This is a genomic window from Streptomyces justiciae, from assembly GCF_015163075.1.
GTDB lineage: Bacteria > Actinomycetota > Actinomycetes > Streptomycetales > Streptomycetaceae > Streptomyces > Streptomyces justiciae.
The window spans coordinates 57,672-148,954 of sequence record NZ_JADDXU010000022.1; the positions used below are offsets into that span (position 1 = coordinate 57,672).

At 71.2% G+C, this 91,283-nt stretch carries 89 protein-coding genes, 1 tRNA gene, 1 pseudogene and 1 riboswitch (1 of these 92 only partly in view); of the genes and pseudogenes, 30 read left to right on the plus strand and 61 right to left on the minus strand.

What is annotated here, in order from left to right; translation table 11 throughout:
- Together IQ210_RS40380 and IQ210_RS40385 are read right to left on the minus strand one after the other, a co-directional pair.
- Positions 1 to 2,327: the 5' portion of a glycoside hydrolase family 2 TIM barrel-domain containing protein gene (locus IQ210_RS40380; RefSeq protein WP_194084268.1), read on the minus strand. The gene continues 1,537 nt to the left of window position 1, outside the view; only the first 2,327 of its 3,864 coding nucleotides appear in the window; it begins with the start codon at positions 2,325 to 2,327; the stop codon falls past the left edge of the window.
- A gap of 103 nt (positions 2,328 to 2,430) precedes the next feature.
- Positions 2,431 to 4,356, minus strand: coding sequence for an ABC transporter ATP-binding protein (locus IQ210_RS40385; protein ID WP_194084348.1), 1,926 nt, complete (start codon positions 4,354 to 4,356; stop codon positions 2,431 to 2,433).
- 111 nt (positions 4,357 to 4,467) lie between these two features.
- On the opposite strand from IQ210_RS40385, the gene IQ210_RS40390 reads away from it, so the two are divergent.
- Genes IQ210_RS40390 through IQ210_RS40400 form a run of 3 tightly spaced genes read left to right on the plus strand, consistent with a single transcriptional unit; the run spans position 4,468 to position 6,781 of the window.
- The gene (locus IQ210_RS40390; RefSeq protein ID WP_194084269.1) at positions 4,468 to 5,499 is read left to right on the plus strand and encodes a lysylphosphatidylglycerol synthase transmembrane domain-containing protein; all 1,032 of its coding nucleotides are present in this window, start codon (positions 4,468 to 4,470) and stop codon (positions 5,497 to 5,499) included.
- Positions 5,500 to 5,534: 35 nt separating this feature from the next.
- Entirely contained in the window at positions 5,535 to 5,993 is a 459-nt protein-coding gene (locus IQ210_RS40395; protein ID WP_194084270.1) for a YxiG-like protein, read from the plus strand.
- Positions 5,994 to 6,028: 35 nt separating this feature from the next.
- A complete protein-coding gene (locus IQ210_RS40400) occupies positions 6,029 to 6,781 on the plus strand; it encodes a crotonase/enoyl-CoA hydratase family protein (protein ID WP_194084271.1) in 753 nt (250 codons plus the stop codon).
- Here the strand turns inward: IQ210_RS40400 and IQ210_RS40405 are convergent.
- The 3 genes and pseudogenes from IQ210_RS40405 to IQ210_RS40415 form a co-directional block, all read right to left on the minus strand.
- Positions 6,777 to 7,673: pseudogene (locus tag IQ210_RS40405) on the minus strand (NAD(P)/FAD-dependent oxidoreductase); the annotation flags it as partial. The gene IQ210_RS40400 and the pseudogene IQ210_RS40405 overlap by 5 nt on opposite strands.
- Positions 7,670 to 9,061, minus strand: a complete 1,392-nt coding sequence (locus IQ210_RS40410; protein ID WP_194084273.1) for an FAD-dependent oxidoreductase — start codon at positions 9,059 to 9,061, stop codon at positions 7,670 to 7,672. The gene IQ210_RS40410 and the pseudogene IQ210_RS40405, both read right to left, overlap by 4 nt.
- Complete coding sequence (locus IQ210_RS40415) at positions 9,058 to 10,485, minus strand: FGGY family carbohydrate kinase (protein WP_194084274.1); 1,428 nt, start codon at positions 10,483 to 10,485, stop codon at positions 9,058 to 9,060. Before IQ210_RS40415 ends, IQ210_RS40410 begins: the two co-directional genes overlap by 4 nt.
- A 277-nt stretch (positions 10,486 to 10,762) precedes the next feature.
- Here IQ210_RS40415 and IQ210_RS40420 point away from each other — a divergent pair, with 277 nt between their 5' ends.
- The 3 genes from IQ210_RS40420 to IQ210_RS40430 all read left to right on the plus strand — a co-directional run bounded on the left by IQ210_RS40420 (position 10,763) and on the right by IQ210_RS40430 (position 14,527).
- Positions 10,763 to 11,740 (plus strand): hypothetical protein, encoded by a 978-nt coding sequence (locus IQ210_RS40420; protein ID WP_194084275.1) that lies wholly within the window; start codon positions 10,763 to 10,765, stop codon positions 11,738 to 11,740.
- A gap of 35 nt (positions 11,741 to 11,775) precedes the next feature.
- Entirely contained in the window at positions 11,776 to 13,293 is a 1,518-nt protein-coding gene (locus IQ210_RS40425; protein ID WP_194084276.1) for an amino acid permease, read from the plus strand.
- A 157-nt stretch (positions 13,294 to 13,450) separates the two neighbouring features.
- On the plus strand, positions 13,451 to 14,527 hold the full coding sequence (locus IQ210_RS40430) for a mechanosensitive ion channel family protein (RefSeq protein ID WP_194084349.1): 1,077 nt from the start codon (positions 13,451 to 13,453) through the stop codon (positions 14,525 to 14,527).
- A gap of 9 nt (positions 14,528 to 14,536) precedes the next feature.
- Here IQ210_RS40430 and IQ210_RS40435 read toward each other — a convergent pair whose 3' ends face one another.
- Complete coding sequence (locus IQ210_RS40435) at positions 14,537 to 16,072, minus strand: M1 family metallopeptidase (protein WP_194084277.1); 1,536 nt, start codon at positions 16,070 to 16,072, stop codon at positions 14,537 to 14,539.
- A gap of 205 nt (positions 16,073 to 16,277) precedes the next feature.
- Here IQ210_RS40435 and IQ210_RS40440 point away from each other — a divergent pair, with 205 nt between their 5' ends.
- Positions 16,278 to 18,497 carry an NADP-dependent isocitrate dehydrogenase gene (locus tag IQ210_RS40440; RefSeq protein ID WP_194084278.1) on the plus strand — a complete coding sequence of 740 codons (2,220 nt, stop codon included), beginning with the start codon at positions 16,278 to 16,280 and terminating at the stop codon, positions 18,495 to 18,497.
- Positions 18,498 to 18,558: 61 nt separating this feature from the next.
- On the opposite strand, the gene IQ210_RS40445 is transcribed toward IQ210_RS40440, so the two are convergent.
- Entirely contained in the window at positions 18,559 to 18,900 is a 342-nt protein-coding gene (locus IQ210_RS40445) for a DUF5713 family protein (RefSeq protein ID WP_194084279.1), read from the minus strand.
- 47 nt (positions 18,901 to 18,947) lie between these two features.
- On the opposite strand from IQ210_RS40445, the gene IQ210_RS40450 reads away from it, so the two are divergent.
- Positions 18,948 to 19,736: an N-formylglutamate amidohydrolase gene (locus tag IQ210_RS40450; RefSeq protein WP_194084280.1), complete on the plus strand. Its 789-nt coding sequence runs from the start codon at positions 18,948 to 18,950 to the stop codon at positions 19,734 to 19,736.
- Positions 19,737 to 20,079: 343 nt separating this feature from the next.
- The gene (locus IQ210_RS40455) at positions 20,080 to 21,297 is read left to right on the plus strand and encodes a cytochrome P450 (RefSeq protein WP_194084281.1); all 1,218 of its coding nucleotides are present in this window, start codon (positions 20,080 to 20,082) and stop codon (positions 21,295 to 21,297) included.
- A gap of 1 nt (position 21,298) precedes the next feature.
- Here the strand turns inward: IQ210_RS40455 and IQ210_RS40460 are convergent, their stop codons facing one another.
- The 3 genes from IQ210_RS40460 to IQ210_RS40470 are packed head-to-tail and all read right to left on the minus strand — an operon-like array spanning position 21,299 to position 23,849.
- Complete coding sequence (locus tag IQ210_RS40460) at positions 21,299 to 21,775, minus strand: hypothetical protein (RefSeq protein WP_194084350.1); 477 nt, start codon at positions 21,773 to 21,775, stop codon at positions 21,299 to 21,301.
- An 8-nt stretch (positions 21,776 to 21,783) separates the two neighbouring features.
- Complete coding sequence (locus tag IQ210_RS40465; RefSeq protein WP_194084282.1) at positions 21,784 to 22,359, minus strand: RNA polymerase sigma factor; 576 nt, start codon at positions 22,357 to 22,359, stop codon at positions 21,784 to 21,786.
- 59 nt (positions 22,360 to 22,418) lie between these two features.
- Positions 22,419 to 23,849 (minus strand): S8/S53 family peptidase, encoded by a 1,431-nt coding sequence (locus IQ210_RS40470; RefSeq protein WP_194084283.1) that lies wholly within the window; start codon positions 23,847 to 23,849, stop codon positions 22,419 to 22,421.
- 148 nt (positions 23,850 to 23,997) lie between these two features.
- On the opposite strand from IQ210_RS40470, the gene IQ210_RS40475 reads away from it, so the two are divergent.
- Positions 23,998 to 26,565, plus strand: a complete 2,568-nt coding sequence (locus IQ210_RS40475; RefSeq protein ID WP_194084351.1) for a CHAT domain-containing protein — start codon at positions 23,998 to 24,000, stop codon at positions 26,563 to 26,565.
- A gap of 78 nt (positions 26,566 to 26,643) precedes the next feature.
- Here the strand turns inward: IQ210_RS40475 and IQ210_RS40480 are convergent, their stop codons facing one another.
- Positions 26,644 to 28,521, minus strand: coding sequence for a LuxR family transcriptional regulator AbsR2 (locus IQ210_RS40480; protein WP_194084284.1), 1,878 nt, complete (start codon positions 28,519 to 28,521; stop codon positions 26,644 to 26,646).
- Between the two features lie 97 nt (positions 28,522 to 28,618).
- On the opposite strand from IQ210_RS40480, the gene absR1 reads away from it, so the two are divergent.
- From absR1 to IQ210_RS40495, 3 genes are all read left to right on the plus strand, one after another.
- Positions 28,619 to 29,704 carry a beta-glucuronidase AbsR1 gene (gene absR1, locus IQ210_RS40485; RefSeq protein WP_194084285.1) on the plus strand — a complete coding sequence of 362 codons (1,086 nt, stop codon included), beginning with the start codon at positions 28,619 to 28,621 and terminating at the stop codon, positions 29,702 to 29,704.
- A gap of 247 nt (positions 29,705 to 29,951) precedes the next feature.
- Complete coding sequence (locus tag IQ210_RS40490; RefSeq protein ID WP_194084286.1) at positions 29,952 to 30,467, plus strand: AAA family ATPase; 516 nt, start codon at positions 29,952 to 29,954, stop codon at positions 30,465 to 30,467.
- A gap of 9 nt (positions 30,468 to 30,476) precedes the next feature.
- Positions 30,477 to 30,725 carry a hypothetical protein gene (locus tag IQ210_RS40495; protein ID WP_194084287.1) on the plus strand — a complete coding sequence of 83 codons (249 nt, stop codon included), beginning with the start codon at positions 30,477 to 30,479 and terminating at the stop codon, positions 30,723 to 30,725.
- A 17-nt stretch (positions 30,726 to 30,742) separates the two neighbouring features.
- Here IQ210_RS40495 and IQ210_RS40500 read toward each other — a convergent pair whose 3' ends face one another.
- Positions 30,743 to 31,678 carry a helix-turn-helix transcriptional regulator gene (locus tag IQ210_RS40500; protein ID WP_194084288.1) on the minus strand — a complete coding sequence of 312 codons (936 nt, stop codon included), beginning with the start codon at positions 31,676 to 31,678 and terminating at the stop codon, positions 30,743 to 30,745.
- Between the two features lie 90 nt (positions 31,679 to 31,768).
- On the opposite strand from IQ210_RS40500, the gene IQ210_RS40505 reads away from it, so the two are divergent.
- Complete coding sequence (locus tag IQ210_RS40505; protein WP_194084289.1) at positions 31,769 to 32,140, plus strand: hypothetical protein; 372 nt, start codon at positions 31,769 to 31,771, stop codon at positions 32,138 to 32,140.
- Here the strand turns inward: IQ210_RS40505 and IQ210_RS40510 are convergent.
- The 12 genes from IQ210_RS40510 to IQ210_RS48365 form a co-directional block, all read right to left on the minus strand.
- Positions 32,119 to 33,252, minus strand: a complete 1,134-nt coding sequence (locus IQ210_RS40510; RefSeq protein ID WP_194084290.1) for an LLM class flavin-dependent oxidoreductase — start codon at positions 33,250 to 33,252, stop codon at positions 32,119 to 32,121. The genes IQ210_RS40505 and IQ210_RS40510 overlap by 22 nt on opposite strands.
- On the minus strand, positions 33,245 to 34,318 hold the full coding sequence (locus tag IQ210_RS40515) for an LLM class flavin-dependent oxidoreductase (protein WP_194084291.1): 1,074 nt from the start codon (positions 34,316 to 34,318) through the stop codon (positions 33,245 to 33,247). The genes IQ210_RS40510 and IQ210_RS40515 overlap by 8 nt, the downstream gene beginning before the upstream one ends.
- Positions 34,315 to 35,688: an NtaA/DmoA family FMN-dependent monooxygenase gene (locus IQ210_RS40520; RefSeq protein ID WP_194084292.1), complete on the minus strand. Its 1,374-nt coding sequence runs from the start codon at positions 35,686 to 35,688 to the stop codon at positions 34,315 to 34,317. The genes IQ210_RS40515 and IQ210_RS40520 overlap by 4 nt, the downstream gene beginning before the upstream one ends.
- A gap of 22 nt (positions 35,689 to 35,710) precedes the next feature.
- Positions 35,711 to 36,916 carry an LLM class flavin-dependent oxidoreductase gene (locus IQ210_RS40525; RefSeq protein ID WP_194084293.1) on the minus strand — a complete coding sequence of 402 codons (1,206 nt, stop codon included), beginning with the start codon at positions 36,914 to 36,916 and terminating at the stop codon, positions 35,711 to 35,713.
- Positions 36,917 to 36,996: 80 nt separating this feature from the next.
- Entirely contained in the window at positions 36,997 to 37,140 is a 144-nt protein-coding gene (locus tag IQ210_RS48560; protein ID WP_407699742.1) for a putative leader peptide, read from the minus strand.
- 11 nt (positions 37,141 to 37,151) lie between these two features.
- Positions 37,152 to 37,871, minus strand: a complete 720-nt coding sequence (locus IQ210_RS40530; RefSeq protein ID WP_322657971.1) for a GNAT family N-acetyltransferase — start codon at positions 37,869 to 37,871, stop codon at positions 37,152 to 37,154.
- 24 nt (positions 37,872 to 37,895) lie between these two features.
- Entirely contained in the window at positions 37,896 to 38,918 is a 1,023-nt protein-coding gene (locus tag IQ210_RS40535; protein WP_194084294.1) for an ABC transporter substrate-binding protein, read from the minus strand.
- Positions 38,919 to 38,968: 50 nt separating this feature from the next.
- Entirely contained in the window at positions 38,969 to 39,754 is a 786-nt protein-coding gene (locus tag IQ210_RS40540; RefSeq protein ID WP_194084295.1) for an amino acid ABC transporter ATP-binding protein, read from the minus strand.
- A complete protein-coding gene (locus IQ210_RS40545) occupies positions 39,751 to 40,737 on the minus strand; it encodes an amino acid ABC transporter permease (RefSeq protein WP_194084296.1) in 987 nt (328 codons plus the stop codon). Before IQ210_RS40545 ends, IQ210_RS40540 begins: the two co-directional genes overlap by 4 nt.
- Positions 40,738 to 40,903: 166 nt before the next feature.
- A complete protein-coding gene (locus IQ210_RS40550; RefSeq protein ID WP_159059550.1) occupies positions 40,904 to 41,053 on the minus strand; it encodes a hypothetical protein in 150 nt (49 codons plus the stop codon).
- A gap of 31 nt (positions 41,054 to 41,084) precedes the next feature.
- Positions 41,085 to 41,193, minus strand: a riboswitch (SAM riboswitch).
- 39 nt (positions 41,194 to 41,232) lie between these two features.
- Positions 41,233 to 42,099 carry a glutathione S-transferase C-terminal domain-containing protein gene (locus IQ210_RS40555; protein WP_194084297.1) on the minus strand — a complete coding sequence of 289 codons (867 nt, stop codon included), beginning with the start codon at positions 42,097 to 42,099 and terminating at the stop codon, positions 41,233 to 41,235.
- Positions 42,100 to 42,217: 118 nt separating this feature from the next.
- Positions 42,218 to 42,340 (minus strand): putative leader peptide, encoded by a 123-nt coding sequence (locus tag IQ210_RS48365; RefSeq protein WP_322657975.1) that lies wholly within the window; start codon positions 42,338 to 42,340, stop codon positions 42,218 to 42,220.
- A 140-nt stretch (positions 42,341 to 42,480) separates the two neighbouring features.
- Here IQ210_RS48365 and IQ210_RS40560 point away from each other — a divergent pair, with 140 nt between their 5' ends.
- Positions 42,481 to 42,768 (plus strand): DUF1905 domain-containing protein, encoded by a 288-nt coding sequence (locus IQ210_RS40560; RefSeq protein WP_194084298.1) that lies wholly within the window; start codon positions 42,481 to 42,483, stop codon positions 42,766 to 42,768.
- A 12-nt stretch (positions 42,769 to 42,780) separates the two neighbouring features.
- On the opposite strand, the gene IQ210_RS40565 is transcribed toward IQ210_RS40560, so the two are convergent.
- Positions 42,781 to 43,644, minus strand: a complete 864-nt coding sequence (locus tag IQ210_RS40565) for an LLM class flavin-dependent oxidoreductase (protein WP_194084299.1) — start codon at positions 43,642 to 43,644, stop codon at positions 42,781 to 42,783.
- 221 nt (positions 43,645 to 43,865) lie between these two features.
- Here IQ210_RS40565 and IQ210_RS40570 point away from each other — a divergent pair, with 221 nt between their 5' ends.
- Both IQ210_RS40570 and IQ210_RS40575 read left to right on the plus strand, forming a co-directional pair.
- Complete coding sequence (locus tag IQ210_RS40570; protein WP_194084300.1) at positions 43,866 to 44,981, plus strand: chitinase; 1,116 nt, start codon at positions 43,866 to 43,868, stop codon at positions 44,979 to 44,981.
- 15 nt (positions 44,982 to 44,996) lie between these two features.
- The gene (locus tag IQ210_RS40575; protein ID WP_194084301.1) at positions 44,997 to 45,755 is read left to right on the plus strand and encodes an NPP1 family protein; all 759 of its coding nucleotides are present in this window, start codon (positions 44,997 to 44,999) and stop codon (positions 45,753 to 45,755) included.
- Between the two features lie 53 nt (positions 45,756 to 45,808).
- On the opposite strand, the gene IQ210_RS40580 is transcribed toward IQ210_RS40575, so the two are convergent.
- Together IQ210_RS40580 and IQ210_RS40585 are read right to left on the minus strand one after the other, a co-directional pair.
- Positions 45,809 to 45,882 (minus strand) — tRNA-Pro (locus tag IQ210_RS40580).
- A gap of 81 nt (positions 45,883 to 45,963) precedes the next feature.
- Positions 45,964 to 47,391: an MFS transporter gene (locus IQ210_RS40585; protein WP_194084302.1), complete on the minus strand. Its 1,428-nt coding sequence runs from the start codon at positions 47,389 to 47,391 to the stop codon at positions 45,964 to 45,966.
- 174 nt (positions 47,392 to 47,565) lie between these two features.
- Between IQ210_RS40585 and IQ210_RS40590 the strand changes: the two genes are divergently transcribed.
- Positions 47,566 to 48,156: a TetR/AcrR family transcriptional regulator gene (locus IQ210_RS40590; protein ID WP_194084303.1), complete on the plus strand. Its 591-nt coding sequence runs from the start codon at positions 47,566 to 47,568 to the stop codon at positions 48,154 to 48,156.
- A gap of 94 nt (positions 48,157 to 48,250) precedes the next feature.
- On the opposite strand, the gene IQ210_RS40595 is transcribed toward IQ210_RS40590, so the two are convergent.
- The 5 genes from IQ210_RS40595 to IQ210_RS40615 all read right to left on the minus strand — a co-directional run bounded on the left by IQ210_RS40595 (position 48,251) and on the right by IQ210_RS40615 (position 54,670).
- On the minus strand, positions 48,251 to 49,294 hold the full coding sequence (locus IQ210_RS40595) for an Ldh family oxidoreductase (protein ID WP_194084304.1): 1,044 nt from the start codon (positions 49,292 to 49,294) through the stop codon (positions 48,251 to 48,253).
- Positions 49,295 to 49,303: 9 nt separating this feature from the next.
- Positions 49,304 to 51,016, minus strand: coding sequence for a thiamine pyrophosphate-dependent enzyme (locus IQ210_RS40600; RefSeq protein WP_194084305.1), 1,713 nt, complete (start codon positions 51,014 to 51,016; stop codon positions 49,304 to 49,306).
- Positions 51,017 to 51,029: 13 nt separating this feature from the next.
- Entirely contained in the window at positions 51,030 to 51,890 is an 861-nt protein-coding gene (locus IQ210_RS40605) for an amidohydrolase family protein (protein WP_194084306.1), read from the minus strand.
- 136 nt (positions 51,891 to 52,026) lie between these two features.
- The gene (lhgO, locus tag IQ210_RS40610) at positions 52,027 to 53,223 is read right to left on the minus strand and encodes an L-2-hydroxyglutarate oxidase (RefSeq protein ID WP_194084307.1); all 1,197 of its coding nucleotides are present in this window, start codon (positions 53,221 to 53,223) and stop codon (positions 52,027 to 52,029) included.
- Positions 53,216 to 54,670, minus strand: coding sequence for an aldehyde dehydrogenase family protein (locus tag IQ210_RS40615; RefSeq protein ID WP_194084308.1), 1,455 nt, complete (start codon positions 54,668 to 54,670; stop codon positions 53,216 to 53,218). The genes lhgO and IQ210_RS40615 overlap by 8 nt, the downstream gene beginning before the upstream one ends.
- 135 nt (positions 54,671 to 54,805) lie before the next feature.
- Between IQ210_RS40615 and IQ210_RS40620 the strand changes: the two genes are divergently transcribed.
- Entirely contained in the window at positions 54,806 to 55,093 is a 288-nt protein-coding gene (locus tag IQ210_RS40620; protein ID WP_194084309.1) for a putative quinol monooxygenase, read from the plus strand.
- 41 nt (positions 55,094 to 55,134) lie between these two features.
- Here IQ210_RS40620 and IQ210_RS40625 read toward each other — a convergent pair whose 3' ends face one another.
- The 12 genes from IQ210_RS40625 to IQ210_RS40680 all read right to left on the minus strand — a co-directional run bounded on the left by IQ210_RS40625 (position 55,135) and on the right by IQ210_RS40680 (position 65,991).
- On the minus strand, positions 55,135 to 56,112 hold the full coding sequence (locus IQ210_RS40625) for a uroporphyrinogen decarboxylase/cobalamine-independent methonine synthase family protein (RefSeq protein WP_194084310.1): 978 nt from the start codon (positions 56,110 to 56,112) through the stop codon (positions 55,135 to 55,137).
- A gap of 4 nt (positions 56,113 to 56,116) precedes the next feature.
- Positions 56,117 to 56,575 carry a GlcG/HbpS family heme-binding protein gene (locus IQ210_RS40630; protein WP_194084311.1) on the minus strand — a complete coding sequence of 153 codons (459 nt, stop codon included), beginning with the start codon at positions 56,573 to 56,575 and terminating at the stop codon, positions 56,117 to 56,119.
- Complete coding sequence (locus IQ210_RS40635; RefSeq protein WP_194084312.1) at positions 56,572 to 57,357, minus strand: alpha/beta fold hydrolase; 786 nt, start codon at positions 57,355 to 57,357, stop codon at positions 56,572 to 56,574. The genes IQ210_RS40630 and IQ210_RS40635 overlap by 4 nt, the downstream gene beginning before the upstream one ends.
- 26 nt (positions 57,358 to 57,383) lie before the next feature.
- On the minus strand, positions 57,384 to 57,755 hold the full coding sequence (locus IQ210_RS40640) for a VOC family protein (RefSeq protein WP_188293005.1): 372 nt from the start codon (positions 57,753 to 57,755) through the stop codon (positions 57,384 to 57,386).
- Positions 57,752 to 58,522: a fumarylacetoacetate hydrolase family protein gene (locus IQ210_RS40645; protein WP_194084313.1), complete on the minus strand. Its 771-nt coding sequence runs from the start codon at positions 58,520 to 58,522 to the stop codon at positions 57,752 to 57,754. The genes IQ210_RS40640 and IQ210_RS40645 overlap by 4 nt, the downstream gene beginning before the upstream one ends.
- Positions 58,519 to 59,967, minus strand: a complete 1,449-nt coding sequence (locus IQ210_RS40650) for an NAD-dependent succinate-semialdehyde dehydrogenase (RefSeq protein WP_194084314.1) — start codon at positions 59,965 to 59,967, stop codon at positions 58,519 to 58,521. Before IQ210_RS40650 ends, IQ210_RS40645 begins: the two co-directional genes overlap by 4 nt.
- A 14-nt stretch (positions 59,968 to 59,981) precedes the next feature.
- Complete coding sequence (locus IQ210_RS40655) at positions 59,982 to 60,893, minus strand: VOC family protein (RefSeq protein WP_194084315.1); 912 nt, start codon at positions 60,891 to 60,893, stop codon at positions 59,982 to 59,984.
- Between the two features lie 97 nt (positions 60,894 to 60,990).
- Entirely contained in the window at positions 60,991 to 61,902 is a 912-nt protein-coding gene (locus IQ210_RS40660; RefSeq protein WP_194084316.1) for a LysR family transcriptional regulator, read from the minus strand.
- A gap of 10 nt (positions 61,903 to 61,912) precedes the next feature.
- The gene (locus tag IQ210_RS40665; protein WP_194084317.1) at positions 61,913 to 62,875 is read right to left on the minus strand and encodes a sugar ABC transporter substrate-binding protein; all 963 of its coding nucleotides are present in this window, start codon (positions 62,873 to 62,875) and stop codon (positions 61,913 to 61,915) included.
- 70 nt (positions 62,876 to 62,945) lie between these two features.
- Positions 62,946 to 63,953: an ABC transporter permease gene (locus IQ210_RS40670; protein WP_194084318.1), complete on the minus strand. Its 1,008-nt coding sequence runs from the start codon at positions 63,951 to 63,953 to the stop codon at positions 62,946 to 62,948.
- Complete coding sequence (locus IQ210_RS48370; protein ID WP_194084319.1) at positions 63,950 to 65,437, minus strand: sugar ABC transporter ATP-binding protein; 1,488 nt, start codon at positions 65,435 to 65,437, stop codon at positions 63,950 to 63,952. The genes IQ210_RS40670 and IQ210_RS48370 overlap by 4 nt, the downstream gene beginning before the upstream one ends.
- Entirely contained in the window at positions 65,434 to 65,991 is a 558-nt protein-coding gene (locus IQ210_RS40680) for a carboxymuconolactone decarboxylase family protein (protein ID WP_194084320.1), read from the minus strand. The genes IQ210_RS48370 and IQ210_RS40680 overlap by 4 nt, the downstream gene beginning before the upstream one ends.
- 233 nt (positions 65,992 to 66,224) lie before the next feature.
- Here IQ210_RS40680 and IQ210_RS40685 point away from each other — a divergent pair, with 233 nt between their 5' ends.
- A complete protein-coding gene (locus IQ210_RS40685; RefSeq protein ID WP_194084321.1) occupies positions 66,225 to 66,635 on the plus strand; it encodes a cupin domain-containing protein in 411 nt (136 codons plus the stop codon).
- Between the two features lie 21 nt (positions 66,636 to 66,656).
- A complete protein-coding gene (locus tag IQ210_RS40690) occupies positions 66,657 to 67,409 on the plus strand; it encodes an MBL fold metallo-hydrolase (protein WP_194084322.1) in 753 nt (250 codons plus the stop codon).
- Between the two features lie 45 nt (positions 67,410 to 67,454).
- Here the strand turns inward: IQ210_RS40690 and IQ210_RS40695 are convergent, their stop codons facing one another.
- The 7 genes from IQ210_RS40695 to IQ210_RS40725 form a co-directional block, all read right to left on the minus strand.
- Positions 67,455 to 68,786 (minus strand): MFS transporter, encoded by a 1,332-nt coding sequence (locus IQ210_RS40695; RefSeq protein WP_194084323.1) that lies wholly within the window; start codon positions 68,784 to 68,786, stop codon positions 67,455 to 67,457.
- Between the two features lie 124 nt (positions 68,787 to 68,910).
- On the minus strand, positions 68,911 to 69,861 hold the full coding sequence (locus IQ210_RS40700; protein ID WP_194084324.1) for a catechol 2,3-dioxygenase: 951 nt from the start codon (positions 69,859 to 69,861) through the stop codon (positions 68,911 to 68,913).
- Positions 69,858 to 70,952 (minus strand): 4-oxalomesaconate tautomerase, encoded by a 1,095-nt coding sequence (locus IQ210_RS40705; RefSeq protein ID WP_322657987.1) that lies wholly within the window; start codon positions 70,950 to 70,952, stop codon positions 69,858 to 69,860. The genes IQ210_RS40700 and IQ210_RS40705 overlap by 4 nt, the downstream gene beginning before the upstream one ends.
- Positions 70,949 to 71,653 carry a 4-carboxy-4-hydroxy-2-oxoadipate aldolase/oxaloacetate decarboxylase gene (locus IQ210_RS40710; RefSeq protein WP_194084325.1) on the minus strand — a complete coding sequence of 235 codons (705 nt, stop codon included), beginning with the start codon at positions 71,651 to 71,653 and terminating at the stop codon, positions 70,949 to 70,951. Before IQ210_RS40710 ends, IQ210_RS40705 begins: the two co-directional genes overlap by 4 nt.
- Complete coding sequence (locus IQ210_RS40715; protein ID WP_194084326.1) at positions 71,650 to 72,399, minus strand: PIG-L deacetylase family protein; 750 nt, start codon at positions 72,397 to 72,399, stop codon at positions 71,650 to 71,652. The genes IQ210_RS40710 and IQ210_RS40715 overlap by 4 nt, the downstream gene beginning before the upstream one ends.
- 52 nt (positions 72,400 to 72,451) lie before the next feature.
- A complete protein-coding gene (locus IQ210_RS40720) occupies positions 72,452 to 73,102 on the minus strand; it encodes a GntR family transcriptional regulator (RefSeq protein WP_194084327.1) in 651 nt (216 codons plus the stop codon).
- A 117-nt stretch (positions 73,103 to 73,219) separates the two neighbouring features.
- Entirely contained in the window at positions 73,220 to 74,074 is an 855-nt protein-coding gene (locus IQ210_RS40725) for a LysR family transcriptional regulator (RefSeq protein ID WP_194084328.1), read from the minus strand.
- A gap of 68 nt (positions 74,075 to 74,142) precedes the next feature.
- Here IQ210_RS40725 and IQ210_RS40730 point away from each other — a divergent pair, with 68 nt between their 5' ends.
- Positions 74,143 to 75,054, plus strand: a complete 912-nt coding sequence (locus IQ210_RS40730; RefSeq protein WP_194084329.1) for an EamA family transporter — start codon at positions 74,143 to 74,145, stop codon at positions 75,052 to 75,054.
- A gap of 249 nt (positions 75,055 to 75,303) precedes the next feature.
- Here IQ210_RS40730 and IQ210_RS40735 read toward each other — a convergent pair whose 3' ends face one another.
- A complete protein-coding gene (locus IQ210_RS40735) occupies positions 75,304 to 76,011 on the minus strand; it encodes a response regulator transcription factor (protein ID WP_194084330.1) in 708 nt (235 codons plus the stop codon).
- Positions 76,012 to 76,056: 45 nt separating this feature from the next.
- Positions 76,057 to 76,560 carry a MarR family winged helix-turn-helix transcriptional regulator gene (locus tag IQ210_RS40740; protein WP_194084331.1) on the minus strand — a complete coding sequence of 168 codons (504 nt, stop codon included), beginning with the start codon at positions 76,558 to 76,560 and terminating at the stop codon, positions 76,057 to 76,059.
- A gap of 238 nt (positions 76,561 to 76,798) precedes the next feature.
- On the opposite strand from IQ210_RS40740, the gene IQ210_RS40745 reads away from it, so the two are divergent.
- Positions 76,799 to 77,839, plus strand: coding sequence for a zinc-dependent alcohol dehydrogenase (locus IQ210_RS40745; protein WP_228049368.1), 1,041 nt, complete (start codon positions 76,799 to 76,801; stop codon positions 77,837 to 77,839).
- A 144-nt stretch (positions 77,840 to 77,983) separates the two neighbouring features.
- Positions 77,984 to 79,462, plus strand: coding sequence for an MFS transporter (locus IQ210_RS40750; RefSeq protein WP_194084332.1), 1,479 nt, complete (start codon positions 77,984 to 77,986; stop codon positions 79,460 to 79,462).
- 105 nt (positions 79,463 to 79,567) lie between these two features.
- Here the strand turns inward: IQ210_RS40750 and IQ210_RS40755 are convergent, their stop codons facing one another.
- Genes IQ210_RS40755 through IQ210_RS40765 form a run of 3 tightly spaced genes read right to left on the minus strand, consistent with a single transcriptional unit; the run spans position 79,568 to position 82,048 of the window.
- A complete protein-coding gene (locus IQ210_RS40755) occupies positions 79,568 to 80,605 on the minus strand; it encodes a maleylacetate reductase (protein ID WP_194084355.1) in 1,038 nt (345 codons plus the stop codon).
- Positions 80,606 to 80,640: 35 nt separating this feature from the next.
- A complete protein-coding gene (locus tag IQ210_RS40760) occupies positions 80,641 to 81,492 on the minus strand; it encodes a dioxygenase family protein (RefSeq protein WP_194084333.1) in 852 nt (283 codons plus the stop codon).
- Between the two features lie 40 nt (positions 81,493 to 81,532).
- The gene (locus IQ210_RS40765) at positions 81,533 to 82,048 is read right to left on the minus strand and encodes a hypothetical protein (RefSeq protein ID WP_194084334.1); all 516 of its coding nucleotides are present in this window, start codon (positions 82,046 to 82,048) and stop codon (positions 81,533 to 81,535) included.
- 140 nt (positions 82,049 to 82,188) lie between these two features.
- On the opposite strand from IQ210_RS40765, the gene IQ210_RS40770 reads away from it, so the two are divergent.
- Positions 82,189 to 82,533: a cupin domain-containing protein gene (locus tag IQ210_RS40770; protein ID WP_194084356.1), complete on the plus strand. Its 345-nt coding sequence runs from the start codon at positions 82,189 to 82,191 to the stop codon at positions 82,531 to 82,533.
- 27 nt (positions 82,534 to 82,560) lie between these two features.
- On the opposite strand, the gene IQ210_RS40775 is transcribed toward IQ210_RS40770, so the two are convergent.
- Positions 82,561 to 83,586, minus strand: coding sequence for a LacI family DNA-binding transcriptional regulator (locus tag IQ210_RS40775; RefSeq protein WP_194084335.1), 1,026 nt, complete (start codon positions 83,584 to 83,586; stop codon positions 82,561 to 82,563).
- Between the two features lie 131 nt (positions 83,587 to 83,717).
- Between IQ210_RS40775 and IQ210_RS40780 the strand changes: the two genes are divergently transcribed.
- From IQ210_RS40780 to IQ210_RS40800, 5 genes are read left to right on the plus strand one after another with little or no spacing between them, the layout of a single operon-like run.
- Positions 83,718 to 84,884: a phytanoyl-CoA dioxygenase family protein gene (locus IQ210_RS40780; protein WP_194084336.1), complete on the plus strand. Its 1,167-nt coding sequence runs from the start codon at positions 83,718 to 83,720 to the stop codon at positions 84,882 to 84,884.
- A 15-nt stretch (positions 84,885 to 84,899) separates the two neighbouring features.
- A complete protein-coding gene (locus IQ210_RS40785) occupies positions 84,900 to 85,676 on the plus strand; it encodes an SDR family oxidoreductase (protein WP_194084337.1) in 777 nt (258 codons plus the stop codon).
- 44 nt (positions 85,677 to 85,720) lie between these two features.
- Positions 85,721 to 86,725 carry a Gfo/Idh/MocA family protein gene (locus IQ210_RS40790; RefSeq protein WP_194084338.1) on the plus strand — a complete coding sequence of 335 codons (1,005 nt, stop codon included), beginning with the start codon at positions 85,721 to 85,723 and terminating at the stop codon, positions 86,723 to 86,725.
- Complete coding sequence (locus IQ210_RS40795; protein ID WP_194084339.1) at positions 86,722 to 87,750, plus strand: Gfo/Idh/MocA family protein; 1,029 nt, start codon at positions 86,722 to 86,724, stop codon at positions 87,748 to 87,750. Before IQ210_RS40790 ends, IQ210_RS40795 begins: the two co-directional genes overlap by 4 nt.
- Before the next feature lie 8 nt (positions 87,751 to 87,758).
- Entirely contained in the window at positions 87,759 to 88,223 is a 465-nt protein-coding gene (locus IQ210_RS40800) for a GNAT family N-acetyltransferase (RefSeq protein ID WP_194084340.1), read from the plus strand.
- On the opposite strand, the gene IQ210_RS40805 is transcribed toward IQ210_RS40800, so the two are convergent.
- From IQ210_RS40805 to IQ210_RS40820, 4 genes are all read right to left on the minus strand, one after another.
- A complete protein-coding gene (locus IQ210_RS40805) occupies positions 88,214 to 89,233 on the minus strand; it encodes a Gfo/Idh/MocA family protein (RefSeq protein WP_194084341.1) in 1,020 nt (339 codons plus the stop codon). The two genes, IQ210_RS40800 and IQ210_RS40805, sit on opposite strands and share 10 nt — an antisense overlap.
- A 13-nt stretch (positions 89,234 to 89,246) precedes the next feature.
- Positions 89,247 to 90,146: a sugar phosphate isomerase/epimerase family protein gene (locus IQ210_RS40810; RefSeq protein WP_194084342.1), complete on the minus strand. Its 900-nt coding sequence runs from the start codon at positions 90,144 to 90,146 to the stop codon at positions 89,247 to 89,249.
- The gene (locus tag IQ210_RS40815) at positions 90,143 to 91,060 is read right to left on the minus strand and encodes an ATP-binding cassette domain-containing protein (protein WP_194084343.1); all 918 of its coding nucleotides are present in this window, start codon (positions 91,058 to 91,060) and stop codon (positions 90,143 to 90,145) included. The genes IQ210_RS40810 and IQ210_RS40815 overlap by 4 nt, the downstream gene beginning before the upstream one ends.
- A gap of 4 nt (positions 91,061 to 91,064) precedes the next feature.
- Positions 91,065 to 91,283: ABC transporter permease (locus IQ210_RS40820; protein WP_194084344.1), on the minus strand; the 219-nt coding region annotated here is incomplete at its 5' end.

Genomic DNA, 91,283 nt, shown 5'->3' on the forward strand with positions numbered 1-91,283 from the left:
GTGCCGCTGAACTCGCGGGTGATGTTGTCGACGTCGGTGGCGAGGGCGAGCGGCGCGGTGTTGCTGCTGGGCCGTCGCGTGGTGGTGCGGGTGGCCCGGACCGTGCCGTTGACGTACAGGGTCAGGGTGCCGGCCTCCGCGTCGAAGACGCCGGCGACGTGGTGCTCGCTGCCCGTCCAGTCGCTCGGCAGGGCCCAACTGGTGGAGACCCACTGGCCGCCGCCGTAGATGAAGAACTCCAGGTTGTTGCTGCTCTGCTTCAGGGCGTACTGGGTGTCGCCCTTGGCGATGACCGGCTGGTGGTAGCCGAGGACGTGCGGGGTGATCCAGGCTTCCAGGGTCAGGGAGCCGGTGAGGTCGAGGCGGTCGTCGCGGGCGAAGACCGTGCCGCCGGAGACCCCCTTCTCGCGGTCGAACGAGCCGCCGGGGGCGATGAGTTCGCCGCGTATCGCGCCGGGGCCCTCTTCGGTGAACCGCTGTCGCGCGGGTGTCTGCCAGTTCAGGGACTGGTCGACGAAGTCCCAGATCCAGCCGCCCTGGAGGACGTCGTGGGCGCGGACCAGGTCCCAGTACTTCTTGAAGTTGCCGTTGGAGTTCCCCATCGCGTGGCAGTACTCGATCATGACGTACGGCCGGGTGTCCGTGGTGTCCTTGGCGCGGGCCTCGACGCGGGCGGGGCTCTCGTACATCTCGGAGCGGATGTCGCTGACGCCCGGGCGGTCGTCGCCCTCGTACTGCACGACGCGGGTCGTGTCGTAGGACTTGATCCAGTCGTGCATGGCGACGAACGTGCTGCCGGCGCCCGCCTCGTTGCCGAGGGACCAGATGACGACCGAGGCGTGGTTCTTGTCGCGGTGGACCATGTTCTGGGCGCGGGCGACGCAGGCGGCGGACCAGTCGGCGTGGTTGCCGGGGTACTCGCCGCGGATGCCGTGGGTCTCGAGGTTGGTCTCGTCGACGAGGTAGAGGCCGTACTCGTCGGCGAGTTCGAGCCATTGCGGGTTGTTGGGGTAGTGCGAGGTGCGGACCGAGTTCATGTTCATCCGCTTGATGATCTTGATGTCCTGGATCATGTCGGCGCGGGTGAGGGCGGTGCCGCGGTCAGGGTGCATCTCGTGGCGGTTGGTGCCGCGGAAGGACACCGGCCGGCCGTTGATCCGCATCAGGCCGTCCTTGAGCGCGAACTCGCGCAGTCCGACCCGGTGGGAGAGTGTCTCGGTGACCTTGCCCGAAGGGTCGCGCAGCCGCAGCACCGCCGTGTAGAGGTACGGATGTTCGGCCGACCACAGGCGCGGCTCGGGGACGGCTCTCGCCGCCTGTACGGTCTCGTCCTCGCCGACCGTCTGCACGTCGACGGACTGCTGGAGCGGGCGGGACCAGACCGCGTGGCCGTCGGCGTCGTACAGCTGCGTCTCGACGGTGTACGCACCGGCGTGGCCCGCCGCGTAGGCGCGGACGCTCGCCGTCACGGACAACTGGGCGGACGTGTGGTCGTCGCTCAGCGGGGTGTCCAGCTTGAAGTCGCGCAGGTGGACGGCCGGGGTGGAGTAGAGGTGGACCGAGCGGAAGATGCCGCTCAGCCGGATCATGTCCTGGTCCTCCAGCCAGTCGCCGTCGGAGTAGCGGTAGACCTCTACGGCGATCTGGTTGGTGCCGGGCTTGAGGTGATCGGTGATGTCGTACTCGGCGGGGGCGAAGGAGTCCTCGTGGTAGCCGACGAGTTCGCCGTTGATCCACACGTAGTGGGCCGACTTCACGCCCTCGAAGTGCAGGAAGGTGCGGCGCCCGGACCAGGCGCGCGGCACGGTGAAGGTCCTTCGGTACTGGCCGACGGGGTTGTAGCGGGTCGGCGCGGCGGGCGGCTGCGGCTCCTCGCCCAGGCCGTTGGGGCCCCAGTAGGGGTAGGTGATGTTGACGTAGATCGGACGGTCGTAGCCGTGCTTCTGCCAGACGGACGGGACCGGGATGGTGTCCCAGTCGCTGTCGTCGACGTCGGTGGCGTAGAAGTCGGCGTCGCGGTCGTCGGGGCGCTCGGCGTAAGCGAACTTCCATCTGCCGTCGAGGCTCAGCCGGTACGGCGAGTCCGTGCGGTCGGCGGCGAGCGCCTGGCCGAGGCTCGCGTACGGCATCAGGGTGGTGTGGGGCGGCTGGGTGCCGAGCCGGAAGACGTCGATGCGGCCGTTCCACTCGGGGGACTCGGCGGCGGCGTGGGCCGTGCCGGCGGTCCAGGAGGGAAGGGCCAGGGCGCCGACGAGGGCGGCCCCGCCCTCCAGGAGCCGGCGGCGGCTGACGGGCGCCCAGGCGGGGGACTGGGATGTGTGCGACATGACCGTTGCCTTCCTCACTACGGCCGGGAGGCCGTGCGGCTTTGAGGGAGCGTCAGATCTTGTTCGGTGATGTTGGGAAACCGAACGCACACTAAGTTCTGCGTCAGATGGTGGCAATGATGCTGTCGAGCTTTGTGTCCTTCTGATCGATGCCATTGCTGACCTTGGCCGAATCCCGCTCCTCGAACTGGGTGCGGTGGAGTTCGGCGTAGCGTCCGCCGGCCGCCAACAGCTCGTCGTGCGTGCCGCGTTCGACGATCTGTCCGGCCTCGACGACGAGGATCTGGTCGGCCGCGCGGATCGTGGAGAGCCGGTGGGCGATGACGATCGCGGTCCTGCCCTCCAGCGCCTCCGTCAGGGCCTCCTGGACCGCCGCCTCCGAGGTGTTGTCGAGGTGGGCGGTGGCCTCGTCGAGGATGACGACGCGCTGGCGGGCGAGCAACAGCCGGGCGATGGTCATGCGTTGGCGTTCGCCGCCGGAGAGCCGGTAGCCGCGCTCGCCGACCACGGTGTCGAGGCCGTCGGGCAGGGACCGTACGAGATCGTCGAGGCGGGCGCGGCGCAGGGCGTCCCACAGCTCGTCCTCGGTCGCGGTGGGGCGGGCCAGCAGCAGGTTGGCGCGGACCGTGTCGTGGAAGAGGTGGCCGTCCTGGGTGACCATGCCGATGGTCTCCCGCAGGGAGCGGGCGGTGAGGTCGCGGATGTCCTCGTCGCCCACGCACACGGCGCCCTCGTCGACGTCGTACAGGCGCGGCAGCAGCTGCGCGATGGTCGACTTGCCGGCACCGGAGGAGCCGACGAGGGCGACGGTCTGGCCGGGTTCGGCGCGGAAGGAGATGCCCTTGAGGACCTCCTCGCCGCCCCGGGTGTCCAGGGAGGCGACCTCCTCCAGCGAGGCCAGCGAGACCTTGTCGGCGGACGGGTAGCCGAAGCGGACGTCGTCGAACTCGACCGCCACCGGGCCCTCCCCGATCTCGCGGGCGTCCGCCTTCTCCTCGATGAGCGGCTTCAGGTCGAGCACCTCGAAGACCCGCTCGAAGCTGACCAGCGCGCTCATCACCTCGACGCGGGCGCCGGCGAGGGAGGTGAGCGGGGCGTAGAGCCGGGTCAGCAGCAGGGCGAGGGAGACGACGGCGCCCGGTTCCAGGGTGCCGCGCAGGGCGAACCAGCCGCCGAGGCCGTAGACGAGCGCGAGGGCCAGGGCGGAGACCAGGGTGAGCGCGGTGATGAAGACGGACTGGGCGGTCGCCGTGCGCACGCCGATGTCCGCCACCCGCCGCGCGCGGGCCGCGAACTCCTCGGACTCCTGCTCCGGGCGGCCGAACAGCTTGACCAGGGTGGCGCCGGGCGCGGAGAAGCGCTCGGTCATACGGGTGCCCATCGCCGCGTTCAGGGCGGCCGCCTCGCGCTGCATGCGGGCCATCCGGCTGCCCATGCGGCGGGCCGGGATCACGAAGACCGGCAGCAGGGCGAGCGCGAGCAGGGTGATCTGCCAGGACAGGGTGAGCATGACGGCGAGCGTCAGCAGCAGGGTGACCAGGTTGCTGACCACTCCGGAGAGTGTGTTGCTGAACGCTCGCTGTGCCCCGATGACGTCGTTGTTGAGTCGGGAGACCAGCGCCCCCGTACGTGTCCGTGTGAAGAACGCGACCGGCATGCGCTGCACATGATCGAACACAGCCGTCCGCAGATCGAGGATGAGCCCCTCGCCGAGCGTGGCCGACAGCCGTCGTCCGAGGATGCCCAGGGCCGCTTCGGCGACCGCGATGAGCGCGATGAGCAGGGCCAGCCGTACGACGGTGCCCTCGTCGTCGCCCGTCACGATCGCGTCCACGACATGGCCGGCGAGGACCGGGGTGGCGACGGCGAGCAGCGCGGTGGCCACCCCGAGCACCACGAACTGTGCGATGCGGGTGCGGTGCGGGCGGGCGAACGCGCCGATGCGGCGCAGCGTGGCGCGGGCGAAGGGGCGGCTCTCCGGCTGCGCGTTCATCACGCTGTGCAGCTGTGTCCAGGCTGTGGTTTCCATGCTCATGGGAGCGAACGTAGGACCTCAAGCGTTGTTGAGGTCAACGTTCCCCGAAGAATCACTCGCCGTACGTCCCCCTCCCCCGCCCCGTCCCGCTCCCCGAAGGATCCGATGACCGTCAGCAATGCCCCGTCCCCCCTGCCGCAACCCGCAGTTGGTGCGGCGCGGAAAACCTCTCCGGACGTGAGCCCCCGCCGCGTCCCCCTCCCCCTTCCCGGTCGCAGAGTCCGGCAGATCCTGTGTCTGCTGCCGCTGCTGCTCGTGTCCGTGGTCGCCGTGCAGCACCGCTCGGTGCTCGCCGAGGGCTTCGGTCATCTGCGGTCGGCCGAGTGGCCGTGGCTGCTGGTCGCGGTCTGTGCCACGTGTCTGACGTGGGTCGCCGCGGCCTGTACCCGGCAGGGCGCGGTCGTGGAGCGGCTGCCGAAGCGGCGGCTGCTCGCCACGCAGTTCGCGGCCGGTGCCGCCAACCATCTGCTCCCGACGGGGCTCGGCGCGAGCGCGGTCAACCTGCGGTTCATGACGGTGTGCGGGGTGCCGCTCGCCCGCTCCTCCGCCGCCCTCGCCCTGTATCTGCTCGCGGAGTCGATCGGCCGGCTGGGCCTGCTGGCCGCGCTGCTGCTGGCCTTCCCCGACGCGCTGAGCCTCGGCTCGCTCCTTCCCGAGGAGGCGGTCGGCGCGCTGCTGCCCGCGCTGGGGGCGGTGCTGCTCCTGGCCGCCGGGGTGCTCGTCCTCGTACGACGGGTGCGTACGGCCGTGACCGCGTTCCTGCGGACCGCGCTCGGTGAGCTGCGCGAGGTGCACACCCGGCCGTCCCGGGCGCTGGCGCTGTGGGGCGGGTCGCTGGCCTTTCCCGCACTCCAGGCGGCGGGGCTGGCCGCGGTGGGACAGGCCTTGGGACTGCCGGTGCCGCCGCTGCACATGGCGGTGGCGTACCTGGCGGCCACGGTCGCGGTCGCGCTGGTGCCGACCCCGGGCGGGCTGGGCTCGGTGGAGGCCGCGCTCGTCGTGGCGCTGGTGGCGGCGGGCGGACCGGCGGCGGTGGCGACGGCCGTGGTGCTGGCCTACCGGATCATCACGGTGTGGCTGCCGCTGCTGCCGGGGGCGCTGACGCTGGGGGCGCTGGTGCGGCTGAAGGTCATCTGATCGCCCTTGAAGATCGTCTGCGGTACAACGGCCGTATGGACATCACCGCCCTCGCCGAGGCGCTCGACCAGATCGAGGACAGCGCTGTCGTGCACCACGGCTTCACCGACTACCTGCGGGACTACGAGGTCGTCGCCTACGTGACGGCCGCTCCGAGCACGGGCATCCCCCCGGCCCATCTGCGCTGTCTGTTCCGGTACTGCGTGGAGGCGCGCTGCGAGACGTCGATGGTCCCGTGGCTGTGGCAGAAGTCGCTGGACGACCGCCTCATCGACCACGAGACGGCGGACGGCCTCGACGGCTGGGTCTGGGGCGTGAAGTGGGCCAACTTGGAGACGGCACAGGTGCTGCCCGAGTCGGACGCCGCACACCGGTGGGCAGGGGAGCTGGGGATCGACTTCCACGCGGTCCGCATCGAGACCCAGGTGCATGACCTCTCCCTGGTCTTCTCCGATCTGGAGATCACCGAACTGCCCGCGGACTGGGAGAAGTAGCCTCGGTCGAGCCCGCCGCCGTCAGGAGGATCACGATGCACGTCCGGACCGAACGCAGGGGACCCGTCACCACGGTGGTCCTCTCCCGCCCCGAGGCCCGCAACGCCGTCGACGGTCCGACGGCCGCCGAACTCGTCGCCGCCTTCCGGGAGTTCGAGGCGGACGAGGCGGTGCTGTGGGGTGAGGGCGGCACGTTCTGCGCGGGCGCGGACCTCAAGGCGCTCGGCACCGAGCGCGGCAACCGGGTCACGGAGGACGGTGACGGCCCGATGGGCCCGACCCGGCTGCGGCTCTCCAAGCCGGTGATCGCGGCGGTCGCCGGGCATGCCGTGGCCGGTGGGCTGGAGCTGGCGCTGTGGTGCGATCTGCGGGTCGCCGAGGAGGACGCCGTGTTCGGTGTCTTCTGCCGCCGCTGGGGCGTTCCGCTGATCGACGGCGGTACGGTACGGCTCCCCCGGCTGATCGGCACCAGCCGCGCCCTGGACATGATCCTCACGGGACGGCCGGTCCCGGCCCCCGAGGCCCATGAGTTCGGCCTCGCCAACCGCGTCGTCCCCACCGGCACCGCCCGCACCGCCGCCGAGGAACTGGCCGCCGAGATCGCCGCGTTCCCCCAGGCCTGCCTGCGCGCCGACCGGGCGTCCGCGCTGGACCAGGAGGGCCTGGACGAACCGGCCGCCCTGCGCAACGAACTCGGCCACGGCATGGGCGTGTTGGCGGAGAGCCTGGAGGGCGCGGCACGGTTCGTGTCCGGGGCGGGGCGGCACGGTTCGTTCAAGGACGCATGACAGCGGCGGCGACCTGCACGCCCGCACGTGCGGCCCTGGCCGCGCTCTCCCCCGGACGCGTCAGCCCTCCGGCGGCGAACACTCCGGGCCGTGAAGTCGTCCCGGCGTCGACGGTCAGCCCGCCCCGCCGCGCCAACTCGTTCTCGGGCACGAAGTCACCGGTGAACACGACGGTGTCACACGCGAGTTCGGCCGTACGACCGTCCCGGCGCCGGACGCGGATGCCCGACAGGCGTCCGTGACCGAGGAGTTCGGCGACGGTGGCCCCGGTGAGGAGAGGGACACGGCGACGGAGGCGGGCGTCCTGGGCGCGGACGAGGGACGCCTGTGCGCGCTCGGCCTCGGTGACCAGGGCGACGACCTCCGCTCCCGACGCCCGTACGGTGTCGGCGGCCCGGTACGACACCGGCTCCGCGCCCACGATCACCGCACGGGTGCCGATCCGCTGCCCGAACAGATGCACCGCCTGCTGGAGTTCACCGGTGGTGTAGACGCCGGCGGGACGGGTTCCCGGCACCAGGCGTGCGGCGCGGGGGCGTTCGCGGGCGCCGGTGGCCAGGACGATCGCGCGGGCCTCGATCGTCTCCGGTCCGCCCGGGCCGACGGTGTGCAGCGCGAGGGGGCCCGCCCAGTCGAGGGCGGTCACGCCGGTCCGTACGACCGCCCCGGCGCTCAGCGCGGTCTCGACCAGCCGTCGGGCGTACGCCGGGCCGGTCAGGGGGCGCCGCCAGGAGCCGAAGCCGCCGTGCGCGCAGTGTCGTGGCACTCCCCCGGCCTGCTGCTCCCGGTCCAGCACCTCTACTCGTCCGGCGCCGGAGGCGGCGAGCCGGGCGGCGGCGGTGAGCCCGGCGGGGCCCGCGCCGACGACGAGGACGTCGACCTGCCTCGTCACCCGCGGGCCTCCTCGAACAGCTGCCGCACGGCGGCCCCGCAGTAGAACCCCTGGCAGCGCCCGCCCCGCGCCCTGGTCCGGCGGCGGAGTCCGTCCAGGCTGCCGGGCGGGATCGCACTGGCGAGGGCATCACGGATCTCCCCGCGTGACACGCGTTCGCAGTGGCAGACGAGGGTGCCGTAGTCCGGGTCGGCGGCGATGAGGTCGGGGCGCTGGTACGGGCGCGGGGACGCCTCGCCCAGGTTGGGCATGCGCACCCGCTCCAACTCGCGCGACGGACCCAACTCCAGCCCGTTCGCGGGCAGTTGTCCGATCACGTACTCGGCGATGGCGAGCGACGCCGTCAGCCCGGTCGAGCGGATGCCGCCCACCGTGAGGTACGCCTGCTCGGGGTGGGCCGTGATGCGGTAGTCGTCGTACTCGGTCGCGGCGCGCAGCCCGGCGTAGACGGCGGTGACCTCTTCGTCGAGGAGCTCGGGCAGGATGCGGCGGCCCTGCTCGCGCAGGCGCGTCAGGCCGTCGGCGGTCGACTGGGTGGCCCGTTTGTCGTCGAGGTCCTCGGCGGTGGGGCCGAGCAGGACGTTGCCGTACACCGTGGGCGCGACCAGGACGCCCTTGCCGAGTGCGGTCGGGACGGGCAGCAGGATGTGCCGGACGAGGGCGCGGGCGAACTTGTCGAAGACGATGAGCTGGCCGCGGCGCGGGGTGACGGTGAAGTCGTCGTGGCCGAGGTCGCGGTCGAGGGTGTCGGTGTGGAGACCGGCCGCGTTGATGATCCAACGGGTGTGGAGGGCGCCCCGGTTGGTCGACAGCAGCCCCTGACTCAGCTTCTCCACACGGCAGTTGAGGTGCAGGTCCACGCCGTGCCGGACGGCCTGGGTGGCGTACGCCACGGTCGTCGTCCAAGGACAGATGATGCTCTCGCCGGGGACGTGGAGGGCGCCGAGCGCGCCGGGGCCGAGGTGCGGCTCGCGGTCGTACAGTTCGGCCGCCTCCAGCAGGCGGGTCTCTTTGTAGTCGTTGCGTTCGGCCTTCTCCGCGAGGCGGGGCAGTGCGGCGCGTTGTTCTTCGTCCCAGGCGACGAGCAGGGCGCCGACCGGTTCGACGGGGATGCCCGACTCGGCGGCGTAGTCAGCGAGTTGGCGCGATCCCTCGCGGACCAGTCGCGCCTCCAGGGAGCCGGGGACGGCGTCGAAACCGGTGTGAAGGATGGCGGTGTTGGCCTTGGAGCTGCCCTGACCCATGTCGTCCTGCGCCTCGACGACGGCCGTGCGCAGCCGAGGATGGCGGGCCAGTGCACGGGCGATGGCGCTGCCGACGACTCCGGCGCCGATGACGATCACGTCGTACGGTGTGTCGGGCAGCGGTCCGTGGGTGGTGACGGTCATGCGGGGGTCCGGTCGAGGAGGGCGGTGACCTCGCCGAGGAAGCGGGCGCGGCGGGCGGCGGCCTCGTCGGCGGTGATCCGCGGCTCGTGGACGGCGGCCGGTTTCCAGTCCGGCAGGGCCGTGGCGACCGTCAGGCCGGGCTCGGCGCCGAGGCGGGCGAGGGCGGCGACACCGAGGGCGGTGGCGTCGGGCAGGGCGGAAACTTCGACGGGGCGTTGCAGCAGGTCGGCCTGGGTCTGCATGAGGAGGGTGGAGCGGGTGAGGCCGCCGTCGACCCGCAGGGTCTCCAGCGGGGACTCCAGGACGTCCACGAGCTCGGCGACCTGCGCGGCGATCCCCTCGCACAGCGCCCGCACCAGGTGTCCTGCGGTCGTGTCGAGGCCGAGCCCCGTGAGCGAGCCGCGCAGGTCACCGCGCCACCAGGGGGCGGCGAGTCCGGCCAGGGCGGGCACGAAGGTGACCCCGCCGCTGTCGGGCACGGAGCCGCCCACCGCGTCGAGGTCCGCGGCACCCTTGATCACGCCGAGGTCGGTGAGCCAGCGGACGGCGGACGCGGCCGTGTACACCTGGCCGTCGAGGCAGTAGCTGGTCCGGCCGGCGAGGTTCCAGGCGACGCAGCTGACCAGTCCCGAACTGCCGCGCCTGGGGGTGTCCCCGGTGTGGGCGAGCAGGAACGCGCCGGTGCCGTAGGTGCATTTGGCGCCGCCGGGTGCGGTGACGCGCTGGGCGAGCAGGGCCGCCTGCTGGTCCACGGCCAGTCCGGTGACCGGGATCTCCTCGCCGAACTCCGTTGCCGTGCCGACTGGTTGGGCGTTGCCGACGACCCTCGGCAGCCGTTCGTCGGCGAGTCCGTACAGGTCGAGGGCGCGGGGTGACCAGTGCGCGCGGTCGAGGTCGAGGAGCTGGGTCCGGCTCGCGGTCGCCGCGTCGGTGACGTAGGCGCCGGTGAGGCGGTGGACGAGCCAGGCGTCGGTGGTGGTGACGACGCCCTCACGGGTGAGGTGGCAGCGGATCCACGCCATCTTGGGCGCGGCGAAGTACGGGTCGAGCGGCAGGCCGGTCAGTTCACGTAACTCGTCGGCGTACGGGGCGAGTTCCTCGCAGACGGTCTCGGCGCGGCGGTCCTGCCAGACGAGGGCCGTGGTGAGCGGGCGGCCGGTGGCGGGGTCCCAGGCGAGCACGGTCTCGCCCTGGTTGGCCAGGCCGAGGGCGGCCACGGGTTCGCGGGCCTCGGCGAGGGCACGTCGGCCCGCCTCGACGACGGACGCGTACAGCTCCTCGGGGTCGACCTCGACGAGACCGCCGGGCAGGTGCCGCGGGCGGACCTCGGCGAACCCGGCCCCGATGACGCCGCGTTCGGGGCAGACGACGAGGGCCTTGGTGCCGGACGTGCCCTGGTCGACGGCCAACACCGGACCGGTCATCGAGCCCTCCCTCGGCGATCAACAGGGCGCCAGCCTGCCGCCGCCCGCCGCGCCGCGTCAAGCGACCCCGTCGTCGGTGAATCTTCAATCACCGCGGCCCTCAACGCCCTTGCCCCGCAACGGAGTTCGAAAAGATCGGGAAACCGGAGGAGATGCGGAACCTCCGCCTCTATAGTGACCGCCGACCGGCACGAGCTCCTCGACCGCCGCCCGGAGGAGGGCTGTTGTTACTCCACCCTGCCGTCCCGCCCCGCCCGCCGACCGGGACGGACGGCTGATGGCCAGAGAAGGAGCACGCCCCGTCTACGACCCCGCGGGCCCGGACGCCGCCCTGCGGGCCGCCCTCCAGGAGGTGCGCACCGGACGCTGGATGTCGATGCGCCGACTGCTCGGCGAGACCACGGCTTGGTGGCAGTGGACGCAGCGCACTCAGGTCCTCGCCGCCGCTGCCGCGGGCACCGATGTGGTGCGGACCTGGCTCACGGAGGAACCGGACAGCGTCCCGGCCTCGGTCATGCATGCCAGGGTCGCCGTCGAGCGGGCGTTACGGGCCCACCGCGAGCGGCACTCCCAGACCCTCGATCTGTGGCGGGAGGCCTGGCAGGCGAGCCACACGGCGACCCGGACGGCACCCCAGGACCCGGTCCCGTGGGTGTGTCTGCTGGCGCTGGCCCGCCTCGACCGGGACTGGCGCTGGGAGGAGCACCGGGTGGCGCCGCCCGGGCCGATGCTGCCGCCGGGGCCGTGGGGTCTGCTGGCGGAGGCCGACAAGCGGGACCCGTACAACCGCGAGGCCCATCACCGGATGCTGCAGTTCCTCTACGAGCACGGCACCTCGGGCCGGCTCGCGGAGGCGGTCGGCTACGCCCACTGGGCGGCCGACACCGCGCCGCCCGGCTCGGCGCTGCACGTCCTGCCGCTGTACGTCCGGGTCGAGCGCTACCGGCGTTCCGGCGGCCGCGACGCCGCTCTCGATCTGCACTGGGTCGCCGAGGACGCCACCCGGGAGGCGCAGCGGACGTTGTACGCCTGGTTCGAGCAGACCTTCGCCGCCGAGCGCACCCCGCTGGACCTGAACCATCTCGCGCACGCCCTGTGGGGCGCGCTCCAATTTCCGGAGGCGGCCCGGGTGTTCGAGGCGCTCGGCCCGTACTGGACGCCCGTGCCGTGGGCGTACCGCATCCCCGAAACCGGCGACCGCGGGCAGGCCGTGGAGGTGTTCCTCCAGGCCCGGGCGCGCTGTCGCCCCGCCTGACCCCCACCACCCCGTTCTCTTTCGGAGGTTTCCGCATGTCCCGTACCAGCAACGGTCCGTCGAAACCGCACGACGAGGAACAACGCCTGCGGGAACTCGGCTATCGTCCCGTGCTCGCCCGCCGCATGGGCGGCTTCGGCAACTTCGCGATCAGCTTCTCGGTGATCTCGATCCTGTCCGGCTGCATGACCCTGTACGGCTTCGGCCTCGGCGCGGGCGGCCCCGCGGTGATGCTGTGGGGCTGGGCGGGTGTCGGCCTGTTCGTGCTCTGCGTGGGCCTGGCCCTCGCGGAGGTCACCAGTGCCTATCCGACCTCGGGCGCCCTGTACTACATGGCCGACCGGCTCGGCGGGCGCCGCTGGGGCTGGTACACCGGCTGGCTCAATCTGCTGGGCCTGCTGGGCGCGATCGCCGGTATCGACTACGGCGCGGCCCTGTTCACCGGCGCGTTCATGAACCTCCAGTGGGGCTTCGAGCCGACACCGGAGAAGACGATGCTGATCTTCGTGGTGATCCTGTTGCTGCACGCCGTGCTGAACCTGTTCGGCGTCCGCCTGGTCAGCCTGCTCAACTCCATCAGTGTCTGGTGGCACTTGGCGGGCGTGGCGCTGATCGTCGGCGCGCTGGCGATCGTGCCCGACCACCACCAGTCGCCGTCCTTCGTCTTCACCGAGTTCGTCAACGACACCGGCTGGTCGAGTCCCTTGTACGTGGCGGCGATCGGCCTCCTCCTCGCCCAGTACACCTTCTCCGGCTACGACGCCTCGGCCCATCTGTCCGAGGAGACCTCCAACGCGTCGGTGTCGGCCGCGCGCGGCATCGTGCGCTCCATCTGGGTCTCCTGGATCGCCGGCTTCGTCCTGCTGATGGGCCTCACCTTCGCCATCCAGGACTACGACGCCACGCGGGCCACCGACACCGGGGTGCCGCCCGCCCAGATCCTCCTCGACGGCCTCGGCACGGACGGGGCGAGCGCGCTCCTCGTCGTCGTCATCGTCGCCCAGCTGTTCTGCGGCAACGCCGAAGTCGCCGCCGCCAGCCGCATGGTGTTCGCGTTCAGCCGGGACGGGGCGCTGCCGGGTTCCGGGCTCTGGCGCAAGGTCAGCGCCCGCACCCAGACCCCGGTCGCCGCGGTGTGGCTGTCGGTGGTGGTCGCGTGCCTGCTGGCGCTGCCCTCGCTGTACTCGGCGACGGCGTACGGCGCGGTGACCGCGATCAACGTCATCGGCATCACCCCGGCGTACGCCATTCCCGTGCTGCTGCGGCTGCGCGCGGGGGACCGTTTTCAGCCGGGTCCGTGGAGCCTCGGCAAGTGGAGCAGGCCGATCGGCTGGACGGCCGTGATCTGGGTGGCGTTCGTGACGGTCCTGTTCTGCCTGCCGCAGTCGTCGCCGGTCACGGTCGACACGATGAACTACGCGTCCGTCGCCCTGGCCGTCGTACTGATCCTGGCCACGGTGTGGTGGTACGCCGCCCGTCGTTCGTACGGAACGCCCACCACCGCCGCCTACTCCGACCAGGAACAGGCCGAGCTGGCGGAGGGCATCGTCTGAAACCCCGCCGTCCGGCCCCGGACCGGCTACGAACTCCTGTGCCCGATACGGCAGGATGAGCGGTCGCGCCGACCACGGAACCCGCACGGTCGGCGCGAGCGCACATCCCGCAACTCGAACAGGTGGCAACGTGACGGCATTTCAACGGGATCTCACCATGGACGACCTGGTCGTCGCCGGAATCCCCGTGGTCGCGGGCTTGGTGGCGGCGTTCCTGCTGCGCATGGTGCTCAAGTGGCTGGGCAAGCACGCGGACCGCACCAAGTGGACCGGTGACGACGTCATCGTGGCCGCGCTGCGGACGGTGGTGCCGTGGGGTGCGATCGTGGGCGGGATCGCCATCGCGGCGGCGGCGCTGCCGCTGCGGTCGGGGTTCCAGCGCAACACCAACAACGTGCTGACCGTGCTGATGATCTTCGTGGTCACGGTGGCGGCGGCCCGGCTGGTGGCCGGTCTCGTCCGGACGGTCACCCAGTCCCGTTCCGGGGTCGCGGGCTCGGCCACGATCTTCGTGAACATCACCCGGGTGCTGGTCCTGGCCATCGGCTTCCTGGTGGTGCTCCAGACGCTGGGCATCTCGATAGCGCCCCTGCTCACCGCCCTCGGCGTCGGCGGTCTCGCGGTCGCCCTCGCCCTCCAGGACACCCTCGCCAACCTCTTCGCGGGCATCCACATCCTCGCCTCCAAGACCGTCCAGCCCGGCGACTACATCCGGCTGAGCAGCGGTGAGGAGGGCTACGTCGAGGACATCAACTGGCGTCAGACGACCGTGCGCGCCCTCTCCAACAACCTGGTCGTCATCCCCAACGGCGAGCTCGCCAAGACGAACATGACCAACTTCATGCGTCCCGAGCAGCAGTTGACGATCCTCGTCCAGGTCGGTGTCGCCTACGACAGTGACCTGGAGCAGGTCGAGCGGGTCACCTGCGAGGTCGTCACCGAGGTCATGACGCAGGTCGAGGGCGCCGTCCCGGACCACGAACCGCTGGTCCGCTTCCACACCTTCGGCGACTCCCGCATCGGCTTCACCGTGATCCTCGGCGTCGGCGAGTTCAGCGACCAGTTCCGCATCAAGCACGAGTTCATCAAGCAGCTCCACAAGCGCTACCGCCAGGAGGGCATCCGCATCCCGGCGCCCGCACGGACGGTGGCCCTCCAGCAGGGGTCGGTGACGATCCCGCAGCAGCGGGTCGCCGAAGAGGCGGGCGAGGTCACCGCCGCCCGCCTCGACTGACGCGACGTCTCAGAGCGTGGCCGAGTTGTCGTGGTGGCCGCTCGGCCGGTTCTGCGGCTGACGCAGGGACGAACTCACCGGCGTCACCGTCCAGTCCGGGTGGCCGGGCATGCGCGGGGTCTTCGTGCCGTAGAGCCAGTCCCGCAGGAAGCCGGACTGGTCGGAGCCGGAGACCTCGGAGGCGACGGCGATGTAGTCGGCGGTCGACGCCGAGGAGTTGCGGAAGCGGTCGAGGAAGGTGCGCTCGATCGACGCGAACACCGTCTCGCCGACCTGCCGGCGCAGGGCGTACAGGACGAGGACGCCACCGAGGTAGCGCTGGTTGTCGAAGAGGTTGGCCTCGTTCGGGGCGGCGACCGGGCCGGATGCCTGACGCCACTGGTCGCCCTTGGCGTAGGTGTCCTTCATCCGGGCTTCCATGGTGGTCAGGCCGATCGAGTCGGCCCAGCCGCGCTCGTAGCGGTACAGCAGCCCGTAGAAGTCGGCGTGGCCCTCGTTGATCCACAGGTCGGCCCAGGTGGCGGGGCTGACGCTGTTGCCGAAGTAGGAGTGGACCAGCTCGTGCATCATGTGCGAGCCGATCTTCGGCTCGGCCTGGAGCAGGTAGTTCGGCTTGTAGAGGGTCAGGGTCTGGGTCTCCAGGCCCGTGAAGTCGAACGCCGTCGAGGAGTCGTTGTTGCAGGGCAGCAGACCGTACGTCTCGAACGGGTAGGCGCCGAGCCGCTGCTCGATCCAGCTCACCAGGTTCGGGGTGAGGGCGAGCGCGGGCTCCAGGGCCTCGGCGCGGGCGACGGGGACGACGTCCCGCAGCGGCAGGCCGTTCGGTCCCTGCCGGTCCTTGACCACGTAGTCGCCGACCGTGAGCTGCACGAGCTCGGTGGCGATCGGCTCCCGGGAGCGGTAGGTGTACGCGGTCCGGCCGTCGCCGAGGTCCTCGGTACTGGTCAGGCTGCCGCTCGCGACGCCCTTGAGACCGGTCGGGACGGTGATGCGGAAGGTGAAGTCCGCCTTGTCCACCGGGTGGTCGTTGCACGGGAAGACGGTGTGCGCGGAGTTCGGCTGCGGGCAGACCGCGAAGCCGTCCGGGGTAGGCACCCAGGCAGTGTGCGCGAGGGTGCGGCGCGGGTCGGCGGAGTACGTGACGGTGACGGTGACCCGGCGCTTGGCCGGCAGGCAGCGGGCGGGCGTGATCCGCAGCTTCTCGCCTGCCTGCTCGAACGCCGCCGTTTTGCCGGCCACGGTCACGGTGCGTATGTCCAGGCCGAGTGCGTCCAGGGAGAAGCGGGTCAGGGCCTCGGTGGTGGTGATCCGCAGCGTGGCCGTGGCGTCGACGAGCCTGGTCGTGGCGTCGTAGGCGAGGTCCAGGTGGTAGGCCGACACGCGGTAGCCGTCGTTGCCGAGGGCCGGGTAGACGGGGTCCCCCAGGGTCTCCGGGCCGGCGACGCCGCTCGTGGCGGCGGCCTGCGCCGGGGCTCCCCCGATGGTCAGGGCTGCGGCGGTACCGATCAGGGCGGCGGGTGCCGTCACTCTGGTGCGATATCTCATGGTCCGCTTTCGCTCGGGCGGCCGGGTGGTCGGTCCGGCCGTCGGATGAGTGTGATCACCCCCCATCACTTCAAGATCGGGCGTTCGGGTTGCATGAGAAGGCGCATCAAATCCGACAGGGTGTGCGAGGACCCCTGTCGAGCCGGGCTCGATCACGAGATATCTTGATGTCGAGCAATGTTGCAGACGTGGAGCGGAGCACCCGGTGACTGACTCGACCATCATCTATACGCACACTGACGAGGCCCCGGCCCTGGCGACGTATTCCTTCCTGCCGGTGGTCCAGGCGTACGCCTCGCAGGCGGGTGTCGCCGTGGAGACGCGGGACATCTCGCTGGCCGGCCGCATCATCGCGGTGTTCCCGGAGTACCTGACCGAGGACCAGCGCATCCCGGACGCCCTGCACGAGCTGGGCGAGCTGGCGAAGACGCCCGAGGCCAACATCATCAAGCTGCCGAACATCTCGGCGTCGATCCCGCAGCTCAAGGCCGCGATCGCCGAGCTCCAGGCGCAGGGCTACGCGCTGCCGGCCTACCCGGACGACCCGAAGACCGACGAGGAGCGGGACATCCAGGCCCGCTACGACAAGGTCAAGGGCTCCGCCGTGAACCCGGTCCTGCGTGAGGGCAACTCCGACCGCCGCGCCCCCGCCTCGGTCAAGAACTACGCCAAGACCCACCCGCACCGCATGGGCGCCTGGTCCTCGGACTCCAAGACCAACGTCGCGACCATGGGCGAGAACGACTTCCGCTCCACCGAGAAGTCCGTCGTGATCTCCGAGGCCGGCTCGCTGAAGATCGAGCTGGTCGCCGAGGACGGCGCCACCACGGTGCTGCGCGAGTCCGTACCGGTCCTCGAGGGCGAGGTCGTCGACGCGTCCGTGCTGCACGTGGCCGCGCTGCGCGAGTTCCTCACCGCGCAGATCGCCGAGGCCAAGGCCCAGGGCGTGCTGTTCTCGGTGCACCTGAAGGCCACGATGATGAAGGTCTCCGACCCGATCATCTTCGGTCACGTGGTGCGCGCGTTCTTCCCGAAGACCTTCGAGCAGTACGGCGAGACGCTGGCCGCCGCCGGCCTGTCCCCCAACAACGGTCTGGGCGGCATCTTCGGCGGTCTGGCGTCCCTGCCCGAGGGTGACGCGATCAAGGCCTCCTTCGACGCCGAGCTCGCCGAGGGCCCGGCCCTGGCGATGGTCGACTCCGACAAGGGCATCACCAACCTGCACGTGCCGTCCGACGTCATCGTCGACGCCTCGATGCCGGCCATGATCCGCACCTCCGGCCACATGTGGGGCCCGGACGGCGCCGAGGCCGACACCCTCGCGGTGCTCCCGGACTCCTCGTACGCCGGTGTCTACCAGGCCGTGATCGAGGACTGCCGTGCCAACGGCGCCTACGACCCGTCGACCATGGGCTCCGTCCCGAACGTCGGACTCATGGCGCAGAAGGCCGAGGAGTACGGCTCGCACGACAAGACCTTCGAGATCAAGGCGGCCGGTACGGTCCGTCTGGTCGACCAGGCCGGCAACGTGCTCATCGAGCAGCCGGTCGGCGCCGGTGACATCTTCCGCGCCTGCCAGACCAAGGACGCCCCGATCCGCGACTGGGTCAAGCTGGCCGTCACCCGTGCCCGCGCCACCGGCGATCCGGCCGTATTCTGGCTGGACGAGGACCGCGGCCACGACGCCGTGATCATCGAGAAGGTCAAGCAGTACCTGCCGGAGCACGACACCGAGGGCCTGGACATCAAGATCCTGTCCCCGGTCGAGGCCACCAAGCTGTCGATCGAGCGCATCCGCCGCGGCGAGAACACCATCTCCGTCACCGGCAACGTGCTCCGTGACTACCTGACCGACCTCTTCCCGATCCTGGAGCTGGGCACCAGCGCCAAGATGCTGTCGGTCGTGCCGCTGATGGCGGGCGGCGGCCTGTTCGAGACGGGCGCGGGCGGCTCCGCGCCGAAGCACGTCCAGCAGCTGGTCAAGGAGAACTACCTGCGCTGGGACTCGCTGGGCGAGTTCTTCGCGCTCGTGCCCTCCCTGGAGCAGTACGCGACGGCCACGAACAACCCCAAGGCCAAGGTCCTCGCCGACACCCTGGACCGCGCCACGGCGACCTTCCTCAACGAGGACAAGTCCCCGACCCGTCGCGTCGGCGGCATCGACAACCGCGGCAGCCACTTCTTCCTCTCCCTGTACTGGGCGCAGGAGCTGGCGGCCCAGACCGACGACGCCGACCTGGCGAAGGCCTTCGCGCCGCTCGCCGAGACGCTCGCGGCCAACGAGCAGACGATCGTCGACGAGCTGAACGCCGTCCAGGGCGAGCCGGCCGACATCGGCGGCTACTACCAGCCCGACCCGGCGAAGGCCGCCGCGGTGATGCGCCCGTCCACCACGTGGAACGAGGCCCTGGCGTCCCTGAGCTGACGCACCCCGCACCCCATGTCCCGCCCCGGTCGGCAGTTGCCCGGCCGGGGCGGGCCGCGTTTCACCAGTTCCGCTCAGAGATCAGCTCCTCCGAATCGGCGTCCGTGAAGCCGTAGGCGCGGGCGATGAACCAGAACTGCTCGCCTATCTCCTCCCGAGCGAAGGTCTCGATCCCGCTGCCCGCCTCGTCGAAGGCCGCCTCCAGGTCGTTGAACTCCTCGGTGGCCGCATGCGTCAGCACGTACAGCGCGGCGAGATCGGCGGGGCGCTCCGCCTCGATCCGCTCGCACAGGCGCAGCAGGATCTCCCGGCCCCGGTCCAGCACCTGGTCCGGGTAGTAGTCGTCGTCGTAGAGCGCCTTGAGAAACGGGTGGGCGGCCACGAGCTCGTTGCTGATCGTCATGCTGTGATCGTGCACCACCCCACTGACAACGCCCCGGGAGCCGCCGCATGACCTCCGTCGTACCGTCCTTCGAGCTGGTGGCCGGGGCCGCGGCGTCCCCCGTGATCCTGCATGTGCCGCATTCCGCGCGGGAGATACCGGCCGACGTGCGCGCGGGGATCGTGCTGGACGACGCCGCGCTGGAGCGGGAGCTGGACCACATCGTCGACGCGCACACCGCGGAGCTGGCCGAGCGGGCGGCCGGGCTGTCGGCGGTGGCGCCGTGGCGGTTCGTGAACCGGCTGGCGCGGCTGGTCGTCGATCCCGAGCGGTTCCCGGACGAGCGGGAGGAGATGCTCGCCGTCGGGATGGGCGCCGTATACACGGGGACCACCGACCGGAAGGCGCTGCGGCCCGCGGACACCGACCCCGAGCCGCTGGTCGCGCAGTACTTCCGGCCGTACGCGCGGGCCATGACCGAGGCCGTCGCCGACCGGCTCGCCGTGGCCGGGCGGGCCGTGATCGTCGACGTGCACTCCTATCCCAGCGCGCCGCTGCCCTACGAACTGCACGGCGACGGCCCGCGACCGCCCGTCTGCCTCGGCACCGACTCCTTCCACACCCCGCCCGAGCTGCTCGCCGCCGGGCGTGAGGCGTTCGGGGACGTCGGGCTGGACAGCCCGTTCAGCGGGACGTACGTGCCGCTGGAGTTCTACGGCCGTGATCCGCGGGTCTCCGCGCTGATGGTGGAGATCCGGCGGGACACGTACATGACCGAGCCGGGCGGACCCACCGGCCCCGGCCTCGAACGCCTCACCTCGGCACTCGCGACACTCGTCGACACCGTGTCCCGCTGAGCGCCTGCGTCGTCTCCCCGGTCGGATCAGCGCGCGGCGGCGTTGGGGGGTCCCCCGCGCGAGCTCGGGTTCGAGTGTGGGGGAACATGCGAGCGCAAGGCGCCGGAGCCGCCCGCGATGGGGGTGCTCCCGCGTGAGCCGCGCGAAGCCCGGTCGGGCGTGGGGGAGGAGTCACGTGGGCATTTGGGCACGCGGCCAGGGGTCCCCCACGCCTTTTAGGGCAGTGGGGGGAGGAGTGCGTGCCAGGCGTCGCGCGCCCGGCCGGGGAGATGACACTGGCTCTGACCACCGGCTGGAGCACTCCCGCGCGACACCCGGCCGTGCCGCGGTGAGGGTGGAGGGCATGACCGAGGAGACCACCACGCTGACCGGACCTCCCGTACGGGACTGGCCCGCCCTCGACCTGGCCGGGACGGAGTTCGACCCGGTGCTGGCGGAGCTGATGCGGGAGGGGCCGCTGACCCGGATCCGGCTGCCGTTCGGCGAGGGGTGGGCGTGGCTCGCCACCCGCTACGAGGACGTCCGGCAGATCACCAACGATGCGCGGTTCAGCCGTACCGCCGGCATGGACCGCCAAGTCACCCGGCTCGCCCCGCACTTCGCCCCGCAGCCGGGCTCCCCCGCCTGGGCCGACCAGCCCGACCACAACCGGCTGCGCAAGGCCGTGGCCGGGGCGTTCACGGTGAGCGCGATGAAGCGGCTGCGGCCGCGGGCGCAGGAGCTGCTCGACCCGCTGGTGGCGGGGATCGTCCGGGACGGTCCGCCCGCCGATCTCGTCGAAAGGGTCCTCGAACCCTTCCCGGTGACCCTGATCTGCGAGGTCATGGGGGTGCCCGCCGCCGACCGGCCCCGGATGCACGCCTGGGCCGCGCAAATCGTCTCCACGAAGGGCGGGGCCGAGGCCTCCGCCGAGGCCAAGAAGGGCATGTTCGGCTGGATCGCGGACACCGTCCGGGCCCGCGCGAACAGTGCCGGCGACGACGTGTACTCGCTGATCGGCGCGGCGCTGCGGCGGGGCGAGATCAGCGAGGCGGAGGCGGTCGGCCTGGCCGCGCCCCTGCAGATCGGCGGTGAGGCGGTCACCCACAACTGCGGCCAGACCCTGTACCTGCTGCTGACGCGCCCCGAGCTGATGGAGCGCATGCGGCAGCGGCCCGAGGCGCGGGCGACCGCCCTGGACGAGCTGATGCGCTACGTCCCGCACCGCACCGCCGTCGGACTCGCCCGGATCGCCCTGGAGGACGTCGCGATCGGCGGGCAACTGATCCGCGCGGGCGACCCGGTGTACGTCTCCTATCTGGCCGCCAACCGTGATCCGGACGTCTTCCCCGACCCGGACCGCATCGACCTGGACCGGGACCCCAACCCGCACCTGTCCTTCGGCAACGGCGCGCACTACTGCACGGGCGCGGTGCTGGCGCGGCTCCAGATCGAGCTCATGGTCGGCACGCTCCTGGACCGGCTGCCGGGGCTGCGGCTCGCGGTCCCGGCCGACCAGGTGGCCTGGCGCCGGAAGACGATGATCCGCGGTCCGCAGTCCCTGCCCGTCACCTGGGACTGAGTCAGACGGTCAGCCAGTCGGTGACGATCGCCTCCCTGCCGGTCCGCAGCCGCAGCGCGAAGGGACCGGCGGGGGAATCGCCGTACGTGAACCGCCCCATGTCGTCGGTGGTCAGCGGGGCCCCGGTCTGCGGTCCGCTGAGCACCTCGATCAACGCCTGCTGGGGCGGCAGCACCTGCCCCATCAGGCCCTCCCCGGTGACCTCCACGTCCACGGTGACCTCACCCGCGCGGAACGTCAGCATCCGCGGCACGTCCGTGGCTCCCCTGACGGGGATCGCGTCCACCACCGAGTCGAAGGTCAGCTCGGCGATCCGGGCGTCGAGGTCATGTAAGGCGTACGCCTCCACGGCGATCTGCCGCAGCTGGGCCGGTACCGGGTCGAGGATGCCGGCGGCCCTGCGGAGCTCCTCCTCCAGCAGGTCCGCGTCGGCGTCCGCACCCTCGTAGGCCTCGTCCCACGTCTCGTCGTCGTTCATCTCGTCCCTCACACCGCCCCCCGTGCCTCGAGTCGGGCCCGCAGCCGGCGCAGACAGCGCTGGCGCAGCGGTCCGATGCTGCCCACCGCGATGCCCAGCGCGGCGGACACCTCCTGGTAGCTCGGCGGCGGCGACGCCATCAGGATGCGCAGCAACTGCCTGCACCGGTCGCCGAGTTCCTCGAACTCCTGCCACAGATGCCGGATGCGTTCGCTCTCCACGGCCGCCTCCTCGGAGTCGAGGAGGGACTGCTCCGGCGTCCGGTCCTCGCTGACCCGGTCGAGCAACTGCGGATCGTCGGTGGGCGTCAGCCGCCTTAAGCTCTTGAGCACCTTCAGACACTCGTGCCGCGCGGTGCTGGCCAGCCACGAACCCGCCTTCTGCGGTTCGCGGATACGGCCGAGGTGCTGGGCGAAACGGAACCACACCGTCTGGTACACCTCGTGTGCGTCGGCGTCGCTCAGCCGGTGCGCGCGCACCACTGACCACACCAGTGGGCTCAGCCCTTCCACGAGCGCCTTCCAGGCCGCCGCGTCGCCGTCGACGGCGGACTGGACCAACGCGCCGACATCTGCTCGGTCCACGGCCCCACCCCTCGTGTACGGCAAGTCATCGTACGCCGTGGAGGGGGCGAGTTCGGCCCTCATGCCCCAGGAGAGAGCTGTACGACCGTCCCCTGGCGCCAGGTAGGCGGTATGAGCGCCGGTACGTGCGCCCCGCGCACTTCCGCGAACTCGGTGTTGGCGGCGAGCAGTTGCTTGCGCGCCGCCCGCGGGTCGGTCTCCTTGTGGGCGGTCATGTGGGCCGCGACCAGGGCGGCCGCGGCCGGGGTGGCGAAGGAGGTGCCGCTCCAGTGCGCGTATCCGTCGAACATCACCTGGTCGGGCTTGGCGGAGCTGCCGTCGTCGCTCAACACGCCCGTGTGGCGGGGGTGTTGGCAGGTGCAGAGGTAGGTGAAGTTGAAGCGGCAGGCGTCGTACGTGGAGTGCTGGTAGACGTACGGGATCGGCGCGTCGAAGCCGGTGAGGGTGCTGGTGAGGCGCTCGCCGGGGGCGTAGGCGTTGACCCAGGAGCCGTGGTTGCTGAAGCAGGCGCCGTGGTCACCGTCGGTGCGCAGGGCGCCGATCGACAGGACGCTGTCCGCGTAGTCGGGCAGGGAGGCGTAGGCGGCGGGCCAGAAGGGCGTCGCGCTGGCGTTGTTGCCGGCGGCGGCGACCAACAGGGTGCGCTGCTGCCGCAGTTCCCGCATGAAGGCGTCCACGCCGAGCAGGCCGTCGGTGCGGCCGTTGGAGGTGCCGGCGGAGAGGCTGATGATGTCGGGCCAGCCGTCCCGGTCGACGGCGGCGAACAGGGCGTCGCCGAAGTCGGATTCGAGGATGGCGCCGGCGTCGTTGAGGGTGTTGCGCACGGTGATGTTCGTGTTGGGCGACACGGCCGCGAGGATGCCGGCGATGAACGTGCCGTGCCCGACGTAGATCTTGAGGTTGCCCTGGTCGTCGGTCTCGGTGCCGTGCAGGTCGCCCTGGACGTGTGAGAGCAGCGGGACCAGTGTGTGGTCGTGGGTGAGGCCGTTGTCGATGACGAGGACGTCCACGGCGGTGCCGGCGTCGTAACCGGCCTCCGCGGGGGCCGGGTTGGTGCCGCCGGTGAGCGGGGCGGGCACCGGCTCGTCGCCGGGACAGGAGTTGACCGCGATGGACACCACGTGGTTGCGGCTGACCAGCCGGCGTCCGGCGCGTCCCTCCGGTTCGCGCATGGCCCGCAGCGCGTTGGCGACCGCCCGGTCGGCGCGCCGGTCGCCGTGGCCGGGGTCGCCGACCTGGATACGGGTGATGCCCGAGCGGTTGGTCTCCGGGCCCGCGCGGCGGACCTGGTCGCCGCTGAGGCCGGTCGCCGCGGTGAAGTGGTCGCGGACGGTGTTCTCGACGAGTGCCGCCTCCTCACCGTCCCGGGCGAGGACGACACCCTTCTCGTAGATGAACTCGGCCGCGTCGTCCGGTCCCATCGCGAGGGGGACGTCGGGCATCGATCGCTGGATCTGGTCGAACTGCTCCGGGAATCGCTGAGGTGCCATGGCGTGTCCTCCCACTTGAGCGGTGGTCGTCAGTCAGAGTCTCGGGGCCTGGGATTGATACAGCGCCAACCCTGTGTGGCACACGACCCGGAGCACTACCATCCGTGGGGTGACGGCGGGAAGCGACTCGGTTCTCGAACTGCTGCCCATGGTGTTCGCCGCGCCCAAGCAGGCGGTGGCCAGGGCAGAGGAAGTACTCGGCTCCGCTCCCTCACCGCTGCACGCCTCCGTGGCCCACCAGGTCATCGGCATCTGGCAGCGCGACTGGGGCGACATGAAGCTCGCGCTGCACCATCTGCGCCGCGCCCGCGATCTCGCCGTACGCGCCGAGTCGACCGACCGGGAGGGCGACGCGCTGGCCGCGCTCGGCGTGGCGCTCGTGACGGCGGGACGCACCCGGCAGGGCCTGGACGCGCTGGAGCGGGGTGTCAGGGTGAGCAGCGGGCACACCCGCGCGCGGGTGCTGTTCCGGCGGGCCTACGCCTCCTGGGTGCTCGGCCGGCACCGGGAGTCGCTGGAGGACGTACGCCGGGCGATTCCCGTGCTGCGACAGATGGACGACGTGATCTGGACGGCGCGGGCGCTGACGCTGCGCGCGACCGTGCATCTGGCGGTCGGTGCGGTGGAGCGGGCCGAGGCGGACTTCGCGGCGGCCGAGACGCTGTTCGACACCACCGGCCAGGAGCACGACAAGGCGGACGGGGTGGAGAGCCGGGGGCTCGCCGCGTTCCGGTCCGGCGACATCCCGGCCGCGCTGCGGCTGTTCGACGAGGCCGGGGACCGGTACGCCAAGCTCGGCACGCCCTCGTTCATGCTCTACATCCGGCGCTGCGAGGTGCTGATGGCGGCCGGTCTCGCGCCGGAGGCGCTGGCCGAGGCGGACGCGGCGATCGCCGTACTGGACGGGATCGGCGGACAGTCGACCCTCAAGGCCGAACTCCTGCTGGCCGCGGCGCGGGCGGCCCGCCTCGCGGGCGATCCGCACACCGCGATCGCGCGCGCGGCGCTCGCGGTACGGCTGTTCGCCGCGCAGCGGCGGTCCTGGTGGGAGACGCACGCCCGGCTGGTGCTGGTCGAGGCGCGGCTCGCCGCCGGGCGCGGTTCGGGACGGCTGGTCGCCGACGCGGCCGAGGTCGCCGAGCGGCTGGCCGGGTTCGGCGCGCCGGCCGCGCCGGAGGCCTCGCTGCTCGCGGGCCGGATCGCGCTGGGGCTGGGCTGGACGGCGGACGCGGAGCGGCATCTGGCCGTCGCCGCCCGCAGCAGGCGCAGTGGTCCGCCGCTGGCGCGGATGACCGGCTGGGCGGCGCAGGCGCTGCGGGCCCGGGCCGCCGGGTCGCAGCGGGGTGTGCTGGAGGCGTGCCGCCGGGGCCTGGACGTGCTCGACGACCACCGGATGACGCTGGGCGCCTCGGAGTTGCGGGCCCGGGCCACCGAACAGGGCGCGGAACTGGCCGCGTTGGCGCAGCGGGCGAGCCTGGACTCCGGGAGTCCGCGCCGGTTGCTGGTGTGGAGCGAGCGCTGGCGGGCCACCGCGCTGTCGGCGCCGCCGACCCGCCCGCCGGCCGACCCGGCGCTGTTGGGCGACCTGACGGCGTTCCGGGAGATCGCGGCCCGTGCGGAGGCCGCCCGCATGGAGGGCCGGCCGATTCCGGCGCTGGAGCGTGAACAGCGGCGTCTGGAGCGGGAGATACGCGGCAGGACCCTGCACATCCGCGGGGACGCGCCCGGCTTCGGCAGCCGCTTCGACCCCGGGCGGCTGCTGGAGCGGCTCGGGGACGACGTGCTGCTGGTCGAACTGGCCGTGCTCGACGGGCGTGTTCAGGTGCTGCTGTGCGGGCAGGGGCGGGTGCGGCGGTTCGAGGCCGGGCTGCTCGCCGCGGCGGAGACCGAGGCGGAGCATGTGCAGGCCGGGCTGCGGCGGCTTGCCCATCCCGGGGCGGACGCACGCCTTCCCGTGGTGGAGGCCATGGGCCGCCGCCTGGAGGAGCTGCTGCTCGGTCCGGCGGCGGCGCATCTGGGCACCGGCCCAGTGGTGGTCGTACCTCCCGGTCGGCTGCACCGGGTGCCGTGGGCGCTGCTGCCGTCGCTGCGGGAGCGGGTGCTCAGTGTGTCGCCGTCGGCGAGCAGCTGGCTGCGGGCGCACGAGACCGAGCCGCCGCCCGGCGGACGTCACGTGCTGGTGCGTGGGCCGGGGTTGGCGACCGAGGGCGCCGAAGTGGCCGAACTAGCTGGCCGGTACGGCGGGTCGACGGTGTTGGAGGAGGACGAGGCGCGGGTGCCGCGGGTGTTGGAGGAGCTGGACGGGGCGGCGCTCGCGCACATCGCCGCGCACGGCAACTTCCGGGCCGACAGCCCCCTGTTCTCCTCGCTGCGGATGGCCGACGGGCCGATCGTCGTACACGACTTCGAACGCCTCGACCGCAGCCCGTACCGGATCATCCTGTCCTGCTGCGACACCGCCCGCTTCGCCTCGGTCGGCGCGGACGAGCTGCTCGGCCTGGTCACCGCGCTGCTGCCGCTGGGCACGGCGGGCGTGGTGGCCTGCACCGCGCCCGTGAACGACGCGGCGGTGGTGCCGCTGATGCTCGCGCTGCACAAAGGTGTGAGCAGCGGGCTGTCCCTGGCGGAGGCGCTGCGCGACGCGCGGGCGGCGCTGCCGGGGGATGCGACGCATCAGGCGACGGGGTGGGCGTTCTCAGCGTTCGGCGCCGCGTGAACGCCGTGGCGAGGCGTAGGGCGGCGGCCTGACCCCTCCCCCGATCACGGGGGTCAGACCGCCGGTCGGTGGGCCGGCTCAGGCCGGCTGTGCGGCGGGCAGTTCCACCAGCCACGGCAGCGCGCCGCGGTCGTTCGCGCCCAGGCGGGCGTACGCGCTGTAGAGGTGGTTGCCGACGGTGCGGATCGACAGCGTCAGCTTCTCCGCGATCTGCCGGTTGCTGAGTCCGGCGGCGGCGAGCGTGACGATCTGCCGCTGGCGGGCGGTGAGTTCACCGAGGACCAGCCCGGACAGCGCCGGCGTGCGGGCACCCTGGCAGCGGCGGGCGAGGGCGACTGCGCGGGTGCGTGAGGTGCGGGCGGCGCGTGGGTCGCGGTGGGCGCGCACGGCCTGCGCGTGCGCCTCGGCGGCGAACAGCAGAAACCCGCGCTCCTCCAGCCGCTCGGCGGCCCGGTCCAGCGCCGGCCCGTCGTGGCGGGCGAGCGCGTCGGCGTGCTGCGCGAACACGTCGTCACCGGGCAGCCGCCCGGCGGCCCGCCCGGGAGCACCGAGGCGTACGGCGTCGTAGGCGCCGTCCCCGACCGCCGCGAGCGCCGCGTCGAGGTCCCCGCGCGCGGCGGCGAGCCAGGCGGCGGCGCCGGCGTCGGGGCCGGCCGGCTCACCGGGCTCGTGGGCGGCGGCATCGAGGCGCGCGAACTCGCCGGACAGCCCGGCACCCGCGGGGGCATCGGCCGCATCCCCGAAGGCCGTGGCCTCTCCCGACTGCGCAGCCGCCAGGGCGAGTTCGGTACGGCAGGACAGGTCGCCCGCCGTCTCCCGCAGCCCCTCCCTCGCCCAGGCCGCCGCCTCCCGCAGCTCTCCGCGCAGCCTCGCGAACCGCGCCCGCACGGCCGCGTACCCCGCCGGGACCGGCTGCCCCTCCGCCACCAGCCACTCCCCCACGGGCGCGTCCGTGGACCGTACGTCGGCCCGCTCGATCCTGGCCGCCAGGGCGGCGGCCTCCGCGGCCAGAGCCTCCGTGCACTGTTCCGGCCTGCGGGCCAGCCGCCGCGCCCGCAGCCTGCCGGCCGCGGCCCGCAGCACCGGGCCGTGCAGGGGGTGGGCGAGGCGTACGGCCCCGTCGTCGTCGACGCGGACCAGGCCGTCGGCTTCGAGGCGTTCGAGGGCGGGCAGGTCGAGCCCGTCCATGGGCAGCGGCAACGGCTCGGCGAACGCCAGGAGTTCGAGCGTCCCGCGGTCCGCGCACTCCAGGACCTGGGCCGTCCGTTCCCGCACGGTCGCCGTCACCGGCACCGGCCCCCGCCACGCCCGGTCGTCGGTGCCGGGCAGCCGCGTGAGCAGCCCGCCCTCGCGGACCGCGCCGAGAAGGTCGCGCAGCAGCCGCAGATCGCCGCGGCACAGCCGGTGCAGCCGGTTGACGGTGAGCGGCTCAAGACCGGCCCCGACGCCGGCCGCGGCGAGCTGGGCGGTCTCCTCCTGCGGCAGCGGTTCCAGCACCAGGCGCGGCAGCAGCTCACCGGTCCACAGCCGGGAGACGGCCGAGGGCACGACGGTGCCGTCGGTGGTGACGACCAGCAGCCGGGTGCGGCCGTGCACGGCGAGCTGGTGGACGAGCGCGGCCGAGGCGTCGTCGAGCAGGTGGGCGTCGTCGACCAGCAACAGCCGTACAGCGGAGAGCAGTTGGACCGCGCGGTGCAGGGACACCGTCTCGGGCAGCAGATGGGCGAACGCGGCGAACGGGATGTGCCTGGTCTCGGGCGTCCCGGCCACCCGGGCGCAGTCGGTGCCGCGGACGGCCTCCGTGATGAGCCGGGTCTTGCCGCAGCCTGCCGGACCGGTGACCACGATGCCGTGGTGACCGGCCGACGACGACCGGCGGATCAGCTCGAGTTCGTCCTCCCGGCCGGTGAACGGCCAGGGCAGCTCCAGGGTTTTCGCGTCCCGTTCGAAAGTCATCACACCTACAAGAGGGCGAGTACTCACTCCTGATACACGGGGACTTGAGTAGCCTTCGACTCAGGCGCCCGCAGGTGGCCGACGGCACTCTTGGCGCATGGCTTCCCGCTACTGCTCCCTCGCGCAGCAGTCGGCCCCCGTCTTCACCCCGGGGTTGACCGCCGAGCGACTGAGCGCGCTGATCGGCGGGAGCCGGAAGTGGGTCAACAACACCGTCCTGCACTACTACTTCTTCGACGGCGACTCGGACGCCTCGGTGATCGCGGTTCCCGGCAGCGGGGCGACCCGGCGGGTGTCGTGGGTCGGCGCGGAGGAGCAGCGGGACGTCGTACGGGAGTGTTTCCTGGAGTGGCAGGACCTCGGCATCGGTGTCACGTTCGCCGAGGTGCGCGACCGTTCCGAGGCGGAACTGCGGATCGGGTTCCAGCTCGGCGACGGTTCCTGGTCGACGGTGGGCAAGGACGCCCTCCAGGTCGGACTGCACGAGCGCACCATGAACTTCGGGTGGGACCTGACCGCGCCGGGGGAGCGCGGGACGGCCCTGCACGAGATCGGGCACGCGCTCGGCATGCACCACGAGCACCAGAACCCGTTCGCCGGGATCCACTGGGACGACGAGGCCGTCTACGCCGAGCTGGCGGGCCCGCCGAACTTCTGGACCCGGGACAAGACGTTCTTCAACATTCTGCGCAAGCTCGACCCCAACGAGGTGAGCGGCTCCGCCTGGGACCCCCAGTCGATCATGGAGTATCCGTTCTCGGCGGGGCTGATCCTGGAGCCTGAGCAGTTCCGTGCGGGGCTGACCCCGCCCGGGACGCTCTCGCCCTCCGACAAGGAGTACGTCCAGCGCTGGTACCCGTCGGTCGGTCCCACACTGCCGCCCGCGCTCGTGCCGTTCCGCTCGGCGCCGCTCGGGCTCGGCCCGGGCGAACAGGCGGACTTCACCGTCCTGCCGCCGGAGACCCGCGAGTACAGCGTGGGCACCTTCGGCGACAGCGACACCGTGGTCGTGGTCTTCGAGGAACGGGACGGGGAACCCCGCTACCTCGCCGGCCAGGACGACGGGGGAACACCGCACAACGCCACCGTCAAGGCCCGTCTCGTCAAGGGCCGCCGCTACTTCGTCCGTGTGCGCCTGTACTCCGCGTGGGGTTCGGGGGAAACCGCGGTCATGTGCTGGTGACAGCACGTACGGGCCGCACACGGGCGAGGCTGGACCACTGTCCGGCGCCGGGGGAATGGCCGGTCGATCGTCACCTTCGGGGGAGGGAGACGATCGGCCGGCCACGCGGCATGCAGGGCCAACTCATCTGACGCAGAGCGGTTTTCACAGCTCCAGGGGCAGCGCCGGGTCCTTCGCCCCAGGCCGTGGCATTGCGTGCGTATGAACATTCGCCGGACCCGGTCCCGGGGTGGGGCAGGATGGCGGCATGCTCATCGTCGTCGGCGGGCTTCCCGCGTCCGGGAAGACCACGCTCTCCCGGCTCCTGGCCGCGCGGATCGGCGCGGTGCATCTGCGGATCGACACCATCGAGCAGGCGGTCGTACGGTCCGGGCTGGCCGCCCATCCGGTGGGGCCGGTGGGCTATGTCGTCGGGTACGCCCTGGCCGAGGAGCACTTGCGGCAGGGGCTGACCGTCGTGGCCGAGTCGGTCAATCCGCTGGCGGTGACACGGGACGCCTGGCGGGATGCGGCCCTGCGGGCGGGTGCGGAAGTCGTCGAGGTGGAAGTGCGCTGTTCGGACCGCGCCGAGCACCGGCGCCGGGTCGCCACCAGGTCGGTCGACGTGCCGGGGCTGCCGCTGCCGGGATGGGAGGAGATCGTCGGGCGGGAGTACGAGCCGTGGGAGCGTGCGCGGGTGGTGGTGGACACCGCGGGACAGGCACCGGAGGAGTCGCTGGCCGTGCTGCTCACGGCCGTTGCCGCCGGTCGGTCCCGCCCTTAGGATCCGCTCATGCTTGCTTCGGACGCCGGCACGGGCGATGAGCTGCGGGATTTCTTTCTGCTGGTCCTGTGGCTGCTGCCGCTCGCGGCGGGGCTGTGCGCGGTGTCCTGTGCGGTGTTCCTCGGCGCCGGGCGCAGGTTGCGGGCGGCGGGTGAGACGTACGCCGCGACCGCCAAAGGGCGCAATGCCGTGGCGACCGGGACGGTCGCCGTGGTCCTCGTCGCGTGCTGGGGTGCCGCCGCTCTGGTGATGCGCTAGCGCCATCGGTAAGTCGTTCAGTAGCGGGCGGCCGTCCGGCGTGCCGCGTCGGCCACCAACTCCCTCACCTCCGGCGGTTCGAGCACCTCGACCTCCGGTCCGAAGCCGAGAAGGCGACGGCAGGCGGCCTGCGGGTCGTCGAAGCAGAGGTCGAGCCGGTGGCCGCCCTCGTCCGGGACGGCCCGCGCGGCCGGCCGCGCGTCGCCGAGCACCGCGGGGAGTGCGGCGAGTCCCGCGTCCGACAGCCGTACGGTGACCCGGAGTTGGTCGAGGCTCGCCTCGAACTCCGCCGTCCAGCGCGTCCAGAAGTCGGCGAGGTCGAAGCCGGCCGGGCGCCGGAAGGACTCGGGGAGCAACTCGGCGCCGGTGATCCTGACCGCGCGGTGCGCCCGGACGCCCCGGTCCGAGGCCACGACGAGATACCAGACGCCCGCCTTGGCGACGAGGCCCAGGGGGTCCACGGTCCGGGTCCGGGCGCCGTGGGTGAGGCGCAGGCGGCGGTCTCGTCGTACGGCATCCACCAGGACCGGCAGTGACGGCACCGGTTCCGCGGGCTTGAACCAGGCCTGGCTGTCGAGGTGGAAGCGGGCCGCAGCGGCTCGCGTGTCGTCCCGGCCGGAGGCGGGCAGCGCGGCCAGCAGCTTCAGCCGCGCCTGGGCGAGCGCGTCGCCGAGCGCGATCCGCTCCAGCGGTCCGCCCGCCGACACCGCCAGCAGGGCCGTCGCCTCCTCGGCGCTGATGCCGAGCAGCGGACTGCGCCAGCCCTCCATCAGCCGGCAACCGCCGCCCGGGCCGCCATTCGCCACCACCGGGACGCCGGCCGCTCTCAGCGCCTCCAGGTCGCGGTAGACGGTACGGACCGACACCTCCAGCTCGGCAGCGAGTTGACGGGCCGTCATCTGCCCACGGGACTGGAGGCAGAGCAGCAGGGAGAGCAGCCGGTCCGCTCGCATCGCCCGATCACCTCGTCGCCGTATGACTGACCAAGGATGTCAGTCATCGGGTCCTAACGTCTCCCCCGGACCCAGAGGAGGAGACAGCACATGATCAACGGTTACGTCCTCGGCGAGAGCCTCCGTCCCGGCGCCGAGTTCACCCCGCCGGGATTGCGCGTCCGTGCGGTGAGGCGGCTCGACGTCTCGGCGAGCGTCGCAGGCGGTCAGCCTCCGCTGTGGACGCTTGTGGAGTGGGAGGCCGATGACGACGCCGCTCAGGAGATCACCGACGCGCTCGCCGCGGCGCTGGAGCCGGCGCACGGGTGGTACGCCGACTTCACCGCAGGTGACGAGCGGGTCGTCGTCTTCGCGGGCAAAGTGTTCCGCTATCGGCGCGGCGACCAGCGGGGCCGCGCCGAAGCGGTCGCGTACGGCAGGTCCGTGGGGACCCCCGAGCATCAGCTCGACTGGAAGGAGTGACCCCGACGGCGCCACTCGGCGGCGAGCAGTTCGTACGAGCGCACCCGGTCCGCGTGGTCGTGGGTGATGGTGGTGATGAGCAACTCGTCGGCGTCCGTGGCCTCTTGGAGCTGTTCCAGACGGTCCGCGACCGTGGTGGGTGAGCCGACGAACTGGGTGTCCAGGCGGTCCTGGACCAGCTCCTGGTCCGCCTCCGTCCAGGGCAGAGCGCGTGCCTCGTCCGGGGTCGGGAACTCGATGGCGCCCTCCGCGGTGCGGATGCTGCGCACCCACGGGCCGTAGCCGGTGGCGAGCTCGCGCGCGGTGGCGTCGTCCTCGGCGACCACGACGTCGGCGGACACGCTGACGTACGGCTTGTCGAGGACGTCGGACGGCTCGAAGTAGGACCGGTAGCCGTCCACGGCCTCCAGTACCGTGGCCGGGCTGACGTGGTAGTTCGCGGCGAAGCGCAGGCCCCGCGCCCCGGCGACCTCGGCGCTGGTGCCGCCGCTGCTGCCGAGGATCCACACCTCTACGTCGGCGCCCTCGCCCGGCACGACATGCGCCTCGACTCCGTCAGGGGATCGGTAGGTGCCGGCCAGCAGGGCGAGGAGGTCGTCGATCTGCTCGGCGTACTCCTGCGACTCGGCACCGGGGAGCAGGAGCAGCTTGCGCTGGAGAGCGATGCGGGGCGAGCCGAGGAGGCGTTCGAAGGAGAAGCGGGGCGGTATGACGAGACCGTTGGGTGCCCGGTCGGGAGTCGGCGGCTCCGCGGTCGGGCGTCCCGGTGGGCGTCCGCCGGAGCGGCCGAGGCCCAGGTCGAGGCGGCCCGGGTGCAGGGCGTCGAGGAGGCCGAACTCCTCGACCGTGTTCAGCGCGGTGCGGTGACCGAGCTGTACGGCCCCGGAGCCGAGCCGGATCGTGGAGGTCGCGGCGGCCGTCAAGGCGAGGACGACCGCCGGGGACGTGCCCGCCACCCCGGGGTTGAGGTGGTGCTCGGCGAACCAGTAGCGGGCGTAGCCGAGTTGCTCGGCGCGCCGGGCCAGGTCGATGGAGTTGCGCAGGGCGTCGGCGGCCGTGGAGCCGCTGGAGATCGGGACCAGGTCGAGGATGCCGAGGGGGATGTCAGGCATGGACGGGCTCCTCCCGTACGGGTCCCCACGCGAACGGCGGGTCCGGGATGTCGCGCCGCAGCACCGGAGCGACCCGGGACTGGAACAGCTCCAGCGAGTCCCTGTGCTGAGCGTCCGTCAACCCACCGGCGTCGGCGTGCAGATGGAGGACCGTGTGCCCGAACTGCTCGTGGTAGCGGTGCACCTTGTCGATGATCTGCTCGGGGCTGCCGATCAGGGCGGAGCCACGGTCGACGAAGTCCTCCAGGGTCTCGAAGACGACGGGGAGGCCCGCCTTCTCGTAGAAGGCGAGGTTGGCCTCGAAGAGCGGCCGGTAGACGTCGAGCGCCTCCTGGGAGGTGCGGGTCACCAGGAGCCCGGCCGTCCCGGCGCCGACCGCGATGTCCGCGGGATCGTGGCCGTAGTGCTCCCACCGCTCGCGGTAGTGACGGATCAACTCGGCATAGGGCTCTATGGGGTTGGTGACGTTGGCCGAGAAGAGCGGGTCGCCGTAGCGGGCGGCCAGGTCGACCGACTCCTTGCTGGTGGCGCTGCCGTGCCAGACCCGGATCGGCCGCTGGTACGGGCGTGGCCACACCTCGGCGTCCTTCAGCGGGGGTCGGAAGCGGGTGTCGGCGGTGGTCTTGTCCTGCCGCCAGAGCTTCCGGAAGACCTCGTAGCTCTCGGCGTTCCGGTCCCACTGGTCCTCGGGGGTGACGTGGAACAGCTCGCGCTGGGCAGTTCCGTTGCCCTTGCCGATGATCAGGTCGAGTCGGCCCTCCGCGAGGTGGTCGAGGGTGGCGTAGTCCTCGTAGGCGCGGACCGGGTCGAGCAGGCTGAGGGTGGTGACCGCGGTGAACAGGCGGATGCGGCGGGTCAGAGCGGCGATGTGGCTGAGGACGACGGTCGGCGAGGAGGAGAGGAACGGCCGCTCGTGCCGCTCCCCCACGCCGAAGCCGTCGAAGCCCAACTCCTCGGCCAGCACGGCGTTGTCGAGCACCTCACGGAACCGCTCGTGCGTCGACTTCAGCACCCCGGTGACCGGGTCCGGGCGGTGCACGATCAGGGTGATCGCGAGGAACTTCACGACGCGGCCCGCTCGCCGCGCACGTCGTCCGGGTGAGCGAGGCCCAGGTGGTCGCGCAGGGTCGTGCCCTCGTACTCGGTGCGGAAGACGCCCTGTTCCTGGAGGAGCGGGACGACTTTGTCGGCGAAGGCGTCGAGGCCGGTCGGGGTGATGTGCGGGACGAGGATGAAGCCGTCGCTCGCGTCGGCCTGGACGTAGTCGTTGATGGTCCTCGCGACGGTCTCCGGGGAGCCGACGAAGGTCTGCCGGTTGCCGGTGTTGATGACCAGGTCACGGATGGACCAGTTGTTGGCGGCGGCCAGTTCACGCCATTCGCGGGCGATGGCGAGCGGGTCGCGGTACATGCGGACCTGGGCGCGGCCCTTCGAGATGTGGTTCTCGCTGACATCCGGGTCGATGTCCGGCAGCGGGCCCTCCGGGTCGTACGAGGAGAGGTCCCGGTTCCAGACGAACTCCAGGTGCTTGAGGGCGGTGGCCCCGCTGACCTGCTGGCGGCGCACCTCCCTCGCCAGTTCCTCGGCCTCGGCGTCGGTGTCGCCGAGCGCGAAGGTGGCGGCGGGCAGGATCAGCAGGTCGCGGTGGCCTCGGCCGTACTTCGCCAGGCGGTTCTTGACGTCCGTGTAGAAGGCCTGGCCCTCCTTGAGGGCGGCGTACCGGCTGAAGATGGCGTCGGCGGACGAGGCGGCGAACTCGCGGCCCTCCTCGGAGTCTCCCGCCTGGAAGATCACCGGGCGTCCCTGCGGGGAGCGGGGGACGTTGAACTGGCCGTGGATGTCGAAGTGTTGGCCGGTGTGGACGAAGGCGCCGGCCTTCGCGTCGCGCAGGAAGACGCCGGTCTCCTGGTCGGCCAGGATCTCGTCGCCCTGCCAGGAGTCGAAGAGTTCGGTCGCCGTGGTGAGGAACTCCTTGGCGCGGGAGTACCGCTCGTCCTGCGGGAGGAAGCCGCCGCGGCGGAAGTTCTCGCCGGTGAAGGCGTCCCACGAGGTGACCACGTTCCAGGCGGAGCGGCCGCCGGAGAGGTGGTCGAGGCCGGCGAACTGGCGGGCCACCTCGTAGGGCTCGTTGAAGGTGGAGTTGATGGTGCCGGTCAGGCCGAGGTGTTCGGTGACGGCGGCGAGCGCGGAGAGGATCGTGAAGGTGTCGGGGCGGCCGACGACGTCCAAGTCGTATATCTTGCCGCCCTGTTCGCGGAGCCTGAGCCCTTCGGCGAGGAAGAGGAAGTCGAACTTGGCGCGTTCGGCGGTCCGCGCGAAGTGGGCGAAGGAGCTGAACTCGATGTGGCTGCCGGCCTCGGGGTCGCTCCACACGGTGGTGTTGTTGACGCCCGGGAAGTGGGCGGCCAGATGGATCTGCTTCAGCGGCTTGGTCATGGCTTGTGCGGTCCTTCCTGTCTCAGGCGGCGTAGCGGTTGGCGGGGCGGGCGAGGCCCAGCAGTCCGCGCAGGGTGTCGGCCTCGTAGGCCTGCCGGAAGGCGTCACGGCGCTGGAGTTCGGGGACCAGGCCACGGGTGATCGCGGGGAGGTCGTGGCCGAGGACGGCGGGGCGGAGGCGGAAGCCGGTGAGTCCGGCCGACTGGAACTCCTGGAGCAGGTCGGCGAGTTGGGCGGGGGTTCCGGCGAAGATCCGCGCGTCGCTCTCGTACGGCTCCCTCGCCGCCTCGTCGAGGCGTTCCCGGCGGGCCGTGGCCGCCGCGGGGTCGTCGTCGAGGAAGACCACCAAGTCGCCGAAGACATGCACGGGTTGGCCGGCGCGGCCCGCCCCCTCCCGCTCGGCGCGGCCCGCTGTCTCCTGTTCGGCGCGGATCTCCGCGACGATCTGACGGGCGTGCTCGGCGTCGCGCGGGGTGACGTATCCGACGTCGGCCTGGCGGGCCACCAGCCGGTACGGGACGGTCTGGTGGGCGAGGGCCGTGACGAGGGGCTGGCCCTGCGGCGGGCGCGGGGTGATGGACGGGCCCTTGACGCTGAAGTGGCGGCCCTCGAAGTCGATGTAGTGGAGCTTGTCGCGGTCGATGAAGCGGCCGGTGGCGGCGTCCCGGATCTCGGCGTCGTCCTCCCAGCTGTCCCAGAGCCGGCGGACCACCTCGACGTAGTCGGCGGCCTCGTCGAAGAGGTCGGTCACCACCGGGCTGTCGTAGGACTCGATGCGCGGGATCGTGCGGCGTCCGAAGTGGTCGGCCTCGTTGGGGCGGGCGCTGATCTGGACGCGGACGCCGGCGCGGCCGGTGCTGACGTAGTCCAGCGTCGCGATGGCCTTGGAGAGGTGGAAGGGCTCGGTGTGCGTGACGACGGCGGTCGGGACCAGGCCGATGTGCCGGGTCAGCGGGGCGATGCGGGCGGCGAGGAGCACGGCGTCGAGGCGGCCGCGGACCTGGTCGGTGCGGTCGTCCGGGGCCAGGTGGTGGGAGGACTGGAGGCCGAGGCCGTCCTCGAAGGTGACGAAGTCGAGCAGTCCGCGCTCGGCCTCGGCGACCAGGTCGGCCCAGTGGGCGGCGGTGAACAGGTCCCGGGGACGGGCGACCGGCTCACGCCAGGAGGCGGGGTGCCAGCCGGTGCCGTCGAGGGCGACGGCGAGATGCAGCGGGGAAGAAGGGGACACGAGGGGTGCCTTCCTGGAGATCCGTACGAGAACACCGGCCCAGGGCGTACGGCGCTCAGGGCACGGCGGCGGAGAGACGGTCAGGGGCGACAGAGAGAGCCGGCGACGCGCTGCAGATCGATGTGCGGCCGGGAGTGGAGGCGGATGCGGCGGCGGGGGTTCAGGGCACGGGGGCGGCGGACCGTGTGTCGCACGGGCCCACCTCCGGTCGCCGCAGAGCGCATCTCGTCGTGAGTCACAACGCCCCGCGGCGCGGATCTGTTCCTGGTGAGCGCACCTGGAGGATGGTCGAACGACGGCGGAGCGTGAAGCCGATCGACTCGTACAGCCGGACAGCGGACGCGTTGTTCGCGGCGGCGTGCAGGAACGGGGTCTCCCCGCGTTCCCTGATGCCCGCGGCGACCGCGCGGACCAGCCGGGTGCCGAGGCCGCGGCCGCGGTGGTCGGGGTCGGTGCAGACGGCGCTGATCTCGGTCCAGCCGGGCAGGTGGAGCCGTTCCCCGGCCAGGGCGATGAGCTGGCCGCGGTGGCGGATGCCGAGGTAGGTGCCGAGGTGGACGGTGCGGGCGAGGTAGGGGCCGGGTCTGGTGCGGGCGACGAGGTCGAGGATGTCGGGGACGTCGTCCGGGCCCAGTCGTACGGCTTCGGGGGCGGGTTCGGCCCGCAGCCCGGTGTCGACGAGCTGGACGCCCTGGCCGCCGCCGACGACGTCCCACCCGTCGGGCACGGTCTCGACGCCCTTGACCTTGGCGGTGGTCCCCGGGCCGAGCAGCGCGTGCAGGTCGGCCCAGGCGGCCGGGTCCGCCGGGTCGGCGAGCGCGGCGAACGCGTACACGTCCGCCGGGTAGCGCGCCGCTCGGCCCACCCGTTCGGCGAACCCGGCGTGCGGGCCGTCGAGCGCGGCCCACACGGGGTTGTCCAACAGGCTTGTGCCCAGGGCGGTCTGGTGGACCACGATGGCCTTTCTCTCAGCGGGTGATCAGGAGTTGGTGAGCGGCAGCCCGGGCGGGTTGACCTCGGACTTGGCGACGGCCTCGCCGGAGAGGTTCCAGGCCTTGAGCCACTTCGCGTACTGCCCGTTGTCGATCAGGTGGTTGATCGCGGCGGCCAGCGGCTTGGCGAGGCCGCTGTCCTTCTTGGCGGTCGCGGCGATCAGGCCCTGGAGGGTCTCACCGGCGCCGGAGAACTGGCCCGCGATACGGGTCGCCTGGGGTGTCTTCGCGGTCTGCGTGGTGTGGTACGAGAGGTTCGGGCTGGGGCCGAAGTAGGCGTCGATCTTGCCGCTGTTGAGGGCCAGGTAGAGGCTGTTGGTCTCCTGGAAGTACTTGACCGTGAGCTTCTTGCCCTCCTTCGCCAGCTTGGCCTTCCACTCCAGGAGGATCTTCTCCTGGTTGGTGCCGTTGCCGACGGAGACGGTCTTGCCGGCGAGGTTCTCGTAGTTGTTGTCGAAGTTCCAGGTGTTGTCCTTCTTCACCTCGAACGCGAGGTCGTCCTTGCGGTAGGAGGCGAACTCGTACTTCTGCTTGCGCTCCTCGGTGTCGGTGACGTTGGAGAAGGCGACGTCGACCTTGCCGCTGTCGAGGCCGATGAAGAGGTTCTCCCAAGTGGAGCGCTGCACCTCGGGCTTGAGGCCGAGGACGGCGGAGACCAGTCGGGCGAGGTCGATCTCGGAGCCGGTGAGCGTCTTCTGGTCGCTGCCGACGAAGCCGAGCGGCGGGGCCCCGGAGGGCAGGGTGCCGGAGCCGATGACCAGCTTGCCGCTCTTCTTGATGTCGGCGGGGAGCAGGGCACTGATGGACTTCACCTCGGAGACCTTCAACTCGGTCTCGGTGGCCGCGCCGTTGGACAGCCGGCCCACGGTCACCGTGCCGGCGGCGTCGTCGGTCCGGGTGGCGGCGTCGCTGTCGCCCCCGCAGGCGGCGAGCCCGGTGGCGAGGGTGGCGACGGCGGTGGCCGCGGTGAGGCCTCGTATCAGGCTGCGTCGGGTGAGGTGCGTGCGCATGGCTGTCCTTTGTCGGTTGTGATGGGAAAGCGGGGAAGGGAGAAGGAAGTTCAGAGGACCTTGCTGAGGAAGTCCCGGGTCCGTTCGTGCCGTGGCTTGTCCAGCACCTCGGAGGGCGGGCCCTGTTCGACGATCTTTCCGCCGTCGATGAAGACGACCCGGTCGGCGATCTCGCGGGCGAACCCGATCTCGTGGGTGACGATCACCAGGGTGGTGCCGCTCTTCGCCAAGTCCTTGATGACGGCCAGGACTTCACCCACCAGCTCCGGGTCGAGGGCGGAGGTGGGTTCGTCGAAGAGGATGACGCCGGGCCGCAGCGCGAGGGCGCGGGCGATGGCGACGCGCTGCTGCTGTCCGCCGGACAACTGCCGCGGGTAGGCGGTCTCCTTGTCGGCGAGGCCCACCCGGTCCAGGAGTTCACGGGCGAGCTTGTGGGCCTCGTCCCGGTCGAGCTTGCCGGTCGCCACCGGGGCCGCGGCGACGTTCTCCAGCACGGTCAGGTGCGGGAAGAGGTTGAAGTTCTGGAAGACGAACCCGATGTTGCTGCGCTGGGCCAGGATGGCCCGCTCGCTGAGCTCCTTGAGGTGGTCGCCCTGCTTGCGTACGCCGATGAGTTCGCCGTTGACGCTGACGTACCCGATCTCGGGCTTCTCCAGGTGGTTGACGACCCGGAGCAGGGTGGACTTGCCGGAGCCGGACGGGCCGAGGATGACGGTGACCTCGCCGGCCCGGACGGTCAGGTCGACGCCGTCCAGGACCCGGTGGGAGCCGTACCACTTGTGCACGTCGTGGACCTCGACGGCGGCGGGCACGATCTGGAGGGTCTCGGTGCTCATACGGCGGCCTCCCTGCGGACGCGGTCGCGCAGGTCGCTCACCGCGGTGCGCAGCTTCTGCAGCGGGGTCGGCGGCAGGGTGCGGGTGGCGCCCCGGGCGAAGTACCGCTCGACGTAGAACTGGACGACGGAGACGACGGTGGTCAGGATCAGGTACCAGACGGTGACGACCAGGAGCAGCGGCACGATGTCGCCGGGGTAGGTGGCGCCCATCGTCTGGGCGGCGCCGAACAGGTCGAGCAGCGACACGTAGAACACCAGCGAGGTGGCCTTGACCAGGTCGATGAGCTGGTTGACGTAGTTCGGCGTGATGGAGCGCAGGGCCTGCGGGAAGACGACCTTGCGGAACTGATAGCCCTTGGGCAGTCCGAGTGCGGCGGCCGCCTCGTGCTGGCCCTGGTCGACGGAGAGGATGCCGCCGCGGACCGCCTCGGCCGCGTACGCCGCCTGGTTGAGGCTCAGGCCGACGACGGCGACCACGATGTCGGTGGCGAGCCGGGACTCGTCGAAGGTGAAGAACGCCGGCCCGAAGGGGACGCCCACGCTGAGCGTCTGGTAGAGGGCGCTGAAGTTGTAGAGGAAGAGCAGGATGACGATCAGCGGGATGGAGCGGAACGTCCAGATGTAGATCCAGCTGACCGCCCGCAGGACGGGGCTCTTCGAGAGCCTCGCCAGGGCGAGCAGGATGCCGCCGAGGAGGCCCAGCACCGCGCTGTAGGCGGTGACTTCGAGCGTGACGAGCAGTCCGTCGAGGATCGTCGGCCGCAGGAACCAGTAGCCGAACCGGTCCCACTGGTAGAAGGGGTTGGTCACCAGGCCGTGCACGAACTGGGCCGCGAGGACCAGGACGACGGCGGTGGCGATCCACCGGCCGGGGCGGCGCAGCGGAAGAACTCGCTGTGCGGCGAGGGGCTTTGACGGGGCGTCGGTGGCGGACGGCGGTGCCTCGGTGAGGGACACGGCGGCGCCTGGGGGTTCGCTCATGGAGAGGCTCCGGCGGGAGTCGGATTCCCCGGGTACGGCGAACGAGGCGTGCTACGACCGTGAGGGGCGTGACACACGAGGACGCACGGGCACCGGGGCTTGGCGGACAACGGCACACCGCGAGGGCGGTGTTCGTCTTCGGGGCGGGGCTGCGGAGGTGGAGAGGTCAGCCCCGACAGCGGGCGCGGCCCGGTGCGGTACACAGTGCGCTGTTCACGCGGAGCAGATCGACGGCCCGGTCGGCGACGAGCAGGTCCACGTACGGCAGTACGCAGCCGTGGGAGCGGCGCGGGGCCGTCCTGGGAGCTGCGTACATGTCCGTCACCGTGTTCTTCCGGCCCGTCGGGCCCTCGCGCTTACCGATATGTCGTCGGTCCGGTCGTCACCTGGGGCACCCCACCGCGGAGCGAGGGTTGCCGGTCAGCAAGCCAGGGCTTTTCGCTGACACTCATGACCGTTCTGGGGCGTAAGTTAAGACACGCGCCCGAACGGATGTCAACGCCGTTCCACCACGTGGGCGGTGTGCGCGGCCCAGTCCAGGATCTGTACGGCCGACCCGGCGGCCTCCAGGCCACGACAGCGGGCGTGGTGGCGGCGGGCGATGCCGTCGAGGTCCAGGTGGGTGCCGAAGGCGGGGTGGGCGGCCAACCGGCGGGCGTACGCCCACAGTTCGGGATGGCCGGCGATCCGCTGCACGGCGGAGGCATCCAGGTGATGACGGTGCACGGTGTCGAGCTGGACGAGCGTGACCCACAACTCGACGTCGGCTGCCGTGATCTGATCGCGGATCAGGTACTCGCGTCCGACGAGCCAGCGCTCCAGCGCGCCGAGGGTCTCCAGCAGCTTGTCGAGCGCGGCCGTGTCACCGCCGGCCGATCCGGCGAGCTGCGCGGCGCGCTCGATGCCGTCGGCACACAGCCGCTCCACGGCTTCGGTCTCCGACTCCGAGCCGCACGGGTACAGCGCCGCACGTCCGCCGCCGAAGTGCCGGGCCAGGTCGCGGGTGATATCCGGGGCGTGGGTGCTGACGATGCGGCCCGACCAGTCGTCGCTCAGGACCGGCCCGGCGGCCGCCCCGGTGTAGCGGTGCGCGCTCGCCTCGTACAGCGGGCGCAGCGCGGAGTGTCCACCGTCGGGACAGTCGGGGACGGCGTCCAGGAAGGTCACGGGACAGGCCTCGGCGAGGCCGAGCAGGCTGTGCACGACGGCGATGCGCAGGCCGTCGGGACATGACGTCGACAGATGGAGCCGGTAGCGGCGCGGCACGGCGTAGTGCCCGCTGCGCGCGTCCCGGCCGATCCGGCCCCGGAACGCGGGGGCGGGCTGCGTGGTCGGGACGGGGGCGAGCGGTGTGACGGACATGGGTCTCCCCGGGGGTGGGCGCGCGGACGTACGCGCGGCGGAAGCAACGTCGGGCCAGAAGGAGGGGGCGTGCCGGTGCCCGGAGGCACGGCGGACGCGACAGGGAACGGCGACCGGGTCAGGCGTGTGCGCCGATGGCGCTGCAGACCCGCTGGAGGTCGATGTGCCGGCGGGAGGTGAGCAGAGGCGACGGCCAAGACGTACGGCTCACTCGGCCGACGGCCGGTTCAAGGCGCCTCATGTTTCCCTACCTGTTCACTAGGATTCCCATCTGGAGTGTCGATCGGCCGCCGCGTGACGTCAAGAGGGCGTCCACAGGCCGGTCACCGACCGGTGAAGGTCCCGTCCGAGGGCGCCCGGGGTCCCGTACGCTGACGCCTCATGGAACTCGTCTTCACCGGCCGGGTGATCGAATGGCGCGGCCCGGCGCCGTACTACTTCGTCCCCGTGCCCGACGAGGAGTCCGCCGACATCCGTGAGGTGGCGACGGCGGCCTCGTACGGCTGGGGGGTGATCCCGGTCGAGGCGAGCATCGACGGGACCGCCTTCACCACGTCCCTCTTCCCCAAGGACGGCCGCTATCTGCTGCCGCTGAAGGCCGCCGTCCGGGGGCCGCGGAGCCTGACGACCGACGACGACGTGACCGTCCGGATGACTGTCGTCCTGTGAGTCCGGAACAGCTCACGCGACGGCTTCGGCCAGCAGGTCGATCTGGTCCAGGCCCGATCCGGTCGGTACGAAGATGAGCTCGTCGCAGCCGGCCGCCTGGAACGCGGCGACGTACTGGGCGACCATCTCGGCGCTCACCGCCGCACTCCCCGCGATCTGTTGGGCGAAGTCGCCCAGGAAGCCGTAGTAGTCGAGCAGATAGCCGTCCGCCTGGGCGCGGGCGTCGGGGCCCAGGCCGAAGTACGCCAGGGACAGCTTGCGCGGTGAACCCGCCCGGCCCGCCTTCTGCCAGGCCGCGTCGACGCCGGCCGCGGCCTCGGCGAACATGTCCGGCGTGCCGCCGCCCATGATCCAGCCGTCCGCGAACTCGGCGACCCGCCGGAAACTGGCCTCGGTCCCGCCGCCGAGGATCAGCTCGGGGCCGCCCTCGCGCACCGGCCGCGGCCCGATCGCCCCGGCGAACCCGCGCTCCTCCCCCGCCCAGACGCGCTTCAACTCACCGAGCTGTTCCTCGAATCGGCGCCCTCGGCCCTTGGTGGACAGTCCGCTGGCCTCGTAGTCGTCGTCCCGTCCGCCCAGTCCGAGGCCGAGGACGAACCGGCCCCCCGATATCCGTTCCAGCGAGGCCGCCTGCTTCGCGAGCAGCGCGGGGTTCGTGTACAGCGGCGTGAGCAGCACGCTGGTCGTCAGCCGGATGCGGCTGGTCACCGCGGCGGCGGCCGTGAGGGCGATCAGCTCCTCGTAACCGCCGTACACCAGGCGCCCGATGGTGCCGAGGGTGCTGAACCCGGCGCCCTCCGCGCGCTTCGCCCAGTCGAGGAGGGTCTGTGCCTCGGTGCCGGGCACCGTGTTGGGAAGGCCGATCCCGATGTCCATCTGCGCTCCGTTCCATGCATGGGGAACACACAGTCGCCGCCATCATGCCTCCGATCGGGGCAATTCGACCGGCCGGGGTCGCCAAAGGATCGGCAACTCCCTTCCCTCAAGGCTTACTTCACCCCTTGACGGAAATGGTCCAGACCTTTAGGTTCCGGGTCAGCAACGCCCCGTGTGACGCCCGCTCACCCCCCGACACCCCCCTCAGGAGCGTCCCCACCATGCCCTTCTCCCTTCGCGCGGCCCGACTCCCGGTCCTCGCCGCGCTGTTCGCCGTCCTCACCGCACTGCTGACCGTGACCCCGGCGCACGCCGCCAGCGGCTCGATATCCGGGCTCGCGGGCAAGTGCGTCGACGTCGCGGGCGCGAGTGCCGCGAACGGCACCGCCGTACAGCTCTACGACTGCAACGGCACCGGCGCCCAGATCTGGTCCAACTCCGGTGACGGCACGCTCCGGGCGCTCGGCAAGTGTCTGGACGTCGTCGACCGCAGCACCGCCGACGGGGCCGCCGTCCAGCTGTGGGACTGCTCCGGCGGCGCCAACCAGCAGTGGGTGGTCACCGCGGCCCGCGACATCGTCAACCCCGCCGCGAACAAGTGCCTGGACGTCCGCGACAACAACAGCGCCAACGGCACCCGACTGCAGATCTGGACCTGCGCCGGTACGGCCAACCAGAAGTGGAACGCGCCCGCGAGCGGCGGCGGCACCACCCCGTCCGGGTTCGTGGTGTCCGAGGCGCAGTTCAACCAGATGTTCCCGAACCGGAATTCGTTCTACACCTACAGCGGTCTGGTCGCGGCGCTGAGCTCCTACCCGGGCTTCGCCAACACCGGCAGCGACACCGTGAAGAAGCAGGAGGCAGCCGCCTTCCTCGCCAACGTCAACCACGAGACCGGCGGCCTGGTGTACGTCGTCGAGCAGAACACCGCCAACTACCCCCACTACTGCGACTGGAGCCAGTCGTACGGCTGCCCGGCCGGCCAGGCCGCCTACTACGGTCGCGGTCCCATCCAGCTCAGCTGGAACTTCAACTACAAGGCGGCCGGGGACGCGTTGGGCCTGGATCTCCTCAACAACCCCTGGCTGGTGCAGAACGACGCGTCCGTGGCCTGGCGGACCGGCCTGTGGTACTGGAACACCCAGACCGGCCCCGGCACCATGCCCCCGCACAACGCCATGGTCAACCAGGCCGGCTTCGGCCAGACGATCCGCTCCATCAACGGCTCCCTGGAGTGCGACGGCAGGAACCCGGCGCAGGTGCAGAGCCGCGTCGACGCCTACAACCGGTTCACCTCGATCCTCGGCGTCGCGCCGGGCGGCAACCTCTACTGCTGACAAGGAGCCGCTGTCATGCCCAAGTTGAGACCGCTCGCCTCGGCACTCCTCGCCGCCCTGGCCCTCGTCGTCGCCGTGCCCACGTCCGCCCAGGCGAACGTCCTGACCCTGCTCCCGCAGAACGCCGACGGCCTGGAGCAGACCTTCTCCCCGGCCTACGACTACGACGGCGACGGCTGCTACGCCACCGCCGCCATCGGTGCCGACGGCACCCTCAACCCCGGTCTGAAGCTGGGCGGTGACGTCAACGGCCACTGCCACGACTACGCCCAGCTCGCCAACGCCAACACCTACTCGCGCGCGAAGTGCAACAACGGCTGGTGCGCGGTGATGTACGCCAGCTACTTCGAGAAGGACCAGGCCACCCTCGGCCCGGCGGCCATCGGGCACCGGCACGACTGGGAACACGTCGTGGTGTGGATCAGCGGCGACCAGGTCCAGTACGTGTCCGTCTCCCAGCACAGCGGCTACCAGGTGGCGGCCCGCTCGTCGGTCCGCTTCGACGGCACCCATCCGAAGATCGTCTACCACAAGGACGGCGTATCGACGCACTGCTTCCGCTTCGCCAACAGCAATGACGAGCCACCGGAGAACGTCACGGGCGGCTGGTTCTTCCCCCGCCTCGTCGGCTGGAACGGCTACCCGGCCGGCTACCGCGACAAGCTCCTGGGCGCGGACTTCGGCTCGGCCACCCTCAAGATCGACGACGGCGACTTCCAGTACGCCCTCGGGCTCGCGAAGCCCTCCGGCATCCCCTTCGACCCGAACGCGTGAGACATGCGGAAGGGGCCCCGCGAGCTTTCGCCCGCGGGGCCCCTTCCCTGCCGTCGGGACGACAGGATTTGAACCTGCGACCCCTTGACCCCCAGTCAAGTGCGCTACCAAGCTGCGCCACGTCCCGGCCGCGATCGCCACGGTTGTGCCGTGTGAACGCGCAGGTAAACCCTACCTTACGCGCGCGGCCGGCCCGACTGGCGGGACGTCAGCCCCGGGTGGCGACGGTCTCCCGGCGGGCCGGGGTGTCCACGGTGACCTGACGCACTGCCCGCCGGACGGGGACGAGCAGCGCGGCCAGGGACGCCGCGAGCAACAGCAGCGCCAGCAGCGTGAAGCCGTGGGTGTATCCGGACTCGTACGGCAGACCGGAGGGCTGGAGGTGTCCGGTGACCAGGACGCTGGTGACGGCGGCGCCGATGGAGCCGCCGATGGTGCGGATGTTGGCGTTCATGCCGGTCGCGGCGCCTGTCTGGTCGGCCGGGACGCTGCCCACGATCAGGTTGGCCATGGAGGCGAAGGCGAGGCCGATCCCGAGGCCGAACAGCCCGGAGACGAGGGCGACCTGCCACTGCTCGTCGTGCCACAGGGCGAGCAGACCGACGGCCGCCGCACCGAGCGCGGCGCCCGTCACCAGCAGCGTCTTCGCCCCGAGCACCGGCTCCAGACGGCCGCCGAGCACACCGGAGAGGAACATCGCCACCAGCATCGGCAGCATCAGGAGCCCGGCCGCGGTGACGCTCGCGCCGAATCCGTACCCGGCCGCCTTCGGCGTCTGGACGAAGCCCGGCAGGAACGACCACAGCGCGTACATGCCCGCGCCGAACAGCAGCGCCACGGTGTTCGTGGTCCACACGGCGGGCAGGCGCATCACCCGCAGATCGATGAGCGGGGTACGGGAGCGGGCCTCGGAGTACAGCCACAGCGCGAACAGGACGACGGCCAGGGCGAACAGACCGAGCACTCGGGCCGATCCCCATCCCCAGACGGCCGCCTGGCTGAGCGGCAGCAGCAGCGCGACCAGCCAGGCCGACAGCAGCCCGGCACCGAGCCAATTGACGCTGCCCTCGGCCCGGTTGGGCGACTCGGGCACATACCGTACGGCGATGAGCGTGGCGACCGCGACGACGCCGACCGGGATCCAGAACAGCCAGCGGAAGTCGAGCGCGGAGACGATCGGCCCGGCGGCGACGATGCCGACGCCACCGCCGGCGGCGATCACGGCGGACAGGTTGCTGATGCTCTTGCTCACCTGGGAAGCGGCGAACTCGTCCCGGATGATGCCGAAGGACAGCGGGAACAGGGCGCCGCCGACACCCTGGACGACCCGGGCGATGATCAGGACGCCGATGTTCGGCGCCAGCGCGGCGAGCAGACAGCCGACGGCCACCGTCACCAGGACGGCGACGAGGGTGCGCTTCTTGCCGATCAGATCGCCCACGCGGCCGAGGATCGGGGTGAAGATCGACGCGGACAGCAGGTACGCCGTCATCACCCAGGTCGCGGTGGACTGCGAGGTGTGCAGGGCGTGCTGGACGGTCGGCAGGGCCGGTGCGATCAGCGACTGGAGCATGGCGAACACGCCGGCACCGGTCGCGAGGACCGCGAAGGTGAGGCGGGTGGAATTGCGGGGCATGGAGAAGCCTCTCCGAGCACGAGGTGCGGCCGGAGCCTCTTGGGAGCGGTCGCGGAAAGGATGAAGGAGGACCTCGACTGCTAAAGTGGAGGTACGCCTCCACTCTACCGGAGGCGCACCTCCGCTTCAACCCGTAACGGAGGTATACCTCCGCTTCACCTACGGGAGGCGCCCGTGACCACCCAGTCCTTCCCCGTCACCGAGCTCGTCGCGGCGCGCCGCCCCACCCGAAAAGACGCCGCCCGCAACTACGACGCGCTGCTCGCCGCGGCGCGGGAGGCGTTCGCCGAGCACGGGGCGGAAGCGTCGCTGGAGGACATCGCGCGGCGCGCGGGGGTCGGCATCGGCACGCTGTACCGGAACTTCCCGACCCGGCGGCAGCTCTTCGAGACGGTGTACGCGGACGAGGTCAACGCGTTGTGCCAGCTGGCGGTGGAGGTGGCGGAGCGGGAGCCGTGGGAGGCGCTGACGGTCTGGCTCGACCGGTTCGCGGGGTACATGGTGACCAAGCGGGCGGTGCGGGAGGCTCTCGACGGGGAGTCGGAGGTCTTCGTGGCGTGCCGGGAGTCGATGTACGCGGGTGGGGGGCCGTTGTTCGCGCGGGCTCAGGAGGCGGGGGTCGTGCGGGGCGACATGGAGTTCGGCGATCTGCTGCGGATGGTCGCCGGGATCATGGCCACAGCCTTCGAGGACGAGGCTCAGCGGGATCGGGTGCTGGGGATTGCTTTGGATGGCGTACGTATGCGGAAGGACCCGGGCGCCTGAGAGCTCGGGTCCTTCGCGTCGTTCGCGTGTGCGGGTTGTGGGGGCTTGTCGCGCCCACGCGGCGGAGCCGCAAATTGATACAGCCCCGCGCCCCTTAGGTGGGCATCGGCACTCCGAGTTGTTCTGCTCGGTCGATCAAGTCCTTCCACACCTTCGGCGCCACGGGGATGCCCTTCGCTCCCCGCTCCGCAGCGACCGCTGCGCTGCGCTCGCCCGGGTAGTAGACGCCGTCCTCGCTCGGTAGTCCCTTCAGGGTGGTCAGGGTTTCGTCGACCGCTGCTGTGAAGGCATCCGCCCCACCGAAAGCCACCGGATCGATCGCGATCAGCAGTGCGTTCTGGCGGTGCTTGCGGCCCCCCGGGTCGTCCGAGTGGAAAGGCGTGAAGATCGGGGCGCCGACCAGGACGCTGGTGAGGAGTTCGAAGGCCAGGGACATGCCGGAGCCCTTCGCGCCGCCCAGCGGTAGTGGCATGACCGCCTGCTCGGGGTCGGTCGTCGGGGTGCCGTCCGCCGTGGCTGCGGCGCCCTCCGGGAGCGGGGTGCCGTTCGCCTTCGCCTGGCGGATCTTGCCGAGGGCGATGGTGGCGGTGGCCATGTCGAGGAGCAGCGGGGCGTGGGTGCGCGCCGGTACGGCGATCGCGAGCGGGCTCGTGGCGACGGCAGCGCCCTTGACGCCCGTGTAGCCCATGTTGGGCATGCCGGCCACGAAGCCGAGGCCGACCAGGCCCTGTTCGGCAATCTTGGAGACGTAGTAGCCGATGGCTCCGGTGTGGACGGTCTCGCGTACGCCCACGGTGGCGATGCCGGTCGTACGGGCCCGTCGTACCGCCTCTTCCGCCGCCGCGCTCAGGGCCACCGGGCCGGGGGCGCGGTCGGCATGGAGGACCGCGGCGGCGGGCGTCGTCGACTCGATCTCGATCTCCGGGGTGGCGTTCGCGACGCCCTTGGCGAGCAGGTCCAGATAGGCCGGGACACGGGCGGTGCCGTGGGAGTCGACGCCGCGCTGGGCGGCCCAGACGAACACGTCGGCGGTGGTCCGGGCGTGCTCGGGGCTCAGGCCTCCCTTCTCCAGGAGGGCGGCGGCGAAGGTGCGCAGGTCGTCGGCGGGGACGAGCACCTTCTGGGGGGTGGTGGACATCGAATTCTCCTAGCGGGTCACGAGGACGTCGACCACCGCGGTCGTGCCCTCGGCCACGGACTTGAGGGCGCGCTCCAGCGCGGGGGTGAGCGCGTCCGGGGTGTCGACGGTCTCGGTGTGCAGGCCGAACGGCTCGGCGAACGCGGCCAGTCGGGGCAGCCGGTGCAGATCGGTGCCCAGCCACTCCCCCGTCTCGGCGGCGGCGCCCTCGGGGTAGAAGCGGCGGTGGTTGAGATTCATCGACTTGTAGACACGGTTGTTGAACACCACGATCAGCACCGGGAGTTCGTACGCCTTCGACGCGTCGTACGACGGGATGACCGGGTTGTAGGTGAACGCGCCGTCCCCGATCGTGAGGACCACCGGGCGGTCCTGGGCGGCGAGTTTGACGCCCAGCGCGACCGCGATGCCCTGGCCGAGGCCGCCCTGGACGTAGAAGTACGAGTCGGGGTCGGCGGTCTGGACGTGCCGCTTCACCACCCGGCTGTGGGTGATGGTCTCGTCGACGACGATCGCGTTCCGGCCGTCGAGCAGCTTTCGCAGCGTCGCCGCGACCAACACCGGGTCGATGCCCTGGGCTTGGGAGGCGGCCTTCTCCTCCGCCTTGGCGATCGCCTGCTGCTCGGCGGTGTGCCGTTCCTCCTGCGCCGACCGGCGGACCGCCACCGCCGCCTCGTCCAGCTCCTTCGCCCGCTTCGTCAGCTGGCGCAGGGTGTTGGCGACGTTGCCCTCCAAGTAGCGGTCCGCGAAGAGGACTTGATAGACGACGTGCGGGCGTTGCGGCACTTCGTCGATCACCACGATCGCCGCCTTGGCGGGGCGGCGCGACGGCGGGTAGAACGGGGCCCGGCAGTTGACCAGGAGGATGAGGTCCGCCTCGTCCATCCAGGGGCCGATGTCGCTGCCGGCGTGCAGCGGGTGGGTGCGCGGGAAGTTGCCGCAGACCGCCGAGTCGGGCTCGACGACCGGGATGTTCCAGGCCTCGGCGAAGGCGACCAGGGCCTCGAAGCCGCCCGCCTCACGACCGGCCGTCTCAGTGACGACGACCGGGTTCTTCGCCTCCCTGATCAGCTGCGCGACCGGGTCGACCTCTTCCGGTGAGCTGTGCGTGGAGCCGGGGGCGACGAGGGGCTTGGCCTCGCGGCCGTCCCAGTCCTCCAGCAAGATCTCCAGCGGGATGTTGAGGTACGCCGGTCCCGCCGGGGCCCGCCAGGACAGTTCCGCCGCCCGGGTGACCATCGTGGGCAGCGTGTGGACGCTCGCCGCCTCGGTGGACCACTTGGTGAAGGGCTGAGCCACCCCGTGGGGTCCGCCCACGATGGACAGGTTGCGGTACCACTGGCCGCCCGGGTCCTGGCCGGGGCCGTCGCCGTACGTGGTCGACTCCGAGGAGCTGACCACCATCGGGACCCCGGCGAGCAGCGCCCCGTGGACCGCCATCGAGCCCTGGAGGAGTCCGGGCGCCGCGTGCAGGAGCACACCCTGGGGGCGGCGCTTGATCAGGCCGTAGCCGGTGGCCATGCCGACCGCGACCGTCTCGTGGGTGAGGTCGAGGTACTCGGGGCAGGGCAGCCCGTCCCGGTGGCGGCGGGCCAGGGACTCCCACACCGGGGCCCATTCGGACCCCGAGGAGCAGAAGAGGTAGTCGGCGCCGACGGCGTTGAAGGCGGTGACGAGAGCGTCGCCGCCGTCGGCGCCGGGGGATGTGGTGGTGTCGGTCATCTCTCGTGTTTCCTCAGCCCTCGATCGGCCAGTTCAGGACCTCGGAGATACCGCGGCCCATGATCCATTCAAGCTCCTCGGGCGTGAAGTCCCAGTGCTTGGTGAACTGCTCGATCGTGTCGGTGTAGGTGATGCCGTGGCCGAGCAGGCGGGTGATGTCAGTGCCGTAGAAGCAGCGCTGCGGGCCCATCTTGTCGACCATCTCGCGCACGTACTTCTGGATGTTGTTGTTCGGGAAGGGCTGCGTGGAGTAGCCGGGCAGCGCCGAGACCTTGACGTAGATGTTGGGGTGGGCGGCCAGGTCGGCGGTCTCGGACACCCAGTAGCCGATCGCGTCGTCGACGCAGCGGGCCATGATGCCCATGTGGTCGATGATGATCTTCAGCTCGGGGTGCTTGGCGGCGATCTCGCCCAACTCCCGCTTCCAGATGGGGGCGTGGACCATGGTGGGGATGCCGAGTTCCTCGGCGATCGGCCAGTACCAGTCGTTGGTGCCGTCGATCATCCAGTTGCGGTCCTGCGGCCGGTGGAAGGTGAGCCGCGTGCCCTTCACATGCGGGTTCTGGGCGAAGTCCTTGAGCATCGCCTTGCCCTCTTCGGGCTTGTTCTGCGGGATGCGGGCCATGATGCCGAAGCGGTCGGGGTGCGCCTCGCAGGCTTCCAGGGCGTAGTCGATGCGGTCGCCCTCCCAGGACGGCGGCAGGATCAGCGCGCGGTTGACGCCGGCCTCGTCCATCAGCTCCAGGGCCTCCTCGTAGGAGAAGGGGTCCTCGCGGTGGCCGTTGAGGCGGATGCGCTCGCGCGCGCCGGGCACCCAGGGGCGGTCCGGGGTCTCTTCCAGCCAGATGTGGATCTGTGTGTCGACAACGAACATCGTTGGACTCTTTCTCTTCGAAGGAGGGGTGGTGCGGTGTGGTGCGAGGGGAACGCTAGGCGGGCCGTGAGGCCTTGCGGAGCCCCTGGGAGCGCAAGCACTTGTTGCGCTCAAGTGCCCTCTCAGCAGGGCACTTTCAGCATGCGAAGACCGCTTGGACGATGTGTTCCGCGATCGCCATGGAGGCCGTCGCGGCGGGCGACGGCGCGTTGCGTACGGCGGTGATCCGGCCGGCGGTGTGGATGCGGAAGTCGTCGACGAGGGTGCCGTCGCGGTCCAGCGCCTGGGCCCGTACGCCCGCTCCGCCGCGTACGACGTCCTGGACGCCGACGCCGGGGACGTACAGCCCCGCGTCCTTCATGAAGGCCGCCGCGGACAGGGCGCCGCGGTACTCCTTGAGGCCGGTGCGCCAGTGCTGGGCCGCCATCCGCCAGGTGCCGGGGTAGGCGGCGATGCCCAGGAGGTCCTTCGGGGAGATCCTGCCGAGCGTGTAGCCCTCCCTGGCCAGGGCGAGGACGGCGTTGGGGCCGACCTCGACCGAGCCGTCGACGCGTGGCGTGAAGTGCACGCCGAGGAAGGGGTAGCGGGGGTCGGGCACCGGGTAGACGAGGCCGCGCACGAGGTGGGTCCGGTCGGGCTTGAGGAGCATGTACTCGCCGCGGAACGGGATGATCTTCGGTTCCTGCTTGTCCTGGGCGAGTTTCGCCACCGCGTCCGACTGGAGGCCCGCGCACAGGATCAGCCGGTCGACCTTGATGCGTTCCTGGCCGGAGGCGACCTCGATGCCGCCGGGCACATTGGTGATCGAGGTGACGGGGAAGCCCAGTCGTACCTCGCCGCCGGAGTCCTCGATGTCCCTGGCGAACTCCCGGGCGATCGCCTTGTAGTCGGTGATCGCGGTGCGCGGGGAGTGCAGGGCCGCGATGCCGCCGGCGTTCGGCTCGATCTCCTTGATCTCGTCCTTGGAGACCTTGCGCAGCTCGGGCACGTGGTTGTTCTTCGCCCGCTCGTAGAGGTTCTCCATACGGCCGAGTTCGTCCTCGCGGACCGCCATGACGAGCTTGCCGATCTCGTCGTACGGCAGCGCTCGTTCCTGGCAGTACTCGCGGAGCATCGCTACGCCCCGTACGCACAGGTCGGCCTTGAGGCTGCCCGGCGCGTAGTAGATGCCCGCGTGCACGACGCCGGAGTTGTGGCCGGTCTGGTGGACGGCGACGGCCTGTTCCTTCTCCAGCACCACGACCCGGGTGCCGGGGCGGCGCAGGGCGATCTCGCGGGCGGTGGCGAGGCCTACGATTCCGGCGCCGACGATGCCGACGGTCTCATCAGCCACGCGACGGCTCCCCGAAGTGAACGGCCACCGTCTTGACGCGAGTTGAGAAACGGAGCACCTCGTCGCCCTGCTCCTTGTACGCCGTACCGGAGTCGCGGAAGCCGCCGAAGGGCAGGTGGACGTCCCAGCCGGTGGTGGTCGTGTTGACCGCGACCTGACCGCACTCGACCTCGTCGGCGAAGCGGTGGGCGCTGCCCAGGTCGCGGGTGAACACGGCCGCGGCGAGCCCGAAGTCGGAGTCGTTGACCGCGTCGACGGCGGCGGTGAAGTCGTCCACCGCGCGAAGCGCGAGGACGGGCCCGAAGACCTCCTCCCGCCAGATCGCCATGTCCGGTGTGACATCGGCCAGTACGGTCGGGCGCACGTAACAGCCGTGCGGGCGGTCGCTGTCGGCCGTGCCGCCGGTGAAGAGGGTCGCCCCTTCCTCGATCGCCTTGTCGATGTCGGTGAGGACGCTGTCGCGCTGCCTCGGGCTCGACAGCGGGCACAGGGTCGTCGCCGGGTCGCTGCCCGGGCCGACCGTCAGCGTCTCGACCTCGGTGAGCAGCAGCCGGGCGAACTCGTCGTACACCGGCCGCTCGACGACGACCCGGCTGGTCGCCGTGCACCGCTGTCCGGCCTGTCCGAAGGAGGCGGCGACGACGGCCTTCGCGGCGGCCGGCAGATCGGCGTCGGCGAGGACCACCGAGGCGTTCTTGCCGCCGAGTTCGCCCTGGAAGCGGACGTTGCGGTCGGCGAGGCGGCGGCGGATGCGGTTACCCACGGCGTTGGAGCCGGTGAAGGTGATGCCGGTGATCCGCGGGTCGTCGAGGAGGGCTTCCTCCAGCTCGGCGGTGCGGCCCGTGATGACGTTCAGGACACCGGGCGGCAGGCCCGCGTCGTGCAGGGCGCGGGCGAGGTGCAGGCCGGAGACCGGGGTTTCGGTGGCCGGCTTGAAGACCGCCGTGTTGCCGGCCGCGAGCAGCGGGGCGAGCTTGCGGGCCGGGGTGATCAACGGGTCGTTCCACGGGCTGATCACCAGGATCACGCCGATGGGCTCCCGCTGGGTGTGCGTACGGTGGTTCGGGCGTACGTCGTGCAGCAGGGTGCCGTAGCCCTGGCGGGCGAGGCCGGCGTAGTACTCCAGGAAGTCGGCGGCCTTGAGGGTCTCGCCGGTCGCCTCGCCCAGAGTCTTGCCGTTCTCGGCGGTGACGTCCGCGGCGATCTCGTCCACGCGCTCCCGGATGAGCCGGGCCGCGTCGGTGAAGATCCGCGCGCGCTCGAAGGGGCTGGTGCGCTTCCAGACGGCGAAGGCGCGCTCCGCGTGGTCGTAGGCGCGGGTGACGTCCTTGGCGGAGAGGGCGGGGATACGGGCGATGGGGGCGCGGACGTCGGCCGGGTCGTGGACGTCGATCCACTCGCCGGTCGTCACCCACTCCCCGCCCGAGAGGGTTTCGAGAGTACGCATGCTGTTCACGACACCTCACTGGTTGGTGGTGGGACCAGCTCCGGGGCGGCAGACATTGGTTGCGCTCCGCGCGAGCCGCTCATCAGGGCATTCATGGTGGGATCGGTGGCCGGACGATCCATGAGGAGGAATCCGATGGCCTACACAGTCATCGCCTGTTACCACTGCGCCGCCGATGACGAGGCGAGCGTGCGAGCCGCGCTGCTGAAGGTGCGCGAGCACACCCGCGCCGAGCCCGCGAACCTGGCGTACGAGGTGCACTCGGAGGTGGGCGAGAGCGGGAGTTTCGTGTTGTACGAGCAGTACGCCGACCAGGCGGGCTTCGAGGCGCACAAGGCGGCGAGCCACTTCAAGGAGCTGATCGTGGAGACGGTGTGGCCGCTGCTCACCGACCGGTCGGTGACCTTCGCCGAAGTGCTGTGAAACGAAATGCCGGGCGACTCCTTCGAGTCGCCCGGCATTTTTCAGAACTCGTTGCCCCAGACGTACCGGGCGAGTGTTTCGACCAGGACCAGCTTCTTGCGCTGCTCCTCTGCGGTGAGCAGGGGGCTGCTTGCCACATCCGCGAAGCCCCTCGACGGGGACAGCGCCGCGTCCTCCAGGTCCTTGAGTTCGCCTACCGCGTCGATGCGGGTCAGTACGGTGTCGAGGTCCTCCAGGTCGGGCACCGTGGCGTCGACCACGCCCAGGCAGACGTCCCGGTCCTCCGGCAGGGCCCTGATCAGGTCCAGCTCGGCCTCGGTGCCCTCCAGGAGGGGCAGGATCCAGCGGTCGGCGGGGACTTCGCCGTACAGCTTCTCCAGGCGTGCCCGGTCCGCCTCCGCGGGGGCCGTCCAGCCGGGGCAGACGCCGATGCGTACGCCCTCGGGGCGTTCGTCGAGCCGGGCCGCGAGGGCGTCCACCGCCAGGGCGTCGTCGTAGGACAGGGGGCCCAGGTCGGCGTCGAGCAGGAGCGGGTTGTTGAGCTGGATCAGGCGGACGCCCTTCGAGACCAGGAGGGCGATCTCCGTCGCGATGATCTCCGCGAGCGCCTCCCCCAGCTCTCGCGCGGAGCCTACGCCCAGGCCCGGCTGGAAGGTTGTCGCGGCCAGGTACGCCGGGGACGGCAGGGAGACCTTCGGGGCGATCACCGTCAGTTCGGTGAGGCGCGTCGCCCAGTCCGCCACCAGCGGGCCGTTGGCCTTCGGAAGGGACTCCGCCACCCAGCGGACCAAGCCCCCAGGCCCTGTCTCGTCCGTGCGGCGAAGCCCTGATACTCCGTCAAGGACCGCGCTGCGGAAGTCTTCCCGAGGGAAGTCGCCATCCGTGACGACCGTGGAGCGCAGTTTGCGCTGGAAGACCACCGCGTCCTGGACCGCCTGGTCGGTGCCGATCGCGTCGAGGTCGGGCGGCCGGACGAGGCTGCCGTGGTGGTCGATGCGGTAGTTGAAAGTGTCGGCCATGATGTCAGTTCCCTCCGCCCGCGACGCCCCACGCGGCGAACTCCAGTTCGTAGCCGAGGGACTTGAGGACGTCCTCGGCGATCTGCTGGTCCTCGGCCGCGGTGCCGCCGGCGATCCCGAGGCCGCCGATGATCTCACCGTCCTTCTTGATGGTGACGCTGCCCTCGGTGGCCATGATCGGCATCGCGGCGCCCGGGAGCTGGGAGAGCTGGGAGAAGAAGACCGGCTGGCTCTCCTGCCACTTCTTCAGCATCGTTCCGGGGCGCTGCATGATCGCCGCGGTGTAGGCCTTGGCCCGGGCGATGTCGGGGGTGAGGGGGCGGGCGCCGTCGGGGCGGCGGATGGCGATGGGGAAGCCGCCGGCGTCGACCACGGCCACACTCACCGCCTTGCCGATCGCCTGGGCGCGCTGCTGGGCGGCGTCGAGGATCTTCTCGGCGGCGTCCAGGGTGAGGCTGGTCATGCGGAGTCCTTCGATGCGGTGAGGGTGCGGCGCAGGTGGGCGATCGCGGCGTTGTACGGTCCCGGCGTCTCCCAGTACATGGAGTGCGGGGCGCCCTCGACGATCTCCAGGTGCGAACCGGGCAGCAGTTCGTGGGCGCGCGTCACGGTCTTGACGCTGAGCACCGCGTCCTTCTCGCCGGCGAGGAAGGCGACCTTGACGCCGGAGGCCTGGATCTCCTCCAGGGAGGGGCCGTTGGTGTCGAGGTTGCGCAGGTCCTGCATCCGGGCGACGTTGAAGGTGCCCATCTGCTGGAAGAGGAAGGTGAGATCGGCGCGGCTGGTCTGGAACTCTTTGGTGAGCAGCCGGTCGATGACGGGCAGCTTCACCGCCTCGGCGCGGTCCGCCGCGGCCAGCTCCTTCAGCTCGGGGTGGCTGATGCCGCCCAGGGAGTGGCCGAGGACGACCGAGGAGACGCGCTCCGGGCGCAGGAGGCCGGCGCGCAGGGCGGCGACGGAGCCGATGGACTGGCCGACCAGCATCGCGTCGGTGAGGTCTTCCTGGTCCAGGACGGCGACCACATCGCCGGGGAAGTCCTGGCCGTCGAACTCCGGCATGGAGGAGTCGGACTTGCCGAAGCCTCGCAGGTCGATCGTGACGACCGTGAACTCGTCGCGCAGTGCGGCCACTTGCTGCCACCAGGCGGCGTGGTGGCCGCCGCTGCCGTGCACGAACAGGATCGCCGGACCGCTGCCGTGGCGCTCGTAGTAGATGGAGGTGCCGTCGGAGTCGGCAATGGGCATGGGGGTCAACTCCCGTGTGGGCAGGATTAGTTGGGGCGCTTGGCGTGGTAGACGAGCTCGATCATGGTGTGGTCGGGGTCGTGGATGTAGCAGAACTTGGACTGGTTCTCGGGGCGCTGGATCGGGCGGGTGTGCCGGATGCCCAGCTCCTTGAGGTGGTCCAGGAATTCGTCCCAGTCGTCGACCTCGACGGCGAAGTGATAGGGCGCCATGCGCTCCATCTCCTCGACGGGCGTGAAGTGGAGGTCGAAGTTGCCACGGGTCATCAGCACCACGCGGGTGTTGGACTTGGGCATGATCCGCTTCATCCCGAAGACCTTCGCGTACCACTCGGCGGTGCGGTCGGGGTCCGTGGTGGGGAAGTTGACGTGGTGGATGTAGCGAGGTGCTGCGGTCATTGCTGATTCCCTTCGAGGAGTACGGGGTTGGAGAGCACGCCGATGCCGCTGATCTCGACGTCCACGGTGTCGCCCGGCTCCAGCTGGCAGGTGGACTCGGCGCCCATCCAGAGCACGTCGCCGGGATGGACGGTGACGTGCTTGGTCATCTCGACCAGATAGTCGAAGGGGTCGAACACCATGTCACCGGTGGGGAAGGACGCGCGCGTCTCCCCGTTGACCCGCATAGTCGTCGTCTGGGCGAGCGCGTCGACGTCCGTCTCGATCCACGGGCCCATCGGCTTGAACGTGTCGCTGTTCTTGCTGCGCCAGAAGGTGCGGTCCTGGTGCTGCCAGGTGCGGGCGCTGACGTCGTTGCCGATCGTCCAGCCGAAGACGGACTTGCGGGCCTCGTCGTAGGTCGCGTGGCGCAGTGTGCGGCCGATGACGGCGACGAGTTCGGGCTCGGCCTCGAAGCGGCCCTCGACCTCGCGCGGCTTGATGATCGGTGAACGGTGGCCGGTGAGGGCGTTGTTGGCGCGGTAGCCGACCTCGGGGCGTTCCGGGGTGGCGACCTTGGCGTGCGCGATGTGCCGGGGGTAGTTCATGCCGACCGCGTAGAAGACGCCGGGGACGACGGGCGGGAGCCAGACGGCTGTCGCGTGCGGCACCGTGCCGATGACGTCCGGCGCGTCCTCCAGCGGGGAGCCGGACAGCAGTTCTACGTCCGTCTCCCCCACCCGGCCCCAGACCGGCCGTCCGCCGACCGAGAGGCGTGCGTACCTCATGGCACCAGCAGGTGGGAGACGCGCTTGGTGACCAGGTAGGCGTCGAGGGCCTCCGGGCCGCCCTCACGGCCGTAGCCGCTCTCCTTCACCCCGCCGGACGGTGCCTCGTGCACGGAGCCGCCGCAGTGGTTGATCGAGAGGATGCCAGCCTCCAGCTCCGCGGTGAGCTTCTCGGCGGTGGCGGCGGAGCGGGTGAAGCCGTAGGCGGCGAGGCCGTACGGCAGGGCGTTGGCCCGGGTGAGCACATCGTCCAGGTCGCTGAACGGCACGATCGGGGCGACCGGCGCGAACGGCTCCTCGTGCAGCAGCTCGGCGTCCTCGGGTACGTCGGTCAGGACGGTCGGCGCGAAGAAGTAGCCGCGGCGGTCGAGGGCGGCGCCGCCGGTCAGGACCTTGGCGCCACGCGCGACGGCGTCGGTGACGAGCCGCTCCAGCGCCTTGAGGCGGCGCTCGTTGGCCAGCGGGCCCATCTTCGTGCCCTCGGCCAGTCCGTCGCCGACGACCACTTCCTCGGTGGCTCGCACGAACTCGGCGGTGAACTCCTCGACGCGGCTCTCATGGACGTAGAAACGGCTCGGCGAGGTGCACACCTGGCCGGCGTTGGCGAACTTCGCCTGGGCGGCCTTCCGGGCGGCTTGGACCGGGTCGGCGTCGGCGCAGACGATCACCGGGGCGTGGCCTCCCAGCTCCATCAGCGAGGGCTTCATGACCTCGCCGGCCTGGGCCGCGAGCAGCTTGCCGACCGGGACCGAGCCGGTGAAGGCGATCAGCCGGGTGACGGGCGAGGCGATGAGGTGCGCGGAGACCTCGGCGGGCTCGCCGAAGACGAGGTTGAGGACACCGGCGGGCAGGCCCGCGTCCTCGTAGCAGCTGACCAGCGCGGCGGCGGTGGCGGGTGTCTCCTCCGAGCCCTTGATGATGATCGAGCAGCCCGCCGAGAGGGCCGAGGAGATCTTCCGGTTGGGGCCGCCGACGGGGAAGTTCCACGGTACGAACGCGGCGACCGGGCCGATGGGCTCCCGCCGGACGGTCAGTACGGTGCCGGCCTCGGTCGGGATGATGCGGCCGTAGGCGCGGCGGGCGTCGTCGGCGTGCCAGCGCAGGGTGTCGGCGGTGCGGCGGGCCTCGCCGGTGGACTCGGCGAGCGGCTTGCCCTGCTCCAGGGTGCTGACGCGGCCGATCTCGGGGGCGCGCTCGGCGATCAGGTCGGCGGCGGCGTGCAGGATCGCGGTACGGCGGGCGATCGGCGTGGCCCGCCAGACGCGGAAGCCCTCGTCGGCGGCGGCGAGTGCGCGGTCCAGGTCGGCGGTGGTGGCGAGGGGTACCTCGCCGATCACCTCCTCGGTGGCCGGGTTCACGATCGGGGCGGTACGTCCGGTGCCGCCCTGGCACCACTCGCCCGCTATGTACATGCGGACGGCGGGGTAGCCGTGGTCGGTCGTCATGGGTGGGTGCCCTCTCAAGAGGCTTCGTTGTCGCGGTTGGTGCGCAGGGCCCAGATGTGGTGGGGCGGGGTGGTGGCGTGGACGCGGGTCTCGTAGGAGTCGTCGACCCGGTCCATGTCGGCGGCGTACTCGACGCGGCCGCCGCTCGGGGCGTGCAGGAAGCGGAAGACGTTGGAGCCGATGGTGTGCCGGCCGAGCCGGCGGGCCTCGCGCCAGCCGTGCTCGATCATGTGGTTGCCGCCCTCGATGACGTCGTCGAAGCCGGGCACCTCGTAGGCGATGTGGTTGATCCCGGCGCGGTCGGGGCGGTGGCACAGCAGCGCGGTGTGCTGGTCGTCGTCGCCGGGGGCCTGCATGAAGACGCCCATGGGTTCAACGACGTCCGTGGGGCGGAAGCCGAGGCGGTCGGTGTAGAAGGCGACGGCCTCCTCCTTGCCGGGCTTCGGGATGTTCAGCGCCACATGGCACATCCGCAGCGGGCGGACCCGCTCGATCGGCTCCAGGGCGCTGTTCCAGCGGTTCACGCTGCCCAGGGCGTTGGCGGGGCGCGGGACGATCGGCGCCGGTTTCGGGCGGGCCAGGGTCAGTCCGACGCCGAAGCCGGTCTCGTCGACCGTGTGGTGGACGCCGTCGGCGCTCGCGCGGACCTCGCGGTCCTTGCCGGCGGCGGCGACGATCCGGTCCAGCTCCTCCTGGGTGTCGACGCCCCACACGACCTCGCGCAGGGTCGGCCCGTCCTCCACCGGGGGCGGCAGCAGCGGGCTCGGCCAGGCGTCGAGGTGGAGGGTCTGTCCGGTGAGCGTCTCGAACACCGCGTGGTCGTCGGTCCGCTCCACCAGGAGCAGTCCGAAATCGTCGTAGAACCGGACGCATTCGTCGAGGTCGTCGATGCTGTAGATGACCGATTCGATTCTCTGGATTCCCATGCATTCCTCGTTTCCGGGTCGCCTCGTGAGCGTAGGTTTCCGTGCGCGCGGCCCTCAATGGCCCGAGCTTCACGAGGTGCGCAATCGTTTCTTGCAGTCAGGGCCGGATTGCCGGGATCGGGTTCTGTGAGAACCACTCGGCGAGGAAGTCCAGGAAGACGCTGACCTTGCGGGGCGTGTCCTGCCCGGGGCCGTAGATCGCGTACAGCGGGCGGTCCGGGACCGCCAGCTCCGGCAGCAGCACCTGGAGGGCGCCGGAGACGAGGTCGTCGTAGGCCGGGCGCTGCGGCAGCAGGGCGATGCCGCGGCCGTGGACGGCGGCCTTCTGCAGGGCGATGTAGGAGTTGGACGAGAACGCGATGTTGCGGATCTTGTGCAGGGTGCTCGCGTGGCCGTGGCCGATGCGCCAGACCGGGTCGTTGACGTGGACCAGGCAGTCGTGGCCGGCGAGGTCGTTGGGGTGGGTGAGCGCCCCGTGCCGCTCGATGTACGCCTCGGAGGCGCACAGGACGAACGGCAGGGACGAGATCTTCTTCAGGCGGACGCTCGAATCCCGGAGATCCCGGGTGTGGAATGCGATGTCGAATCCGCTGTCCAGAAAGTCGTACGTCCGGTCCGACATACCGCCGAGTTCGAAACGCACCTGGATTTTCGGATAGGCGGCGGAGAACGCCGCTATGGCATCGCCGAGATCCAGGCTGCCTATCCATTTCGGACAGATGATGCTGAGCGTTCCCTCGGCGCGGTCGTGCGACTGCGCGATTCCCGCGTCCTCGGCCTCGATCTCGTCGAGGATGCGGGCGGCGAACTCGGCGTACCGCTGGCCCGGCTCGGTGAGGCTCACCGAGCGGGCCGTACGGTTGACCAGTCGGACGCCCACCTGCCGTTCCAGCTCGGCGACGTGCCGGGACACCAGCGAGCCGGAGGAGCCCAGCTTCTTGGCGGCTCCGCTGAAGCTGCCCACCTGTGCGACGGTGACGAAGCTGTGCATGAGGAGCAGGCGGTCCATGGGTGGCTCCTTACTTGGGGCAGTACTGCGGCGCTTCGTCCACGTTGTCCTTGGTGACCAAGACAAGAGGAATGTTGGCAATCTTGTCAACGGTCTTGTCCTTGTTGAGCAGGGCGATCGTGTTCTTCACCGCTGTCTGCCCGATGGTCATCGCCGAGTTGGCGACGGTCGCGGAGAGCGCGCCGCTCTTCACGGCGGCGACGCCGTCCTCGGTGCCGTTGACGCTGACGATCTTCACATCCTTCGCGCCGGCCGCGTCGAAGGCCTTGCGCACGGCGAAGGCCATCTCCTCGTTGGCGACGAAGGCGTAGTCGAGGTCCGGGTGCGCCTGGATCATGTTCTCGGCGACATCCTGGGCCTTCGCCGGGTTGAACATGCCCGGCTGGTTCGCGACCACCTTCGCGGTGCCCGGCAGCGCGTCCTTGAAGCCGCCCACCAGCAGGTCGGACGCGGCACCCGGCGCACCGGCGACGATCCCGACCTTGACGTCCTTGCCCGCGGCGTCCTTCGCGATCCAGCCGGCGTCCAGCGCGCCCACCTGCTTGAGGTCGACCTTGGCGACACCCAGCACGTCGGACATGTCGCCGGTGGCGACGGAGGTGAGGAAGACCGGGATGCCGGCGCTCTTGGCCTTGGCTATGTCGCCTTCGAGGGCATCGACGTTGACGGTCTGGACGATGAGGGCGTCCACGTTGCGGGAGATCATGTCCTCGATGTTGGACAGCTCGGTCCCGGCGTCCTGCTTGGAGTTGGCCGAATAGAGCTTGGCGTCCTCGGCCTTGGCCGTCTGTTCCACGGACTTCAGCAGACAGGTGTGGAAGTGGGTGGCGGCGCCGTTGACGAAGCCGAGGGTGACCGCGCCGTCGGCGGCGCCCGAGGCGTCGTCCTCGGTGCCACAGCCGGAGAGCATCAGCGCGGCGGCACCGAGGAGGGAGACCGCGGCGGCTGGGCGGCGGCGGGGAGTGCGGATCATGGGTACGCCTTTCCTGCAACGTTGAAGAGAAGGAGCAACAAGTGGGGGGAAATCAGGGGACGTCGGGGCTTCAGCGGCCCGGCAACGACTTGCGCTGGAACTCGTTGATGACAGCCGCCACCAGCAGCACTCCGCCGGTCACGACGTACTGGTAATTGCCGTCGACCTGAAGGAGGTTGAGGGCGTTGGCGACCACTCCCAGCAGCACCACCCCGAGCACCGTGCCGACGATGCTGCCGTGCCCGCCCGCCAGCGAGGTCCCGCCGATGACGACCGCGGCGACGGCCGTCAACTGGGTCATCAGACCTGCCGTGTTGGGGGCGGCGGCGCCCAGCCGGGACAGCAGCATCAGACCGGCCAGACCCGCGAGAGCGCCGGCGAGGGCGTACAGCGCGAGCTTGCGGCCGGGGACGTTGATGCCGCTGAGCCGGGCGACGTGTTCGTTGCCGCCCATGGCGTAGGCGTCGCGGCCGAAGGTGGTGAACCGCATGGACAGACCGACGCCCGCGAGCACCAGGACCGCAACGACCGTCAGATAGGGGATGCCGAGCAGCTTGTCGTTGCCGAGGGCGGTGAGCTTGTCCCCGATGGTGACGCTCATGCCGTCGAGGACGAGCAGGGCGACGCCGTCGAGCAGCATGGCGGAGGCGAGGGTGGCGACGAAGGGCGCGACCCGGGTGAAGGTGACGACCAGGCCGTTGACCAGGCCGATCAGCGTCGCCAGCAGCAGGCTCACCACCACGGCCGCGGTCGTGGACCAGCCGTCGTGCAGGAGTTGGGCGGCCACCGACAGGGTGACGGCGGCGTTGCTGCCCATGGAGAAGTCCATGCCGCCCGCAGTCATGAGCAGGGTGAGTCCGGCCGCGATGACGGCGTTCACGCTGATCTGCCGGAGCACGTTGAGCAGGTTCTGCGAGGTGGTGAAGGAGTCGGCCTGGACAGCGGTGAACACGGCCACCAGGACGAGGACGACAACGAGTCCGCCGTGCGGGATGTGCAGCAGCGCCCGGGGGGACCTGCGGGGTGCGGTGGGTTCGACCGCGGTGTCCGGGGCGGCCGAGGGGGTCTTGAGGCTCACTTCGGCTGACCTCCGAGTGCGGTGGCGACGAGCTCGTCGCGGGTGATGGCGGTGATGTCGTGCTCGGCGACGGTGCGTCCGGCGCTGACGACGACGACCCGGTCGGCGAGGCGCATGACCTCCTCGGCGGAGGAGGAGGCGAGCAGTACGGCGACGCCTCGCGAGGCGAGTTCGTCGACGAGGGTGTGGATGTCGGCCATGGCCGCGACGTCGACCCCGTTGGTGGGGTCCTCCAGGAAGCAGGCGACCGGCTCGGTCTCCAGCCACTTGCCGAGCAGCACCTTCTGCTGGTTGCCGCCGGACAGGGTGCCGACGGGCGGGTTGCCGGTGAGGGCGACGACGCCGTAGCTGCCGCGCAACGGGGCGGCCCTGCGGGCGAGTTCGCTACGACGGTGAAGTCGGCGTCCGGCGAAACGGTCACCGGCCAGCATCAGGTTCTCGTCGACGCTCATGCCCTGGACCAGTCCGAGGGTGCGACGGTCGCCGGTGACACAGCGCAGCCCGCTGGCGAGCGAGGCCGGCACCCGCCCGAAGGGCACGGCCCGCCCGTCGACCCGCAGTTCACCGGCGTCGGGGCGCTGGCGTCCCGACAGCAGGTCGAACAGCCGGGACTGGGCGTCGCCCGCGGGTCCGAGGACGGCGACGATCTCGCCCTTGCGCACCTCGACCGTGAAGTCCTCGATGGCCCGCCCGTGGCTCAGCCCGCGGACGGTGAGCCCGCTCTCCGGCTTCGGCGCGGGCCGCTCCGGGCGCCGCGAGACGACGTCCCTCCCGACCATGCTGCGCACCAGCGAGGCGGGGTCCATCTCGGCGGCCGGCGCGCTGGTCACCACCGCCCCGTCACGCAGCACGGTGAGCCGGTCGGCAACCGCCATGACCTCGTCGATGTAGTGCGAGATGTAGACGACGGCGACCCCGTCGTCCCGCAGCGTCCGCACCAACTGCCTTATTCGGTCGGCATCTTTGGCGCTCAGACAGGCCGTCGGCTCGTCGAGGATGAGGATGCGCCCGCCGCGGCGGACCTCGCGGGCCACCTCGACCATGGTCTGCTCGGCGACGGTGAGGGTACCGGCGACGCGCTCCACGTCGATGTCGATGCCGAGCCCGGAAAGGGCCGCACGGGCGCCGTCCTTCACCGCCTGCCAGTGGACGGTACCGCCCCGGGTGGGCAGGTCGCCGAGCAGGACGTTCTCGGCGACGGTCAGCCCCATGGCCAGCTCGCGGCGCTGCGGGACGCAGGCGATGCCCAGCTTGCGTGCCTTGCGGACGGTGAGCGCGGAGTGCCGCTCGCCGCCGACCTCGATCGTGCCGCCGTCGGCCGGGTGGGCACCGGAAAGGATCTGCACCAGGGTCGACTTGCCGGCGCCGTTCATGCCCATCAGGGCGTGGATCTCACCGGGGTACAGGTCGAGGTCGACTCCTTTGAGGGCGGCGGCCCCGCCGAAACTCTTGGTGACACCCCGCACTTGGAGTACGGGAGTCACGGCCGGTCACCCTCGGGGACCACGCGTGCGTAACCGCGGACGTCCGGGAACGGGGGCTCCTTGTCGGCCTGGAGGTCGACCTGGAAGGTGTTCAGACACATGCCGAGCATCGTGAAGTTGCCGAGCGCGCCGATCGCGTCGACCAGCCCCTTGGAGCCGAAGTGCGCCAGCGCCCGGGCGAAGGTCTCGTCGCTGACGAAGTGCTCCTCGAGCACCTCCCGGCAGAACTGGTAGAAGGCCTGGTCCGCCTCGCTGTCGAGGACCGCGTCGCGCTTCTCGGCGATCGCCTTGACCGCGGCCTCCGGGATGCCGGCCTCGATCGCCTGGTGGACGTGCGCGTTCCAGGAGTACTGGGCGTCCCAGTTGCGGGCGGCCATCAGCAACGTCAGCTCGCGCAGATGCTTGGGCAGGCTGCAGTCGAACCGGGCGAACGCGCCGAGCGACTCGGCCCGCTCGCACATCTCCGGGCTGTGCAGCCAGACCCGGAACGGCCCACGGACGGCACCTCGGCGGCCGGCGATGCGCGCGGCCAGCTCCTGCTGCCGCTGGTCCATTTCCTCTTGGCTGAGAACGGGGAGCCTCATGTGGCCGATACCTGCCTTTTCTTTCCGGCGCGTTTCCGGCACGGATCCGAAAGCCGTGCGATGCGAGCCGACCGTACCGCCGGGTTCGCAAAGCTCACCCCTCTCGAAATGCAAGGTAAAGGTGCACGCCAGAGGGCACCGGTCGGAGCGCGCGCGACCTAACGTCGGTCGACACAGCACCGTGCAGTGGAGAGGAACTCCGAATGACCACGATCATCAAGGCCGCGTCGGTACCCCTGCTCGACCGGGGCGGGGCCGTGGTGACGACACCGCTGATCACCACGCCGTCGGCGGGCGGGGAGAACCTGATCACCAGCGGCATGAGCGTGTACCCGGTCGGCTCCGGGGCGCCGCTGCACTCGCACAACTGCGACGAGCACGTGACGATCCTCGACGGCGAGGCGGAGGTGTGGGTCGACGGTGAGGTGACGAAGCTGGAGCAGTTCGACACCACGTACATCCCCTCGCCCATCCCCCACCTGTTCCGCAACGTCGGGAACACCCCGCTGCGCATCCTGTGGGTCTACTCCTCGGGCCATGTCACCCGGACGTTCACGGAGACCGGCAAGACGGTGGAACACCTGTCGGTCGAGGACCAGATGGGCAAGGACTGAGGGCAACTAGTCTTCTCCGGCATGCGATTGACGGTTCTCGGCGGTTGCGGTGCCTGGCCCACCGCGGAACAGGCGTGCAGCGGCTATCTCGTCGAGTACGAGGATTTCCGCCTGCTGATCGACCCTGGTTACGCGACGATGCCCAGGCTGCTGCGCCACGCCCAAGTCGACGCGGTCGACGCCGTGTTGGTCAGCCACGGGCACCCCGACCACTGCGCCGACCTCAACCCCCTGCTGCGCGCACGGGGGTTGAGTGACGTTCCGCCCCCTGCGCTGCCGGTGTACGCCCCGCACGGGGCGCTGGACGCCGTACTCGCGCTCGACCGGCCGGGCATGCTGGCGACGGCGTACGACCTCCATGAGTTCGGGCCGGGCGACCGGCTGACCGTCGGTCCCTTCACGGTCGACACCTGTCTGCTGCCTCACCACGTGCCCAACGCGGGCATCCGCCTCGCCACCCCGGACGCCGTGCTCGCGTACACCGGCGACACCGGCCCGAGCCCCGACATCCCTCGGCTGGCGGAGGGCGCGGACCTGTTCCTGTCGGAGGCGACGTATGTGGACAAGGTCCCGGACGCCGACGCACCGTATCTGCTCACCGCGCGCCTCGCGGGCGAGTACGCCCGACAAGCCGGTGCAGGAAGCCTTTTGCTTACTCATCTCTGGCCCGACACGGACCCCGGCGCCGCGCTCCGGACAGCCGCCGGGGCCTTCTCCGGGCCCATCGACATCGCCGCCCCCGACCTCACGCAGGAAGCCGGCCACCGCCCCTGACTCCGCGGTGGCCGGCTTCGGCCTTTCCCCCTGTGGTGGCTCAGGTCAGTGCGAGCCGACCAGCTCCTGCTCGCTCACGTTCTGCGCGCCCTGCTTGGCGCTGCGCAGTGCGGCCACGCCGATGAAGACCATCGACCAGACGCCGGTGATCGCGAAGGCGGTGAAGCCCCAGTCGCCGTTCCCGGCGGCGAGCAGCTGGCCGCCCAGCCACGGGCCGAAGACGGCGCCGAAGCGGCCCATGCCGGAGGTCCAGCCGACGGCCGTGGCACGGTTGCCCGGCGTGGAGCGGATGGAGACCGTTGCGTAGATCATCGTCTGGGCGCTGTTGAGGAAGACGCCGGTGAGGAAGACGATCACCATGGTCAGCGTCTGGTTCATGTGGACGCCGAGCAGGAAGACGCCCACCGCGGTCAGCGCGAACCACAGGGCCGAGATGCGCGGCGCACCGAACCGGTCGGCGGCCCGCCCCGCGACCAGCATGCCCACGATGCCGCCGATGTTGAAGACGACCACGAAGGTCAGGGCGTCGGCGAGTTCGTAGCCCTCGGCGCGCATCAGGGTCGGCAGCCAGGTGGCGACGCCGTAGACCAGGAGCAGACCGCCGAAGGAGGCGAACCAGTACAGCAGGGTCTGCAGCCACTCGCCGCCGCGGAAGAGCCCGACCAGCGCGTCCCAGCGGTCGGCCGCGGACTTCTTGCCGGCCGCGGCGGGCAGTTCGACGTCGTACTTCTCGGCCAGCGCCGCCGCCTCCGCGGTACGGCCCTTGGCGACCAGGAAGCTCAGCGACTCGGGCAGCATCTTGGCGAGCACCGGCGCGAACAGCAGCGGGAGCACGCACACCCAGAACGCCGCGCGCCAGCCCACCGGGTCGATGAGCCACTTGGCGACGTAGGCGGAGAGGATGCCGCCCGCGTGGTGGGCGGTCATCAGCACGCCGATGGTGATGGCGGCGCGGCCGCGCGGGGCGTAGTCGGAGACCATGCTGATCGCGGTGGGCAGCAGACCGCCGAGGCCGACACCCGCGAGGGTCCGGCCGAGGCCGAAGACCTCGACGTTGCCCGCGACGGCGCACAGGCCGGAGGCGAGCGAGAAGAGGGTCACGCAGACGACCATCAGCTTCTTGCGGCCGATCCGGTCGGCCACCGTGCCCGCGGTCAGCGCGCCGACCAGCATGCCGAAGGTGGCGTAGGAGCCGAGGTCGCCGGCCTGGTCGGCGGTGAGGCCGAAGGTCTTGGTGGCGAGCAGGTGCGGCAGCACGGAGCCGTAGATGAACATGTCGAGGCCGTCGAAGAGGACGGCCAGCCAGCACAGTCCGACGACCAGCTTGGCCAGTCTGGTGCCGCGAGCGGATGCGGTGGCGGAGGGGGAGGAAGACATCGTTGGTTACCTCTCGTACTTGGTGCGCTAGACGCTAAGGAGCCGCCCGCCAAGAGTCAACGTTTTTGTCAACAATCTCATCGACAATCACTGGCGACCCTCGGCGGGCGCCCTTTTGCCCAGCTCAGGCGACCGGCGGTGTCCCGTGCGTGTGGAACGACTCGATGGTCTTCAGGCCCCAGGCCTGCCCCTTCTTCCGCTCCTCCTCGGTCCAGGTGATCAGCGGCCAGTCGGGCGCGAGCACCAGCCGGGTGAGCGGGTTGCACAGCTCGATCCGGTTGCCGCCCGGCTCGTAGACGTAGAGGAAGAACGTCTGCTGGATGGCGTGCTTGTGCGGCCCGGTCTCGATGAACACGCCGCTGTCGATGGCGAGATCGGCCGCGCGCAGGATGTCCTCGCGGGTGTCGGTCGCGAAGGCGATGTGGTGCAGCCGCCCCTCGCTGCCGGTCCAGTCCGAGGTGTAGACGACGTCGTACGACTTGTTCGTGTACGTCAGCCAACGCGCCGCGATCTTCCCGCTGTCGAGCCGGATCTGCTCGGTGGGCCGGGCGCCGAGGACGTTCTGCTGGAACTCGGCGTTGGCGAGGACGTCGGCGGCGAGGAAGTTGATGTGGTCGAGCCGCCGCACGCCCACGCCCCGGTTGGGTTTGGCCTGCGGCTGGTTCTTCAGCGCGGGCCTGAGCTCCTCGGGCGCCCGGTAGTGCTCGCTCTCCCAGTAGAGGGCGTGCTCGTGGCCGTCCGGGTCGGTGGTGACGTAGAGCTTCCCGAGGCCGGGTTCGTCCTCGACCCACGTGCCGGTGCCGCCGGCCTCCTCGTTCGCCTTGATACGGCGGTGGAGGGCCTCCTCGCTGGAGGTGCGCAGGGCGAGACGGCCGAGGCCGGGCTGCTCGCGGGCGGTGAGGACCAGACTGTGGTGCTCGTAGTCGTCGAAGGTCCGCAGATAGACCGTGTCACCGTCCTGGCCGTTGACCGTGAGGCCCAGGTAGTCGGTGAAGAAGGCGACGCTGGCGTCCAGGTCGGGGGTGAACAGCTGGGCGTGGCCGATGTGTGCGATGTCGCCGAGGGGCGGAGTCATCGGTGACCTCCTTGGGGTCGTGCGGCGGCCCGGGGGAAGACGGTGCCGTCGAAGATCTTGCGGGCCGTGCGCACCACGGCGGTGCGGCGGGCGGAGGGCAGACCGGCGGGGGTGGTGCCGAGGCTGCTTTCGATGTCCAGGAATCCGGTGGGATGTTCTATGCGGATGCGGTCGGTGTCGGTCGCGAGCTCCGCCAGGTCCGCGCCCACCCCGCCCTCGATCCGCAGCCCGGCGGCCACACTGGCCGCGCCGAGCACTCCGATCGAGGTGTGGCAGCGGACGGGTATGAAGGTGCGGGTGCAGATCGCGCCGCCGTCGTGGGGCGGGGCGAGCAGGGTGAGCTTGGGGACGGTCGTGTCCGACACGTCACCGAGTCCCATCAGCCGACCGGCCGCCAGCCGGATCTCGCGCAGCCGGTCGGCGAGCGCCAGGTCCTCCTCCAGGTCCTTGGGCGTCTCGTACCCGGTGACCTTCAGTTCGCCGGCGGCGATCAGCACGGTCGGCATGCCGTTGTCCACGCAGGTGACGGGGACTCCGTCGATGACGTCACGGGCGTTGCCGGTGGGCAGCAACTGCCCTGCGCCTGCCGGGAATTCGATGACGACGGCGGCAGCCGTGCCCGGCACTCCGGAGATCCGGGCCTCACCGGTGTAGGCGACCCGGCCGCCCGGCGTAGGGAAGGTGGCGGTGGCGAGGTCACCGGAGTTGACCATGCGGATGCGGACGGAGGTGCGCTCCTCCCCCGCCGGGACCAGTCCGCGCTCGACGGCGAACGGGCCGACGCCGGCGAGGATGTTCCCGCAGTTCTGACGGTCGCTCACCTCGGGCCGGTCGACGGCGACTTGGAGGAAGAGATAGTCGACGTCGGCATCCGGGTCGGACGAAGGCGATACCACGGCCACCTTGCTGGTGAGCGGGTGCGCCCCGCCGAGGCCGTCGATCTGCCGGTCGTCGGGGCTGCCCATGATGCGCAGCAGCAGCTCGTCGCGGGCGGCCGGGTCGCCGGGGAGGTCGTCGGCCAGGAAGTAGGCGCCCTTGGAGGTGCCGCCGCGCATCAGCAGGCAGGGCACCTCCTCGGGCACGGCGGTCACGGCCGCTCTCCTTCGTACTCCTCGTACGTCCGGTACTCGACGCCGAGCCGCTTCAGGGTCTCCCGCAATCCGTAGCGGTCCAGGCCGAGTTGACCGTCGAGGAAGGCGGCCCGGGTGGCGGCCTCCTTGGCCTCGCGGGCCTCGGACTTCTCGACCGTCTCGCGGACGCGCTCGCGCGGGACGACCACGACACCGTCGTCGTCGGCGAGGATCGCGTCGCCGGGGCGGATCACCTGGCCGTCGACGGCGATCGGCACGTTGACCGAGCCGCCGGTGGCCTTGACGGTGCCCTGCGAGGAGACGGCACGCGACCAGGCGGCGAAGCCCATGTCGCGCAGCTCCTGGGTGTCGCGGATGCCGGTGTTCATCACGACGCCACGAACGCCGCGCTGCCGCAGGGCAGTTGCGAACAGCTCGCCGAACAGGCCGTCCGTGCACGGGGAGGTGGTGGTGACGACCAGGATGTCGCCCTCGCCGCACTGCTCGACGGCGGCGTGGATCATGAGGTTGTCGCCGGGCCAGCTGAGCACGGTGACGGCGGTGCCGGCGACCCGTACGCCCTGCTGGACGGGGCGAATTCCCGGGCCCAGCAAGCCCGTTCGGCCCATCGCCTCGCTCACCGTCGCCACGCCGTAGCCGGCCAGCGCGTCGACGTCCTTCAGCTCCGCCTTCGGCGGGTCGGTGACGATCACGCCGCTCATGCCAGCTCCTTCGCGATCTGCGGGTAGGGACGCATGTACGCCTCGGCCATGGTCTTGTGGGCGAGCCCCAGGTTCGGGCCTGCGTTGCGCTTGAGCTGGACGCCACGGCGGACGGCGAGGTCGGTGTAGTAGTCCCACAGGTGCTGCTGGGCGCCGAGGCACTCCATGGCCTTGCGCTTGGTGTCCCACACCTCGGTGATGTCGAGGAGCACCTCGGGCTTGAAGCCGCTCATCTCGGGCTGGTGAGGCTCGAAGAAGAACACGGGCGGGGCGCCGATGATCTCGCCGGGGCCGGGGTAGCCGATGGCCTGGGCGAGGACGCGGGCCTCCAGGGCCATGCGGTTGGCGGCCGGGTGGTCGCCGTTGTACGGGTCCTCGGTGGGGTGGGTGAGCACGACGTCGGGCTGGGTGTCGCGGTACACCTCCACGAGCTGGTCCGTCAGTTCGGGGGTGACCAGCAGCGGGTAGTCGCCGGCGTCGAAGAAGCGGACCTCGGCGCCGAGGGTGGCGGCGGCGCGTTCGGCTTCGTCCCGGCGTATCGCCTTGATCTCCTCCAGCTTCTTCCCCTCGCGCCACGCCTTGGCGGACTCGCCGCGTTCACCGAAGGTCAGACAGGCGATGGTGACCTTCTCGCCGCGCGAGGCCGCGAGGGCGATGGCCCCGCCGGCCCGCCACACGAAGTCGCCGGCGTGCGCGGTGACGACGAGTGTGGAGCGTGGGGTGGCGGGCGCGTTGGCCTGGGTCATTGCTGCAATCTCCCTTGGGTTACAGGTGAGCGCCCGCCCCGGTCCGTCGTGATCAGTCGCGCAGCGCCTCGATCACGCTGGTGAGGTGGGCGCGGACGGCCGCTTCGGCCGCCTGCGGGTCCCTGGCCCTGATCGCCTCGATCATCGCCAGGTGCTCGTTCAGGGAGTGCTGCGGACGCCCGGGCCGCAGCGCCAACTGGAACCGGTGGCGCACCAGTTGGGCGTTGAGCCGCTCCAGCAGGTCCACGGCCGTCTGCTGGCCGGAGAACTCCCGGACCTTGGCGTGCAGCTCCTGGTTGAGCTCGGAGTAGGTCACCGGCTCGCCGTCGGCGACGGCCTTGGTCATCGCCGTGCCCAGCTCGGTCAGCTCGGCGAGCTGCTCGTCACTGGCGGCGACGGCGGCCTTCGCCGCGCAGAGCCCTTCGAGGACCATCCGGCACTCGGTGATGGCGACCGCCTCCTCGACGGTCACCACCCGCACCCGGGAACCCCGGTTGCGGATCCGCTCGACGAGGCCCTGGGCCTCCAGATCGATGAGTGCGGCCCGGATGCTGGCCCGTGTCACACCGAACTGCTCGGCGAGTTCGTTCTCCACCAGCCGCTGCGCCGGTGCCATCTCGCCGTGCAGGATCGCCTGCCGCAGCTGCGCGAGCGCATGCTGTTTGGCCTGCTCCCCGGTGCTCGGACGGGCTTCTTTCGGCATCGTTGCCCTCCCTGAGTGAGTGCCTGTCGAACCTAAATCTAGCCAAACAAGATTGTCAACAATTTTGTCTGCCGTATTGCTTGCATTGATCACGTGAATACCCGGGCGCGGCCGTGTTCAGCCCTCGCGGTACAGCTCGGCGAGCAGCTCCATCACGGCCTGCGTCGCCGGATGCGGATCGTCCCGCCACCAGGCGAGCCGCACGGCGATCGGCTCCCCGTCACGCACCGGCCGGTAGACGACCCCGGGCCTCGGATACTGGTTGGCGGTGGACTCGGCCGTCATCCCGACGCACCGGCCGGTGGAGATCACGTTCAGCCAGTCGTCGACGTCGTGCGTCTCCTCCGTCGCCGGGCGGGCCTCCGGCGGCCACAGGTCCGGGGTGGTGGTGCCGGTACGACGGTCCACCAGAAGCGTCCGCCCCGCGAGGTCGGCCATCCGCACCGACCGACGCCGGGCCAGCGGATCGTCGGCGGCCATCGCGCACAGTCGCCGCTCCAGGCCGACGATGGCCGACTCGAACCGCCGGTCGTCCAACTCCCGGCGTACGACGGCCAGATCGCACGCGCCCTCCGCGAGCCCGGCGGTCGTCGAGTTGACGCGCACCAGGTGCAGGTCGGTCTCCGGACGCTCCCGGCCCCAGCGACGCTGGAAGGGCAGCGTGTGCCGGCCGAGCGCCGCCCAGGCGTAGCCGATGCGCAGATGAGCGTGGCCCGAGGTGGCCTCGCGCACCAGGTCGTCGACCTCGGCGAGCACCCGGCGGGCGTGCGCGACCACCTGTACGCCGGTCCCGGTCGGGGTCACCTCGCGCGAGGTGCGCCGCAACAGCCGTACGCCCAGGGAGCGTTCGAGCGAGGCCAGCGTGCGGGAGACGGCCGCCTGGGACACCCCGAGGGCGAGGGCGGCGTCGGTGAAGGTGCCCTCGTCGACGATGGCGACGAGACACCGCAGCTGCCGAAGCTCCACATCCATGACGCAAGCGTATAGATGAAGAAGTGGATGCATTTTGCGCAAGCGTCGAACGCACCCACGATCGGCGTATGCAAGGAGCCCCCGCACGCCCCGCCGCAGCCCCGCGCCTGCCCGCCACCCGCGCCCGGGAGCGCTCCGGTGTCTCCGTCGCCGGGGTGGCCACGATGGCCGGCAGCGGGCTGTCCAACCAGGTCGGCGCCGCGATCGGTTCGCTCGCCTTCCCCGTCATCGGCCCCGTGGGAGTCGTGGCGGTCCGTCAATACGTGGCCGCAGCCGTGTTGTTGGTGGTCGGCAGGCCGAAGCTGAGGTCGTTCACCTGGCGCCAGTGGTGGCCGGTGCTGCTGCTGGCGGTGGTGTTCGGGACGATGAACCTGTCCCTCTACACGGCCGTCGACCGCGTCGGGCTGGGGCTGGCGGTGACGCTGGAGTTCCTGGGCCCGCTCGCCATCGCCCTGGCGGCCACCCGGCGTCGGGTGGACGCGTGCTGTGCGCTGCTGGCGACCGCGGGGGTCGTGACGCTGATGCGGCCGCAGCCCTCCACCGACTACCTGGGCATGGGGCTCGGGCTGCTGGCGGCCGCCTGCTGGGCGTCGTACATCCTCCTCAACCGCACCGTCGGCAGCCGGCTGCCCGGGGCGCAGGGCTCGGCGGCCGCGGCGGCGGTCTCGGCGCTGATGTTCCTGCCGGTCGGGATCGTGGTCGCCGTGCACCACCCGCCGACCCCGGGGGCGGCCGGCTGTGCGGTGGCCGCCGGGGTGCTGTCCTCGGCGGTGCCCTACCTCGCCGACCTGTTCACGCTGCGGCGGGTGCCGGCCCCGGTGTTCGGCCTGTTCATGAGCGTCAACCCGGTCCTGGCGGCCGTGGTCGGCTGGGTGCTCCTCGGGCAGGGGCTGGGATGGCCGGAGTGGGCGGGGATCGCGGCCGTCGTCGGGGCGAACGCGATCGGCATCCTCACGGCGCAGCCTCCGCAGTCCGCCTAGGCCGTGTCTTTCGGATCAGCCCAACTCGAAGCGAGGGTGCCTGATGACGCGGGCGAGCGGGGCTTGGCGCGTGCAGCTGCCAGGCGGAGGAGGGAGTCGACGCGGAGCGATGGGGGCCCCTCCCGCTCGAGCGAAGTCGAGAGTGGGGGGAGGCTGACGACAACGCGACTGGGGGTCCCCCCACGCCTTTAAGGCAGTGGGGGAGGGCGTGCCAAGCCCCGCGGCCCCGGGATGATCCGAAAGACAGGCCTAGCCACCCAGCCAGTACCCGAACCCACGCCGCGTACGGATCAGCGCGGGCTCCTCCAGGTCCACCTTGTGGCGCAGGCGTGAGACGAGCTTCTCGATGGCCTGGTGGCCCCGGTACTCCCCCCAGACATGCCGGCTGATCTGCTCCTTCGACAGCACGCGCCCCGCGTTGGCGAGGAGGTGGCGCAGCAGCCGGTACTCGGCGGGGGTGAGGTCCAGCGGCCGGGGTCCGCGGCGGGCGCGGCAGGTGGCGTCGTCCAGGACCAGGTCGCCGTGCCCACGCATCCCGTTGCGCGGCCCGGGGTTACGGCGGCGCAGCAACACCTGCGCCCTGGCCAGGACCTCGGCGACGCGTACGGGCTTGACGACGTAGTCCTCGCCGCCGAGGCCGAGTTCGGGGAGCAGCCGGTGGAGGGAGTCGCAGGAGGCGAGGTAGAGCAGCGGGGGGCGGTCGGCGGGGGCGATGCGGCGGCCCCGGGCGAGGTGTTTCAGGTCCGGGAGTGTGGCGTCGAGGACGACGAGGTCGTACCGCTGCCGGGTGAGCCGGGCCATGCCCTCGGTGCCGCTGCCCGCGGAGCCGACCTGGTAACCGGCCAACTCCAGGGTGGTGGTGAGCAGTTCGGTGTCGCCGGGGTCGTCGGCGACGACCAGGACATGCTGCCCGCTGCCGCGGTGCGGCAAGGGTTTCTCCATGAGATCCGCGTACATGGCATGACCAATCGTGGGGGGATGGACGCCTGGACGTCGCTGCGGTCAGGCGGCGGGTGAAGGATCGAGGCGGTCCTCGGCGTGGGCGTCGAAGTCGTCGACGAGCCGGTGGAAGAGAGCCGCCAGCTGCCGCAGGTCCTCGTCGGACCACTCGGCCAGGGCCACTTCGAGCCCTCGGCGGCCGACTTCGCGTATGCGGTCGACCGCGGCGAGGCCGGCGTCGGTGATGCGGACCCGCTGGGCCCGGCGGTCGTCGGGGTCGGCGATCCGGACGACATAGCCTCCCCGCTCCAACTGCCGTAGCTGACGGGTGACATGGGAGGCCTCGACCGAGAGCCGGACCGCCAGCACCCCGGGGCGTATCGGCTCGCTCTCGGCGATGTGCCGCAGGATCGCCACGGCCGCCCGGTCGAGCTTCAGACCGGCCACCGCCATCAGCCGCTCGTGCCGCCGGGACCGCCCGATCAGATAGGCGACGCGGGTCAGCACGCGCTCGATCTCGGTCAACGTGGCGGACGCGGGCGCTGTGGCGGGCAGCTCTGCGGGCATGACCCCACCCTAGATGTGCTTGCCTAACTTAAGCAATGCAGTTTGATTGCTTGACTTAAGTAACAGGCATGTGCTTGCCTAACTCAAGTAGCCGGGTCGCATGAGCGGATGCGGCCTCTCGCGCCCGACCCGTGGGGACGGGGTACGGCGCGGCCACCGGCCCGGCGGCGGGGCACTCCCCCGCCCGCCGCCGGGTCCGGTGGCACCTCTCACGGAACTCTCGAAAGCGAGCCCCGCCATGGCCACCATGAAGTCCGTCCTGACCGCCAAGGACAAGGTCGACGTCCAGGACGTCGAGCGCCCCGTGCCCGGCCCCGCCGACGCCCTCGTACGGGTCCGGGCGTGCGGCATCTGCGGCACCGACACCTTCTTCCTGCACCTGGGCGGCATGCCCGCCGGCGCCGACGGGTCGCTGCGGGCGATCCCGCTGGGCCACGAACCGGCCGGCGAGATCGTCGAGGTCGGCGCCGACGTCACGGACGTCAAAATCGGCGACCGGGTCGTCGTCAACCCGCAGGGGGTGCCCTCGGGCATCATCGGCTGCGGCGGAGCGCACGGCGCGATGAGCGAGTACCTGCTGATCGAGGGCGTCGAGACCGGCAGGAACGTGACCGTCTTCCCCGACAGCGTGCCCTTCGAGGTCGCCGCGCTCAACGAACCGATGGCGGTGGCTCGGCACTGCGTCAACCGCTCCGGCGCGCGGCCCGCCGACAAGGTCGTCGTCTTCGGCGCCGGACCCATCGGGCTGGGCGCGACGATCTGGCTGAAGCTGCGGGGCGTCGAGCACGTGGTCGTCGCCGACGTCATCCCCGAGCGACTGGAGACCGCGCTCGCCGTCGGCGCCGACGCCGTCATCAACTCGGCGACCGAGAACATCACCGAGCGCCTCACCGACCTCCACGGCCCGGCCGCCAACGCCCTGGGCCAGCCCCGCCCCGGCACCGACATCTACATCGACGCCGCCGGCGCCCCCGCCGTCTTCCAGGCCGTCGTCGACAACGCCAAGTGGCACGCCAAGCTGGTCATGGTCGCCGTACAGAAGAAGTCCGACGCCATCGACCTCGGCGGCATGCTGCGCAGCGAGCTGACGCTGATCGCCTCGCAGGGCTACCCCACCGAGATCTTCGAGGTCACGCCCGAACTCGTGGAGCACCACGAGCGGTTCGCCCGGCTGGTCAGCCACCGCGTCCCGTTCGCCGAGGTCGACCGCGCCTTCGAGCTCGCGCTCACCCCGGGCGCCGCGGAGAAGGTCGTCGTCACCTTCGACGACCTGGCGTGAACCGCGCGGCGGCGTGAGCGCGCGCCCGGCGTGAGCGCACCGCCGGCGCCGCCGTCACCGTCACCTTGACATCCGCTTACTTAAGTCAAGCAATACAATTATGGTTGAGTAAGTCAAGCAATACCCCTTCGTGGAGGCCCCGCCATGTCCGACGCCCTTGCCCGACCCGCTTCAGCGGGGACGTCCTCCCCGCCGAAGCCGAACGCTGTGGTGGCGGTGCTGGCCCTGGCCGGGATCGTCGTCTCCCTGATGCAGACCCTGGTCATCCCGATCGTCCCGGAGCTGCCCAAGCTCCTGGACGCCCCCGCCTCCGACACCGCGTGGGCCGTCACCGCCACCCTGCTGGCCGCCGCGGTCGCCACCCCGGTCGTCGGACGTCTCGGCGACATGTTCGGCAAGCGGAAGATGCTGCTGCTCAGCATCGTGCTGCTGGTCGCCGGGTCGGTGGTCTGCGCGCTCGCCGACTCCCTCGTCCCGATGATCATCGGCCGTGCGCTGCAGGGCCTCGCCGCAGCCGTCGTGCCGCTCGGCATCAGCATCATGCGGGACGTCCTGCCCGCGGAGCGTCTCGCCGGCTCCACCGCCCTGATGAGCGCCTCCCTCGGCGTCGGCGGCGCCCTCGGCCTGCCCGCCGCGGCCTTCATCGCCGACAACTGGGACTGGCACCTGCTGTTCTGGACCTCCGCCACGCTCGGCGCCGTCTCCTTCTTGCTGGTCCTCACCGTGATCCCGGAGTCGAAGGTCCGCACCGGCGGCCGTTTCGACCTCGTCGGCTCGCTCGGCCTGTCCGCGGGCCTGGTCTCGCTGCTGCTGGCCGTCTCCAAGGGCGCCGACTGGGGCTGGACCAGCGGCACCACCCTCGGCCTGGGCATCGCCGCGGTCGTGATCCTGCTGGGCTGGGGCTGGTGGGAGCTCAAGACCCGCCGGCCGCTGGTCGACCTGCGCACCACCGCCCGCCCGCAGGTGCTCTTCACCAACCTCGCCTCGGTCGCGCTCGGCTTCTCGATGTTCGCGATGTCCCTGGTCCTGCCCCAGCTGCTCCAGCTCCCCGAGCAGACCGGCTACGGTCTGGGCCGATCCATGCTCACCGTCGGCCTGGTCCTCGCCCCGCAGGGCCTGGTCATGATGGCGATGTCCGCGGTCTCCGCGGGCGTCACCAAGGCGAAGGGGCCGAAGGTGACGCTGATGATCGGCGCGCTGATCGTCGCCGCCGGTTACACCCTCAACATCGTCCTGATGAGCGAGGTCTGGCACCTCGTCCTGGTCTCCTGCATCATCGGCGGCGGCGTCGGCTTCACCTACGGCGCGATGCCCGCCCTGATCATGGGTGCCGTCCCGGAGTCGGAGACGGCCGCGGCCAACAGCCTCAACACCCTGATGCGGTCGCTCGGCACCTCCTTCGCCAGCGCCATCGCCGGCGTGATCCTGGCCCAGATGACCACCGACTTCGGCGGCTACGCGCTGCCCTCGGAGAGCGGCTTCAAGGTCGTCATGGCCATCGGCGCCGGCGCGGCCCTGCTCGCCTTCTTCCTCGCCTCCTTCATCCCCAAGAAGCGGGCCGTCACGGCCGAGGGCGCGGACAGCCCGGCCGAGTCCGCGGAGGTCGCCGGCGCGAAGGCGTGAGGTGACAGGTCGGGCGAGTTCCGCGGAACCCACCAGCGGGAGGCCTGACGCCAAGGGCCCACCGAGCCCCTCGGAGCCGACCGCTCCGAGGGGCTCGCTCCTGTCCTACGACCGCTCCGGCGCCGCGCCCTCGAACGCGGCCCGCAGCAGCGCCAGCACGCCGTCCGCCGTGACCTCACGGGGGTTGGGGTACGCCTGACCCGCCGCCTGCTCGGCCGCCACCGCCAAGTCGGCTTCCTTGAGGCCGAGTTCGGCGATGGAGCGTGGTGCGCCGAGGTCACCGGCCAGTCGCCACAGGGCCGTTGGGGCGTCGGGCGCGTCCAGCGCGCGGGCGACGGCGGCCGCCGCCTCGGGGGCCGCGGGGGCGTTGTACGCCAGGGCGTACGGCAGGACCACGGTGTGGGTCTCGGCGTGGGGCAGGCCGAAGGTGCCGCCGAGGACATGGCAGAGCTTGTGGTGCAGGCCCATGGTGGTGGCGCCCAGGCAGGAGCCGCAGAGCCAGGCGCCGTAGAGGGCGCGGCTGCGGGCGTCCAGGTTCCGGGGATCGGCGGCCAGTTGGGGCAGCGCGCCCGCCATGGCTCGTACGCCTTCCTCGGCGGTCAGCGCGATCAGGGGTGAGGTGTCGGGGGCGTACAGGGCCTCGACGGCGTGGGCGATCGCGTTGACGCCGCTGGTGACGGAGAGCGGGACGGAGAGGGAGAGGGTGAGCTCGGGGTCGTAGACGATGCTGCGGGGCAGGACGGACGGGTCGCGGCCGGTGCGTTTGGCGCCGTGTTCGGTCAGGCCCCACACCGGAGTTGCCTCCGATCCTGAGTACGTGGAGGGGACGGCGATCAGCGGCAGGCCGGTGCGCAGGGCGATCGCCTTGCCGAGGCCGATGGCCGAGCCGCCGCCGACCGCGACGCAGCCGTCCGCGTCCGCGGCCCGGGCCACCTCCACTGCGCGGGCGGCGACTTCGACGGGGACGTGCATCCTGGCCCCGGTGTGCAGGCCCGCGCAGGCCGGGCCGAGGGAGTCGGCGACCGCCTGCGCGGTGTCGGCGCCGTGCGTGCCGGACACCACCAACAGCCGCCGCAGGCCCAGCCGTTGGGCCTCCCCCGCGGTTGCCGTCGTCGCGGCGCCGGGGCGGAAGACGACCCGCATGGGCGGTGTCTCGTGGGTGAAGGCGGCGAGGGGGTTCACGCGCGCTCCAGTACGAGGTCGATGTGCGCGTGCCGGAAGGGGTTCGGCACGCCCAACTCCGCGGCCAGGGACGGGTCGTCGGTCGGGGTGAAGTCGCGGACGAGGCTCTGCTTGACGGCGAACACCGCGTCCGAGTCGAGGTACTTGTCGCCCGCCACGAAGATGTGCGTGGTGACCGGGGTGTGGTCGGGGGCCGAGGCGATGAAGTGGATGTGGGCGGGGCGGTAGGGGTGGCGGCCGGTGGCCCGGAGGAGGTCACCGACGGGGCCGTCGGTGGGGATCGGGTAGGAGCTCGGGACGCAGGTGCGGAAGTGGAAGCGGCCCTCGGTGTCCGTGGTGAACAGGCCGCGGCCGTTGCCCGCCGGCTGGACGTCCGGCTGCTGGACGTCGTAGAACCCCTGGGCGTTCGCCTGCCACACGTCCAGGGTCGCGCCCGGCAGCGGGGTGCCGGGCGCGGAGAGGACGCGGCCGCTCACCACACAGGGCTCGCCGTCGCCCACGAGGTCGATGTCCGCGCCGAGTTCGCGGACCGGGGACTCGGTCATGTGGAAGGGGCCGAGGACGGTCGACTCGGTGGCGTCGGGCGTGCTGTGGCCGTGGAGGGTCTCCAGCAGCATCGACAGGCCGAGGACGTCCGACAGGAGGATGAACTCCTGCCGGGTGTCCGTGCAGGTCTGCCCGGTCGCCGTGAGGAAGCGGATCGCCGCCTCCCACTCCCCCTGGGTCAGCCGCGTCTCGCGGGCGAAGTCGTGCAGATGGCGGACGAGGGCGGTGAGCAGCTCGCGCAGGCGCGGGTCCGCGGTGTCGCGCAGGCTGTGGATCGCCTCGTCGGTCACGTCGGTGGTCATGTGGGCTCCCTTCCCCGGCAGGCCACGACCTTACGCTCCGTCACTTGATGACGGCGTTGGCCACGACCACCCCCACGCCCAGCAGCGCGTCCACCGCGCCGATGAGCAGGGCCGTGGCCCAGGGCCGGTGGGCCCAGCGGGCCGTCACCAGGCCGAGTCCGAACAGCAGGGTGATGTTCAGGGCGAACGCCGGGTACTCCACGCCCTTCGCGGGCCACCAGCCCCAGCCCGCGCCGGCCAGCACCGCGACGGTGGGCAGGACGGCCGCGATCAGGGGCCACTCGTTGATCAGCGTGCGCAGGGCGTCCCCGCGGCGGTGCGGGGTGCGTTCGGCGATGTAGTGGGCGTAGCCGTGGGCCAGGGCGGAGGCGAAGGCCGTGACCAGGAGCCACAGGGCGTCGTAGCGGCGGCTGTCCTGGGAGGTGTGGCCGTACTGCGTGAGCGCGGCGACCATCGAGCAGGCGAGGACGGCGCCGTAGACGCCGCCGAACAGGACGGCCTCGCGGGTGTCGTGCGGGTGCGGTGCGTCGGCGGTCCGTGCCGCAGCCTGTGCCATGTCTCCCACGATCAGGCGCATCACGGCGGGCCGCCAGTCGCGACGAAGTGTCGTCCCACCTGGGCCGATACCCCACACCCTGTCCACGGCCGAGGAGCGTGCGCGCTGGCTAGGGTCATCCCATGAGTCCCACGAGTCCCTTGAGCCACAGTTTCGTGGTCCACGTCCCCGCCGCCGAGCTCGAACCCGAGCCCCTCGCCCCGGAGCAGATCGTCTCCGGAACGCCCGAGGTGACCGGGAAGGTGGTCTGGGAGTCGGCGGACGGCAAGCAGATCCGCGGCGTCTGGCAGATCACGCCGGGCGTCGTCACCGACACCGAGTCGGACGAGCTGTTCGTGGTGATCAGCGGGTCGGCCACCGTCGCGGTGGAGGGCGGGCCGACGCTGGAGGTCGGGCCCGGCGACATGGCCGTACTCCGTGCGGGCGACCGTACGACGTGGACCGTGCACGAGACGCTGCGCAAGGCGTACGCGATCAACCTGTGAGCCGAGTGAGACCAGGCCTTACCGCCGTCAGTCCCGGCTCGGCATGTTGTACGGGGTCACGACCTGGATCGCGGACGGCAGTGTCGGTCCCGCCGGGGGCAGTGCGCCGTGGGCCCGCATGACGAGGTGGCAGGCTTCGCGCAGGTCCTGGCGCAGGTCGTGGTGGAGGACCGCGGAGAGGCGGTGCTCACTCAGCAGGCGGGTGTTGTCGTGGTCGAGGTCGTGGGCGACGAACACCGCGCACTCCCGGCCGAGGTCCTCGAAGGCGCGCAGGGTCGCGATGTTGCCGCCGCCGATGGAGTAGACGGCGCGGATGTCCGGGTCGCGGGCGAGGGCGGCGCGGACGAGGTCGTACTGGGTGGCGTCCAGGCCCTGGCCCTCGGCTATCTCGACGAGCGTGCGGTCGGGGTGGTGGGCCCGCATGGCGCCGCGGAAGCCCATCTCGCGCTCCTCCTCGTTGCGGAAGAAGCCGCTGCTGAGGCTGGTGAGGACGTTGCCGGGCCGGTCCCCCAGCCACTGGCCCATGAGGTACGCGGCCGTCGCCCCGGCCGCCCGGTTGTCGATGCCGACGTAGCCGAGGCGGGCGCTGGCGGGCAGGTCGGTGACCAGGGTGACCACGGGGATGCCGGCGGCGACCAGGCGGCCGACGGCAGCGGTGACCTCGGGGACGTCCGGCGCCTTGAGGATCACGCCCTGGGAGCCGCGTCGGGCTATCCGGTCCAGGGTGCGGATCTGCTCCTCGACCGGGCCGGTCTCCCGGAAGTGGAAGCGGGAGCGCACGACCGCCGGGTGCAGGGCGGGCAGTTCCGCCTCCAGCGCGGCCCGGACGGCGGTGCTGAACCGCTCGGGCGCCTGCATCACTATGTCGATCATGAAGGTGCGGCCCACCAGCCGGACCTGGGTGCGCTGCCGGTCGAGGTCGGCGATGGCCTGCTGGACCTCACGCGCCGTGCTCTCCCGGACGCCGCCCCTGCCGTTCAGGACCCGGTCCACCGTGGCCTCGCTCAAACCTGCCTGACGTGCGATTTCCCGGATCGGGAAGGGGTGGCCCATGGGCAGGCTCCTTGAGGGGTTTTTGATGGCTCCGTGCCGGTTGTTCGACGGGTTTGTACTGACAAGAATGACAGCGCTGCGTCGCCCCTGTCATCCAAGCGCTGCGTCGCCCCGTCACCGAGAGGACACCGATGTCCTTCACCGCCGTACACCGCCGGGCCTGGCTGTCCGAGCAGGACTGCGACCTCGCCGCCCTGCGCCCGCTCGTCGAGCGCGCCACCGACCCGGCCGACTACCCGTACGCCGCCGCCGTGGAGCGGAACGTCCTGCTCTACGACAGTGAGCGCGTCGGGGCGGCCGAGGACCGCCGTGAGGTCCAGGAGGAGCTGGTGCGGGCCCTCACCGACGGGCCCGGGGTCGTGGTCTTCCGGGGCGCGTTCCCCGACGCCGCGGTCGTGGACCGGGCCAGCGCGGTGTTCGAGGCGCTGATCCGCGAGCAGGACGCGGCGGGCACCACCGCCGGGGACCACTTCGCGAAGCCCGGCGCCAACGAGCGGGTGTGGAACGCGCTGGAGAAGGCCGCGCTGTACGACCCGACGGCGTTCGCCGACTACTACGCCAACCCCGTGCTCGCGCTGGTCTCCGAGGCCTGGCTGGGCCCCGGCTACCAGGTCACCTCCCAGGTCAACGTGGTCAACCCGGGCGGCCTCGCCCAGACCGCGCACCGCGACTACCACCTCGGTTTCCTCTCCGACGAGGTCGCCGCCGCCTACCCGGCCCATGTGCACCGCCTCTCCCCCGTGCTCACGCTCCAGGGCGCGGTCGCGCACTGCGACATGCCGGTGGAGTCCGGCCCGACGCTGTACCTGCCGTACTCGCAGACGTTCGAGCCGGGCTATCTGGCGTGGCGGCGGCCGGAGTTCCAGGCGTACTTCAAGGAGCACCACGTCCAGCTGCCGCTGGCCAAGGGCGACGCCGTCTTCTTCAACCCGGCGCTGTTCCACGCGGCCGGCACCAACCGCACCACCGATGTCCGGCGGGTCGCCAACCTGCTCCAGGTGTCCTCGGCGTTCGGGCGGGCCATGGAGACCGTGGACCGGGAGACGATGGCGAACGCGGTCTACCCCGTGCTGCTGCGCCGCGCCACGGAGGGCGCGAGCGAGGAGTGGCTGGCCAACGTGATCGCCGCCAGCGCCGAGGGCTACCCCTTCCCCACCAACCTCGACAGCGATCCCCCGGTCGACGGTCTGGCCCCGCCCTCCCAGGCGGACCTTGTCCGGCGGGCGCTGCGCGAGCGGTGGACGCCGCGGACGCTGCGGGACGAGCTGCGGGCGGCCGCCGAGCGGCGCGAGAGCTGAAAGGACCTGGATTTCATGGCACTTCTCGACGACAAGGTCGTCCTCGTCAACGGCGGGAGCCAGGGCGTGGGCGCCGCGATCGCGCGGGCCGCGGTGCGCGAGGGCGCGGTCGTGGCCGTGTCCGGGCGGCGCCCGGAGCCGGGCGAGGCGCTGGTGGCGGAGCTGACGGCGGCGGGCGGCAAGGCGATGTTCGTACGGGCCGACCTCGCGGACGCCGAGCAGGCGAAGGGGTCGGTGGCGTCCGTGGTCGCCGCGTACGGCCGGATCGACTGCCTGGTGAACTCGGCGGGGCTCACCTCCCGGGGCACGCTCCTCGACACCACGCCCGAGCTGTTCGACCAGCACATCGCGATCAACCTCAAGGCGCCGTTCTTCGCGATGCAGGCCGCGGTCGCCGACATGGTGGGGCGCAAGGCGCCCGGCACGGTCGTCAACATCATCACCTCCTCGGCGCACGGCGGGCAGCCGTTCCTCGCCCCGTACGTCGCCGCGAAGGCCGGGCTGATCGGCCTGACCCGCAACGCCGCGCACGCGCACCGCTGGGACCGGGTGCGGATCAACGGCCTGAACATCGGCTGGACGGCGACCGAGGGCGAGGACGCCACCCAGAAGACCTTCCACGGCGCCGCCGACGACTGGCGTGAGCAGGCCGCCGCGAAGCTGCCGATGGGCAAGCTGGGCCAGCCCGATGAGATCGCCGACTTCGTGGTGTTGCTGCTGTCTGATCGGTCGGGCGTGGTCACCGGATCGGTGATCGACTGGGACCAGAACGTGCTCGGCGGACTCGACTAGCACCACCGTTCTCCCGTAAGAACCCTCAAGGAGCTGCAACCCCCATGCGCATCGGAATCCTCGGCCTCGGCCGTATCGGCGCCTTTCACGCCGAGACCCTCTCCGGACTCGACGCGGTCGAGTCGCTCGTCCTCACCGACCCGTTCGCGGACGCCGCCAAGGCCGCCGCGGAGAAGTTCGGCGGCGAGGTCGTGGACTCGCCGGAGGCCCTGCTGGCCGCCGGCGTGGACGGCATCGTCGTGGCCGCGGCGACGGACGCCCACCCGGCGCTGATCCTGGCCGGTGTCGAGGCCGGCATCCCGGTCTTCTGCGAGAAGCCCGTCGCCAAGCACATGAGCGAGGGCGTCGAGGTCCTCAAGGCGATCCAGGGCACCGACGTGCCGATCCAGATCGGCTACAACCGGCGCTTCGACGCCGGCTTCGTGGCCGCGCGGGCCGCCGTGCAGTCCGGTGAGCTCGGCAAGCTGCACACCGTACGGTCCACGACCCTGGACCCGGCGCCGCCGCCCGCCGCGTACGTCGCCGCCTCCGGGGGCATCTTCCGCGACTGCTCGGTGCACGACTTCGACATCATCCGCTGGGTGACCGGCCGCGAGGTCGTCGAGGTGTACGCCGTCGGCGGCAACCGGGGCGCCGACTACATCAAGGCGGCCGGCGACGCCGACACCACCGGCGCGATCCTCACCCTCGACGACGGCACGATCGCGGTGATCTCCAACTCCCGCCACAACAAGCGGGGTTACGACGTCCGCATGGAGCTGCACGGCTTCGAGGACTCCATCGCGGTCGGCCTGGAGGACAAGCTGCCGCTGCGCTCGGTCGAGCCCGGGGTGACGTTCCCGGCCGGGACGCCGCACGACTTCTTCATGGACCGCTTCACCGCCGCCTACCGCGCCGAACTCACCGCGTTCACCGAGGTCGTGGCGGGCAAGCGGCCCTCCCCGTGCACGGTGGAGGACGCCCTGGAGGCGGGCTGGATCGCCGAGGCGTGCACACTGTCCCTGCACGAGCACCGCCCCGTCACCATCGAGGAGGTACGGCAGGCATGAGCGAACCGGGCCGGGAACCACTGCGCATCGGAGTACTGGGAGCCGCGCGGATCACCGCCAACTCCCTGATCGGTCCGGCCCGTTCGACCGGCCACCGCGTCGTCGCGGTGGCCGCCCGCGACCGGTCCCGCGCCGAGGAGTTCGCGCGCGAGCACGGCGTGGAGCGGGTCGTCGGCTCCTACGCCGCCCTGATCGCGGACCCCGAGGTCGAGGTCGTCTACAACCCCCTCGCGAACGGTCTGCACGGGCCGTGGAACCTGGCCGCCCTCGCGGCCGGCAAGCACGTGCTCTCCGAGAAGCCGTCGGCGAGCAACGCCGAGGAGGCCGCCGAGGTGCGGGAGGCGGCGGCGAAGTCCGGGACCGTCTTCATGGAGGCCTTCCACTACCTCTTCCACCCGGTCACCCGCCGCCTGCATGAGCTCCTGGAGAGCGGTGAACTCGGCGACCTCCAGCGGGTGGAGACGATGGTCGCGATCGCCGCGCCCCCGGACACCGACCCGCGCTGGTCGCTGCCGCTGGCCGGCGGCGCGATGATGGACCTCGGCTGCTACAGCCTGCACGCCGTGCGCATGCTGGCCCCGTTCGGCGGCGGCGCGCCACGGCTCGTCTCCGCGCGCGGCGGCGAGCGGGCGGGGGCGCCGGGCGTGGACGAACGGCTGGACGTGGAGCTGGAGTTCCCCGGCGGGGCCACGGCGTCCGCGCGCTGTCACATGGCGTACGACGGCCTCGACATGAGCTGCCGGATCATCGGCAGCCGGGGTGAGGCGACCGCGACGAACTTCGTGCTGCCGCACCTCGACGACCAGGTCGTGGTGCGCACCGACGCGGGCGAGCGCACGGAGCGGCTCGGGACCAGGTCGTCGTACACCTACCAGTTGGACGCGTTCGCGGCGCGGGTGCGCGAGGGTGCGCCGCTGCCGCTCGACGCGGACGACGCCGTGGCGACGATGGAGCTGATCGACGCGAGCTATCGCGCGGCGGGCTTCGAGCCGCGGCCTCGGTCGGTGGTCACGCGCCTGCCATGATCGAGGGCATGGCCGCACACATCGTTCCCGCGCACGTCACCGACATCCAGCAGGTGCTGGCGGACCACTCCCGCTACTGGGGCGAGCGCGACCTGCGCTCGCTCCATCTCCTGGCCCTGGTGCAGGAGTTCGGGTCGACGTGCCTGGTCGCCCGCGACGACACCGGCATCCTGGGCTACCTCGTCGGGTTCGTCACGCCCGACGCCACCGGGTACGTCCATCTGATCGCCACCCGCGACGACGCGCGCGGCACCGGGCTGGGACGCCGGCTGTACGACGCCTTCACCGAGGCCGCGCGGAAGCAGGGCGCGGTAAGGCTGAAGGCCATCACCTCCGTGACCAACACGGGTTCGGTCGCCTTCCACCGCGGGCTGGGCTTCGACGCCCGCGTCGAGGAGGACTACAACGGTCCCGGGCAGCCGATGGTGGTCTTCACGCGAGCGCTCCCGAAACCCGAACCCGGTCAGGCGTAGAGCCCCGGCCGCTCCACCAGCTCGACCTCCACCCTCCCGCCGTCCGTCAGCGCCCGCACCCCGGCCTCGCAGACGGCGGCGGCCGCGTACCCGTCCCAGACGCTCGGGCCGGTGACCTCGCCCCGGCGGGTGGCGTCGGCCCAGGCCTGGAGTTCGCGGTCGTAGGCGTCGGCGAAGCGGTCGGTGAAGTCCTGGGCGATGGTGCCGCCCCAACGCCCCGCCATGTTGGTGACCATGGCGTGGCCGTCGCCGATGCGGGCGGTGCCGCGTTCGCAGACCACCTCGGCCTGGACCTGGTAGCCGAAGCCGCAGTTGACGAAGATCTCCACGTCGACGACCGCGCCGCCGTCCGTCTCGAACACCACGAACTGCGGGTCCTGCAGACCGTCCGGCGCGTTCACCGAGGGCCTCGGCCGCAGCACGGTGACGGCGGTGATCTCCTGACCGAGCAGCCAGCGGGTCACGTCCGTCTCGTGCGCCACCGAGTCGCTGATGAGCATCTCGCTGGTGAAGAAGGGCGGGCTGGCCGCGTTGCGATGCCGGTTGTGCAGCATCAGCGGACGACCCAACTGCCCTGTGTTCAGCAGCGCTTTGAGGCGTACGTACTCGGGGTCGTAGCGCCGCATGAAGCCGACCTGGACGCGGCGGTGCCCCAGTTTCCGCTCGGCTTCGAGGACGCGCAGGGCCGAGGCCGCGTCCGGGGTGAGCGGCTTCTCGCACAGCACCGGGAGGTCGCGGTCGAGGGCGGCCAGCAGTGCGGCCTCGTGCGCGGGGCCCGAGGAGGCGATGAGGACGGCGTCGACGTCGTCCGCGGTCATCGCCGTGACCGGGTCGGTGTAGGCGGTGCAGCCGTCGACACGGGCCGCCACGGCCTTGGCGCGCTCCGCGTCGACGTCGACGACGGCGCTCACCCTGGCCCCGCTGACGATTCCCTGGATGCGCCGCACATGGTCGGCGCCCATCTTTCCCGTTCCGATGACGGCGACTCGGAGAGTGTCGCTCGACGTCATGCCGTCGCCCCCTTCAGGCGCCGCAGGACCTCAGGAACTTGCGGGTGCGCACCGCGATCGGCAGTGGCTTGTCCGGCGCGCACGGGTACATGTCCTGCTCGACGATCGCGAACAGCTCCACGCCCAGCTTCTGCGCCGCGACCAGCACCGGCTCCAACTCCGGTACGCCGGAGGGCGGTTCGCACATCACTCCGCGCTGCACGGCCGGGCCGAACGGCACCTCGTTCGCCACCACGTCGGCGAGGATCGCGGGGTCGACCTGCTTGAGGTGCAGATAGCCGATGCGTTCGCCGTACGTCTCGATCAGCTTGACGCTGTCGCCGCCGCAGTAGGCGTAATGCCCGGTGTCCAGGCAGAGGTTGACGAGTTCGGAGTCGGTCGAGTCGAGGAAGTGCTCGACGTGGTCCTCGGTGTCGAGGTGGGTGTCGGCGTGCGGGTGGACGACGAGGTCCAGGCCGTACGCCTCCTTGACCTCGTGTCCGAGCCGCTCCATGCCCTTGGTGAGGTGGGCCCACTGTTCGTGGGTCAGCTCCGGGGGTTCGAGAAGCTCGGCGGTCTTGTCGTCCCGCCAGAACGACGGGATGACGACGAGGTGTCGGGCGCCCATCGCCTGGGTGAGTGCGGCGACCTGGCTGACGTGCTCCCAGGTCGACTCCCACACCGACGGGCCGCGGTGCAGCCCGGTGAAGACGGTGCCGGCCGAGACCTTGAGGTCCCGCTTGGCGACCTCGTCGGTGAGCCGGGCCGGGTCGGTCGGCAGATAGCCGTACGGACCCAGCTCGATCCACGAGTAGCCGGCCTCGGCGACCTCGTCCAGGAACCTTTCCCACGGCACCTGTTGGGGGTCGTCGGGGAACCAGACGCCCCAGGAGTCGGGGGCGGAGCCGATCCGGATGCGGTCCAGGGCGGTCACGACGCGTCGTCCTTGGCGGTCGCCACCGGCGCCTTGAGATCGCCGGCCTCGGGGAGCTCCTCGACGTCCACGCCTCGCACCTGGGACAACTCGTGCTTGAGGGCGGCGAGTTCGGAGCCGCCCGCCATGTGGTTGGTCAGCTCTTCGAGGCTGACCTCGTCACGCGAGGCGTTGAGTTCCATGGTGCCCAGGCGCAGGACGCTGAAGTGGTCGCCGACCATGTAGGCGTGGTGCGGGTTGTGGGTGATGAAGATGACGCCGAGGCCGCGGTCGCGGGCGGCGGCGATGTACTTCAGCACCACACCGGACTGCTTCACACCCAGGGCGGCGGTCGGCTCGTCGAGGATCAGCACGCGGGCGCCGAAGTAGACGGCGCGGGCGATCGCCACGCACTGGCGCTGGCCACCGGAGAGCGTGCCGATGGGCTGCTCCAGGTCGTCCAGGACGATGCCCATGTTGCGCAGCTCTTCGTCGGCCGTCTTCTTCATCTTCTCGATGTCGAGGCGACGCAGTGGCCAGGGGCCCTTGGTCATCTCGGAGCCGAGGAAGAAGTTGCGCCACACCGGCATCAGCGGGACCACGGCGAGGTCCTGGTAGACGGTGGCGATGCCCTTGTCGAGGGCCTCGCGCGGGGTGGAGAAGCGCACGGGGGCGCCGTCGACGAGGAACTCGCCCTCGGTGTGCTGGTGCAGGCCCGAGATGATTTTGATCAGGGTCGACTTGCCCGCGCCGTTGTCGCCGAGCACACAAGTGACCTTGCTGGGGTGGACCTTGAGGTCGACACCGTGCAGGGCGCGGATGTTGCCGTACGACTTGCCCGCGTTGCGGAGTTCGACGATCGCGCCGTCGCTCCCCTCGGGGACGGTGTCGGCGAGGATGGCCCCATGGGTTCCCTGGGTTCCGTTGGATGTCATCACGTCACCTCCGGGTCGCCGTACGGCTGACCCACAGATTGATCAGGACGGCGCCGAGCAGCATCACGCCCAGGAAGGCCTTGAACCAGTCCGGGTTCCACCCGGCGTACACGATGCCCTGCTGCACCATGCCGAACATGAACGCCCCGAACACCGGACCGATCGCGGAGCCGGCACCACCGGTGAGCAGACAGCCGCCGATGACGGCCGCGGAGATGTAGAT

Coding starts and splice junctions, on each gene's coding strand:
- IQ210_RS40565 (WP_194084299.1), bottom strand. CDS start 43,644: ATGGACATCGGGATCGGCCTTCCCAACACGGTGCCCGGCACCGAGGCA.
- IQ210_RS40595 (WP_194084304.1), bottom strand. CDS start 49,294: ATGTCCACCACCCCCCAGAAGGTGCTCGTCCCCGCCGACGACCTGCGC.
- IQ210_RS40630 (WP_194084311.1), bottom strand. CDS start 56,575: ATGACCAGCCTCACCCTGGACGCCGCCGAGAAGATCCTCGACGCCGCC.
- IQ210_RS40720 (WP_194084327.1), bottom strand. CDS start 73,102: ATGCCGAAAGAAGCCCGTCCGAGCACCGGGGAGCAGGCCAAACAGCAT.
- IQ210_RS40420 (WP_194084275.1), top strand. CDS start 10,763: ATGGCCAGAGAAGGAGCACGCCCCGTCTACGACCCCGCGGGCCCGGAC.
- IQ210_RS40645 (WP_194084313.1), bottom strand. CDS start 58,522: ATGAGGTACGCACGCCTCTCGGTCGGCGGACGGCCGGTCTGGGGCCGG.
- IQ210_RS40495 (WP_194084287.1), top strand. CDS start 30,477: ATGCTTGCTTCGGACGCCGGCACGGGCGATGAGCTGCGGGATTTCTTT.
- IQ210_RS40715 (WP_194084326.1), bottom strand. CDS start 72,399: ATGACCCAGGCCAACGCGCCCGCCACCCCACGCTCCACACTCGTCGTC.
- IQ210_RS40435 (WP_194084277.1), bottom strand. CDS start 16,072: ATGAGATATCGCACCAGAGTGACGGCACCCGCCGCCCTGATCGGTACC.
- IQ210_RS40805 (WP_194084341.1), bottom strand. CDS start 89,233: ATGACGTCGAGCGACACTCTCCGAGTCGCCGTCATCGGAACGGGAAAG.
- IQ210_RS40750 (WP_194084332.1), top strand. CDS start 77,984: ATGTCCGACGCCCTTGCCCGACCCGCTTCAGCGGGGACGTCCTCCCCG.
- IQ210_RS40620 (WP_194084309.1), top strand. CDS start 54,806: ATGGCCTACACAGTCATCGCCTGTTACCACTGCGCCGCCGATGACGAG.
- IQ210_RS40400 (WP_194084271.1), top strand. CDS start 6,029: ATGCACGTCCGGACCGAACGCAGGGGACCCGTCACCACGGTGGTCCTC.
- IQ210_RS40690 (WP_194084322.1), top strand. CDS start 66,657: ATGCGATTGACGGTTCTCGGCGGTTGCGGTGCCTGGCCCACCGCGGAA.
- IQ210_RS40780 (WP_194084336.1), top strand. CDS start 83,718: ATGTCCTTCACCGCCGTACACCGCCGGGCCTGGCTGTCCGAGCAGGAC.
- IQ210_RS40800 (WP_194084340.1), top strand. CDS start 87,759: ATGGCCGCACACATCGTTCCCGCGCACGTCACCGACATCCAGCAGGTG.
- IQ210_RS40550 (WP_159059550.1), bottom strand. CDS start 41,053: ATGTACGCAGCTCCCAGGACGGCCCCGCGCCGCTCCCACGGCTGCGTA.
- IQ210_RS40695 (WP_194084323.1), bottom strand. CDS start 68,786: ATGTCTTCCTCCCCCTCCGCCACCGCATCCGCTCGCGGCACCAGACTG.
- IQ210_RS40650 (WP_194084314.1), bottom strand. CDS start 59,967: ATGACGACCGACCACGGCTACCCCGCCGTCCGCATGTACATAGCGGGC.
- IQ210_RS40790 (WP_194084338.1), top strand. CDS start 85,721: ATGCGCATCGGAATCCTCGGCCTCGGCCGTATCGGCGCCTTTCACGCC.
- IQ210_RS40635 (WP_194084312.1), bottom strand. CDS start 57,357: ATGCCCATTGCCGACTCCGACGGCACCTCCATCTACTACGAGCGCCAC.
- IQ210_RS40450 (WP_194084280.1), top strand. CDS start 18,948: ATGACCTCCGTCGTACCGTCCTTCGAGCTGGTGGCCGGGGCCGCGGCG.
- IQ210_RS40410 (WP_194084273.1), bottom strand. CDS start 9,061: ATGACCGTCACCACCCACGGACCGCTGCCCGACACACCGTACGACGTG.
- IQ210_RS40390 (WP_194084269.1), top strand. CDS start 4,468: ATGACCGTCAGCAATGCCCCGTCCCCCCTGCCGCAACCCGCAGTTGGT.
- IQ210_RS40520 (WP_194084292.1), bottom strand. CDS start 35,688: ATGACCAAGCCGCTGAAGCAGATCCATCTGGCCGCCCACTTCCCGGGC.
- IQ210_RS40455 (WP_194084281.1), top strand. CDS start 20,080: ATGACCGAGGAGACCACCACGCTGACCGGACCTCCCGTACGGGACTGG.
- IQ210_RS40665 (WP_194084317.1), bottom strand. CDS start 62,875: ATGATCCGCACTCCCCGCCGCCGCCCAGCCGCCGCGGTCTCCCTCCTC.
- IQ210_RS40605 (WP_194084306.1), bottom strand. CDS start 51,890: ATGTTCGTTGTCGACACACAGATCCACATCTGGCTGGAAGAGACCCCG.
- IQ210_RS40385 (WP_194084348.1), bottom strand. CDS start 4,356: ATGGAAACCACAGCCTGGACACAGCTGCACAGCGTGATGAACGCGCAG.
- IQ210_RS40545 (WP_194084296.1), bottom strand. CDS start 40,737: ATGAGCGAACCCCCAGGCGCCGCCGTGTCCCTCACCGAGGCACCGCCG.
- IQ210_RS40425 (WP_194084276.1), top strand. CDS start 11,776: ATGTCCCGTACCAGCAACGGTCCGTCGAAACCGCACGACGAGGAACAA.
- IQ210_RS40640 (WP_188293005.1), bottom strand. CDS start 57,755: ATGACCGCAGCACCTCGCTACATCCACCACGTCAACTTCCCCACCACG.
- IQ210_RS40625 (WP_194084310.1), bottom strand. CDS start 56,112: ATGGCCGACACTTTCAACTACCGCATCGACCACCACGGCAGCCTCGTC.
- IQ210_RS40395 (WP_194084270.1), top strand. CDS start 5,535: ATGGACATCACCGCCCTCGCCGAGGCGCTCGACCAGATCGAGGACAGC.
- IQ210_RS40470 (WP_194084283.1), bottom strand. CDS start 23,849: ATGGCACCTCAGCGATTCCCGGAGCAGTTCGACCAGATCCAGCGATCG.
- IQ210_RS40785 (WP_194084337.1), top strand. CDS start 84,900: ATGGCACTTCTCGACGACAAGGTCGTCCTCGTCAACGGCGGGAGCCAG.
- IQ210_RS40655 (WP_194084315.1), bottom strand. CDS start 60,893: ATGGGAATCCAGAGAATCGAATCGGTCATCTACAGCATCGACGACCTC.
- IQ210_RS48560 (WP_407699742.1), bottom strand. CDS start 37,140: ATGCGCTCTGCGGCGACCGGAGGTGGGCCCGTGCGACACACGGTCCGC.
- IQ210_RS40505 (WP_194084289.1), top strand. CDS start 31,769: ATGATCAACGGTTACGTCCTCGGCGAGAGCCTCCGTCCCGGCGCCGAG.
- IQ210_RS40700 (WP_194084324.1), bottom strand. CDS start 69,861: ATGACTCCGCCCCTCGGCGACATCGCACACATCGGCCACGCCCAGCTG.
- IQ210_RS40475 (WP_194084351.1), top strand. CDS start 23,998: ATGGTGTTCGCCGCGCCCAAGCAGGCGGTGGCCAGGGCAGAGGAAGTA.
- IQ210_RS40585 (WP_194084302.1), bottom strand. CDS start 47,391: ATGCCCCGCAATTCCACCCGCCTCACCTTCGCGGTCCTCGCGACCGGT.
- IQ210_RS40415 (WP_194084274.1), bottom strand. CDS start 10,485: ATGACCGGTCCGGTGTTGGCCGTCGACCAGGGCACGTCCGGCACCAAG.
- IQ210_RS40815 (WP_194084343.1), bottom strand. CDS start 91,060: ATGACATCCAACGGAACCCAGGGAACCCATGGGGCCATCCTCGCCGAC.
- IQ210_RS40755 (WP_194084355.1), bottom strand. CDS start 80,605: ATGCGGGTCGTCTTCCGCCCCGGCGCCGCGACGACGGCAACCGCGGGG.
- IQ210_RS40735 (WP_194084330.1), bottom strand. CDS start 76,011: ATGTACGCGGATCTCATGGAGAAACCCTTGCCGCACCGCGGCAGCGGG.
- IQ210_RS40570 (WP_194084300.1), top strand. CDS start 43,866: ATGCCCTTCTCCCTTCGCGCGGCCCGACTCCCGGTCCTCGCCGCGCTG.
- IQ210_RS40490 (WP_194084286.1), top strand. CDS start 29,952: ATGCTCATCGTCGTCGGCGGGCTTCCCGCGTCCGGGAAGACCACGCTC.
- IQ210_RS40710 (WP_194084325.1), bottom strand. CDS start 71,653: ATGAGCGGCGTGATCGTCACCGACCCGCCGAAGGCGGAGCTGAAGGAC.
- IQ210_RS40480 (WP_194084284.1), bottom strand. CDS start 28,521: ATGACTTTCGAACGGGACGCGAAAACCCTGGAGCTGCCCTGGCCGTTC.
- IQ210_RS40795 (WP_194084339.1), top strand. CDS start 86,722: ATGAGCGAACCGGGCCGGGAACCACTGCGCATCGGAGTACTGGGAGCC.
- IQ210_RS40500 (WP_194084288.1), bottom strand. CDS start 31,678: ATGCGAGCGGACCGGCTGCTCTCCCTGCTGCTCTGCCTCCAGTCCCGT.
- IQ210_RS40730 (WP_194084329.1), top strand. CDS start 74,143: ATGCAAGGAGCCCCCGCACGCCCCGCCGCAGCCCCGCGCCTGCCCGCC.
- IQ210_RS40745 (WP_228049368.1), top strand. CDS start 76,799: ATGGCCACCATGAAGTCCGTCCTGACCGCCAAGGACAAGGTCGACGTC.
- IQ210_RS40615 (WP_194084308.1), bottom strand. CDS start 54,670: ATGCGTACTCTCGAAACCCTCTCGGGCGGGGAGTGGGTGACGACCGGC.
- IQ210_RS40510 (WP_194084290.1), bottom strand. CDS start 33,252: ATGCCTGACATCCCCCTCGGCATCCTCGACCTGGTCCCGATCTCCAGC.
- IQ210_RS40560 (WP_194084298.1), top strand. CDS start 42,481: ATGGAACTCGTCTTCACCGGCCGGGTGATCGAATGGCGCGGCCCGGCG.
- IQ210_RS40775 (WP_194084335.1), bottom strand. CDS start 83,586: ATGGGCCACCCCTTCCCGATCCGGGAAATCGCACGTCAGGCAGGTTTG.
- IQ210_RS40430 (WP_194084349.1), top strand. CDS start 13,451: ATGGACGACCTGGTCGTCGCCGGAATCCCCGTGGTCGCGGGCTTGGTG.
- IQ210_RS40555 (WP_194084297.1), bottom strand. CDS start 42,099: ATGTCCGTCACACCGCTCGCCCCCGTCCCGACCACGCAGCCCGCCCCC.
- IQ210_RS40760 (WP_194084333.1), bottom strand. CDS start 81,492: ATGACCACCGACGTGACCGACGAGGCGATCCACAGCCTGCGCGACACC.
- IQ210_RS40600 (WP_194084305.1), bottom strand. CDS start 51,016: ATGACCGACACCACCACATCCCCCGGCGCCGACGGCGGCGACGCTCTC.
- IQ210_RS40460 (WP_194084350.1), bottom strand. CDS start 21,775: ATGAACGACGACGAGACGTGGGACGAGGCCTACGAGGGTGCGGACGCC.
- IQ210_RS40540 (WP_194084295.1), bottom strand. CDS start 39,754: ATGAGCACCGAGACCCTCCAGATCGTGCCCGCCGCCGTCGAGGTCCAC.
- IQ210_RS40725 (WP_194084328.1), bottom strand. CDS start 74,074: ATGGATGTGGAGCTTCGGCAGCTGCGGTGTCTCGTCGCCATCGTCGAC.
- IQ210_RS40445 (WP_194084279.1), bottom strand. CDS start 18,900: ATGACGATCAGCAACGAGCTCGTGGCCGCCCACCCGTTTCTCAAGGCG.
- absR1 (WP_194084285.1), top strand. CDS start 28,619: ATGGCTTCCCGCTACTGCTCCCTCGCGCAGCAGTCGGCCCCCGTCTTC.
- IQ210_RS40660 (WP_194084316.1), bottom strand. CDS start 61,902: ATGGACCGCCTGCTCCTCATGCACAGCTTCGTCACCGTCGCACAGGTG.
- IQ210_RS40685 (WP_194084321.1), top strand. CDS start 66,225: ATGACCACGATCATCAAGGCCGCGTCGGTACCCCTGCTCGACCGGGGC.
- IQ210_RS40535 (WP_194084294.1), bottom strand. CDS start 38,918: ATGCGCACGCACCTCACCCGACGCAGCCTGATACGAGGCCTCACCGCG.
- IQ210_RS48365 (WP_322657975.1), bottom strand. CDS start 42,340: ATGAGGCGCCTTGAACCGGCCGTCGGCCGAGTGAGCCGTACGTCTTGG.
- IQ210_RS40575 (WP_194084301.1), top strand. CDS start 44,997: ATGCCCAAGTTGAGACCGCTCGCCTCGGCACTCCTCGCCGCCCTGGCC.
- IQ210_RS40740 (WP_194084331.1), bottom strand. CDS start 76,560: ATGCCCGCAGAGCTGCCCGCCACAGCGCCCGCGTCCGCCACGTTGACC.
- IQ210_RS40680 (WP_194084320.1), bottom strand. CDS start 65,991: ATGGACCAGCGGCAGCAGGAGCTGGCCGCGCGCATCGCCGGCCGCCGA.
- IQ210_RS40765 (WP_194084334.1), bottom strand. CDS start 82,048: ATGGCACAGGCTGCGGCACGGACCGCCGACGCACCGCACCCGCACGAC.